Source organism: Streptomyces sp. NPDC102462 (assembly GCF_044765425.1).
Lineage (GTDB): Bacteria > Actinomycetota > Actinomycetes > Streptomycetales > Streptomycetaceae > Streptomyces.
Genome location: NZ_JBIWKB010000004.1, coordinates 113,258 through 228,600 on the forward strand (window position 1 = coordinate 113,258; position 115,343 = coordinate 228,600).

97 protein-coding genes, 3 pseudogenes and 1 riboswitch (2 of these 101 running past the window's edge) are annotated in these 115,343 nt (G+C 71.6%); of the genes and pseudogenes, 57 read left to right on the forward strand and 43 right to left on the reverse strand.

The genetic code is table 11. From position 1 onward, the window contains the following. From ACIRFL_RS05485 to ACIRFL_RS05595, 23 genes are all read left to right on the forward strand, one after another. Window positions 1–404, forward strand: partial view of an NAD(P)/FAD-dependent oxidoreductase gene (locus ACIRFL_RS05485; protein ID WP_404024145.1) — the 3' portion only. 775 nt of this gene lie to the left of the window's left edge; only the last 404 of its 1,179 coding nucleotides appear in the window; its start codon lies beyond the left edge, outside the window; its stop codon occupies window positions 402–404. Continuing rightward, window positions 401–721, forward strand: a complete 321-nt coding sequence (locus tag ACIRFL_RS05490) for a (2Fe-2S)-binding protein (RefSeq protein ID WP_404024147.1) — start codon at window positions 401–403, stop codon at window positions 719–721. The genes ACIRFL_RS05485 and ACIRFL_RS05490 overlap by 4 nt, the downstream gene beginning before the upstream one ends. Beyond that, window positions 708–2,147, forward strand: coding sequence for an FAD-dependent oxidoreductase (locus ACIRFL_RS05495; RefSeq protein ID WP_404024149.1), 1,440 nt, complete (start codon window positions 708–710; stop codon window positions 2,145–2,147). The genes ACIRFL_RS05490 and ACIRFL_RS05495 overlap by 14 nt, the downstream gene beginning before the upstream one ends. 10 nt (window positions 2,148–2,157) lie before the next feature. Beyond that, entirely contained in the window at window positions 2,158–3,087 is a 930-nt protein-coding gene (locus ACIRFL_RS05500; RefSeq protein ID WP_404024151.1) for a dihydrodipicolinate synthase family protein, read from the forward strand. Between the two features lies 1 nt (window position 3,088). Next, the gene (locus tag ACIRFL_RS05505; RefSeq protein ID WP_404024154.1) at window positions 3,089–4,090 is read left to right on the forward strand and encodes a proline racemase family protein; all 1,002 of its coding nucleotides are present in this window, start codon (window positions 3,089–3,091) and stop codon (window positions 4,088–4,090) included. 9 nt (window positions 4,091–4,099) lie between these two features. Next, on the forward strand, window positions 4,100–5,545 hold the full coding sequence (locus ACIRFL_RS05510) for an aldehyde dehydrogenase (NADP(+)) (protein WP_404024157.1): 1,446 nt from the start codon (window positions 4,100–4,102) through the stop codon (window positions 5,543–5,545). A gap of 98 nt (window positions 5,546–5,643) precedes the next feature. Further along, window positions 5,644–6,660 carry a sugar ABC transporter substrate-binding protein gene (locus ACIRFL_RS05515; RefSeq protein WP_404024158.1) on the forward strand — a complete coding sequence of 339 codons (1,017 nt, stop codon included), beginning with the start codon at window positions 5,644–5,646 and terminating at the stop codon, window positions 6,658–6,660. 5 nt (window positions 6,661–6,665) lie between these two features. Continuing rightward, the gene (locus ACIRFL_RS05520; protein ID WP_404024161.1) at window positions 6,666–8,213 is read left to right on the forward strand and encodes a sugar ABC transporter ATP-binding protein; all 1,548 of its coding nucleotides are present in this window, start codon (window positions 6,666–6,668) and stop codon (window positions 8,211–8,213) included. Continuing rightward, a complete protein-coding gene (locus tag ACIRFL_RS05525) occupies window positions 8,210–9,211 on the forward strand; it encodes an ABC transporter permease (RefSeq protein ID WP_404024164.1) in 1,002 nt (333 codons plus the stop codon). Before ACIRFL_RS05520 ends, ACIRFL_RS05525 begins: the two co-directional genes overlap by 4 nt. A 29-nt stretch (window positions 9,212–9,240) precedes the next feature. After that, window positions 9,241–11,280, forward strand: a complete 2,040-nt coding sequence (locus tag ACIRFL_RS05530) for a hydantoinase/oxoprolinase family protein (RefSeq protein ID WP_404024167.1) — start codon at window positions 9,241–9,243, stop codon at window positions 11,278–11,280. Then, on the forward strand, window positions 11,277–12,989 hold the full coding sequence (locus ACIRFL_RS05535) for a hydantoinase B/oxoprolinase family protein (RefSeq protein WP_404024169.1): 1,713 nt from the start codon (window positions 11,277–11,279) through the stop codon (window positions 12,987–12,989). The genes ACIRFL_RS05530 and ACIRFL_RS05535 overlap by 4 nt, the downstream gene beginning before the upstream one ends. Beyond that, window positions 12,986–14,182 (forward strand): amidohydrolase family protein, encoded by a 1,197-nt coding sequence (locus ACIRFL_RS05540; protein WP_404024172.1) that lies wholly within the window; start codon window positions 12,986–12,988, stop codon window positions 14,180–14,182. Before ACIRFL_RS05535 ends, ACIRFL_RS05540 begins: the two co-directional genes overlap by 4 nt. Then, complete coding sequence (locus ACIRFL_RS05545) at window positions 14,179–15,075, forward strand: LLM class flavin-dependent oxidoreductase (RefSeq protein WP_404024175.1); 897 nt, start codon at window positions 14,179–14,181, stop codon at window positions 15,073–15,075. Before ACIRFL_RS05540 ends, ACIRFL_RS05545 begins: the two co-directional genes overlap by 4 nt. 122 nt (window positions 15,076–15,197) lie before the next feature. Further along, complete coding sequence (locus ACIRFL_RS05550) at window positions 15,198–15,875, forward strand: GntR family transcriptional regulator (RefSeq protein WP_404024176.1); 678 nt, start codon at window positions 15,198–15,200, stop codon at window positions 15,873–15,875. Further along, on the forward strand, window positions 15,872–16,156 hold the full coding sequence (locus tag ACIRFL_RS05555) for a hypothetical protein (RefSeq protein ID WP_404024178.1): 285 nt from the start codon (window positions 15,872–15,874) through the stop codon (window positions 16,154–16,156). Before ACIRFL_RS05550 ends, ACIRFL_RS05555 begins: the two co-directional genes overlap by 4 nt. 504 nt (window positions 16,157–16,660) lie before the next feature. Then, on the forward strand, window positions 16,661–17,263 hold the full coding sequence (locus ACIRFL_RS05560) for a helix-turn-helix domain-containing protein (protein ID WP_404024181.1): 603 nt from the start codon (window positions 16,661–16,663) through the stop codon (window positions 17,261–17,263). A gap of 218 nt (window positions 17,264–17,481) precedes the next feature. Beyond that, window positions 17,482–18,579 (forward strand): ABC transporter substrate-binding protein, encoded by a 1,098-nt coding sequence (locus ACIRFL_RS05565; protein ID WP_404024183.1) that lies wholly within the window; start codon window positions 17,482–17,484, stop codon window positions 18,577–18,579. 3 nt (window positions 18,580–18,582) lie between these two features. Then, a complete protein-coding gene (locus ACIRFL_RS05570) occupies window positions 18,583–19,461 on the forward strand; it encodes an ABC transporter permease (RefSeq protein ID WP_404024186.1) in 879 nt (292 codons plus the stop codon). Then, window positions 19,458–20,249 carry an ABC transporter permease gene (locus tag ACIRFL_RS05575; protein WP_404024188.1) on the forward strand — a complete coding sequence of 264 codons (792 nt, stop codon included), beginning with the start codon at window positions 19,458–19,460 and terminating at the stop codon, window positions 20,247–20,249. The genes ACIRFL_RS05570 and ACIRFL_RS05575 overlap by 4 nt, the downstream gene beginning before the upstream one ends. Beyond that, window positions 20,239–21,411 (forward strand): ABC transporter ATP-binding protein, encoded by a 1,173-nt coding sequence (locus ACIRFL_RS05580; protein ID WP_404024190.1) that lies wholly within the window; start codon window positions 20,239–20,241, stop codon window positions 21,409–21,411. The genes ACIRFL_RS05575 and ACIRFL_RS05580 overlap by 11 nt, the downstream gene beginning before the upstream one ends. Continuing rightward, window positions 21,408–22,811, forward strand: coding sequence for an NAD(P)/FAD-dependent oxidoreductase (locus ACIRFL_RS05585; protein ID WP_404024193.1), 1,404 nt, complete (start codon window positions 21,408–21,410; stop codon window positions 22,809–22,811). The genes ACIRFL_RS05580 and ACIRFL_RS05585 overlap by 4 nt, the downstream gene beginning before the upstream one ends. 16 nt (window positions 22,812–22,827) lie before the next feature. Continuing rightward, window positions 22,828–23,208, forward strand: coding sequence for a cupin domain-containing protein (locus ACIRFL_RS05590; RefSeq protein WP_404024196.1), 381 nt, complete (start codon window positions 22,828–22,830; stop codon window positions 23,206–23,208). Then, window positions 23,205–24,851: an amidohydrolase gene (locus ACIRFL_RS05595; protein WP_404024198.1), complete on the forward strand. Its 1,647-nt coding sequence runs from the start codon at window positions 23,205–23,207 to the stop codon at window positions 24,849–24,851. The genes ACIRFL_RS05590 and ACIRFL_RS05595 overlap by 4 nt, the downstream gene beginning before the upstream one ends. 91 nt (window positions 24,852–24,942) lie before the next feature. On the opposite strand, the gene ACIRFL_RS05600 is transcribed toward ACIRFL_RS05595, so the two are convergent. Further along, a complete protein-coding gene (locus ACIRFL_RS05600) occupies window positions 24,943–25,866 on the reverse strand; it encodes a LysR substrate-binding domain-containing protein (RefSeq protein ID WP_404024200.1) in 924 nt (307 codons plus the stop codon). A gap of 172 nt (window positions 25,867–26,038) precedes the next feature. Between ACIRFL_RS05600 and ACIRFL_RS05605 the strand changes: the two genes are divergently transcribed. After that, window positions 26,039–27,571: an MFS transporter gene (locus ACIRFL_RS05605; RefSeq protein ID WP_404024427.1), complete on the forward strand. Its 1,533-nt coding sequence runs from the start codon at window positions 26,039–26,041 to the stop codon at window positions 27,569–27,571. Window positions 27,572–27,643: 72 nt separating this feature from the next. Here ACIRFL_RS05605 and ACIRFL_RS05610 read toward each other — a convergent pair whose 3' ends face one another. Together ACIRFL_RS05610 and ACIRFL_RS05615 are read right to left on the reverse strand one after the other, a co-directional pair. After that, window positions 27,644–28,057 (reverse strand): hypothetical protein, encoded by a 414-nt coding sequence (locus ACIRFL_RS05610; protein ID WP_404024203.1) that lies wholly within the window; start codon window positions 28,055–28,057, stop codon window positions 27,644–27,646. A gap of 28 nt (window positions 28,058–28,085) precedes the next feature. Then, window positions 28,086–29,630: an alkaline phosphatase family protein gene (locus tag ACIRFL_RS05615; protein WP_404024428.1), complete on the reverse strand. Its 1,545-nt coding sequence runs from the start codon at window positions 29,628–29,630 to the stop codon at window positions 28,086–28,088. Between the two features lie 239 nt (window positions 29,631–29,869). Here ACIRFL_RS05615 and ACIRFL_RS05620 point away from each other — a divergent pair, with 239 nt between their 5' ends. Then, the gene (locus tag ACIRFL_RS05620; RefSeq protein WP_404024206.1) at window positions 29,870–30,754 is read left to right on the forward strand and encodes a MurR/RpiR family transcriptional regulator; all 885 of its coding nucleotides are present in this window, start codon (window positions 29,870–29,872) and stop codon (window positions 30,752–30,754) included. Window positions 30,755–30,767: 13 nt separating this feature from the next. Next, on the forward strand, window positions 30,768–31,442 hold the full coding sequence (locus ACIRFL_RS05625) for an HAD family hydrolase (RefSeq protein WP_404024208.1): 675 nt from the start codon (window positions 30,768–30,770) through the stop codon (window positions 31,440–31,442). A 277-nt stretch (window positions 31,443–31,719) separates the two neighbouring features. Here ACIRFL_RS05625 and ACIRFL_RS05630 read toward each other — a convergent pair whose 3' ends face one another. Further along, window positions 31,720–32,553, reverse strand: a complete 834-nt coding sequence (locus ACIRFL_RS05630; RefSeq protein ID WP_404024211.1) for a helix-turn-helix domain-containing protein — start codon at window positions 32,551–32,553, stop codon at window positions 31,720–31,722. A gap of 102 nt (window positions 32,554–32,655) precedes the next feature. Here ACIRFL_RS05630 and ACIRFL_RS05635 point away from each other — a divergent pair, with 102 nt between their 5' ends. The 6 genes and pseudogenes from ACIRFL_RS05635 to ACIRFL_RS05660 all read left to right on the forward strand — a co-directional run bounded on the left by ACIRFL_RS05635 (window position 32,656) and on the right by ACIRFL_RS05660 (window position 39,806). Further along, on the forward strand, window positions 32,656–33,249 hold the full coding sequence (locus ACIRFL_RS05635; RefSeq protein WP_404024214.1) for an NADPH-dependent FMN reductase: 594 nt from the start codon (window positions 32,656–32,658) through the stop codon (window positions 33,247–33,249). A gap of 259 nt (window positions 33,250–33,508) precedes the next feature. Continuing rightward, window positions 33,509–36,209: pseudogene (locus ACIRFL_RS05640) on the forward strand (SpoIIE family protein phosphatase). 390 nt (window positions 36,210–36,599) lie between these two features. Continuing rightward, window positions 36,600–37,355, forward strand: a complete 756-nt coding sequence (locus tag ACIRFL_RS05645; protein WP_404024215.1) for an SDR family NAD(P)-dependent oxidoreductase — start codon at window positions 36,600–36,602, stop codon at window positions 37,353–37,355. A 164-nt stretch (window positions 37,356–37,519) separates the two neighbouring features. Next, window positions 37,520–38,251, forward strand: coding sequence for an SDR family oxidoreductase (locus tag ACIRFL_RS05650; RefSeq protein ID WP_404024217.1), 732 nt, complete (start codon window positions 37,520–37,522; stop codon window positions 38,249–38,251). 64 nt (window positions 38,252–38,315) lie between these two features. Then, window positions 38,316–38,918: a hypothetical protein gene (locus ACIRFL_RS05655; protein WP_404024220.1), complete on the forward strand. Its 603-nt coding sequence runs from the start codon at window positions 38,316–38,318 to the stop codon at window positions 38,916–38,918. A gap of 342 nt (window positions 38,919–39,260) precedes the next feature. After that, window positions 39,261–39,806 carry an RBBP9/YdeN family alpha/beta hydrolase gene (locus tag ACIRFL_RS05660; RefSeq protein ID WP_404024222.1) on the forward strand — a complete coding sequence of 182 codons (546 nt, stop codon included), beginning with the start codon at window positions 39,261–39,263 and terminating at the stop codon, window positions 39,804–39,806. A gap of 117 nt (window positions 39,807–39,923) precedes the next feature. Here ACIRFL_RS05660 and ACIRFL_RS05665 read toward each other — a convergent pair. The 4 genes and pseudogenes from ACIRFL_RS05665 to ACIRFL_RS05680 all read right to left on the reverse strand — a co-directional run. Next, window positions 39,924–40,145: pseudogene (locus ACIRFL_RS05665) on the reverse strand (ABC transporter ATP-binding protein); the annotation flags it as partial. Window positions 40,146–40,202: 57 nt separating this feature from the next. Beyond that, window positions 40,203–41,321: an alkene reductase gene (locus ACIRFL_RS05670; protein ID WP_404024223.1), complete on the reverse strand. Its 1,119-nt coding sequence runs from the start codon at window positions 41,319–41,321 to the stop codon at window positions 40,203–40,205. Window positions 41,322–41,386: 65 nt separating this feature from the next. Continuing rightward, window positions 41,387–41,989: an NADPH-dependent F420 reductase gene (locus tag ACIRFL_RS05675; protein ID WP_404024226.1), complete on the reverse strand. Its 603-nt coding sequence runs from the start codon at window positions 41,987–41,989 to the stop codon at window positions 41,387–41,389. Then, window positions 41,989–43,029 carry a zinc-binding dehydrogenase gene (locus tag ACIRFL_RS05680; protein WP_404024228.1) on the reverse strand — a complete coding sequence of 347 codons (1,041 nt, stop codon included), beginning with the start codon at window positions 43,027–43,029 and terminating at the stop codon, window positions 41,989–41,991. The genes ACIRFL_RS05675 and ACIRFL_RS05680 overlap by 1 nt, the downstream gene beginning before the upstream one ends. Window positions 43,030–43,110: 81 nt before the next feature. Here ACIRFL_RS05680 and ACIRFL_RS05685 point away from each other — a divergent pair, with 81 nt between their 5' ends. Further along, the gene (locus tag ACIRFL_RS05685; RefSeq protein WP_404024231.1) at window positions 43,111–43,710 is read left to right on the forward strand and encodes a TetR/AcrR family transcriptional regulator; all 600 of its coding nucleotides are present in this window, start codon (window positions 43,111–43,113) and stop codon (window positions 43,708–43,710) included. Between the two features lie 263 nt (window positions 43,711–43,973). On the opposite strand, the gene ACIRFL_RS05690 is transcribed toward ACIRFL_RS05685, so the two are convergent. Continuing rightward, window positions 43,974–44,858 carry a helix-turn-helix transcriptional regulator gene (locus ACIRFL_RS05690; RefSeq protein ID WP_404024234.1) on the reverse strand — a complete coding sequence of 295 codons (885 nt, stop codon included), beginning with the start codon at window positions 44,856–44,858 and terminating at the stop codon, window positions 43,974–43,976. Window positions 44,859–45,082: 224 nt separating this feature from the next. On the opposite strand from ACIRFL_RS05690, the gene ACIRFL_RS05695 reads away from it, so the two are divergent. Both ACIRFL_RS05695 and ACIRFL_RS05700 read left to right on the forward strand, forming a co-directional pair. Then, window positions 45,083–45,406: a carboxymuconolactone decarboxylase family protein gene (locus ACIRFL_RS05695; RefSeq protein WP_404024236.1), complete on the forward strand. Its 324-nt coding sequence runs from the start codon at window positions 45,083–45,085 to the stop codon at window positions 45,404–45,406. A gap of 28 nt (window positions 45,407–45,434) precedes the next feature. After that, window positions 45,435–45,836, forward strand: a complete 402-nt coding sequence (locus tag ACIRFL_RS05700) for a cupin domain-containing protein (RefSeq protein ID WP_404024239.1) — start codon at window positions 45,435–45,437, stop codon at window positions 45,834–45,836. Between the two features lie 270 nt (window positions 45,837–46,106). On the opposite strand, the gene ACIRFL_RS05705 is transcribed toward ACIRFL_RS05700, so the two are convergent. Beyond that, window positions 46,107–46,886 (reverse strand): acetoin reductase, encoded by a 780-nt coding sequence (locus ACIRFL_RS05705; RefSeq protein WP_404024242.1) that lies wholly within the window; start codon window positions 46,884–46,886, stop codon window positions 46,107–46,109. A gap of 284 nt (window positions 46,887–47,170) precedes the next feature. Between ACIRFL_RS05705 and ACIRFL_RS05710 the strand changes: the two genes are divergently transcribed. The 8 genes from ACIRFL_RS05710 (at window position 47,171) to ACIRFL_RS05745 (ending at window position 58,221) form a co-directional block, all read left to right on the forward strand. Beyond that, window positions 47,171–49,084, forward strand: a complete 1,914-nt coding sequence (locus ACIRFL_RS05710; protein ID WP_404024245.1) for a sigma-54-dependent Fis family transcriptional regulator — start codon at window positions 47,171–47,173, stop codon at window positions 49,082–49,084. 302 nt (window positions 49,085–49,386) lie between these two features. Further along, the gene (locus ACIRFL_RS05715) at window positions 49,387–50,817 is read left to right on the forward strand and encodes a hypothetical protein (RefSeq protein WP_404024246.1); all 1,431 of its coding nucleotides are present in this window, start codon (window positions 49,387–49,389) and stop codon (window positions 50,815–50,817) included. Between the two features lie 49 nt (window positions 50,818–50,866). Next, a complete protein-coding gene (locus ACIRFL_RS05720) occupies window positions 50,867–52,210 on the forward strand; it encodes an ABC transporter substrate-binding protein (RefSeq protein ID WP_404024248.1) in 1,344 nt (447 codons plus the stop codon). A gap of 50 nt (window positions 52,211–52,260) precedes the next feature. Then, window positions 52,261–53,136: a carbohydrate ABC transporter permease gene (locus ACIRFL_RS05725; RefSeq protein WP_404024249.1), complete on the forward strand. Its 876-nt coding sequence runs from the start codon at window positions 52,261–52,263 to the stop codon at window positions 53,134–53,136. 2 nt (window positions 53,137–53,138) lie between these two features. Continuing rightward, window positions 53,139–54,053, forward strand: a complete 915-nt coding sequence (locus ACIRFL_RS05730) for a carbohydrate ABC transporter permease (RefSeq protein WP_404024252.1) — start codon at window positions 53,139–53,141, stop codon at window positions 54,051–54,053. Further along, a complete protein-coding gene (locus ACIRFL_RS05735) occupies window positions 54,050–55,075 on the forward strand; it encodes a LacI family DNA-binding transcriptional regulator (RefSeq protein WP_404024254.1) in 1,026 nt (341 codons plus the stop codon). The genes ACIRFL_RS05730 and ACIRFL_RS05735 overlap by 4 nt, the downstream gene beginning before the upstream one ends. 122 nt (window positions 55,076–55,197) lie before the next feature. Beyond that, window positions 55,198–56,709, forward strand: coding sequence for a glycoside hydrolase family 32 protein (locus ACIRFL_RS05740; protein WP_404024256.1), 1,512 nt, complete (start codon window positions 55,198–55,200; stop codon window positions 56,707–56,709). Between the two features lie 3 nt (window positions 56,710–56,712). Next, on the forward strand, window positions 56,713–58,221 hold the full coding sequence (locus tag ACIRFL_RS05745) for a glycoside hydrolase family 32 protein (RefSeq protein ID WP_404024257.1): 1,509 nt from the start codon (window positions 56,713–56,715) through the stop codon (window positions 58,219–58,221). 40 nt (window positions 58,222–58,261) lie between these two features. Here ACIRFL_RS05745 and ACIRFL_RS05750 read toward each other — a convergent pair whose 3' ends face one another. From ACIRFL_RS05750 to ACIRFL_RS05825, 16 genes are all read right to left on the reverse strand, one after another. Beyond that, a complete protein-coding gene (locus ACIRFL_RS05750; protein WP_404024259.1) occupies window positions 58,262–59,056 on the reverse strand; it encodes an SDR family NAD(P)-dependent oxidoreductase in 795 nt (264 codons plus the stop codon). 177 nt (window positions 59,057–59,233) lie between these two features. After that, a complete protein-coding gene (locus tag ACIRFL_RS05755) occupies window positions 59,234–61,204 on the reverse strand; it encodes a phosphocholine-specific phospholipase C (RefSeq protein WP_404024260.1) in 1,971 nt (656 codons plus the stop codon). Window positions 61,205–61,235: 31 nt separating this feature from the next. After that, window positions 61,236–62,999 (reverse strand): hypothetical protein, encoded by a 1,764-nt coding sequence (locus tag ACIRFL_RS05760; protein WP_404024262.1) that lies wholly within the window; start codon window positions 62,997–62,999, stop codon window positions 61,236–61,238. Between the two features lie 194 nt (window positions 63,000–63,193). Further along, entirely contained in the window at window positions 63,194–64,372 is a 1,179-nt protein-coding gene (locus tag ACIRFL_RS05765) for an NADase-type glycan-binding domain-containing protein (RefSeq protein WP_404024264.1), read from the reverse strand. Then, window positions 64,372–64,935 (reverse strand): phage tail protein, encoded by a 564-nt coding sequence (locus ACIRFL_RS05770; protein ID WP_404024265.1) that lies wholly within the window; start codon window positions 64,933–64,935, stop codon window positions 64,372–64,374. Before ACIRFL_RS05770 ends, ACIRFL_RS05765 begins: the two co-directional genes overlap by 1 nt. Beyond that, window positions 64,936–66,915, reverse strand: a complete 1,980-nt coding sequence (locus ACIRFL_RS05775; RefSeq protein WP_404024266.1) for a putative baseplate assembly protein — start codon at window positions 66,913–66,915, stop codon at window positions 64,936–64,938. After that, window positions 66,912–67,331: a GPW/gp25 family protein gene (locus ACIRFL_RS05780; protein ID WP_404024268.1), complete on the reverse strand. Its 420-nt coding sequence runs from the start codon at window positions 67,329–67,331 to the stop codon at window positions 66,912–66,914. Before ACIRFL_RS05780 ends, ACIRFL_RS05775 begins: the two co-directional genes overlap by 4 nt. Then, entirely contained in the window at window positions 67,331–67,612 is a 282-nt protein-coding gene (locus ACIRFL_RS05785; protein ID WP_404024270.1) for a PAAR domain-containing protein, read from the reverse strand. Before ACIRFL_RS05785 ends, ACIRFL_RS05780 begins: the two co-directional genes overlap by 1 nt. A gap of 68 nt (window positions 67,613–67,680) precedes the next feature. Beyond that, on the reverse strand, window positions 67,681–69,579 hold the full coding sequence (locus ACIRFL_RS05790) for a VgrG-related protein (protein ID WP_404024271.1): 1,899 nt from the start codon (window positions 69,577–69,579) through the stop codon (window positions 67,681–67,683). A 10-nt stretch (window positions 69,580–69,589) separates the two neighbouring features. After that, on the reverse strand, window positions 69,590–70,402 hold the full coding sequence (locus ACIRFL_RS05795; protein ID WP_404024273.1) for a LysM peptidoglycan-binding domain-containing protein: 813 nt from the start codon (window positions 70,400–70,402) through the stop codon (window positions 69,590–69,592). A 3-nt stretch (window positions 70,403–70,405) separates the two neighbouring features. Then, window positions 70,406–70,840, reverse strand: a complete 435-nt coding sequence (locus ACIRFL_RS05800) for a phage tail protein (protein WP_121890064.1) — start codon at window positions 70,838–70,840, stop codon at window positions 70,406–70,408. A 64-nt stretch (window positions 70,841–70,904) separates the two neighbouring features. Then, window positions 70,905–72,662 (reverse strand): hypothetical protein, encoded by a 1,758-nt coding sequence (locus ACIRFL_RS05805; RefSeq protein WP_404024276.1) that lies wholly within the window; start codon window positions 72,660–72,662, stop codon window positions 70,905–70,907. Between the two features lie 5 nt (window positions 72,663–72,667). Continuing rightward, window positions 72,668–72,811 (reverse strand): DUF6760 family protein, encoded by a 144-nt coding sequence (locus ACIRFL_RS05810; protein WP_404024278.1) that lies wholly within the window; start codon window positions 72,809–72,811, stop codon window positions 72,668–72,670. Then, window positions 72,808–73,257, reverse strand: coding sequence for a hypothetical protein (locus ACIRFL_RS05815; protein WP_404024281.1), 450 nt, complete (start codon window positions 73,255–73,257; stop codon window positions 72,808–72,810). Before ACIRFL_RS05815 ends, ACIRFL_RS05810 begins: the two co-directional genes overlap by 4 nt. After that, entirely contained in the window at window positions 73,257–73,700 is a 444-nt protein-coding gene (locus ACIRFL_RS05820; RefSeq protein ID WP_059142910.1) for a phage tail protein, read from the reverse strand. Before ACIRFL_RS05820 ends, ACIRFL_RS05815 begins: the two co-directional genes overlap by 1 nt. A 57-nt stretch (window positions 73,701–73,757) precedes the next feature. Then, window positions 73,758–75,329, reverse strand: a complete 1,572-nt coding sequence (locus tag ACIRFL_RS05825) for a phage tail sheath family protein (protein ID WP_404024284.1) — start codon at window positions 75,327–75,329, stop codon at window positions 73,758–73,760. Between the two features lie 307 nt (window positions 75,330–75,636). Between ACIRFL_RS05825 and ACIRFL_RS05830 the strand changes: the two genes are divergently transcribed. Both ACIRFL_RS05830 and ACIRFL_RS05835 read left to right on the forward strand, forming a co-directional pair. Next, window positions 75,637–79,647: a hypothetical protein gene (locus ACIRFL_RS05830; RefSeq protein WP_404024286.1), complete on the forward strand. Its 4,011-nt coding sequence runs from the start codon at window positions 75,637–75,639 to the stop codon at window positions 79,645–79,647. Beyond that, window positions 79,637–80,188: a hypothetical protein gene (locus tag ACIRFL_RS05835; protein ID WP_404024288.1), complete on the forward strand. Its 552-nt coding sequence runs from the start codon at window positions 79,637–79,639 to the stop codon at window positions 80,186–80,188. Before ACIRFL_RS05830 ends, ACIRFL_RS05835 begins: the two co-directional genes overlap by 11 nt. An 88-nt stretch (window positions 80,189–80,276) precedes the next feature. On the opposite strand, the gene ACIRFL_RS05840 is transcribed toward ACIRFL_RS05835, so the two are convergent. The 4 genes from ACIRFL_RS05840 to ACIRFL_RS05855 all read right to left on the reverse strand — a co-directional run bounded on the left by ACIRFL_RS05840 (window position 80,277) and on the right by ACIRFL_RS05855 (window position 86,747). After that, window positions 80,277–82,469 carry an ATP-binding protein gene (locus tag ACIRFL_RS05840; RefSeq protein ID WP_404024290.1) on the reverse strand — a complete coding sequence of 731 codons (2,193 nt, stop codon included), beginning with the start codon at window positions 82,467–82,469 and terminating at the stop codon, window positions 80,277–80,279. Next, the gene (locus tag ACIRFL_RS05845; protein WP_404024292.1) at window positions 82,466–83,161 is read right to left on the reverse strand and encodes a DUF4255 domain-containing protein; all 696 of its coding nucleotides are present in this window, start codon (window positions 83,159–83,161) and stop codon (window positions 82,466–82,468) included. Before ACIRFL_RS05845 ends, ACIRFL_RS05840 begins: the two co-directional genes overlap by 4 nt. A 10-nt stretch (window positions 83,162–83,171) precedes the next feature. Beyond that, window positions 83,172–85,970 (reverse strand): HYR domain-containing protein, encoded by a 2,799-nt coding sequence (locus ACIRFL_RS05850; protein WP_404024294.1) that lies wholly within the window; start codon window positions 85,968–85,970, stop codon window positions 83,172–83,174. A 159-nt stretch (window positions 85,971–86,129) separates the two neighbouring features. Then, window positions 86,130–86,747 (reverse strand): LuxR C-terminal-related transcriptional regulator, encoded by a 618-nt coding sequence (locus ACIRFL_RS05855; protein WP_404024296.1) that lies wholly within the window; start codon window positions 86,745–86,747, stop codon window positions 86,130–86,132. Between the two features lie 259 nt (window positions 86,748–87,006). Between ACIRFL_RS05855 and ACIRFL_RS05860 the strand changes: the two genes are divergently transcribed. Continuing rightward, window positions 87,007–88,362 (forward strand): hypothetical protein, encoded by a 1,356-nt coding sequence (locus ACIRFL_RS05860; RefSeq protein WP_404024298.1) that lies wholly within the window; start codon window positions 87,007–87,009, stop codon window positions 88,360–88,362. Between the two features lie 28 nt (window positions 88,363–88,390). On the opposite strand, the gene ACIRFL_RS05865 is transcribed toward ACIRFL_RS05860, so the two are convergent. After that, window positions 88,391–89,287: a DUF4157 domain-containing protein gene (locus tag ACIRFL_RS05865; protein WP_404024301.1), complete on the reverse strand. Its 897-nt coding sequence runs from the start codon at window positions 89,285–89,287 to the stop codon at window positions 88,391–88,393. Between the two features lie 305 nt (window positions 89,288–89,592). Between ACIRFL_RS05865 and ACIRFL_RS05870 the strand changes: the two genes are divergently transcribed. The 4 genes from ACIRFL_RS05870 (at window position 89,593) to ACIRFL_RS05885 (ending at window position 93,710) form a co-directional block, all read left to right on the forward strand. Next, the gene (locus ACIRFL_RS05870) at window positions 89,593–91,056 is read left to right on the forward strand and encodes an aminotransferase class I/II-fold pyridoxal phosphate-dependent enzyme (protein ID WP_404024302.1); all 1,464 of its coding nucleotides are present in this window, start codon (window positions 89,593–89,595) and stop codon (window positions 91,054–91,056) included. Window positions 91,057–91,375: 319 nt separating this feature from the next. Beyond that, entirely contained in the window at window positions 91,376–91,789 is a 414-nt protein-coding gene (locus ACIRFL_RS05875; RefSeq protein WP_404024304.1) for a peptidase, read from the forward strand. A gap of 31 nt (window positions 91,790–91,820) precedes the next feature. Beyond that, a complete protein-coding gene (locus tag ACIRFL_RS05880; RefSeq protein WP_404024306.1) occupies window positions 91,821–92,735 on the forward strand; it encodes a sensor histidine kinase in 915 nt (304 codons plus the stop codon). 582 nt (window positions 92,736–93,317) lie between these two features. Beyond that, window positions 93,318–93,710: a winged helix-turn-helix transcriptional regulator gene (locus ACIRFL_RS05885; RefSeq protein ID WP_404024308.1), complete on the forward strand. Its 393-nt coding sequence runs from the start codon at window positions 93,318–93,320 to the stop codon at window positions 93,708–93,710. A 63-nt stretch (window positions 93,711–93,773) separates the two neighbouring features. Here the strand turns inward: ACIRFL_RS05885 and ACIRFL_RS05890 are convergent, their stop codons facing one another. Beyond that, window positions 93,774–94,262 carry a beta-class carbonic anhydrase gene (locus ACIRFL_RS05890; protein ID WP_404024310.1) on the reverse strand — a complete coding sequence of 163 codons (489 nt, stop codon included), beginning with the start codon at window positions 94,260–94,262 and terminating at the stop codon, window positions 93,774–93,776. Between the two features lie 429 nt (window positions 94,263–94,691). Here ACIRFL_RS05890 and thiM point away from each other — a divergent pair, with 429 nt between their 5' ends. From thiM to ACIRFL_RS05910, 4 genes are all read left to right on the forward strand, one after another. Beyond that, on the forward strand, window positions 94,692–95,471 hold the full coding sequence (thiM, locus tag ACIRFL_RS05895; RefSeq protein WP_404024312.1) for a hydroxyethylthiazole kinase: 780 nt from the start codon (window positions 94,692–94,694) through the stop codon (window positions 95,469–95,471). A 55-nt stretch (window positions 95,472–95,526) separates the two neighbouring features. After that, window positions 95,527–96,909, forward strand: coding sequence for an LLM class flavin-dependent oxidoreductase (locus tag ACIRFL_RS05900; RefSeq protein ID WP_404024314.1), 1,383 nt, complete (start codon window positions 95,527–95,529; stop codon window positions 96,907–96,909). Beyond that, window positions 96,906–97,799, forward strand: coding sequence for a sulfurtransferase (locus ACIRFL_RS05905; protein ID WP_404024316.1), 894 nt, complete (start codon window positions 96,906–96,908; stop codon window positions 97,797–97,799). Before ACIRFL_RS05900 ends, ACIRFL_RS05905 begins: the two co-directional genes overlap by 4 nt. A 76-nt stretch (window positions 97,800–97,875) precedes the next feature. Beyond that, window positions 97,876–98,532 (forward strand): GntR family transcriptional regulator, encoded by a 657-nt coding sequence (locus tag ACIRFL_RS05910; protein ID WP_404024318.1) that lies wholly within the window; start codon window positions 97,876–97,878, stop codon window positions 98,530–98,532. Window positions 98,533–98,633: 101 nt separating this feature from the next. Here the strand turns inward: ACIRFL_RS05910 and ACIRFL_RS05915 are convergent, their stop codons facing one another. Genes ACIRFL_RS05915 through ACIRFL_RS05930 form a run of 4 tightly spaced genes read right to left on the reverse strand, consistent with a single transcriptional unit; the run spans window position 98,634 to window position 103,819 of the window. Next, window positions 98,634–100,307, reverse strand: coding sequence for a dipeptide ABC transporter ATP-binding protein (locus ACIRFL_RS05915; RefSeq protein WP_404024321.1), 1,674 nt, complete (start codon window positions 100,305–100,307; stop codon window positions 98,634–98,636). Then, entirely contained in the window at window positions 100,304–101,239 is a 936-nt protein-coding gene (locus tag ACIRFL_RS05920; RefSeq protein ID WP_404024322.1) for an ABC transporter permease, read from the reverse strand. The genes ACIRFL_RS05915 and ACIRFL_RS05920 overlap by 4 nt, the downstream gene beginning before the upstream one ends. Further along, the gene (locus tag ACIRFL_RS05925; protein ID WP_404024325.1) at window positions 101,236–102,195 is read right to left on the reverse strand and encodes an ABC transporter permease; all 960 of its coding nucleotides are present in this window, start codon (window positions 102,193–102,195) and stop codon (window positions 101,236–101,238) included. The genes ACIRFL_RS05920 and ACIRFL_RS05925 overlap by 4 nt, the downstream gene beginning before the upstream one ends. 4 nt (window positions 102,196–102,199) lie before the next feature. Then, on the reverse strand, window positions 102,200–103,819 hold the full coding sequence (locus tag ACIRFL_RS05930) for an ABC transporter substrate-binding protein (protein ID WP_404024327.1): 1,620 nt from the start codon (window positions 103,817–103,819) through the stop codon (window positions 102,200–102,202). A gap of 363 nt (window positions 103,820–104,182) precedes the next feature. Continuing rightward, window positions 104,183–104,296, reverse strand: a riboswitch (SAM riboswitch). 352 nt (window positions 104,297–104,648) lie between these two features. On the opposite strand from ACIRFL_RS05930, the gene ACIRFL_RS05935 reads away from it, so the two are divergent. After that, entirely contained in the window at window positions 104,649–106,007 is a 1,359-nt protein-coding gene (locus ACIRFL_RS05935; RefSeq protein WP_404024328.1) for an MFS transporter, read from the forward strand. Window positions 106,008–106,123: 116 nt separating this feature from the next. Here ACIRFL_RS05935 and ACIRFL_RS05940 read toward each other — a convergent pair whose 3' ends face one another. The 4 genes from ACIRFL_RS05940 to ACIRFL_RS05955 are packed head-to-tail and all read right to left on the reverse strand — an operon-like array spanning window position 106,124 to window position 108,542. Beyond that, entirely contained in the window at window positions 106,124–106,855 is a 732-nt protein-coding gene (locus ACIRFL_RS05940; RefSeq protein ID WP_404024331.1) for an LLM class flavin-dependent oxidoreductase, read from the reverse strand. Then, entirely contained in the window at window positions 106,825–107,235 is a 411-nt protein-coding gene (locus ACIRFL_RS05945; RefSeq protein WP_404024430.1) for an LLM class flavin-dependent oxidoreductase, read from the reverse strand. The genes ACIRFL_RS05940 and ACIRFL_RS05945 overlap by 31 nt, the downstream gene beginning before the upstream one ends. Next, window positions 107,232–107,441 carry a hypothetical protein gene (locus ACIRFL_RS05950; protein WP_404024437.1) on the reverse strand — a complete coding sequence of 70 codons (210 nt, stop codon included), beginning with the start codon at window positions 107,439–107,441 and terminating at the stop codon, window positions 107,232–107,234. Before ACIRFL_RS05950 ends, ACIRFL_RS05945 begins: the two co-directional genes overlap by 4 nt. Window positions 107,442–107,456: 15 nt before the next feature. After that, a complete protein-coding gene (locus tag ACIRFL_RS05955; RefSeq protein ID WP_404024333.1) occupies window positions 107,457–108,542 on the reverse strand; it encodes an LLM class flavin-dependent oxidoreductase in 1,086 nt (361 codons plus the stop codon). Window positions 108,543–108,931: 389 nt separating this feature from the next. Between ACIRFL_RS05955 and ACIRFL_RS05960 the strand changes: the two genes are divergently transcribed. Next, window positions 108,932–112,135: a TIM-barrel domain-containing protein gene (locus ACIRFL_RS05960; RefSeq protein WP_404024432.1), complete on the forward strand. Its 3,204-nt coding sequence runs from the start codon at window positions 108,932–108,934 to the stop codon at window positions 112,133–112,135. Window positions 112,136–112,237: 102 nt separating this feature from the next. Here ACIRFL_RS05960 and ACIRFL_RS05965 read toward each other — a convergent pair. After that, a pseudogene (locus ACIRFL_RS05965) lies at window positions 112,238–113,005 on the reverse strand (TauD/TfdA dioxygenase family protein); the annotation flags it as partial. Between the two features lie 107 nt (window positions 113,006–113,112). Between ACIRFL_RS05965 and ACIRFL_RS05970 the strand changes: the two are divergent. Then, entirely contained in the window at window positions 113,113–113,613 is a 501-nt protein-coding gene (locus ACIRFL_RS05970) for an AAA family ATPase (RefSeq protein ID WP_404024336.1), read from the forward strand. Window positions 113,614–113,852: 239 nt separating this feature from the next. Here the strand turns inward: ACIRFL_RS05970 and ACIRFL_RS05975 are convergent, their stop codons facing one another. Together ACIRFL_RS05975 and ACIRFL_RS05980 are read right to left on the reverse strand one after the other, a co-directional pair. Then, window positions 113,853–114,677, reverse strand: coding sequence for a DUF1684 domain-containing protein (locus ACIRFL_RS05975; RefSeq protein WP_404024337.1), 825 nt, complete (start codon window positions 114,675–114,677; stop codon window positions 113,853–113,855). An 81-nt stretch (window positions 114,678–114,758) separates the two neighbouring features. Next, on the reverse strand, window positions 114,759–115,343 hold the 3' portion of the coding sequence (locus ACIRFL_RS05980) for an LLM class F420-dependent oxidoreductase (RefSeq protein ID WP_404024339.1). 339 nt of this gene lie beyond the right edge of the window; 585 of the gene's 924 nt are visible here — the last part of the coding sequence; its start codon lies beyond the right edge, outside the window — the gene reads right to left on this strand; its stop codon occupies window positions 114,759–114,761.

Consider the following 115,343-nt stretch of genomic DNA (forward strand, 5'->3'; position numbering starts at 1 on the left):
CGGCAGCCCTGCAGACGTCCAGCGTCGTCGAGTCGACGGCGGCCGGGACCGTGCTCATCGGCTCGTCGCGGGAACGACGCGGCTTCGACGAGCGGATCGAGGCCGCGGTGGTCGGCGAACTGGCCGGCAAGGCCATGCTTCTCTTCCCTTTCCTGGCCGGCGTTCCGGTCATGCGGGCCTACGGCGGGTTCCGGCCGTATGTGCCCGATCACCTCCCGGTCATCGGACCCGATCCCCGCCTGCCCGGCCTGTGGCACGCGACCGGGCACGAGGGGGCGGGCATCGGGCTCGCGCCGGGCACCGCGGACCTGCTCGCGGCGCTGATGACCGGGGCGGAACCCGAGATCCCGGCCGCCCCCTACGCCGTGACCCGTCCAACCCTGAAGGAGGAGACGACCGGATGAACATCCGCGTGACCGTGGACGGCGAACGGCTGCGCGCCACGCAAGGGCAGACCGTTGCCGGGCTGCTCATGTCGCGTGGCCGGGTCTCCTGGCGCACGACCGCCCGAAGCGGCCGGCCGCGCGGCCTGTTCTGCGGCATCGGCGTCTGCTTCGACTGCCTGGTGACGGTGAACGGGCTCAGCGATGTGCGTGCCTGCCAGCGCCTGCTGGCCGACGGCGACGTCATCAAGACAGGGGTGGCCGACGGCGATGTCGTCGAGACCGCAGTGGCCGACGGCCACGTTGTCGAGACCGGGGTGGCCGATGAGACGCGTTGACGTGCTGGTGATCGGGGCCGGGCCGGCCGGGCTGGCCGCGGCCAGGGCCGCACGGCGGGCCCATGCCCGGGTCGTGCTGCTCGACGCGTCCGCCGTCCTGGGCGGTCAGTTCTGGCGCCATCCGGCGGCCGGGAGCCTGGACGCGGACAGCAACCCGCTCCAGCACAAATGGGCCCGGTTCACCGCGCTGCGGCAGGCGCTGACGGACGATGCGGACTGCGAGATCCTGACCGGCGCACAGGTCTGGGCGGTGGACCGCCGAGACGGCCTGCCGCCCCTCGTGCACGCGCTGGTCGGCCCGGCCGACGGCGGTGATCGCCGGCGCCTGGTCTTCGAGCCACGCGCCCTCGTGCTCGCCACCGGCGCGCACGAGCGCACGCTGCCGTTCCCGGGCTGGGACCTGCCGGGTGTCTACACGGCCGGCGCGGCACAGGCGATGGCCAAGGGCGAGGGTGTCGCCGTCGGCAAGCGTGTGCTGGTCGCGGGCACCGGCCCGTTCCTGCTTCCGGTCGCCGCAGGCCTGATGCACGTGGGCGCGACCGTGGTCGGTGTCGTGGAGGCGAGCGGCTGGGGGCGGATCGCCCGGGGCTGGCTGTCGCACCCGCACCGGATGAGGCCGCGGGACCTGATGCCCAAGTCGGCCGAACTCGGCGGGTATCTCCGTCAGTTGGCCGCACAGCGGGTGCCCTTCAGTACCGGCGCGGCCGTGCTGGCCGCGCACGGCGAGGACCGGGTGACCGCGGTCACCGTGGCCCGCATCGCCGACGACTGGCGGCCGCTCGCGGGAACCGAGCGGCGCATCGAGGTCGACGCGGTGTGCGTCGGCCACGGTTTCGTGCCGCGTACCGAGATAGCCATCTCCGCCGGCTGTGCGCTCGCCGCCGACGGGAGCGTGCGCGTCGACGACGAGCAGCGCACCTCGGTGCCCGGCGTCTACGCGGCCGGCGAGATCACCGGTATCGGCGGCGCCGACCTGGCCCTCGCCGAGGGCGAGGCGGCCGGACGGGCCGCGGCGGGCCGGGCCCGAAGCAGCGCCGAGGTGGCCCGGCACCGCGCCTTCGCCGACCGTATGCACCGCGCGCACGGCATCCGGCCCGGCTGGAAGACCTGGGTCGACGACGGCACGATCGTGTGCCGCTGCGAGGAAGTGACCGCCGGGCAGCTGCGCGCCGCGCTCACCGCGACCGGGACATGCGGTCTGCGCTCCCTCAAGCTCAGCTCACGCGCCGGTCTCGGCATCTGCCAGGGCCGCACCTGCGGCCGGAACGTCGAGGACCTTCTCCCCGACACCCCACTGGATCCGGGACGCATGGCCAAACGCCCCATCGTCGTCCCGGTCCGGCTCGGCGAGATCGCCACGACCCCCCTGAACGACACGTCCCCCCCGAACGACACGTCCCCCCAAAACACGTCCCCCACCGAATGAGAGGTAGACCATGACCAGCAAGCGATTCGATCTCGGCGGCGTCATCGTCGCGACGGCGCTGCCCTACAAGCCGGACAGCTCCGCCCCCGCAGGGCTCGCCGTCGACTACGACCGCTACGCCGAGCACTGCGAGTGGCTGATCGCCAACGGCTGCCGTGGCGTCGGGCCGAACGGCTCGCTCGGCGAGTACTCGTCGCTCACCGACGAGGAGCGGCGCCGCGTGGTGCAGGTGGCCGTCGAGGCGGTGGGCGGGCGCGGTCTTGTGGTGGCCGGCGTGCACGGTGCGGGCTGGCACCAGGCCAAGCACTGGGCCGAGCTGGCCAAGGCGGACGGCGCCGACGGTGTGCTCGCCCTGCCGCCGACGCTCTACCGGGCCAGTGACGAGCAGGTGGTCGACCACTATCAGCACATCGCCGAGGCCGGCCTGCCCATGATGATCTACAACAACCCGTTCGACACCAAGGTCGACCTTGCGCCGCGGCTGGTCGCGGAGCTGGCGGAGATCGAAGAGGTGGTGGCGATCAAGGAGTTCAGCGGCGACGTCCGGCGGGCCTTCGAGATCCGCGAGCTGTGCGACATCGACGTCATCGCGGGCGCCGACGACGTGCTGTTCGAGCTGATGGTGGACGGCGCGGTCGGCTGGTTCGCCGGTTTCCCCAACACGTTTCCCGCCGAGTCCGTCGCGATCTACGAGCACATGGCAGCCGGCCGGTACGAGCAGGCCCGTGAGCTGTACAAGCAGCTGGTCGCGGTGTTCCGCTGGGACTCGCGGACCGAGTTCGTGCAGGCCATCAAGCTGGGTATGGACATGGTCGGCCGGTACGGCGGTCCGTGCCGTCCGCCGCGGGGGCCGCTCACCCCGGCTCACGAGAAGCAGGTGCGCGCCGACATGGAGCGCGCCATCTCCGGGGTCGCCGCGCTGTCCGCGGAAGCGGTCTGACATGCGGGCCAAGCGGCTGTTCTCGGCGGTCGACTCGCACACCGAGGGAATGCCCACCCGGGTGGTCACCGGCGGGATGGGTGTGATCCCCGGCGCGACGATGAACGAGCGCCGGCTGTACTTCATGGAGCATCTGGACGATGTGCGTCGGCTGTTGATGAACGAGCCACGCGGGCACGCCGCGATGAGCGGGGCGATCCTTCAGCCGCCGACCCGGCCGGACGCCGATTTCGGTGTGCTGTTCATCGAGGTGTCCGGCTGTCTGCCGATGTGCGGTCACGGAACGATCGGGGTGGCCACCGTACTGGTCGAGACCGGCATGGTCCCGGTCAGTGAGCCGGTCACCACCATCCGGCTGGACACCCCGGCCGGGCTGGTGGTGGCGACGGTCCAGGTCAGCGACGGTCACGCCGACGCGGTGACGCTGGAGAACGTGCCGGCGTACAGCGACCGGCTGGACGCGGAGATCGAGGTGCCGGGGCTCGGGCGGGTGCCGTACAGCCTGGCCTTCGGCGGCAACTTCTACGCGATGGTCGACCTGGACGCGGTCGGGCTGCCCTTCGACCGGGCCCGCAAGACCGAGATCATCAGCGCGGGACTGGCCATCATGGAGGCGATCAACACCCAGGCGCCGCCGAAACACCCGGACATCGCCGGCCTGGACCACTGCCACCACGTGGAGTTCATCGCACCGGGCTCGACGGCCCGGCACTCCCGGCACGCGATGGCGATCTTCCCCGGCTGGTTCGACCGGTCACCGTGCGGCACGGGAACCTCGGCGCGCATGGCCGAGCTGTGGGCCCGCGGCGAACTGGAGATCGGTGCCGACTTCGTCAACGAGTCGTTCATCGGCAGCCGGTTCACCGGGCGGCTGGTCGCTCGGACGACGGTGGGCCCGCACGCCGCCGTGGTGCCGACCATCACCGGCCGCGCCTGGGTCACCGGGCTCGGGCAGTACCTGCTGGACCCCTCCGACCCGTACCCGGCCGGCTTCGAGTTCTGAGGACGACACATGGACCTGACCGAGACCTCGCCTGCCGAGCGGGCGGCGGTGCTCAACGCGATAGGGGACGAGTTGGCCGCCGCGGCCGGGGAACTGATACCCGAGGCCATGGCCGAGACCGGGCTGGCCGAGGCACGGCTGGCCGGAGAGCTGAAACGCACGGTGGTACAGCTGCGGATGTTCGCCGACGTCTGCGCCGAGGGAGACTTCCTCGACGTGCGGATCGACGAGGCCGACCCGGACTTCGTCCTCGGCCCCCGTCCCGATCTGCGGCGGTTCAACCTGCCGGTGGGCCCGGTGCTGGTGTTCGCCGCGAGCAACTTCCCGTTCGCGTTCTCGGTCGCCGGCGGTGACACGGCGTCCGCGCTGGCCGCCGGCTGCCCGGTGGTCCTCAAGGCGCACCCTGGCCATCCGCGCCTTTCCGCGCTGACCGCCGAGAAGGTGCGGTCCGCGCTGGTCAGGGCCGGCCGGCCCGCGGACACCTTCGAGGTGGTCTACGACCAGGACGCCGCGGTAGAGCTGCTGCGCGACGACCGGATCGCCGCGGCGGCGTTCACCGGCTCGTTCAAGGCGGGCCGCCTGCTCGCGGGGATCGCCGCCGCGCGCGAGCGCCCGATCCCGTTCTACGGCGAGTTGGGCAGCGTGAACCCGGTGGTGGTGACGCCGGGCGCGCTGGCCGAACGGGCCGACGCGATCGCGTCCGGCTTCGTGGCCAGCGTGTCCGGTTCGGCCGGGCAGCTGTGCACCAAGCCCGGCTTCCTGTTCCTGCCGCAGGACCACGGCCTCGCCCGGGAACTCGGCGCGGCGGCGAAGGCGGTGCCGGGCCATCCGCTGCTGCACGAGGGCATAGCCGCCGCCTACGCCGGGCGCAGGGCCGCCGTGCTCGCCGCGCCGGGTGTGTCCGTGCTGGCCGAGGGGTCCGTCGAGGCCGGCCAGGACGGCTGGAGCCGGGCCGCGCCGACCCTGGTGGAGGTGGGCCTGGACGATCTGCGGGCACAGCGCGACGCCCTGCTGGACGAGGCGTTCGGACCGCTGTCCATCGTCGTGCGCTACGACCCGGACCGGCCCGAGGCGTTGCTGGACGCCCTCGCCGAACTGTTCCCCGGCGCGCTGACGGCCACCGTGCACCGCGGCGTGGGGGAGCACCACGACTGGCTGCGCAGGCTCGTCGCGGTGCTGAGGGAACGCGTGGGCCGGCTGCTGTTCGACGGCTGGCCGACGGGTGTCGCGGTGACGCCCGCGATGCAGCACGGGGGTCCTTATCCGGCCACCACAGCCCCCGCGACGACCTCGGTCGGTACGGCCGCGATCCGGCGCTTCCTACGCCCCGTGACCTTCCAGAACTGTCCGCCCGAGCTGCTGCCTGCGGCCTTGCGCGATGACAACCCCTGGCGCGTCCCCCAGCGCCGTGCCGTCGCAGGCGCATCGCTGAACTGGGGAAACCACTCCGCCTGAGCCGGCTGGCCGAAACACAGTTGTTACTGTCGGCCTCTTTCCCGATGAGTGCGGTGTGACATATTACTACGCCATAGCAATCAACCGGAGGCTCTCCTATGAACAGCTTGCGCATCTCCGGCACTGTGGCCCTGACCGCCACCGCCCTCCTGCTCACCGCCTGCGGAGCCGCCGACTCGGTCGGCTCCAACGGAAACACCCTCAAGGTCGCCGTGCTCGCGGCCTCCAGCCAGAACGGGTACAACCAAGCCGTCTACAAGGGCGTCCAGCAGGCCGCCGCCGCATCGGGCAAGAAGGTCAGCCTGAAGCTCCTCGACGGCCAGTTCGACTCGAACACCCAGCTCTCGCAGCTCCAGAACGTCTCCAGCACCGGCAACTACGACGGCGTCGTCGTCGTACCCAACGACGGCGTCGGCCTCGCGGCCGCGTTCCCGCTGTCCCGGAAGATCCCCGTCGCGACGGTGCTCAACCCCGTCGGACCGGACATCAACAAGATGGAACCGCAGGTCGACGGCGTCGTCACCACCGTCGGCGTGCCGCCCACCGCGGCCGCGGAGAAGCAGGCCGAGGGCGTGGTCGGCTACTGCGCCCGCATCAATCCCTGCAAGGTCGTGCTGCTGGTCGGCAATCTGTCGACCCCGCTCGACGTGGCCCGCCGCGACGCCTACAAGAAGGTCCTCGACCCGCACTCCAACATCAAGGTGGTCAGCACGGTCGAGGGCCAGTACGACCGGGACACCTCGCTCAAGGCCATCAGCAACGTGCTCCAGGCCCACAAGGACGTCAACGTCATCCTGTCCAACGCCGACCAGGAGGCCGCCGGCGCCCAGATCGCCCTGCAGAACGCGGGCATCAAGCCGAGCAGCATCTACCTGACCGGCGCCGGCGGCACCAAGGACGCCGTGGCCGCCGTCCGCGCGGGCACCTGGAAGGCGGCCTACGTCAACTTCCCGGTGAGCATGGGCAAGGCCGCGATGGAGCAGCTGATCAAGGCCATGGACGGGGGCACCGCGAAGGCCGTCGTCAACGCGGACGACGTCGGCGCGACCGAGCCGTACGCGACCAAGGAGACGCTGTCCAAGACGCCGGACTTCACCGGCGAGTGGAACGGCTGACCCCGATGGCCACCGCCCAGCCGGTCATCGAACTCACCGGCATCACGAAGCGATTCGGCGGAACAGTGGCCCTGGACGACGTCGGCCTGGCGGTGCACGCGGGCAGCGTGCACGCCCTGGTCGGGGAGAACGGGGCAGGGAAGTCCACCCTCGGCAAGATCGCGGCCGGCGTCTACACGCCCGATGCGGGGCGCATCCGCGTCGACGGGCAGCCGGTCGGGCGCTGGGACACGGTACGGGCACAGCGCCGCGGGATCGTGATGATCGCGCAGGAGTTGTCGCTCGTACCGGACCTGACGGTGGCACAGAACGTGTTCCTCGGCATCGAGCAGAGCAGGTTCGGCGTCCTGCGCCGCGACCGCGGCCGCCGGTTCGCCGCACTCGACGAGGTCGCGGGGTTCGGCCTCGACCCGGAAGCGCGGGTGGGCGACCTGCGCATCGCCGACCAGCAGAAGGTGGAGATCCTGCGCGCCCTGGCCCGGCAGGCCAAGGTGATCGTCATGGACGAGCCGACCTCGTCGCTGACCGCGCACGAGACCCAGCGGCTGCACGAGGTGATCCGCCAGCTCACGAGGCAGGGACGGGCGGTCGTCTATGTGTCGCACTTCCTCGACTCCGTGCTCGAAGTCAGCGACACCGTCACGGTGATGCGCGACGGCCGCAGGATCCGCACCGCGCCCGCGGCGGACCAGACCAAGTCGTCCCTCGTGGAGGCGATGCTCGGCCGCGAACTCGCCGTCTCGTTCCCGCCGCTGCCGCCCGCGCCCCACCGGGACGTCGAACCGCTGCTCACGGTGGAGGCGCTGGCCAGCGACGGGGGCGTGAAGCGGGCCTCGTTCGAGGTACGGCCGGGCGAGATCGTCGGGCTGCTGGGGCTGGTCGGCTCCGGGCGCACCGAGATCGCCCGCGCCCTGATCGGCGCGGACCGGGTCACCTCGGGACGCGTCACGCTGGCCGGCCGCACACTCGGCCGGATGACCCCGCGGCACAGCCGCGACGCGGGCCTGGTGCTGGTCCCCGAGGACCGGCACGGGCAGGGCCTCGTCCTGCAGCGCAGCGTCACCGAGAACATGACGCTCGCCTCGCTGGGCCGCTTCTCCCGGCTCGGCGTGATCGACCGGCGGGCGGTCGGCAAGCAGGTCGACGAGCTGGTCCGCCGCCTGGAACTGCGCCCGGCCAGGCCGGAGCTGCCGGTACAGAGCTTCTCCGGCGGCAACCAGCAGAAGGCGCTGATCGCCAAGTGGCTGGTCGGCGACCCGAAGCTGGTGATCCTCGACGAGCCGACCCGCGGCGTCGACGTCGGCGCGAAGCTCGCCATCTACGAACTCATCGCCGACCTGGCGGCCCGCGGCATCGGAGTGCTGCTGATCTCCTCGGAACACGAGGAAGTGCTCGGTCTCGCCCACCGAGCCCACCTGGTCAGCCGCGGCGAGGTGCTCGACGAGGTGGACCCACGCGGCCTGGCCGTCGAAGACGTCCTTAGGCGGCTGTTCGACGTCGCCGACACGGCCGGTACCGGCGAAGCAGGAAAGGCAAAGGAGTCCGTCCAATGACCGCCACCGAAACCGCGCCCGAGGCCGGCGCCGGTGCCGCCCTGCACGGCGGCACCCCGATCGGCCCGCGCGTCATCGCCTTCGCCCGGGACTACGCGGCGCTGATCCTGCTCGTCGCGATCTTCGTGACGCTGTCGATCATCTCGTCGTCGTTCCTGTCCTTCACGAACGTCATGAACATCCTCAACCAGAACGCGCCGCTCGCGATCATCGCCGTGGCCGGCACGTTCGTCATCGTCTCGGGGGCGTTCGACCTGTCCACGGCGGCGATGTACGCGGTGGCCAGCGTGGTCGCCGCGTCGATCGCCACATCGGCGGGCAGCACAACGCTGGCCCTGCTCTCCGCGCCGGTGCTCGGCCTCGTGATGGGCGCGCTCAACGGGCTCGCCGTGACCCGGCTCAAGGTGCACTCGTTCCTCGCCACACTCGCCTCCAGCCTCGTCTACAAGGCCATCGCGGTGCTGGTCACCGGCGGCTCGCTGATCACCGTGACCACGAGCGGCTTCTCCGATCTCGGACGCGGCCAGGTCGCCGGGATCTTCTACTCGGTGCTCATCCTGCTGGCCGTCTTCGCCCTCGCGTGGCTGCTGCTCAACGGCACCGTCTTCGGCCGGCACGTGTTCGCCGTCGGCGGCAACTCGGACGCGGCCCATCTCTCCGGCGTACGTGTGGACCGGGTCAAGGTCATCGTGTTCGCGCTCAGCGGCCTGGCCGCCGGCACCGCCGCCGCGATCGGCGTCTCCCGTCTCGCGTCCGGTCAGCCGCAGGCCGGCAGCGGCCTCGAACTGCAGGCCATCGCGGCGATCATCCTCGGCGGCACCAGCATCTACGGAGGTGTCGGCGCGGTCTGGCGCTCGCTCGTCGGTGTCTACCTGATCGCCCTGATCGGCAACGGCTTCGACATCCTCAACGTCAATCCGCAGATGAAAGACCTGGTCACGGGCGTCATCATCCTCGCCGCCGTGGCGCTCGCAGCCGCCGACCGCCGTCGGCGCTGACCGGTCCCCTGAACGCAGAAAGGTTCGACATGGCTGAAGTACGCGTCGCCATCGATGTCGGAGGCACCTTCACCGATGTGGTGAAACTCGTCCCGCAGACCGGGGAGCTGCGGTTCGAGAAGGTGGCCACCACCCCCGCCGAACCCACCAAGGGGGTGCTGGCGGCCTTCGCCGCCGCCGAGGCCCGGCTGGGCGAGGTGACCACCTTCAACCATGGCTCCACCCTCGGCCTCAACTCGCTGCTGACGCGCACCGGGGCCAAGGTGGCGGTGGTGGCCACCGCGGGCTTCCGCGATGTGTATCTGCTCGGCCGCACCGACCGGCGGCCGATGTACGCGCTCACCTACCGCAAGCCCGAGGCGCTGCTGAAGCGGCGGGACACCTTCGAAGTGGTCGAGCGTTCGCTGTTCGACGGCAGCGTCGCGACGCCGTTCGACGAGGCCGGCGCGCGCTCGGTCGCCGCCGAGATCGCCGCCGGCGGCTATCAGGCGGTCGCGGTCGCCTTCCTGCACTCGTACGCGAACCCGGCACACGAACTCGCCATGCGCGAGGTGCTGCACGAGATCGCACCCGGTGTCGAAGTGACGCTCTCGCACGAACTGTCCGGCGAATACCGGGAGTACGAGCGCACCTCGACGGCCGTGCTGGACGCGTACATCAAACCGATCATGCGGACGTATCTCGAAGCCCTGACCAGGCGGCTGGACGAGGGCGGCTTCACCGGCCGGTTCCTCATGTCCCGCTCCGGCGGCGGCGCGATGACCGCGACCGCGGCGACCCGGCAGCCGGTCAACCTGATCCTGTCCGGTCCGGCCGGCGGCGTCGTGGGCGCCGCCTCCCTGGCCGAGGCGATCGGCATCCCCAACCTGATCACCATCGACATGGGCGGCACCAGCCTGGACGCCTCGCTGGTGCTCGACGGCGAGCCGGTGCTGCACCAGGGCGCCGAGTTCGAGGGCCTGCCCATCAACACCACGTCCCTGAACATCCACACCATCGGCGCGGGCGGTGGCTCGATCGCCTGGCTGGACGCGGCCGGCGCGCTCCAGGTCGGCCCGCAGAGCGCCGGGGCCATGCCGGGACCTGCCGCGTACGGGCGCGGCGGCACCCAGCCCACCTTCACCGACGCCGCCCTGATCCTCGGCTACATGGGCGCCGACGTGCCGCTCGGCGGCTCGCTGGTGCTCGACCACGACCTCGCCGCCAAGTCGTTGCAGCCGATCGCCGACCGGCTCGGCATGAGCCTGCACACGGTGGCCCGCGGCATCGTACGCATCTCGACCACCAAGATCGTCGGCGCGGTCCGGGCGATCACCGTCGAACTCGGCCGCGACCCGAAGGACTTCGCGCTGCTCTCGTTCGGCGGTGGCGGCGGCCTGGTCGCCGTGGACGTGGCCCGCGAACTCGGCATCCCGACCATCATCGTGCCGCCGGGACAGGGCGCGTTCTCCGCGCTGGGCATGCTCATGGCCGACGTACAGCACGACTACGCGCGCACCGACGTGCTGCCCCTGGCCGCCACCCCGGACACGTACTTCGAAGAGGCGTTCACCGCGATGGAGGCCGAGGCCGGCACCGCCCTCGGCGAAGAGGGCTTCGCCCCCGACAAGCGCGCCCTGCACCGCTCCGTCGACCTGCGCTACGCCGGACAGGAACACGCGGCGACCGTGCCCTACCCGGACGAGAACGTCGCCGACGGCCTCGCGCAGAGCTTCCGCGCGCTCCACGAACGGCTCTACGGCCATGTCATGGACGACCCGGTCGAGATCGTGACGCTGCGGCTGCGCGCCGTCGGCCTGGTCGACAAACCCGCCTGGCCCCTGCACCCTGAGCGCACCGCAGGCGAGCCGCCGGAGCTGGGCCGGCGCCAGGTCTTCGCCCACTCCGACACAGGTGTGCCCTACCGCCTGGTCACCCGGGAGTCGCTGCTGGTCGGCGACGTGATCGACGGCCCCGCCGTGGTCGCCGAGCACACCGCCACCACCGTGCTGCACGCCGGCGACCGGCTGCGCGTGGCCGAACACGGCGAACTCGTCATCAGCGTCAAGGCCGAGGAGAAGGACCAGTGACCGACGCGATCACCCTTGAGGTCATTCGGCACGCCCTGCTCGCCACCGCCGAGGAGATGGCCCGCAACCTGTGCCGGACGGCGTACAACACCGTGGTCTACGAGATCCACGACTACGGCATCGGAGTGCACGACGCCAACGGCGACGTGGTCGCCGACGCCCCCGGCATCGCGATCTTCACACGCGGCAACGACCACGGCATCCACCGCGCGATCGAACACCTCGGCGCCGAGAACATGGCCCCCGGCGATGTGTTCCTGCTGAACTACCCCTACTGGTCGTCGGCGCACACCCTGGACACCCTCGTGTTCGCGCCCATCCACGCCGACGAGCAGCTGATCGGCTTCGCCTCGTGCCGTATCCACGTGCTCGACCTGAAGCAGAAGAACCCCGGGTATGTGCTCGACTCGACCGACATGTACCAGGAAGGCATGTTCTTCCCGGGCTCGCGCCTCTACCGCGCCGGCACACCCAACCAGGAGATCTTCGACATCATCCGGTTCAACTCGCGGATGCCCGAGCGGACCATCGGAGACCTTCAGGCCCAGGTGTCGGCCTGTGTGACGGGTGTGCGGCGCACCCAGGAACTCGCCGCCAAGCACGGCGCCGACGTCCTGGTCTCCGCGATGCGGTCGATCAACGACCACGGGGAGCGGCTGGCCCGGCTGGCCCTCGCCCAACTGCCCCGCGGCACCTGGAGCGCCACCGACATCGTCGACTCCGACGGCGTCGACACCGACCGCGAGATCCTGCTCAAGGCCACGGTCACCATCACCGAGGACGAGTTCGTCGTCGACTGGACCGGAAGCGAACGCGACGTACGCGGCCCCATCAATCTGCCGGTGGGTCAGACGATCGCGCTCTCCAGCCTGGTGTTCAAGGCACTGACCACGCCGGACACCCCGGTGGTGGCCGGCAACTTCGCCCCGCTGCGGGTGGTCACCGACCCCGGCAGCGTCATGCACGCCGTGCCGCCGATGCCCACGTTCACCCTGTGGACCGGTCTGCTCGCCGGCGAAGTCGTCCTGAAGGCGCTGGCGCAGGGCATGCCCGAGCGCATTCCGGCCTGCTCCGGCGGCGACGTCTCCTCCATGATGGGCCTCGGCACCAACCCGCGAACGGGCCGGGACTGGCTCGAAGCGACCAACGAGGCCGTCGGGTTCGGCGGCCACGCCGGCGGCGACGGAGAAGACGGCATCATGCACCTGTCCGAGCCGGGGTGCCGCAACAACCCGGTCGAGGTGCTGGAACAGAAGTCGCCCATGTTCATCGAACACTACGGGTACGTGCCCGACACGGCGGGCCCGGGCAGGCATCGCGGCGGCGTCGGCGTCCAGCGCGTCTACCGGTTCACCGCGCCCTCCACCGGTATCGCGCTGGTCTACCGCACCAAGTCGGCACCCTGGCCGATCGCCGGCGGCGACCCCGCGATCCCCGCCCGCATCGTGCTCAACCCGGGCACCGACCGGGAGGTCGTCACCCGCGGCAGCTACAACTCGCTCGCGGCGGGGGACGTGCTCGCCAACATCACCGGCGGCGGGGGCGGCTACGGGCCGGCCTTCGAACGCGAGCCCGCGAAGGTGCTGGAGGACGTGATCGACGGCTTCGTGTCCGTCGAGGCGGCCCGGTCCGCCTACGGGGTCGTGATCACCGAGCATCCGTGGGCCGTCGACGAGCCGGCCACGGCACGGCTGCGGGCGGCCCGATGACCGCCGTCGACCTCGTCATCACCGACGCGCTGCTGCACGAGGGCGAGCCCGTCGAGGCCGATGTCGTCGTCCACGACGGGCGGATCGTGGCCGTCGGCCCCGGCGCGGGCCACGGCCACACGGCCGCGCGGACACTCGCCGCCGCCGGAGCCTCGCTCCTGCCGGGCCTCATCGACGCGCATTTCCACGCCTACGCGACCAGCCTGGACGCCTGGCGGCTGGAGAACGCACCCCTCAGCTTCGTGGCGCTTGCGGGCGCCCGCAGGCTGCGCCGGGCGCTGCGCCGCGGGTTCACCACGGTCCGTGACGTCGCCGGCGGCGACGCGGGCCTGGACCGGGCGATCACCGCGGGACTGATCGAGTCCCCCCGGTACCTGTGGACCGGCCCGGCCATGAGCCAGACCGGTGGCCACGGCGACCCGCGCGCCGCCGACACCGACGTCTGCTTCCACTCCGGGCCCATGAACCAGGTCGTCGACGGAGTGGACGACCTGCGGGTCGCGGCGCGCGACCGGTTCCGCCGCGGCGCGCACGCCCTGAAGATCATGACCTCCGGCGGTGTGGTGTCGCCCACCGACCCGATCCGGGTGCCCCAGTACTCGGCCGAGGAGATCCAGGCGGTCACCGAAGAGGCCCGACGCCGCGGCAGCTACGTCGCCGCCCACGCCTACTCACCCGAGGCGATCCGGCACTCCATCGCCAACGGGGTGCGCTCCATCGAGCACGGCAACCTGCTGGACGAGGAAACGGCCACCGCGATGGCCGCGGCACGGGCCTTCCTGGTACCGACCCTCGTGGCCTACGACGCGATGGCCCGGCGCTGGCAGGAAGTGGCCCTCAGCCCGGTGCAGCGCGCCAAGAACGCCGAGGTGCTGGACTCCGGGCTCACAGCGGTGCAACGGGCCCAGGCGGCCGGGGTACGCGTCGGATTCGGCACCGACCTGATGGCCGACCTGGAAGACGACCAGCTGCGCGGACTGGAACTGCAGGCCGAGGCCATCGGCTGGCAGGCGGCCCTGCGCTCGGCGACCCGGGTGAACGCGGACCTCGTGGGCCGGCCCGACCTGGGCCGCATCGAGGTGGGCGCGACCGCCGACCTGCTCCTGCTGGACGGCCCGCTCACCGACGACGAGACGCTGCTGTGGGACGGGACGAGGAACCGCACCGTCATTCAGGGGGGTGTGCCGAAGTGACGGTTCCCGCCCTGTCCTGCCTGATCCTGCCCGACCAGGCGCCGGTGGAGTTCATCGCCCGGGTCCGTGACGCGGAGCAGGCAGGCGCGCGCACGGTCTGGACGTACGACCACCTGTCCTGGCGCGACCTGGCCGACGGCCCCTGGTTCGGCACGGTGCCCCTGCTCGCGGCGGCGGCCTCGGCGACCTCCACCGTGCGGCTCGGCGCGCAGGTGGCGACGCCCAACTTCCGGCATCCGGTGCCGTTCGCCAAGGAGGTCATGACCCTCGACCATGTCGCCGAGGGCCGGCTGGACCTGGGCATAGGAGCGGGCGCGGAGGACGCGGACGCACGCGTGCTCGGCCGGCCGCCGGCGTCCCGCAAGGAGCGCGCCGACCGGTTCGAGGAGTGGGCGACACTGCTGGCCACCCTGCTGGAGCAGGACCGCACGGAGTTCCGTGGCTCCTTCTACAGCGCCGAGGACGCGCGCATGATCCCGGGCTGCGTGCAACAACCCCGGGTGCCGCTGACCGTCGCCGCGACGGGCCCGCGGAGCATGCGGCTGGCGGCACGCCTGGGCGCGGCCTGGGTGACGTACGGGCCGTACCGCCAGTCCCCGGCGCCGCGGGAGTGGCTGGCGGCGATCGCGGAGCAGAGCACGCGTCTGGACACGGCGATCAGCGAGGTGGCACCCGGCAGGCGGATCCGGCGCATCGCGCAGGTGGCGCTCGACGAGGCCCGCCCCTTCGAGGACGCCGACACCTACCGGCGGTTCGCCGAGGACGTGGCGGCGGCGGGATTCGACGAACTCACCGTGCACTGGCCCCGCGCCGACGGCCGCGGCGTGCCGACCGCCGCCCTCGACATGGTGGTCGCCACCCACACCGGATCCCCGCCGCGTCACGGAACGTGACGCGGCGGACACGCCGCCCCGCGGAAACGGACAGGCCCCGACGGAGGGAGCCACGCCATCGGTAAGATGTGCCATTGCACTGGGGGAACAGAGCTCGGTCGTTGATTGGTGATGGGATATTCATGGTGACCGCGGACAGTGACTCTCTGGCTCCGCTCGCGCCCGCCAGCAGCCTGCGTGAGCGGGTCGAGGAGGCGATCGCCGCGGCCATCGTCTCGGGTCAGATGCCTGCCGGGGAGATGTTCTCCGCCCCGACCCTGGCCGCTCGCTTCGGTGTCTCGGCCACACCCGTCCGAGAGGCGATGCTCAACCTGGCCAAGCGCGGCATGGTCGACATCGTCCGCAACAAGGGCTTCCGCGTCACCGCGGTGAGCGAGGACGAACTGCGCTCGATCGTCGACGTGCGCCAGTTGCTGGAGGCGCCGGCGGTCAGGCGGCTCGCGGGCGGACTCGCCGAGGCCGACCTGACCCGCCTGCGCTCCCTGGCCGAGGAGATCGTGCGGGGCGCCCGCGATGCCGACCTGACCCACTACCTCCAGGCCGACACCGCCTTCCACCTCACGCTGCTGAAGCTGGCCGGCAATCCGAGGCTGCACGACATCGTCGCCGACCTGCGGGCCCGGACCCGCCTGACGGGCCTGGCGAATCTGGTGGCGACGGAGGAGCTCCAGGCGTCGGCTCGTGAACACCTGGACCTGCTGAACCTCCTGGAGGCGGGGGAGGCCGAGGAATGCGAGCGGCTGATGGTCCGTCATATCGGCCATGTCCTGGGCTGGTGGGCCGGCCACAAGGAGGCGTGACACCCCGCCGCCCGACCCTGCTCACCGTCGCGGGTGCCTTCGACACCGGCACGACCGAGCACCTGGTGCTGCGGCACTTCGGCGCCGTCCCGGCCCGCGCGACCGACCGGCCGCCGCTGCTGCACGAGCCGGGGCCGACGACCGAGCCGCACGGGCGGCACGACGATCCGCTCGCCCCCTGCCCGCCACCACCATCGGCTACCGCCTGCCCGACCCCACCGCCGACCTTCCCGGCTACCTCGCCCTCGTGCTGCTCGCGGCCGTGCTCGAAGAGCGGCTGAAACACCGGTTCGTGCTCGAACAACGCGCCGCCGTAGCCGTCACCGCCGTCGACACCGAGCTGTCGGCGCCGGCACGGCACGGGGCCACCGGCTGCACGGCGACGCCGCTGTGCACACGCGCGTGTCCCGGCTGGCCGGGACATAGCGTGCGATCGAGGTGCCGGGGCCACAGTTGTGGCGCGAGACCGAGACGGTCAGGCGGTTGGTGTTCGCGCGGCGGCTCACCGGGACCGCCGCCCGGCTCCTGGGCGTGCACGCGGTACGCCTCCACCACGACCAGGCGCTGTACAAGGAGCCGGGCGGCGGCATCACCCCCTGGCACGCGGCCTTCGCCCGGGGTAAGGGAAGCGGATGCGCCGGGCCTGCGGCGGGAGCGCTCCTAGGCGGTTGGTCACGGTCCGGTGACGGCGGTGACGGGGTCTTGTGCGGCGGATCACGTCAGCGTACGGTCCGTATCACCGCAGCGAACAAAGTGTTCGCTGAAGTTGCGTCAGGTGTTCGCCCATGACTGATCGTTCACTGCGGGAACGCTCCGGCGAAGTCTCCGCCGACGCCGCTGACCTGGCTCTGGGAGCCCGGATCCGGGAGTACCGGAAGATGCGGCGGATGTCATTGCGTGCCCTGGGAGAGGCCGCCCAGGCCAGCCCCGGTTTCCTCAGCCAGTTGGAACGCGGGCAGGTGAACTCCTCCATCGGCATGCTGCGGCGGATCGCCGTGGCGCTCGGCGTCACCGTGGCCGATCTGTTCGACCAGGACAGTGCGCCCGGTCCGAAGGTGGTGCGACGGGCCGACCGGCCGACGCTGCACACCGCACCGGGAAGCCGCAAGTTCCTCATTTCCCAGCGTCCGCTCGGTCATCTGGAGGTGTACTCGGGAGAGTTCGACCCCGGCGCCTCCACCGGTGACGACGCCTACACCCATGGAGACTCCCAGGAGATCCTTCTGGTGATCAGTGGCGCCGTGCGGGTCGAACTCGACGGCACCGCCCATGAACTGGACGCCGGCGACAGCATCGAATACCGCTCCTCGGTGCCGCACCGCGTGGTCAACAGCCACGAAACACCCGCCGAAGTCCTCTGGATCATCAGCCCGCCCACGCCGGACTGATCACACCCACACCCTTACGTTTCTCCCGTCCGGCGCACTGTCACATCCCGTACTGCGTCCCGTTTCCCTCCTGGTGGCGCACACCCTTTCCCCGTCGCCCTCTCGTAGGCGCTCCGCGCACCCTGCGCCCGCGCCGCGCGCTCCGTGTCTTCGCCGTCTCTGTGCGCCTTCACCGCTCATCCCTGGAGTCAGCAATGCCCGGAACATCACACAAAATCATGGGGTGTGCCGCTGCCGCCGGCGCCCTGCTCCTCACCCTCACCGGCTGCGTCGGCACCACCCCTGCCGGGGCCGACGTCGACCTCGGCCCCGGCCCGGCACAGGCGGGCAAGGTGAAGAAGGGCGCGCTCGACGGTGTCACCCTCACCTTCGCCTCCTACGGCGGCATCTTCCAGGACGGCCAGGAGACCGCCGCGGTGAAACCGTTCGCCGCCGAGTCGGGGGCCAAGCTGCTCTCCGACGGTCCCACCGACTACACCAAGATCAAGGCCCAGGTCGACGCCAAGAACGTCACCTGGGACGTGGTGGACACCGACACCCTCTGGGCCGAGCATCAGTGCGGCAAGCTGCTGATGCCGCTCGACACCACCGTCGTCGACACCTCCAAGCTCCCCAAGGGCATGCGGGGCAAGTGTTCCGTGCCGGCCATGAGCTACGGCGTGGTCCTGATGTACGACAAGAAGAAGTTCGGTGGCAACCCGCCGAAGGGATGGGCGGACTTCTTCAACACCGCGAAATACCCCGGCAAGCGCGCGATACCCGGCATCGCGTCGGATCTGTCCCCGGGCGCGCTGGAGGCGGCCCTGCTCGCCGACGGGGTCGCTCCCGACCGGCTGTTCCCGCTGAACGTCGACCGGGCGCTGAAGAAACTGACGAGTGTCCGTTCCTCCCTGGTCTTCTGGGACACCGGTGCCCGCTCACAGCAGTTGCTGGAGTCCGGCGAGGTCTCCATGGCCATGGTGTGGTCCGGCCGCGCCTACGCGGCGGTCAAGAACGGGGCCCACTTCGCACCGCAATGGAACCAGTTCCTGCCGGTCTCCGACTCGCTCGCCGTCCCCGTCGGCGCCAAGAACCCCAAGGCGTCCATGGCGCTGATCAACTACTACCTGGGCGCCGCCCAGCAGACCAAGCTCACCGAGCTGACCTCCTACTCGCCGATCAACACCGACGCACACCCGAAGCTCGACAAGCTGGCCTCGCAGTATGTGACCACCACCCCCGAGAAGCAGGCCAAGGCGCTCACGATCGACACCGCATGGTGGGCGAAGAACCAGGCGCAGATCATCCAGAAGTGGTCCGACTGGCTGGCTCGGTGAGCGATGACAGCCCTGATCGACATCGCCTCGCCGGCCACCGGCAGCCGGCCCCGCAAGGGCGCCGACGGCCGCTGGGGATGGCTGCTGCTGCCCGCGGTGGTCCTGCTGGCCGTGCTCTTCCTGGTGCCGCTCGGCATGATGGCCTGGCGCAGCGTCACCGAGCCGACGCCCGGCGCGGGCAACTACTCCTGGTTCTTCACCAGTGACGTCGCCCTCACCACGCTGGTCCGCACGCTGACCATCGGTGCCGTCGTCACCCTGGTGACGCTGGTGCTCTCCTACCCGTACGCCTACCTGATGACCGTGGCCGGCGCCCGCGCGCGGATCTGGCTCACCCTGCTGGTGCTGCTGCCGTTCTGGACCAGCCTGATGGTGCGCACCTTCGCCTGGGTGGTGCTGCTCCAGGACAACGGTGTGGTCAACCAGCTCCTCGGCACCGTCGGCCTGGGACCGCTGCAGCTGATCCGCACCCCCGCCGGCGTGGTGATCGGCATGTCCCAGGTGCTGATGCCCTTCATGGTGCTGCCGCTGTTCGCGGTGATGAGCGGCATCGACCGCCGGCTGCTCGACGCCGCGCAGGGCATGGGCGCCCGCCCGGCCACCGCGTTCCTGCGGGTCTTCGTGCCCCTTTCGCTGCCCGGCGTGGGCGCCGGCTCCCTGACCGTGTTCATCACCTCGCTCGGCTTCTACATCACCCCGGCGCTCCTGGGCTCGCCCGACCAGGCGCTGATCTCGCAACAGATCTTCACCCAGGTCAACGGGCTGCTCGCCTGGGGCCGCGGCGGAGCGATGGGCGTGGTCCTGCTGGCGGTGACGCTGGTCCTGCTCGCACTGGTCGGCGTCGTCCTGCGACTGACCCGTGCCCGGGGAGGAACCCGATGAGAACCGGAATCGCGCGGATCGCGCTCTGGGCGTTCAGCGCCCTGGTGGGCTGCTGGCTCATCGCGCCGACCCTGGTGGTGATCCCGCTCAGCTTCACCGACAAGGCGTCCCTGGTGTTCCCGCCGAGCGGCTGGTCCACCCGCTGGTACACCAACTTCTTCACCAACCGCCAGTGGACCGACGCCATGCTCGCCTCGCTCCAGATCGGCGCCCTCGTCGCCCTGGTGTCCACCGTCCTGGGCACCGCCGCCGCGATCGCGCTCACCCGGTCCGCGTCCCGCTGGGTGAAGGCGTCGTACGGCCTGCTGCTGGCACCCATGATCGTGCCGACCGTGGTGGTCGGCATCGGTGTGTACGCGCTCTTCCTCCAGTACAACCTGCTGGGCACCCTGCTCGGCTTCGTCACCGCGCACACCGTGCTGGCCCTGCCGTTCGTCATCATCCCGGTGACGGCGAGCCTGCGCGGCTTCGACCGGCGCCTTGAGGACGCCGCGCTGATCTGCGGCGCCAGCCGATGGGCCGCCATCCGGCAGGTGACCCTCCCGCTGATCGCCCCCGGCGTCGTCTCCGGTGCGCTGTTCGCGTTCGTCACCAGCTTCGACGAGGTCGTGGTCTCGCTGTTCATCCAGAGCCCCTACCTGCAGACCCTGCCGGTCCGGATGTTCGCCAGCGTGACCCGGGACACCGACCCCACCATCGCCGCGGCCGCCACCCTGATCATCGTCTTCACCACGGTGCTCGTACTGGCCGCCACCTTCGCCACCGCCAGGAGGAACCGTGTCCGCTGAGACCCGCCTCATCAAGGCGCGCGGAGCCCGCATCGAACTGACGCAGGTGCGCAAGGAGTACGCGGACTCCGTCGCCGTCGACGACGTCTCCCTGGTCATCGAACCAGGCGAGTTCATGACCCTGCTGGGCCCCAGCGGCTCCGGCAAGACCACCACCCTCAACATCATCGCCGGGTTCACCACCGCCACATCGGGCACCCTGACCATCGGCGGCAGACAGATGCAGGACCTGCCACCACACCGGCGTGACATCGGCATGGTCTTCCAGCACTACGCGCTCTTCCCGCACATGACCGTCGCCGAGAACATCGCCTTCCCGCTCAAGCAGCGCAAGGTGCCCAAGGCCCGCCGCGCCGAGATGGTCGAAGCGGCCCTGGATACGGTGCGGCTCGGCGGCCACGGCCACCGCAGACCGCGCGAACTCTCCGGCGGCCAGCAGCAGCGGGTCGCCCTGGCCCGCGCCGTGGTGTACGAGCCGAGCGTGCTGCTGATGGACGAACCGCTCGGCGCACTCGACAAGAAACTGCGCGAATCCCTCCAGATGGAGATCAAGCGGGTGCATCAGGAGGTCGGCTCCACCTTCGTCTTCGTCACCCACGACCAGGACGAGGCACTGGTCCTGTCGGACCGCATCGCCGTCTTCGACGACGGCGGCATCCAGCAGATCGGCACCGCGAGCGAACTCTACGAAAGGCCCCGCAGCCTCTTCGTGGCCGAATTCCTCGGCGAGTCCTGCACCGTCCGCGGACACGTCGAGCCGGACGGCGACGACTCCTGCCTGCGCGTCGGCGACCGCACGGTACGCGTCCTGGGCCGTCCGGCCCAGGGCGGCGCGGCCGCCGTCGTGGTCCGCCCCGAACACATGCGGGTGCAGCAGGCCGCGGCGCCGGTCCCCGCCGGGGTCAACGCGCTGCCCGCCCGGGTCACCCAGGAGATATACCTGGGCTCCGGCCGCAAGCTCGAACTCACCCTGCCCGACGGCACGGTGCTGCTCTCCCGCGAGCAGGCCGACCGGCTGTCCGGCGTCCGCCACGGCGACGAGGTCACCGTGGTCTGGGACATCGAACGGGGCGTCCTGCTGGACGATCCCACCGGCACCACCCGCCCACCCACTTTTGGTGACCGCGTCCCGGTCACCGCCGTGAAAGAGAGCGGACGATGAGCGACACCCTCACCACCAGCCCCAGCTTCGTCAACGGCGACGTCTCCTTCTGGTTCCGGGAAGACGGCGTCCCCGCCCGCCGCCCCGCGCTGCCCGGCGACCTCGACGTCGACGTCGCACTCGTCGGCGGCGGCTTCACCTCCCTGTGGACCGCCTACTACCTCAAGCAGGCCCAGCCCGACCTGCGGATCGCCGTCCTGGAGAAGGAGTTCGCCGGCTTCGGCGCCTCCGGCCGCAACGGCGGCTGGCTCAGCGCCGAGCCGCCCGGCCAGATGCGCCGCTACGCCAAGTCGCACGGCTGGGAGCAGACCGTCGCCCTGCAACGCGAGACGTTCTCCTCCGTCGACGAGGTCATCCGGGTCGCCACCGAGGAACGCATCGAGGCCGACATACAGAAGGACGGCCTGCTGCACGTCGCCACCAACGCCGCGCAGCAGCGACGGCTGCGCGAGCGCCTGCCGTCGCTGCGCGCCGAAGGCTGGAGCGAGGACGACCTGGTCGAACTCGACCGGGACCAACTCGCCGAGCGGGTACGCGTCGCCGGCGCGCTCGGCGCCCACTGGAGCCCGCACTGCGCCCGCATCCAGCCCGCCAAACTGGTGCGGGGCCTGGCCGACGTGGTCGAGCGGATGGGCGTCGCCCTCTACGAGGGCACCGAGGTCACCGAGATCCGCCCCCACGCGGCGGTCACCGCGCACGGCACCGTCCGGGCGACCCATGTCATCCGGGCGCTTGAGGGGTTCACCGCCGGGCTGCGCGGCCACCGCCGGGTCTGGCTGCCCATGAACAGCAGCATGATCGTCACCGAGCCGCTGCCCGCCTCCGCGTGGGAGGAGATCGGCTGGCGCGGCGCCGAGCTGATCGGCGACGAGGCCAACTCCTACTGCTACATCCAGCGCACCGCCGACGGCCGTATCGCCATCGGCGGGCGCGGCATCCCGTACATGTTCGGCTCCCACGTCGACCAGCGCGGCGAGACCCGGGCCGCCACCCAGCGGCAGTTGCAGGCCGTCCTCCGACAGCACTTCCCGGCCACCGAGGGCGTCGCGGTCGACCACACCTGGTCCGGGGTGCTCGGCGTACCGCGCGACTGGTGCGCCACCGTCCACCTGGACGAGCGCACCGGACTGGGCTGGGCCGGCGGCTACGTCGGGCACGGCGTGACCACGACCAACCTCGCCGGACGCACCCTGCGCGACCTGATCCTGCGTCACACGACCGATCTGACGCGGCTGCCCTGGGTCGACCGCACGGTGCGCGGCTGGGAACCGGAGCCGCTGCGCTGGCTGGGCGTGCGCAGTCTCTACGTCGCCTACCGCGCCGCCGACCGTCACGAGAACTCCGGCCTGCGGCGGACCTCGTTGATCGCACGTGCCGCCAACGTCATCAGCGGCCGCTGAAAGGAGCCGAACCCGCATGGACACCACCGCCGGCGTTGCGTCCCTCGCCTTCCTCGACGACGCGGCCAGCGCCGACCTGCCTCCCGCAACTCCCAAGCCCACCAGCACCACCGGCCAGCGGGAGACCACCCGCACCCTGTGGCAGTCGCCCGACGGGCTGATGGAGGTCGGCGTCTGGGAGTGCGGCCCCGGCCGCTTCACCGCAACCCGCGACGGCTACGACGAGGTCTGCCAGGTGCTGACCGGGTCCGCGACCATCCGCACGGACCAGGGCGAGGCCGTTGAGCTGGGCCCCGGCTCCACCCTGACGATGCCGGCCGGCTGGCGAGGCACCTGGCAGGTCCACGAGACCCTGCGCAAGATGTACGTGCTGCGCGCCCACCGGGCCGGCGCATGACCCTCGTCCTGCACGGCGGCCGGGTGTGGACCGGCGATCCGCGGCGCCCCCTCGCCACCGCCGTCGCGGTGGCCGACGGCCGGATCACGGCGGTCGGCACCGACGCCGAGGTACGCCGGGCCGCGGGCCGGCCGGACCAGACGTTCGACCTGGCCGGCCGGACCGTGGTGCCCGGCCTCCAGGACGCCCACATCCATCCGGTCTGGGGCGCCCTGGAGATGCTGCGCTGCGACCTCACCGGCGCCGCCGACGCGGAGAGCTGTGTCGCGGCCATCCGCGCGTACGCGGCCGCCCACCCCGGCAAGCCATGGATCACGGGCGGCGGCTGGACCATGGACCTGTTCCCCGGCGGCTGGCCCGTGCGGGAGCCGCTGGACGCGGTCGTCGCGGACCGGCCGGTCTTCCTTCCCAACGCCGACCACCACTCGGCGTGGGTCAACTCGGTGGCGCTGGAACGCGCCGGGATCGACGCGGCCACCCCCGACCCGCCGGCCGGACGGATCGAGCGCGACGCGGCCGGCCGGCCCACCGGGGTGCTGCACGAGAGCGCCATGGACCTGGTGGGCCGGCTGCTCCCGCAGGACACCCTCGACGACCAGCTCGCGGCGCTGTCCCACGCACAGGCTCACCTCTTCCGGTACGGCATCACCGGCTGGCAGGACGCCATCGTGGGTGCCTACGGCGGGGCCGGCGACACACTCGCCGCCTACCGCAGGGCCGACGCCGAAGGACTGCTGAAGGCACGGGTCACCGGCGCCCTGTGGTGGGACCGCGAGCGCGGCCCGGAACAGCTGGCCGACCTGGTCGCCCGGCGCGGCGGGCCCGGCCGCCGGTTCCGGGCCGATGCCGTGAAGGTGATGCAGGACGGCGTGCTGGAGAACAGTACCGGCGCCCTGCTGGAGCCGTACCTGGACTCCTGCGGGTGCGCCACCGGCAACCTCGGCCACTCCAATGTGCCCGCCGGCCTGCTCGCCCAGGCGGTGACCCGGCTGGATGCCGCCGGCTTCCAGGTGCATTTCCATGCGATCGGCGACCGGGCGGTACGCGAGTGCCTGGACGCGGTCGAGGCCGCCGTCCGGGCGAACGGGCCGCGCGAGCGGCGCCATCACATCGCCCATGTGCAGCTGATCGACGACGCGGACATCGGCCGGTTCGCCGAACTGGGGGTGGCGGCCAACGTGCAGTCGCTGTGGGCGACTCACCACCCGCAGACCGACGAGCTGACCAGCCCGCTGCTGGGCGAGGCGCGGGCCGGTCGGCAGTACCCGTTCCGCCGGCTGCTGGACAGCGGCGCCCGGCTCGCCGGGGGCAGCGACTGGCCGGTCACCACGGCCGACCCCTGGCGGGCCATGCACGTCGCCGTGCACCGTACCGAACCGCCCGGTTCGGCGCACGCCGGCCGGCCGGGCGCCGACCGCCCGTTCGCGCCCAGGGAGCGGCTGGAGCTGACCGACATCCTGCGCGCCTACACGGCCGGCTCGGCCTGGGTGAACGGCAACGACGACGAAGTCGGCCTGATACGCGAGGACATGGCGGCGGACCTCGCCGTCCTCGACCGGGACCTCTTCGCCCCGGGCACGGACATCGCTGGTGTCAGGTCGGTGCTCACCCTGGTCGCGGGGGAGGTGGTCCACACCGGGTGAGCGCGGGTCGCCGTGGCTCACCGCCCCGCCGTCGTGCCGAGCCACCGGCGGACCGCGACCGGGTGTCCCCGCGACGACGGCGCCGCGCCGGCTACGGGCGTGTCGCGGTGACCGCCGCTCCCGCCGGCTCGGCCGGCCAGTGACGGCCCTCGCCGATGGAACGGATCGGGTTGGCGTGCGCGAGGATGGCCGTGGTCAACGCCTCCACGGGTTCGGCGGGAGCGTGCGGGTTGGTCAGCAGGACGAGGTCGATCTCGCCCAGCTCGGGCAGTCCGGCACCGGCGGGAAGCTCGACGAGGTCCGCGGGCAGCAGGCTGCGGGGAAAGATGGCGACGCCGAGGCCGGCGCGGGTGGCGGCGAGCACGGCGTTGACCCCGCGCGCCGTGCAGACCACACGGTGTCTGATGCCCGCCTGCTCCAGCGCCTGCACGGCCAGGGCCCTGCTGGGGCTGGGCGCCTGGTACACGATGAGCGGCACCGGCCGTTGCTCGTCCCACAGCAGGCCGGTGCCCTCGACGGCGGCCCACACCAGCGGGTCCCGTCGCACCAGCCGGCCCCGTCCGTCTCCGGCGGCCGTCTTCAGAAACGCGACATCGACGTGCCCGGATTCCACGCGGCGTTGCAGCTGCACCCCCTGGGACACCGTGAGGTCCAGGGTGACACCCGGGTTGAGGTGCCTAAAACCCCGCAGGATGCGCGGCACCCGGGTCAGTGCCAGATCGTCGGTCACTCCGAAACGCAACCGGCCGCGCACGCCGGTGCCGCTGAAATAGTCCGTCGCCTGGGCGTGTGCCGCGAGGATCGAGCGGGCGAAACCGACCATCGCCTCCCCGTCGACGGTCAACGTCACGCTGCGGGTGTCCCGGACCAGCAGGGGGCGGCCCACCGCCTGCTCCAGCTTGCGGATGTGCTGGCTCACCGTGGGCTGGCCGAGACCCAGGGCCGCCGCGGCCTGAGTGAAGCTCAGCGATTGCGCCACGGCCAGAAACGTCCGTACCTGCTCCGGCGGAAACATACTCCGAGGCTAGAGCCGACTCATCGTCATTCGCAATGGGAATTATTGGATCGATTCCCTTTCTCAATTGCCGTCGCGGCCCCAACGATGGAAGCGCACACCCGGCCGATGAAGGAGGCATGCCGCGGTGACCAGGGCGGCCGACGGACCCGAACATCCCCACACCCCATCGATACGATCCACCCCACGCACGACCAAGGGCACCGGTGCCGGCGGCAGCGAGCCCGCAAGAGACGACACGGCAACGGAGAATCCCCCCGCCGGCAGGCGGGGCGCCGTGGTCGCCGCGCTCATGCTGGCCATGGCGCTGGCCGCGCTCGACTCCACCATCGTCTCCACCGCCGTACCGCAGATCGTCGGCGACCTCGGCGGATTCTCCTCGTACTCGTGGCTGTTCTCCGGCTATCTGCTCGCCGTGACCGTGTCCCTGCCCGTGTACGGGAAACTGTCGGACGTCTTCGGCCGCAAACCGGTGCTCGTCGTGGGCGCGGCCTGCTTCCTGCTCGGCTCCCTGCTGTGCGCCGGTGCCTGGAACATGGCGGCGCTGATCGCCTTCCGCGTCGTGCAGGGACTCGGCGGCGGCGCCCTCCAGGGCACGGTCCAGACACTCGCCGCCGACCTGTACCCCTTGGCGGAGCGCCCCCGGATCCAGGCCAGGCTCTCCACCGTCTGGGCGGTGTCCGCGATCGCCGGTCCGCTGCTCGGCGGACTCCTCGCCGGCTACGCCGACTGGCGCTGGATCTTCCTGGTCAACCTGCCGGTCGGCTCGCTGGCCCTGTGGCTGATCGTCCGTCACCTCCATGAGCCGGGCCGCCGGCCGGACCGGCGCCCGCCCATCGACTGGGCCGGCGCGCTCACCGTGTTCGCCTGCGGCGGCGTACTGCTCACCGCGCTGGTGCAGGCAGGGGTGGCCTGGCCGTGGCTGTCGGCGCCTTCCCTCGCCCTGTTCGGCACGGGGCTCGCTCTCGTGGCGCTGGTGGTCGTCGTCGAACGGTGGGCCCCCGAGCCCATCATGCCCGGGTGGGTATGGCGCCGCCGCACGATCGCCACCGTCAACCTGGCCCTCGGCGCGCTGGGCCTGCTGGTGGTCGCCCCCAGCCTGGTCCTTCCCCTCTACGCCCAGTCGGTTCTGGGACTGAGCCCGGTGGCCGCCGGGCTCGTGCTGTCCGTCTGGACGCTCAGCTGGCCGATCTCGTCGGCCTTCAGCCAGCACGTCTACCGGCGCATAGGCATCCGCAACACCGCGACGCTCGGCATCGGCGCGGCCACACTGATCCTCTTCGCGTTCCCTTTCCTGCCCTACCCGGGCCGGGCCTGGCAGCCGACGGCCTTGATGCTGGTGCTGGGCGCCGCGCTCGGCCTGTTCAGCCTCCCGCTCGTCGTCGGCGTCCAGTCGGCGGTGGGGTGGTCGCAGCGGGGCACGGCCACCGCGTCCATCTTCTTCTGCCGGCAGACCGGCCAGACCATCGGCGCCCCCCTGTTCGGCGCGATCGTCAACGGGGTGCTGGCGGCCCGGCTCGGCGGCACGAGCGACCTGGACTCGGTGACAGCGTCGATGGACGCCGGAACGGCACCGGAGGCGACCCGGCATGCCATCGCGGACGCCGTGCACGCCGTGTACCTGGGCGCGGGATGCGCCGCGCTCCTGGCGTTCCTGGTCCTGCTGTTCCTGGCGCCGCGCCGCTTTCCTGCCGTCACCGAGTGAGCGACGACGCTCTCGGCGCTCACCCGGCCGCCGTGCCGCGCGCACCGTCGTGGGCCGCGGGGACCTCGCCGGTCATCGGCCGCAAACCCAGCGCGCGGCTGATGCGCGAGGCGGCGACGAACCGCGCGGCCAGGTGGATGACCGCGACCAGGGCGCGGTCGTCGAGGTGGGCTCCGGCCGCGGCCAGGGCGGGCGCCGGGCGGTGAACGCGGCACCGGTGGCCCGGTCACGGTCGGAGTCGCGGTACTGGTGTGCCCCGATCAGACGGGACGGCAACCGCCGCGAGAGCGCCAGGTCGAGGGCCGCGCCGTACCGCGCGTCGAACACCTCCGGTACGTCGGGCGGCGGGTTGCCGGTCATGAAGACGGGGCTCTCCCGGTGGCGCAGGCCGTGGCGCAGTTGTGTCTCCTCGACGGCGAAGCCCAGCCGCACATGTCCGGGCGCGCCGAACGACGTACCCGGCACGGTGACGACGCCGGCGCTCAACAGCCGGTCCGCCACCGCGATGTCGGGCCTATTCCTCGTTTCCCGAGTCGGGCTGCCGCCCGCCGGCCGCCGGTTCGGCATGGTCCTGCCGCGCCGGATCGCGGTGCTCGGGCGGCGTCCGACGGCCCGACACCCCGCCCGTCAGGTAGGAACGGCCCCCGGCCCGGCGCACGCTGACGGACGCCCCGCCGCGCCGGATCGTCCGCTCTTCCACGAGGAGCGCGGGGCCGTCGGCGACATCGCACAGCGCCTCGGTCAGCACTCGGCCGTCGACGTCGTCGAGCGGCGCTCCGGTGACGAGCGTGTACGCGGTGGCGGCGATGTCGGCCGGTCCCGCGGGCTCGGTGCGCCGGGTGCGGGTCCTGAAGGCCGGCCCGTGCAGGATCAGCGGGATGCGCATGTCCGCCGGGTGGACGGTGCCGTGCACGCCGCTGTGGGGCCGGGTTCCGGACGCCCGTGCGTCCAGGGCACGGGCCGGCGGGTCCGCGGGCTCGCGCTGGTCGGCCGGTTCGGTGCGCAGGGTGATGATCAGGTCCGGTGCGAACGGTGAGTCCCCGCTCACGGCCGGCGACAGCGGGAACGCCCCGTCGGGGCAGTGGGCGTCCGCGCAGAAGACGGGTCCCGCCCAGGGCTCCTGGGCGATCCGGGCTGCCATGTCGGCCCGCAGGCGCGGTGCCGTGCCGGGCTCGAAGTAGCCGAAGACGGCGCCGCTGTTGAACGTCGGTATGAACCCGTTCGGGGGCAGCCCGGAGCGTTCGGCGATCAGCTCCAGCGTCTCGGTCAGCTCAAGCGACTCGATGGTCTCGCAGAAGCCGTGGCCGGCGGTGACGATGAGATTGCACTCCCGGCCGGTGTCGAGCACGGCGGAGTGCAGGGCGTGTACGGCCCGGTCGGTTCGGCGGATCGCCTCGGTGCTGGTCGCCGACGTCAACCCGGTGGCGTGGTGGGCGGTGTCGGGCTGCCCGGACCAGAAGACCAGCAGATCGGGAGCCTGCTGCGTGATCGAGACCACCGCTGCGGCGACCGCCCACTCCAGCGCCTCGTCGTCGGACGCGGGGCGCGGCCCCAGGCCCTCGACCGCGGCCCTGACACCGGAGGGAACGGACCGGTGGACCTCGTGCTCGGGGCCGACCGAGGCAATCCTGGTTCCGTGTCCGGCGTCGCTGCCGGGATTGAGCAGGTAGGTGCAGCCGGCCGAGCCGTTGCCGACGACCACGGCGCTGTGGCCCGACCTGCTGAGCCGCTCGGCGACGGACGCCTGCGGCATGGCCCCGGCGCCGCGCAGGCGGCGCACATCGTCGGCGACTGCCGTGTCGATGTGACCCAGCTCGGGATGCCACACCCGGTTTCCGAAGACCCCTGTACGTCCGGGATGGCAACCCGTCGCCAGCGTCGCGGCGTTGGTGCGGGTCAACGCGGGGAAGGCGGCCACGGCGTGGTCGTAGGAGCAGCCCTCGTCGGCCGATCGCGACAGAAACGGGGTGGTGGAGGGATGCAGAGCGGCCGGCCTGAGGCCGTCGATGACCGCGATCAGGGTGAGTGGTGTGGCAGGGATGGTTGTCTCCTTCCTCAGGGGCCACCGCGGGGCGCGCGGCGCCGGTGGCCGTCCGGTTCAGGGGTCGTCGGCACTGCTGCCGCCCTGCGCCGGCGGTGCCAGGCTCAGAGCCGGGAATGGCGCGCGGACCAAGCCGTGGTTACCGAAGGATGAACTATCCAGCTCATCCAATAGCCTAGGATGGACTATCCATTTCCGTGCTAGTCTCCTGGCCGCACCGACAGTCGATCTGTGTTCGCACGGCGAAATGAGGCCCCGTGGTTGCAGCCAAGTCGCCCCTGGTGAGCGGCGAATTCGTCACCCGTGCCCAAGCGGCCCTGCCCAGCCTGGGCGCCACGGACAAGCGGGTCATCGAGCTGATCCTCAGCGACCCCGAAGCGGTCGTACGCGGCTCGGTGACCGAGCTGGCCCACAGGGCGGGCGTCGCCCAGTCCTCCGCGGTCCGTGCCTGCCAGCGCATCGGGTACCGGGGCTACCAGGACGTCAAGCTCGCCATCACCCGCGACCTCGCCCAGCAGGGCGAGCAGGAGCAGGAACTCGCCCACGAAGAAGGGATCGACGGCCGGACCCCGGCCGGCGAGATCCTGGAGCGCATCCTGCGCCGCAGCGGCCGTGCCCTGGTCGACGCGACACAGACCGTCGATCCCGAACTGCTGTCCCTCACCATCGACCGCATGGCGGTGGCCGCGCGGGTCCTCGTCGTCGGGAACGGAACCTCCGCCGCGCCGGCCCACGACGCCGCCTACCGGCTGTCCGCGCTCGGCCTGGTGACGACGTACCCCACCGATGTGATGGCCCAGCACCTGGCCGCACGCCATCTCGACGACACGTGTGTGTGTCTGGTCATCAGCCACACCGGTGCCAGCCGTGAGTCGCTGCGGGCCGCCGAGGCGGCCCGGGCGGCAGGCGCCTTCGTCGTCGCCATCACCAGCTTCACCAAGTCCCCCCTGACCCGCGTCGCGGACGCCGCGCTGATCGCGGGAGCGCCCGAGTATGGCTTCCGACTCGAAGCCATGGCAAGCCGCCTCGCCCACCTGGGCATCGTCGACACACTTTTCGTCGGCATCGCGGTCCGCCGCCCCAAGGCGTCCACCAAAGCACTCGACGTGATGGCCGACATCACCATCGAACACTCCCTGTAGAAGGAACACACCTGTGCCTGCCCACCACGACAACTCCCGAGCGATAGACCTGGCCGTCCTCGACATGGCCGGCACCACCATCGCGGACAACGGCACCGTCGAACGCGCCGTGGACGAGGCACTGTCCCTCGCCGGCCTCGACGCCATCACCCCGCAAACGCTCCGCCCCCTGCGCGGCATGGCGAAGACCGACATGTTCAACCGCCTGACGCCCGACCCCCACAAGGCCGCCGCGGCGCACCGCGCCTTCGTCGACCTCATGCTCAAGGCGGTCCTCGCGGGCGAGCTGACCGCCAGGGACGGGGCCGAGGACGTCCTCGCCGGCCTGCGCGAACGCGGCGTGCGGACCTGCCTCATGACCGGCTTCGACGCCGCGGTCCAGGACGCACTCCTCGAAACCCTCGGCTGGCGCGACCTGATCGATCTCACCGTCGCCCAGTCCGGGACGCTCCGTGGCCGCCCCTACCCCGATCTGATCCTCTCCGCGGTCATCCAGCTCCGCGTCGACGCGGTCCAGCGCGTCCTCGTCGCCGGTGACACGGTCAACGACCTGCTCGCCGGCACACGCGCCGGAGCCGGGCACGTGATCGCAGTCCTCGGCGGAGCGCACGACCGCGAACACCTGCGGACCGCACCGCACACGGCCATCGCGGCCGACCTGAAGGACCTGCTCGGCCACCTTTCCTAGAGCGGGCACGGCGGCGGTCTCCCGCGCACCTGATCGGTGTCCTGGCGGTCGAGGAGCTGAGCCATCCGCCGGTCAAGGTGTCCGCCGACACCCACCGAATGGGTCCCTTGAGTCCCGTGGCCCCGCCCGTCGCCAGGTCGATGATCCCCACCCTGCCGTGTCGGACGTACGCCACCGCGTCCAGGACGCACGCCTCGATGACCCCTACCTCCTCGAGCACCATCGGGCAGCCGCTCGGCGCCCCGGCTGACCGATGGCTTCAAGACGGCGGGGCGCACTACGAGATGGCCCGGAGCCGGCCGTGAGGGTGGCGGAGTCGGTCCATTTCCTGCGCCGTCCGGTCGTCCGCGGGCAGAAAGACGACCAACTGCTGTGCGTCGGCGGTAAGTTCCAGCGTCTCGCGGAGCAGGCGGAGTTCTGGCCCGGCCGGGTGGTTGAGCCGGAGAACTCCGCGCGGCGGGATCGCGTGGCCGTGCAGACGGCGCGTGAAGTCGGCGCCGGCCACGCGGGCGAGCTGCGCGGTGAACCACTCGGCGTTCTCGACGGACGGTCCCCGCCACAGGTCGAAGGCCTGCTCGTCGGCGACCGTGTCCCAGTCGGCGAAGAACGTCCTGGCACGCGGGTCGGTGAAGACGTAACGGGTGAGGTTCGGGCCGTCGGCGTCGAGCAGCCCGGTGCCGCCGGTCAGGGCCGCGAATCCGCCGGTGTGGGCGAGCACGTCGCCCAGCCGGTTGGTCACCATGGCGATGCCCGGCTCCAGGAGCTGGAGCATCTGCCGGACGGGTGGCCGCACGTCCCGGCTCGGTGGGGCGGGCCGGGTGTGGGCGGAACACACACCCCCGGTGATCTTCGCGAGGTAGCGCAGATGGTCGCGCTCCGGCGGGCCGAGACTGAGCGCGTCGGCGAGCGCGTTCACCACGGCCACCGAGGGATTGCGGTCACGGCCCTGCTCGATGCGGGTCAGGTACTCGACGCTGATACCGGCCCGTGCGGCGAGGTCCACGCGGCGCAGCCCCGGTGACCGGCGGCGGCCGTGATCCGGCAGCCCCAGTGACTCGGGCTGGATGCTGTCGCGCCTGGCCCGGATGAAATCCCCCAGTGGCGTGCCCATGAGCCGAGGATACGGCGCCGCCGGCGGGCCGAGGGTGGCCCTGTGAGGGCCAGCCTGAGCACGGTCTGGTTGTGGCCGGGCGCCGGCCCGACCGTGGTGGGCATGAACAACACACACAAGCTGGTGATCGTCGTCGGCAGCGTCCGCGAGGGCCGGTTCGGCCCGGTGGTTGCGGCGTGGGTCGCCGAACAGGCCCGTCTGCACGGTGGTTTCGATGTGGACGTCGTCGATCTCGCCGAGTTCGACGTCCCGTTGACGCTGCCCGCCGTGTCACCGAAGGCCGCCGGCGCCGACTACCCGCGCCCGGCCGGCCTGGCGGGTCTGACGTCGGCCCTGGAGGGCGCCGACGCGTTCATCGTGGTCACACCCGAGTACAACCACAGCTATCCCGCGTCCCTGAAGGCGGCCATCGACTGGCACTTCACCCAGTGGACGGCCAAGCCGGTCGCGTTCGTCAGCTACGGCGGAGCGGCGGGCGGCCGGCACGCGGTGCTGCACCTGGAGAACGTGCTGACCGAGTTGCACGCCGTGACCGTCCGTGACGGACTGGTGTTCCCGAACTACTTCACCGCCTGGCAGGACGGCCGTCCGCTCGATCCCGCGGCCGCCGGATACGCCAAGACCCTGCTCGACCAGCTGACCTGGTGGGCGGGCGCACTCCACGCGGCACGCGCGTCCGCCCCCTATCCGGCCTGAGGCCCGCGCCGACGGCACGCCGTCCCGGCACGGTGGGCCGCTCACGATCCGTGCGTTCACCCCATGAAGAAATGGTGCTATGAACAGAAGGTGAAGCGATTTTTACCGCCGATACCGGCGGTGGCTCCGCCGTCTCTTCGCAGGTCCGCCGCGTGATCGGGACGGGTCCGCGAGCCAGGACCGCGGGTGGGGTGTCCGGCGGGAGAACCGTCCTGCCGGGCCGGGACCGGCCAGCGGTTCGGGCTCGGGACTCCGCTCCCTGCTGAACCTGGGCAGCGCGGCCGGGCAGGTGTTCGTCGCGCAGGTCCTCATCGTGGTGTTGCTGGTCGCGGCCGGAGTGATCGCCCTCGTGCTGCTCGCGCAGCAGTACAGCACGCGGGAGGCGCAGCAGAAGTCGGTGACCGCCGCCGAGGCGTTCGCGAACTCGCCGGGCGTGGTGGCGGCGCTGGACGGCCGGAATCCCACGGCGGCGCTGCAACCGCGCGCGGAGGCGGCCCGCAAACGGGCGGGTGTCGACTTCATCGTCGTCATGGACACCCACGGGATCCGCTATACGCATCCCTTCCCGGGGGCGATCGGGAAGAAGTTCACCGGCACCATCGGGCCCTCGCTGGCGGGCCGCGTCACCATTGAGCGATCACAGGGCGGACCGCCGCTGCCCGGGGGCAGCGGCCCGGCCATCCAGGCGGTCGTTCCGGTGTTCCGGGACAACGGCTCGATCGCCGGCCTGGTCTCCGCGGGGGTCAAGGTCCAGAACGTGTCACGACTGGCCCGGCAGCAGCTTCCGATCGTCCTCGGCACCGGTGCGGGCGCCCTCGTCGTGGCAACGGCCGGGACGGTGCTGGTCTCCCGGCGGCTGCGGCGGCAGACGCACGGACTCGGGCCGACGGAGATGACACGGATGTACGAGCATCACGACGCGGTGCTGCACGCGGTCCGGGAGGGCGTGCTCATCGTCGCGTCCGACGGGCGGTTGCTGCTGGTCAACGACGAAGCACAGCGACTGCTCGATCTGCCGGCGGACGCGGAGCGGCGGCACGTGGATGACATAGGTCTGGACAGCGGGACGGCGCGGCTGCTGGCGTCGGGCGAGCCGGTCACCGACGGAGTGCACCTGGCCGGGGACCGGCTTCTCGCGGTGAACAAGCGGCCCACCGCCCCGTTCGGAGGGCAGGCGGGCCATGTGGTGACGCTGCGGGACACCACGGAGCTGGCGCAGGTGTCGGGCCGGGCGGAAGAGGCACGGGGCCGGCTGAAACTGCTGTACGACGCCGGAATGCGGATCAGGACCACGCTGGACGTCGTCCGCACCGCGGAGGAACTGGCGGACGTGGCGGTGCCGCGGTTCGCCGACGGTGTCGTCGTCGACCTCCTGGACGCGGTGCTGCAGGGGGGTGACCCGGGCAGCGAGCAGGTGCGGCAGATGCGGCGCACGGCGATCAGCGGCCGGTTCGACGGGCTGCCGCTGACCCCGCCGGGTGAGCCGGTCACGTTCGCGCCGACGACACCGCAAGCGCGGGCGCTGCAGCGCAGACGGGCGGAACGCGAGGCCGATCTGCGGCAGGCGACGGGATGGCAGGCGCACCACCCCGACCTGGCACGCAGGGCGCTGGAGCACGGATGGCACTCCCTGGTCACGGTGCCCTTGCAGGCCAGGGGCGTGGTGCTGGGACTGGCGAGCTTTTGGCGTACGGGGGATTCGCCGGCCTACGCGGAGGAGGACCTGTCGTTCGCGGAGGAACTGGCGGCACGGGCTGCCACGTGTCTCGACAACGCCCGGCGGTTCACGCGCGAGCACACGACGGCCGTCATGCTGCAGCGCAGTCTGCTGCCGCGGGGGCTGCCGCAGCAGAACGCCCTGGACATCGCCTGGCGGTATCTGCCCGCACAGGCGGGGGTCGGCGGGGACTGGTTCGATGTGATCCCGCTCCCGGGGGCGCGGGTCGCGATGGTGGTGGGCGATGTGGTCGGCCACGGTCTGCACGCGGCGGCGACCATGGGGAGGCTGCGTACGGCAGTGCACAATCTCTCCGCCTTGGACCTGCCCCCCGACGAACTGCTGGGCCTTCTCGACGAATTGGTGGCGCAGATGGACGCCGGCGAGAGCGATACGGAGGCCGGTCAGGAGGTCACCGGGGCCACCTGCCTCTACGCGATCTACGATCCGGTGTCCGGATCATGCACCGTCACGCGCGCCGGACACCTCGGCCCAGCCCTGATCCACCCGGACGGCACCGTCACATTTCCGGAGACCCCCCGTCTCACCGCCGCTCGGGCTGGGCAGCGGTCTCCCCGTCGAAGCCGCAACCCTCCAGCTGCCGGAGGGCAGCCGGCTGGTCCTGTTCACCGACGGACTGGTTGAGGACCGTCATCGAGACCTCGATGCGGGCCTGCGGGTGCTGCGGGATGTTCTCGCCCAGCCCCATCGAGCCCCGGAAGAGACGTGCCGGGCGGTGGTCGAGGCGCTGCTGTCCGGGCACCCCCGGGACGACGTCGTCCTGCTCGTCGCTCGCACCTGCGTCGTCAGGCCCGACCAGGTCTGCGAATGGGACATTCCCTCCGACCCGGCGGTGGTTTCCCGTATCCGTTCCGACGTCGGCCGCCGGCTGGAAACCTGGGGCCTGGCCCAGCTCGCCTTCGCCACCGAGCTGATCACCAGCGAGTTGGTCACCAACGCCATCCGGTACGGCACCCAGCCCATCCGGCTGCGCCTCCTGCACGACCGCGACCTCGTCTGCAAGGTCTCCGACGGCGCCGGCACCTCGCCGCATCTGCGCCGGGCGGCCACCACCGACGAGGGCGGCCGTGGTCTGTTCCTGATCGCCCAGTTCGCCCAGCGCTGGGGGACCCGCCACACGGCCCACGGCAAGATCATCTGGACCGAGCAGTCCACCGACGGCGGCGCCACGGCACCCGGCGACGACCTGGCCGACGCGCTCCTCGATCACTGGGACGAATGAAGTGCCGCCCCGTCGCCACGGCCGGCCATGCGGGTGAGGTGGGACTTGACGCTGCCCTCGGTGCGGCATCGCCCTCACCCGCCCCGACGGCGACTCCCGGCTGACCGCCCTCGACTCGACCTGCCGGCACCAGCCCGCTGAGGTCACCGCTCGGAGTGTTCGGACCGAGAGGGGGCCGTCGGGAGCGACCACCGCGATGCCGACGGCCTGCGACCGCACACTCCGACGCGGCGAGGTGTGCCCTCGGGGAGCGGCGCCCGCGGGCTCGGCCGCCCGTGCCGATCCGCACACGTTGCACGCACGGCTCGACGTGTCTGATCCTGGAGGCAGACCGGCCCTTCGCTTTCCTGCCGTTCGTGCCGCTGGTGCCGGTCGTCCGGAGGTGGGTCCGTGACTGAGGCGACCGGCAGGGTGGCACTGGTGACCGGGGCCAGCAGCGGGATCGGCGCGGCCACCGCGCGCCTGCTGGCCGCCCGGGGCATGCGGGTGGCGGTCGACTACCTCCACAACGGCGCGGCGGCCGAGGAGGTCGTCGCCGGCATCGAGGCCGCGGGCGGTCGGGCCATGGCCGTACGGGCCGATGCGCGCGATCCGGCGGCGGTCGAGAACATGATCGAGCAGGTCCAGGCAGCCTGGGGCGGTGTCGGTGTGCTCGTGAACAATGCGCTCACCCCGTACGCGATCAAGCCGTTCAGGGACATGACCTGGGAGGAACTGGGCCGCAAACTCGACGACGAGATGCGCGCCGCGTTCACCGTCACCAAGGCCGTCCTGCCCGCCATGACCGACCAGGGCTGGGGACGCATCATCTTTCTCGGCACCGGCCTCAGCCGGCGGCCCCGGGCGGGCATGATCGCCCTGGGCACGGCCAAGGCCGCCCTCGCGCAGTTCGCCCGGTACCTCGCCCAGGAACTGGGCCCGCAGGGCATCACCGTCAACGTCGTCGAGCCAGGCCCGGTCGAGGACACCCGGATGGCACATGTGCCGGACGAGGAACACAAGCGGCGGCAGATAGCCGCCACCCCCCTGGGCCGGCTGGCACACCCGGAGGACGTCGCACACGCCGTCGCCTTCTACGCAAGCGAGGACAACGCCTTCATGACCGGCACCACGGCCGCGGTCAACGGCGGGATGGCCATGTACTGACGCCCCGCCGGCCTCGTGCACCGGGACCAACGTCGACGAGGGCATCCACGTGGTACTCGCCCGGCACACCGCCGGAGTCCGGCAAGGCCGGCGTCACCGCCGGCCAGGCACACCGCTCCCATAACGCCCGTATCCACCACAGGCGTTGAAAGAAGGGGATTCCCATGAAGTTCGCAGTGATCGGCGGGACCGGGCTGATCGGGTCCCGTGTCGTGGAGAACCTGAACGCGGCCGGGCACCAAGCCGTCCCGCACTCCCTGTCCACGGGGGTGGACCTCATCACCGGCCAAGGGCTGGAAGCAGCCGTGGCGGACGCCGATGTCGTCGTCAACCTGACGAACTCCCCGACCTTCGACGATGCCTCGCTCGGATTCTTCCGGACCTCGATGGACAACCTTCTCGCCGTGAGCGAGAAGGCCGGCGTCGGGCACTTCGTCATCCTTTCGATCGTCGGCGTGGACCGGGTGCCCGAACTGGTCTACTACCGCGCGAAGGTGCTTCAGGAAGACCTCCTCAAGGCCGGTCCGATCCCGTATTCCATCGTCCGGGCCACACAGTTCATGGAGTTCATGGACGCCACCCTGTCGATGACCGCCGACGGCGACACCGTCCGGCTGCCGCGCACGCCCATCCAGCCGATCGCCGCGGCGGACGTCGCCGGCTGTGTCGCCGAGGTCGCCGCGGGAAGCCCCCTGAACGGGGTCCTCGACATCGCCGGGCCCGATGTCTTCCCCCTCGACGAACTCGGCCGTCTCACCCTGAGCGCCCAGCGCGACAGCCGCTCCGTCATCACGGATGACACCGCCGGCATGTTCGCAGCCGCCCACGGCGATGTCCTCACCGCTCCCAAGGGCGCCCGCATCGCCCCCACCCGCTACACCGACTGGCTGTCCTGACCGCTGCCTCGGCAGGGAACGGGCGGCGGCACACCACGTTTTCGGATGCCCCATGATGGAGGGCATGACGAACGGCATGTCCCCGCCCGGGGCGGCGGCGCGCCCTGGGCCGCCGCACCTGACCGGCCTGACCGAGCCGGCCGACCGTCCCTGCCATGTGTCCGAGCATGTGTGGGCCGGACTGCTGGAGGCCGGCTGGGCCGCACGGCTGCGGTCCGAGGACGGCGAAACCCGGTTCCGGCTGCACTATTACGGGGAGCGGTTCGAGGACCTGATCGTCGGTGACACATTGCCCGCGCTGGTGTACGCGGTCACCGAGCCGGGCCGGCGGATCCTGCTGTTCGACGGCGCGGCGCACGGCCATGACGCCATGTTCTGCGACCAGTGGGACGAAGACGCCCTGCGCACGCGCCGCGCCGACCAGGTGTACGTCGACGCCGACGGCGAGGACACCTTCGAGCTGGTGGTGTGGGTCGGCTACAACATCGACTGGGAGGAGGAGCGGGAGTCCTTCGTGGACGCCGACGCTCCCGGCCTCGTCACGCTCGTCGACGGCCGTCGCATCCCCTTCGAGGCCGCCCGGCACGCCGCCTTCGACGCGCTGTCCCTGTTCGCCACGAACGCCCGAGGACGGGCCGTCGACATCCTCTCGGAGGAACTGGCCTGACCGGCACCCGCCCAGCCGTCCGGGTTCTTGCGGCCGACCTGTTCGAGTGGCGGCCCCCGCGGTGCTGCGTCGCCTCGATGACGGCACGGGGTACCGCATTGTGAAGGTGTTCCATGACGTTCACACGCTCACGGACCAGCTCACGGCGAGCGGGTGGCGGGTCCGCGTCCGCCTGCTGGCCGGCAACTTCATCGGCATCGCGGAACCGCCGGCCCCGGTTGTGTGAGGTCCCGCTCGGCCGTGAGGTCCCTTGCCGGGTTTGGCGGTTGCCGCTGATCCACCGAGAATCGCTCCAGGGTGCGCCCCGAAGCGTGGGGGTCACGACCGGAAGGGCAGGAAGCGATGGTCGCGTATGTCATCGTCCCTGGGATCGACGGCTCGGACGAGAGGCACTGGCAGAGCCTGTGGGAACACCGGTGGGGAGCCTCAGCGGTGCGGATCGCACCGGCCTCGTGGAGCACGCCGGACCTGTCGGACTGGGTCGCCGCGGTCCACACGGCCTACCAGAGCGCTGCTCGGCATGACGGCCAGGTGGCGTTGGTGGCGCACAGCCTCGGCTGCTGGGCGGTCGCCCAGTGGCTGGACGGGGTGCGACCCGAGTCGGTTGTGGCGTTCCTGGTCGCGCCGCCCGATCCCCGAGGACCGGCGTTCCCGCGCCAGGCCGCATCGACGTTCCTCGACCTGTCCGCTCGCCCCTTGCCGTGCCGGAGCCTGATGGTGGCCGGCGACGACGACCCCTACTGCGACCCGGCGACGTCCGCCTCGTTCGCGCAAGGGTGGCAGGCCCGAGGGCATCTCCTCGCAGGCCACGGCCACATCAATTCCGACAGCGGCCTCGGCGACTGGCAGGCCGGCCAAGAACTCCTCCGCACGCTCCTTCACGGCTGAGACGCCCGAAGACCGGCGCCGTGAACCGGCGCCGGTTCATCGAGATCGGCGGCGGGACCAACCGCGCTAACGTCCGCTACGACCACGGGCGTCGACTCGGGACCGGGCGCCGGGCTGTCACCGGTCGCGCGCCAGGGAGAGGAGTTCCGCGAACAGGCCCCCGGCGTGTGCCAGTTCCTCGTACGTGCCCTGTTCGGTGACCCGGCCCTTGTCCATGACCAGGATGCGGTCGGCGAGCCGGGTGTTCTCCAGTTGGTGGGTGACGACGATCGTCATGCGTTCGGCGGCGATCCGCCTGATCTGAAGGAAGACGGCGTGCTCACCGCGGGCGTCCATCTTTATCTATTGCTGTCAAGTATCGGTCCGATTCAGCTGGCACGATTGCTTCCAGGCACGTTAGGCACGATCCCGGGTCACGGTGGGGTAGTCCGTGTATCCCTCCGCACCACCGGCGTAGTACGTGTCGCGGTTGCCGGCGGCGAGAGGGTGGCCGTGGGTGAACCGATCGACGAGGTCCGGATTGGCGATGAAGGGAGCACCGAAGGAAACCGCGTCAGCCAACTTTCGTTCGAGCAGCTCGTTGCCGGTCGCCTGCGTGAAGCCGGAATTGGCGATGACGGCACCGCGGTAGTGGGTGCGGAAGCGGGTGAACGCGGTGAAGGTGTCGTCGGTGCCCGTGTCGGGTTCCGGCCCCACGAGGTGGAGATAGGCCAGGTCGGTGTCGTTGAGGCGCTTGAGGAGCAGGTCGTAGTCGGTCAGCATCTCGGCGTCCGCGGTGAAGGCCGGCTCGCGACGCCAGTAGGGGGACAGTTTGACGCCGATGCGGTCGCTGCCCCACACGCTGCTGACGGCATCGACGACGTCGAACAGGAACTGGGCCCGCTTCTCACTGCTGCCACCGTAGGCGTCGGTGCGCTGGTTCAGGCGGGGGTTGAGGAACTGGGCCACGAGGTGGGATGCCTGCGCGTGGATCTCCAAGCCGTCGAAACCGGCGCGCAGAGCGTTGGCGGCGGCCTGCCGGTAGGTGTCGATCGTGGTGGCGATATCCGCCGCGGTCAAGGCGCGGGGCGTGACCGTGTCCTTCGGGCCGTCGGGAGTGAAGGACATCTCCTGGGGGTTGATCGCCGAGGGGCCGGCGGGGAGGCGGCCACCGAGGTGGTCGGGATGGGACACGGCGCCGACGTGGCCGATCTGCGAGATGATCCTGCCTCCCGCGGCGTGCACGGATTCGGTGACCTTGGCCCAGCCGGCGATCTGAGCGTCCGTGTAGACGCCGGGGACGTTGACGAAGCCGATCGCGTCCGGGCTGACCCAGGTTCCTTCGCTGATGATCAGGCCGGCGCCGGCACGCTGCGTGTAATAGGTGGCGTGCAGGGCGGTGGGGGCCAGTTCCGCGTTGGTGGCCCGGGAGCGCGTCATGGGAGCCATGACGACGCGGTTGGGCAGTTCGAGCGCGCCCAGTCGAACGGGCCGCAGGAGGGGCTGGGTGCCGGATGCCGAAGTCGGGTCGGACATGAGGATCTCTTTCGTGACGTAAGGTGCTCGTCGCGGACGCGGGGAGTACGAGCGGCTGGGTGGGATCAGTCCTGCTTGAGGGCGTGGAGGCCGGACAGGGGCCCGCCGAGCTGGATGAGGCGGCCTCCCTCGCGCAGCGTTCCGAGGTCGACGGGCGCGAAGCCGAACTGGGAGGCCAGGCCCGTTACGGTGTTCTTGGCATCCGTGTCGTCGCCGGCCAGGAACAGCACCTGACGCCCGGCCTCGTGGCGGGGATCGGGTGCGATGAACTGCGCGAAGAGGGCGTTGAAGGCCTTCACCACGCGCGCGCCGGGAAGCAGGGAGGCCACGTATTCGCTTCCGGTGAGATCGCCCAGGTTGGCGATCTTCACGTTCGGGGGAGGGGAGTCGAACTGGTTGGTGGCGTCGATGACGACGGTCCCGTCCAGGGGAGGGAGTTGGGCGGCGACGTCGGGGACTTGCGGCCAGCCGACCGCGAGCACGACGAGGTCTGCGACAGCAGCCTCGGCGGGGGTTGCGGCCGTCGCGCGTGCGCCGAGATCCTTCACCAGCGGAGCCAAGGAGGCGGGTCCTCGGCTGTTGCTGAGCACGACCTCGTGGCCGTGCCGGATCGCGTGCCGGGCGATGGCCTGGGCGATGGTTCCGGCTCCAAGCGTTCCGATCTTCATCAGGCCACCCCCTGCCCGGGGTTGGCCGCCTGCGGTGTGGTGAGCAGGACGGTCCCGGTCTTGGCCGGGCGGCGGGCGTGTTCGATGGCCGCCTTGAAGTCGGCGAGGTCGTAGCTGGCCGCGACTTCGAGCAGGTCCGGCGTGTTCCGTGCCAAGTCCAGGGCGAAGACGACGTCCTGGGCCCGCTCCTTCGGGGGGCGGCTCATCCACTGCAACACGGTCACGCCCTGAACGGTCAGCGACCGTTGGATGAGTGGCAGCCGCTCCAGCGGGGTGGTGCCGGAGCCCAGTTGCCCGTAGGAGATGAGGGTGCCGCCGTCGGCGAGCAGCTCGGCGAGGTCCCGGGTCATGGCACCGCCGACGCAGTCGAGGACGACCCGAATCCCCTGCTCGCCGGCTTCGTGACGGACCTGCTCCCGCCAGTCGTCGTCGCAAGTCGCGATCACGGGCAGCGTGGGGTACAGCGTTCGCATCTTCCGGGCACCGGATGCGCTGCGTACGAGGTTGATCAGGGGCAGGTCGTGCCGGACTGCGGCCGCGCTGACCAGCCGGCCGACGGAGGAACCGGCGGCCGTCTGGAGGACGGAGCCCTGCTGGCCGCGCAGGGCACTGTCCAGCGCGCGGTACAGCATGCGCAGCGTCAGAGGATTGACCAGCATCAGGGCCGCGGTCTCGTCGCTGACCTCATCCGGCACCGCCACGGCCCGGTCGGCCGCGACCACGACATACTCGGCCCACGTCCCCGGCGCCGGGAAGACCGCCACGCGCTGACCGGGACCGAGTGTGTGCACGTCCGGCCCGACGCTCTCGATGACCCCCATCCCCTCCACCCCGGGAGTTCGGGCGCCCGACTGCTGTTCCGGGAGTTCCGGCAGTCCCTCCACACCGGCCAGATCGCCCAGATGGACGGGCCGGACCCGCATGCGAACCAGAACCTGCCCGGCGCCGGGACGCGGTCGCTCGGGCTCCTCCCTCAGCGTGAGTACCTGTGCGGGTTCTCCCTGCCGGGTGTGCACCACGGTGCGCATGGCTCCTCCCATCTATTAATGTTGGACAACATTAAAATAATGATGAGGGGTAACCTTGAAAAGGTCAAACACAGTCGAGGCGGGAGGGCGGACATGCCACGGATCACCAAGGAAGACAAGGCCAGGAATCGGCAGAACATCGTCGAGGCGGCCGGGCGCATGTTCCGCGCGCAGGGCATCGACTCCGTCGGGATCGCGGACCTGATGAAGGAAGCGGGCCTGACCCACGGCGGCTTCTACAACCACTTCGCATCCAAGGACGACCTGGCCGCCGAGGTGTGCAACGCCTCGTTCGCGGCGTCTTTGGGCGTCCTGGAGCAGGCCGTCGAGGAAGGGGACGATCCCGCCGGCCCACCGCTGAGGCGAGTGGTGGACGACTATCTCTCGGTCGCCCACCGCGACGCTCCGGACGGCGGCTGCCCCTCCGCCTCCCTGGTCACCGACGCCGGGCGGCACAACGACACGATCCAGCGCTCGTACGCAGCCGGCGTGGAAGGGTACCTCGCGGGCTTCGCCGCAGAACTCACCCGTGAGCAGGATGGGGAGATCACCCCGCAGCAGGCGCGGGACCGGGCGGTGCTGCTGCTCAGCAGGCTGGTCGGGGCGATGGTGCTCGCCCGAGCGGTCCGCCACGTCCGGCCCGAACTGTCCGACGAGATTCTGCGGACCTGCCGCGCCCACGCTCTCGACTGATCAGCTTGGGTGGCACGGCCACGGCGGCGTGCCGAAAGGACGCTTCCTGACCACTGCGCGACTGGGCACCAATCGAACGCGCTCGCTTTCGGACGTGCTGGGGGCCTTGAAACGCAAGGGCTCGAACGCGTGGACGCTGCGAGGGGGCCGTCGGGGGACGGCGGGGCTTGGCCGAATCGCCGCTGCCTGAAACCGGTGTGGCCGACGAGGTGCCCGACGGCTGATCGGCTCACGGTGATCGGGATCCGGCGGCCAAGGATGTTTCAGCGGCTGCCGGTGTGGTCGGCGGCTGCGGAGGCGTCCTCGGTGGCGGCCCAGGCGGCCAGCAGTTGCAGCGCGTCGTGGGCCGGGGTGTGCGGGGCGGCGCTGTACGCGGTCAGGGTCAGGCCGGGCTGCGCGGGCAGTTCCATGGCGTCGAAGTCCAGGGTGATCTCACCGACGGCCGGGTGCCGGAAGCCTTTGCGGCCGGTGTGGTGCAGGCGCACATTGTGCTTGGCCCACGCGGTGCGGAACTCCTCGCTGCGGGTGACCAGTTCACCGATCAGTCCGGTCAGGTCGCTGTCGCCGGGAGCCCGTCCGGCCTCGGTGCGCAGCAGGGCCACGGTCGTGTTCACGGACTGTTCCCAGTCGGGGAAGAAGTCACGGCCGTGCGGGTTCAGGAACTGGAAGCGGGCGATGTTGACCGGGCGCGGGGCGTCATCGGTGAACAGCGGCGCGTACAGGGCTCGGCCGAGGCGGTTGACGGCGAGGATGTCGAGGCGTCCGTTGCGGATGAAGGCAGGGGAGCCGGTCATGGAGTCCAGGACGCGCAGGACACTGTCCGGCAGCGGGCCGCGGGTGCGTCTGGTACGGCGGGCGGGACGCCTGGCGACGGCGCGGGCCAAGTCGTAGAGGTGTGCGCGCTCCGCCTCATCCAGCTGCAGGGCGTTCGTGACGGCGTCGAGGACTTCCTCGGAGGCCCCGGCGAGGTGACCGCGCTCCAGGCGGACGTAGTAGTCGACGCTGACGCCGGCGAGCATCGCGACCTCCTCGCGGCGCAGCCCGGGCACGCGCCGGTTGCCTCCGTAGGCGGGCAGCCCAGCCTCCCGCGGGGTGATCTTCGCGCGGCGGGAGGCCAGGAACGCGCGGATGTCGCTCTCGGTACTCACGTCCTCCAGGCTAGGCGGGCGGGCGCAGACGAGGGGGGTTCTGTCAGTACCTGGAACAGCCGTGCCTTCCATCCGCGCATGACCTGAGGTTTTCTCGGTGGTGGCCGCTGCGGCGGCTCCCGGCGGACACCCCGGGGGAGAGGCTTCGGACTGCCCGGACGGGCACCCGGCCCCAGAGTGGGAATGCCCGGTTCCACCATTTTTGCGAGTGAAGGAGTCACCCGATGGCGAAGCAGTCCGCACCCCAGGAGCTGGCCGGCATCGCGCCCAAGCTCGTCGAGGTCACCAATGACGTCCTGTTCGGCGACGTCTGGGAGCGGCCCGGGCTCTCCCCGCGGGACCGCAGCCTGGTCACCGTGAGCGTGCTCGCCGCGCTCTACCGCGGTGAACAACTCGGCTACCACCTGCGCGTGGCCCTGGAGAACGGGCTGAGCGTGGCGGAGCTGTCCGAGGCGATCACGCACCTCGCCTTCTACGCCGGCTGGCCCAACGCCATGACCGCGACCACCCTGCTCAAGCAGATCACCGACGAGCAGGCCGGCGCCTGACGCGCGGCCTGCGACCAGGAGCCCGATCATGGAATTGTTGACCAAGCAGCCGACGATGAAGCTGCCCGCCCAGTGGTTCACCGGCGACGCCTGGGCCGATGTGATCTACCGCGGTGAGGAACCCTCCCGTGCCCGTGCGAACGCGGTGCGCTTCGCGCCCGGCGCCCGGACCGCCTGGCACAGCCATGGCCTGGGGCAGACCCTCTACATCGTCGAGGGCATCGCCCTGATCCAGTCCCGCGGCGGCACGATCCTCCAAGCCCACCCGGGCGACGTGATCTGGACGCCGCCGGGCGAGGAGCACTGGCACGGCGCCGCCCCGGACCACTTCATGACGCACATCGCGCTCTGGGAGACCGACGAGGTCGACTGGCTCGAACACGTCGGCGAGGACGAGTACACCGGCCCGCGCACCAGCACCCGCCGCTGATCCGAACCGGCAACGCCCAATCGGGCGGCAGCCGGCTCGGACGGCGGCTGCCTCGCCGGCTCGCCCACCACGCGGGCCATGCGGGTCGGGCCGGTACTGCCCGCCGCGGACGCCGCCGAAGCGCATCGGCTCCTGGACTCCGGCGGCGTACGTGGAGGCCGTCGCGTGAACGAGCAGGCGACACTTCCGCTCGGTACCCACTCGACCACAAGCCAAGGCCGACGTGTCGGCAGGTGTCTCGGCGATGACGTCGTGCGGGGCGTCCTCCGGTCAGGAGAACTGGATACCTCCGTCGATCATGACCGACTGCCCGGTCATGTAGTCGGAGTCGGGGGAGGCCAGATAGGAGACGAAGGAGGCCACGTCCGAGGGCTCCTCGACCCGGCCGAGGGCGATGGCCTCCGCGTACTTCTTGATGGCCCGGCCCTTGTCCAGGCCCTCGGCTTCGGCCAGTTTCTCGTCGATCAGGTCCCACATGGCGGTGCCGACGATGCCGGGGCAGTAGGCGTTGACCGTGATGCCGTACCTGGCCCATTCCATGGCCGCGGCCTGAGTCAGGCCGCGGACGCCCCACTTGGAGGCGGAGTACGGGCCGAGCAGCGCGAAGGGGCGGTAGGCGACGATCGAGGCGGCGCCGATGATCTTGCCGCCGGTGCCCTGCGCGATCATCTGCCGCGCCGCGGCCTGGTACGAGAGGAAGACACCGCGCAGGTTGACGGCCATGACCTGCTCGAACTCCTCCACTTCGGTGTCCAGCAGCGAGGTGACGCGGGCTATGCCGGCGTTGGCCACGAAGACGTCGACGTGACCGAAGTGTCCGGCTGCCTCGCGTACCAGCGCGTCGATCTGTTCCTTGCTGGTCACGTCCGTGTCCACGGCGAGGGCCCGGCGGCCCTGCTTCTCGACGGCGGCCACCACCTGGTCGAGTTCGTCGCGCATGGCGGGCAGGTCGGCGACGACGACGTCGAGACCGTCCTTGGCCAGCCGCTCGGCGATGCCACGGCCGATGCCGCGGGCCGCTCCGGTGACGATGGCGGTGCGGGTGGTCATGAGGGCTCCTCCGTGGGTGCTGGTCGGTTCTCTTCCCAGGGTGCGCTCGGCCGAGTGGGGGCGCGCCCGCTGTGCGGGCCCAGCTCGCCCATCGGATGTGCGGCAGGTCCTGCCCATCAGAGTGGGCCCGTCGGGGGCCGCCGACTTTTTCAATGTGGAACACGCGGCGCCGTGCCGCCGCTCCGGCGTCGATCAGGGATCTCGCCGTTGCTGTCGGGGATCTTGCGTCCACGCCCTGCGTTTGTAATATGTCCGAAACACTCCTGTCGGAGGCGCCATTTCCCATGGACAGCAAAGTGCGGGAGCGGAACATCGCGCGGGCGCGCCTGAAGTTCCTGGAGGGCGCGGAATCGCCGCCGCCGATCGTGCCCGACACTATCCGTGACTCCTGGCAGCGTTCGAAGTACCTGGGAGTCGCCATCGATCAAGTGGTCGTTCCCTACCAGCCGGACTACGACCGGGAGAGCCGCCTGGTGCGGGCCGCGGCGCCCGTACTGGACCGGCTTGAGCAGACACTGACGGGTTCGGACGCCTGTGTGATCGTGACCGACCGGAACGGGTGGGTGCGTGATCGACGGGTGGGGGAGATGCGGCTGTCGGCCCATCTGGACCGGGTCCATCTGGCGCCGGGATTCAGCTACGCCGAGCGATTCGTCGGCACCAACGGCATCGGGGTCGCCCTGGAAGAACGCCGATCCTCCGTGGTGCTGGGCACCGAGCACTTCAACGAGCGCCTGCAGCAGGTCTCCTGCGCCGCCTCCCCGATCCGCAATCCGATCAGCGGTCGGGTGGAGGGCGCGTTGAACCTGACCTGTTGGAACGGCCCGGTCAGCTCGCTGATGGCCGCCCTGGCCCGGGAGGCCGCCGCCGACGTCGAGCGGGTGTTGTACGAGATGAGCACCTCGTACGAGCGTGCCCTGCTGGAGGCGTTCCGGTATGCGACGCACTACGGCGACCGGCCCGTGCTCTGCCTCGGCCAGGATCTGCTGCTCGCCAACTCCGCCGCCGCGGCTCGGCTCACCGCCGGCGACCACCGCCTGCTGCACGAGGCCGCCGCCGAACTCGGCCATGCGCCCCGCACCCGCCGCAGGGTGCGACTCACCGGCGGCCGGTCCGTCCTGGTGCGCTGCCGGCAGGTGGACAGTACGGCGGGCCCGGCCGGCTATCTCCTGGACCTGGTCTTCGAGGACGCTCCGGACGACGACGTCCCGTCCCGCGCGGGCTCAGGCGGCGGTGGACGCGGACAGGAGCGCGGACACGGACCCGGCGCGGCCGTCGGCAGCAGGCCCTGCCCCCTGCCCGGACTGGTCGGGACCGACCCGGCGTGGAACACCGCCGCCCATGGCGCCGTACGGTGCGCCCGCGACCGTGTGCCCTTGCTCGTCTACGGCGAGCCAGGGACGGGCAAGTGCGCGCTGGCCCGCGCCACACACGCGGTCACCGGTGCGGCGACGGCTCCGGTGGTCATCGACGCCGCGGACCCGCCCGGCGGCGCCGCCCGGGGCTCCGGCGCGGGCGACATCCCGGCGCCGGGCGACGCACCCGCTTCGGCCGGCGTCCGCGACCCGGGGGACACGGCCGACGCGGGCGGTTTGGCGCACACCCTGCGCTCCGTGCCCGCCGGTCCCGGCCGGGCCCTGGTGCTGCGGCACCTCGACTCCGTGACACCCGCCGACGCCCCGGCCGTCGCCGGGGCATTGGCCGCCGCCGCGGCGCGGGGAACCTGGGTCGTGGCGACACTGGGCCGGGCCGCCACGATCCCGGACACACTGCTGCACTGCTTCACTGAGGCGGTCACCGTGCCGCCGCTGCGGCACCGCGTCGCCGACCTTCCGGCGCTGGTCGAGTCCCTGCTGCGGCGTACCGGCGCGGGCGTGCGGTGCGCGCCCGACGTGCTGCCCCTGCTGCGCCGGCAGGACTGGCCGGGCAACATACGGCAGTTGGAGACCGTCCTGCGCGGGGCCGCCGCCGGCCGGCGTACCTACCGCATCGAAGCCCGCGACCTGCCCCCGTCCCTGCACACCGCGACCCACCGCGCACTGAGCGCCTGGGAGGCAGCGGAGCGCGACACCCTCGTCGAAGCGCTGCTGGCGGCCGACGGCAACAAACTGCTGGCGGCGCAGCGGCTCGGTATCTCCCGGACGACGATCTACCGCAAGATGCGGGCCTACGGCATCACGCTGCCCACCCGTCCGTGACGCCCGCGCGTTGTCGTCCACATGGGGCGATGGTGCGTTGCCTGTCGGACGCGGTGGTGTCGTGTCCGGTCGCGGGTCGGAACCTCTCCGTGGTGTGGCGGGTCGTCGGCCGGGTGCGGCTGCGTCGTGGCTGGTCGCGCAGTTCCCCGCGCCCCTTTGGGGCGCTGCCACAGTGGCGTGTTGACGTGACGTGCGTTTGAAACCGCCTTGGCACAGTGGCGTAAAAAAGTTCTGCTCAAGCGATTGACCAGTGTGGGAGGCGCCCGTAGCATCCCTGCTCAAACGTTTGATCAGGAGGATTGATGCAAGGTCGTGTCTTCTTTCAGCCACCCGAAGGATGGGTCGGGGACGTCATCCCCTTCGCTCGGGAGGGCGAGCTGAACCTCTTCTATCTGCACGAGCGGCGCGAGATCCCGAAGCCGGGTACCTCGTGGTCGCTGGCGGTCACCCGCGACCTGCTGACCGTCGAGGACCGCGGCACGGCCCTGCCGCACGGTACGGACGACGACGCCGACTTCAACGCCTACACCGGAAGCGTGGTCCGTGACGCGAGCGGCACCCACCACCTCTTCTACACCGGGCACAACCCGGCGATCCTGGGCGCCGACGGAACCCCCCTCCAGGTGGTGATGCATGCCACCGGCGACGGTGACCTCACCTCCTGGACCAAGCACCCCGAGCACACCTTCGGCGCGCCGGCGGGGTACGAGTCCGGCGACTGGCGCGACCCGTTCGTCTTCTTCGACGAGCGGCGTGGGCTGTGGCGGATGCTGATCACGGCCCGCCGCACCGACGGGCCCGAACGCCGCAGGGGGTTGATCGCCCAGTACGAGTCGAGCGATCTGCTCACCTGGAAGGAGGCCGCGCCCTTCTGGGACCCGCGCCGCTATGTGGCGCACGAATGCCCCGAGGTCTTCTCCATCGGCGACTGGTGGTACCTGGTCTACTCGGAGTTCTCCGACGCCTTCGCCACCCGGTACCGCATGGCGCGCAGCCCGGAAGGGCCCTGGATCACTCCTGAGCGCGACACCCTGGACGGGCGGGCCTACTACGCGGCCAAGTCAGCCGCCTGGGGCGATCGGCGGATCTTCGCCGGCTGGATCGCCGGCCGGGAAGGAGACAGCGACGACGGCGCCTGGCAGTGGGCGGGCACCCTGTCCCTGCTGGAGGCCGGCCAGAACGCGGACGGCACCCTCGCCTTCGCGCCGCCCCCCGAGATCCTCGACAGCTTCGACGAGGAGGTGTCCGCCGGCCTCGGGCCCACCGCCCTGTCGGCACCCGACGGACACCGCTGCGCCGTCGGCGCCGGGACACTGCCCGAACAGTACCTGCTGCGCGCCGAGTTCACCGTCACCGCGGACACCGCCGAGTACGGCCTGCTGCTGCACGCGAGCGCGGACGGGGACCGCGGGTATGTGATCCGGCTGGAGCCCCGGCGCGGCCGGATGGTGCTGGACCGGTGGCCGCGCCGACGCACGGGTGAAGCCCAGTGGCAGATATCCGGCGATGTCCCCCACCTGATAGAACTCGAACGGCCGGCCGACCTGAGCGCCGGCCGCCACACCGTCGAGGTCCTGGCCGAGGGCGATCTGGCCGTGATCGTCCTGGACCGCCAGGTGTGCCTCAGCACCCGGTTGTACGACCTGCGCGGCGGCCGGGCGGGGTTCTTCGTCACCGACGGAACGGCCGAACTGCGCGCTCTGAGCGTGCGGGTGCGGGGCGATCGCCCATGACGACCCCGCCCACGTACTCCCCGTACGCACCGCAGCCCGGAGGAAGGCCATGAGAAGGGCGCTTCCCACGGCCGTCATGGCGCTGGCCCTGTCCCTGCTGCTCACGCTGTCCGGCTGCGCGACACGCAGCGGCGGCGTCGCTCCCACCGACGTCGCCCCGGCCGGAGCGGTGAAACCCCGCGAGATCACCTGGCTGCTCTCCCGCCCCGCCGACGGCGCCGTCATCAGGACCATGCGCGGTCTCGCCCAGGAGTACGCCGCCGCGCATCCGGGATTCAAGCTCAACTTCATCACCACACCGGACCGCCCGTCGTACATCCAGAAGTACGAGACGCTGGCCGCCGCCGGCAAACTGCCGGAACTGTTCGACACCGACGCGACCCCGTTCGCCCGCAGGCTCGCCCGCGCGGGCCGGATGATGGACGCCGCCGCACTCCTGCGCAGCCTCGGCCTCTACGACACATACCGGCCGGCCGCGCTGGACTACCAGCGGTTCGACGACGGCTCGCTGTATCTGATCCCCTTCGAGTACCAGGCGGAGTACTTCTTCTACAACAAGGCACTCCTGCGCAAGGCCGGCATACGGGTCCCCGCGTCGCTGGACGACTTCCCGGCGATGTGCCGCGCGCTGCGCAAGGCGGGCATCACACCCATCGCCCTCGACGGGCAGGACCAGTGGCCGCTGGAACGGTACGCGGCGCTGCACCCGTTCCGCACCGCGGGCCCCGGCTACATCCGCCGGCTCAAGCTGGGCGAGGCACAGCTCAGCGACCCCGCCGGGCGCGCGGCCGCCGCATGGCTGGGCGAGCTGGGCAGGGCCGGCTGCTTCCAGAAGGGCTTCTCCTCGGTGGGCTACGCCGACGCGCAGAGCCTGTTCACCTCCGGCAGGGCCGCCGTCTACTACACCGGCACCTGGGACCTGGCGTCCCTCGCCACCACCGCGCTCGATCCGAAGACCCGTGACGACGTCGACTTCTTCACCCTGCCGCCGACCGCGGGTTCGGTCACCGCGTCGAACGAGTACGTCACCCCCTCCGGCATCGGCATGGCCGTGAACGCGCGGACCTACGACCCGCTGGTGCGCGACTTCCTGAAGTTCGCGCTCACCCGCTACCCGGCCCGGTACGCGGCGGCCGGCGAACTGTCCCCGACCAAGGACGCCGAGACCGTCGTACCGGCGAACGCCACGCCGCTGTACGCCCGTGCCGTGGCCGCCGCCGGCGATGTGGGGAAGCGGCTCGCGATGCCCTGGGACACACAGCTCGATCCGGCCTCCAACACCAAGTTCCAGCAGAACCTCGTCCTGCTCGTGCAGGGCGACATGTCCGCCTCGTCCTTCGTCTCCACGATGGACACCGTCATCCGCCGCAACGCGCCGAGGTACGCCCGGTGACCGCCGCCGCCCCGCCGCGGTCCCACCCGGGAGGCACCAGAAGGGCCGCCATGCTTCCCTCCCGCTCCAAGCTGTCCGTCGCCGTGTTTCTGACCCCGCCGCTGCTGCTGTACGGCGCCGCCGTGCTGCTGCCCATCGTCCAGTCGCTGGTGCTCAGCTTCTTCACCTGGGACGGCATCAGCGGCCTGCACTTCGCGGGCCTGTCGAACTACACCTTCATGCTCACCGAGGGCGACTTCTGGACCGCCGTCACCAACCAGCTCGGCTATCTGGTGGTCTGCCTGGTGCTCCAGCTCGGCGGCGGACTGTTCGTGGCCTGTCTGCTGCTCTCGCTCACCCGCGGCCGCGAGGTCGTCAAGGTGCTGTTCCTGCTGCCGGCCGTGATCTCCACGGTGGCGATCGCCCTGCTCTTCCAGCGCGTCTACTCCGCCGACCCGGCCGGACCGCTGAACCGGCTGCTGGACCTGGCCGGGCTCGGCGTACTGCAACGCCCCTGGCTGTCCGACGTGCACACGGTCCTCGCGGCCGTCTCCGCCCCCGAGGGCTGGAGGTTCATCGGCCTGTACACGGTGATCCTCTACGCGGCACTGCTGACCGTGCCGAAGGAACTGGAGGAGGCGGCCCGCCTGGACGGCGCCAACCAGTGGCAGGTGTTCACCCGGATCCGCTTCCCGCACATCCGGCCGGTGTGGCTGACCACCTCGATCATGGCGGTGACCTACGCCATGCGGGGCTTCGACATCCCCTACCTCCTGACGGGCGGCGGCCCCGGACAGTCCTCCGAGTTGGTGACCACCTACATGTACAAGACGGCGTTCCTCAGCACGGACTTCGGTTACGCCGCAGCCATGTCGGTGTTCATCGTCGTGGAGAGCCTGGTCGCCGTGGGCCTGATCGTGTTCCTGCTGCGGCGGAAGGCTGCCTGACGATGTCCACACTCACCCCCGCCCGCCCCCTGCTGCGCCCGGGCCGCCGTTCGCCCGGCACGCCGGCCGGGCCCGCACCCCGGCGCCCACGCCCCAGCGTCTACCGGGTGCTGTCCCGCGTCGTGATCGCCCTGTTGGTGGTCGTCCAGGTCTACCCGCTGGTGTGGCTGTTCCTCAGCAGCGTCCGCACCGAGGCCGACTTCGCCTCCGCCGACCCGTTCAGGCTGCCCACCTCGTTCACGCTGGACAACTTCGCCCGCGCCTTCGACCACGCCGACCTCGGCCGCTACACCCTCAACAGCCTCATCGTCACGGCCGGCGCGGACGCGCTGATCGTGGTGTGCGGCCTGATGGGTGCCTATGCGATCCAGGTGCTGGGCTTCCGGTTCAGCAACGCGGTACGGGCCCTGTTCCTGCTCGGCATCGTCGTACCGGTCCAGATCGCCCTGGTGCCGCTGTTCGTGGACTACGCCAGGGTGGGTCTGCTCGACACCTACCCGGCGATGATGATCCCGCTCGCCGGTTTCGGCCTGCCCATGTCGCTGTATCTGTTCTCGTCGTTCTTCGCCTACATCCCCAAGGAGACCTACGAGGCCGCCTCCCTGGACGGGGCGGGCCCGTATCGCATCTTCGCCCGCATCACGCTGCCGATGTCGGTGAACACGATCGTCACGGTGGTGATGGTCAACAGCATCTTCATCTGGAACGACTTCGTCTTCGCCAACACCTTCGTGCTCTCCGAAGGGCTCAAGACCATCCCCGTGGGCCTGCAAAACTACATCGGTGCGATGGGGAAGACCGACTGGACCGCAACCTTCGCCGGGGTCTGCGTCACCGTGACGCCGCTCCTGCTGGTCTTCCTCGTCCTCAACAAGGCGATGATCTACGGGATCGAGAGCGGAGCGACCAAGGGATGAACAAGGACGAGGGTGTCCGCAGGGCCGTCACCATGCGGGACGTGGCCCGCGAGGCGGGGGTGTCCGTCTCCACCGTCTCGCACGTCGTGAACAACACCGACGCCAGGATCGGCCAGGACGCCCGCGAGCGGGTCCTGCGCGCCATCGACGAACTCGGCTACCGGCCGAACGCCATGGCGAAGAACCTCGTCAAGGGCAGTTCCCGCTTCATCGGCCTGGTCGCCGACGCCATCGCCTCGACGCCCTTCGCCGGCCGGATCATCCACGGCGCCCAGGAGGAGGCGTGGCAGCACGGCCACGTCCTGCTCGTGGCCAACACCGAGGGCAACACCGCGGCCGAGGCCAGCGCGATCTCGATGATGCTGGAGCACAAGGTGCGCGGCATCCTCTACTCCACGTGGTACCACCGCGAGGTGGCGGTGCCCGCCGGGCTCGCCGCGCCGGACACCGTGCTGGTCAACTGCTTCAGCGCGCAGGCCGACGTGCGCGCGGTCGTACCGGACGAGTCCGGCGGCGGCCACGACGCCACACGCATGCTGCTGGACCAGGGCCACCGCCATGTGGCCTTCCTGAACACCCGCGCCCCCTCACCGGCCCGCGAGGGACGGCTGCTCGGATACCGGCGGGCCCTCGCGGAGGCGGGCATCGCCTACGACCCCGGGCTGGTCTTCCAGGTGCGGCCCGAGCAGGAGGGAGGGTTCGCGGCGGTGCCCGCGCTCCTGCGGTCACCGGCGACGGCCGTGTTCTGCCACAACGACCGGGTGGCGATGGGACTGTACGACGGCCTGCGTGACCGCGGGCTGCGGGTCCCCGATGACCTGTCGGTCGTCGGTTTCGACAACCAGGAGGTCATCGCCGCCCATATGCGCCCGCCCCTGTCTACGGTGGCCCTGCCGCACGAGGAACTCGGCCGGCGCGGAGTGCGGGTCCTGCTCGGCCTCGAGCCCGCCGAGGCCGGGCCGATCGCGGTGAACTGCCCGCCCGTGCACCGCCGTTCCATCGCCGCCGCCGAGCCCCGCTGACACGTTTCTCGTCCCAGCTCGTCCCAGCTCATCGCACTTCGCACTGCGCACTTCGCTCACCGGTCATCGCTCCACACCCACTCGTGTCCTATATATACCGAGTTGTCTCTAGGAGTCGTCCCATGCCCCACCTCTCCCGACGGGCCGCCCTGCGCACCTTCGGCGTGGCCGCCCTCGCCGCCGCGACCACCCGCGTACCGGCCGCGTCCGCCGCCGGCTCGCTGCGCGCCGTCTACCACCTCACCCCGCCGTCCGGGTGGCTCAGCGACCCGCAGCGCCCGGTCTTCGCCGGCGGCGCGTACCACCTGTACTACCTGCACAGCGACCAGAACAACGCGCCCGGCTGGTGGCAGCACGCCACGACGGCCGACACCGTCGCCTTCACCGACCGCGGGGCCGCGATACCCCTGGTGCGGCCGGACTTCCCGGTGTGGACCGGCTCGGGCGTCATCGACACCCACAACACCGCGGGCTTCGGGGAGAACGCCCTGGTCGTCCTGGCCACCCAGCCCACCGGCGGCGACCGCTACGAACAGGAGCAGTACCTCTACCACTCCGGCGACGGCGGCTACACCTTCACCGCCTACGGCCCCCCGGTCATCGACAACCCCGACCACAACGACTGGTTCCGCGACCCCAAGATCCACTGGGACGCGGCGCGCGGCGAATGGGTCGCCGTCATCGGCCGCCAGCAGGCCATGTGGTTCTACACCTCACCCGACCTGATCCACTGGACCCACACCTTTGTGTTCACCTACACCAGTCCCAACATCGGCGGCTTCGAGTGCCCCGACCTGTTCGAGATGACCGCCGACGACGGAAGCAGGCACTGGGTGCTCGGCGCCAGCACCCAGGGCGACTACAGCGGCCTGCCCGACACCTACGCCTACTGGACCGGCCACTGGGACGGCACCTCCTGGACCTCCGACCGGCCCGAACCGCAGTGGCTCGACTGGGGCTGGGACTGGTACGCCGCCGTCACCTGGCCGAACGCGGACGCCCCCGACACCAGCCGGTACGCCCTCGCCTGGATGAACAACTGGCAGTACGCGGCCCGTACCGTGCCCACCGACGTCAGCGACGGCTACAACGGCCAGATGTCCGTGGTCCGCGAACTGCGCCTGGCCCGTCAGCCCGAGGGCTGGTACACCCTGCTGTCCCAGCCGGTGGCCGCCCTGCACGACCGGGCCACCCGCACGGTCACCCTCGACGACGTCACGGCCGGCGGCAGCGTCGTCCTTCCGTACCAGGGCACCTCCTACGACCTGGAGCTCGACATCGCCTGGCGCGCCGCGAGCAACGTCGGCCTCTCCGTGGGCCGCTCCGCCGACGGCGCCCGGCACACCAACATCGGCGTGTACGCGGGCTCGGTCTACGTCGACCGGCGCCCCTCCGACCAGGCCGGCTACTCCTTCGGCACACACGGCCAGAGCAACGCCCCCATCGATCCCGCCGCCCGCCTCGTGCACCTGCGCGTCCTCGTGGACCGGCAGAGCGTCGAGGTCTTCGTCAACGCCGGCCACACGGTCCTGTCCCACCAGGTCTACTTCCAGCCCGGCGACACCGGCATGAGCCTCTACGCGGACGGCGGCGAGGCGACCTTCTCCGGCATCACCGTACGAGAGATCGGCTGACCGGTGCACCGCGCGACGGACCCCACCCCGGACACCACCGACCCGCACTTCCCGGTCGCCCATCTCAGGCCGCCGGACAACTGGGTCAACGACCCCAACGGGCTCGTCTTCCACGACGGCCACTACCACGTCTTCTTCCAGTACAACCCGTACGGCACCGAACACGCCCACATGCACTGGGGCCACTACCGAAGCCCCGACCTGCTGCACTGGGAACACCTGCCGCTCGCCCTGGCCCCCGGCCCGTCGGGCGAGGACGCGGACGGCGTCTGGTCCGGCAACGCGGTCAGCACCGGCGGGGACCTGATCGCCTTCTACTCGGCCCGGCGCGAGGACCGCTGGTGGCAGCCGGTCGCGGCCGCCGTCTCCCGCGACGGCGGCCGCACGTTCCGCAAGCGCCCCGGCCTTCTGGTCGGCGAGGCCCCCGCCGGGGCGAGCATGTTCCGCGACCCCTATGTGTGGCGGGACGGCGACCGATGGCGGATGCTGGTCGGCGCCGCGCTCACCGACGGCAGGGCAGCCGCCTGGCAGTACGTCTCCGACGACCTCTGGAACTGGCGCGGCACCGGCCCCTTCCTGGCGCGCGCCCCCGAGCCCCTTCCCGGAGGCGGCGACACGGAGGAGGGCTGGGAATGCGTCCAGTACGCCGCCTTCGACGACCGCGGCGGCGCCCTGCTGGTCAGCGCCTGGGACCCGGTGGAGGGCGCCGCCCGCACCGCCGTCCACACCGGATGGGACGACGGGACCGGCTTCCACGCCGGCGCGCCGCAACTCCTCGACCACGGGCCCGACTTCTACGCTCCCGCCCTGCTGGCCGCGCCCGACGGCCCCGGCCGCACCCGCTGGCTCCTGTGGGCGTGGTCCTGGGAGGCACGGGACGCCGAGCGGGTGGGCGCCCCCAGCGCCTGGACCGAACAGGTCGGCTGGGCGGGCCTGCTGACCCTGCCGCGGGAGCTGACCGCGCATCATGACGGCACCGTGCGGCAGCGGCCGGCCCGCGAGATCGACGCGCTGCGCGCGGAGCGGATCGCCGCCGTACGGACCGTGGTGAGAGGCGGTGAGCGGCGCGAGATCGCGGTGACCGGTGCCGCTTTCGATCTGCGGGCACGGCTGGAGCGCGGCCCGGACGGGGCGGCGGCCGGCGGACTGCGCCTGGTCACCACGCGGGACGGCCGAGAACGGCTCGACATCGCGCTCGACCCCGCCACCGGAGACCTGGTGGCCGACCGCGGCCGGGCCTCCCTCGACCCGCGGGCGCGGGGTGGCGCCTGGCGCATTGAGCGGGCGGCGGCTCCCGGCAGGACCGCCGAGGTCAGGGTGATCGTCGACCACTCCGTCGTGGAGATCTTCCTCGGCGACGGGCGGACGCTCACCCTGCGCTTCTACCCCACGGGACGGGCGCCCTGGCGGCTGCTGGCCACGGCGGCGGGCAGCGGCGACGCGGTGGTCGAGGCGGACGCCTGGCGGCTCGGCCCGCTGCGCCCCACCGGTGGCAAGGCCCCACCCGGCTGACGGCGTCCGCCGCGGCGGCGCCGGCCCGGGCGCGCACCGTTCAGGGCAGGATCGCGTCGACGTATCCGCCGTCGACGCGCAGAGCGCCGCCCGTGGTGGCCGATGCCAGATCGGAACTCAGATAGACCACCATATGGGCGATCTCCCTGGGTTCGATGAGGCGTTGCAGCAGGGACTGGGGCCGGTGCCGCCTCATGAACGCGCGCTGCGCCTCGTCCCAGGGCAGGTCGCGGTCGACGAGCTGGTAGACGAAGTCCTCCACGCCCTCGGTGTGCGTGGGACCGGCGATCACACAGTTCACGGTGACGCCGCTGCCGGCGGCCTGCTTGGCGAAGCCGCGGCCGACGGCCAGCAGAGCGGTCTTGGACACGCCGTAGTGGATCATCTCGGCGGGGATCACCACCGCCGAGTCGCTGGCGATGTACTGGACGCGCCCCCAGCCCCGTGCGCTCATCCCCGGCAGGTACATGCGGGTGAGGCGGACCGCGGCCAGCACGTTCACCTCGAAGTAGCGGCGCCATTCCGCGTCGGTGATCTCCAGCGGGTCCTTGGCGCCGAAGATCCCGAGGTTGTTCACGAGGATGTCCACCTCCGGCAGGACCGCCCCGACGTGGTCCGCTCCCTCCTCGGTGGCCACGTCGGCGGCCACAGGCGTGAACTCCCCGTCGGGGACGTCATGCCGAAGGCGCTCGACGGCGCCCTGGACCCTGCTGGAATCCCGGCCGTTGACCCCCACTCGCGCACCGGCCCGGGCAAGCTCCGCCGCGATCGCCGCTCCGATGCCCTGTGTGGAGCCGGTGACCAAAGCGGTCCGCCCGGACAGGTCGATCTGCATGCCATCCCCTTTCGCACCGCGGACGCCACGCCCCCCTTAGGGGGAACGCGACGCCGTGACGGACCGCCGCCCGCCCGCCGCCGGCCGCCATCATCGTGGACCCGTTCGACCGGAGGCGGCAGACACGCGGGAGCACCGGCGGCCGTCACGGCCTCGCCACACCGGCGGGCGCCCCGCTCAGCCCGCGTGCACGGTTCCCGCGTATCGCTGGGCGAAGCGGGTGCCGCTGCCCGCGGTGACGGTGACGTCGTACCGTCCGTCGTCGGTGCGCCACGCCAGCCGGACCCGGTCGCCGGCCCGGACCCACACGGTCTGCTCCTTGCCGGCGAAGTCGTTCGGCGTGAGCGTGAAGGCCACGTCGGTGCCGCCGTCGTTGCGCAGGTCGAAGTCCACCGTCGCCTTCTGCGGCCGCCCGGCATCCCGCAGGGCCGCCGTGACCACCGGTACCGCCACATCGTCCTGGTCCGCACGGACGAGGGTGCCGGAGAAACGGCGGACGAACCCGTCGGCGCCGTACACGGAGAAGTCGTAGCGGCCGTCGGTGGCCGCCGCGTCCCAGACGTAGGCGCGTGACGAACGCGGCGGGACCGTGAACGGCGTGCCGGTGAAGGGCAGCGCGATGTTCGGCAGCACGGTGAAGTGGTAGCCGACGCTGCCGTCGTTGGTGAGGGTGCAGGTGACCTTGCCGGTGCCGCGGTCGACCTTCACATCGGCCCACGGCCGGTACGGCAGCGGCCGGTGCGGGCGCTCGCCCTCCTCCTGCCCCGGCATGGACTGCTCCGTGGGCACCTTGACGCCCGGCAGGGAGTTTCCGGCGTCCGCCTTCGCCATGAGCGCGACCGTGTCCGGCAGGGCGGGGATGCTGTAGTCGGGTCTGGTGAAGTCGAAGCAGCTGGTCAGGTCGCCGCAGACGGTGCGCCGCCAGTCCGAGATGTTGGGCTCGCGCACACCGGTGACCCGTTCCAGGAAGCGCAGTACCGATGTGTGGTCGAAGACCTGGGAGTTGACCCAGCCGCCGCGTGACCACGGCGACACCACCCACAGCGGCACCCTGCTGCCCAGGCCGATGGGCTTGCCGTTCGCGAACTCGTCCTTGGTGCCCGGCTCCGGGAACGGCGGGATGACATGGTCGAAGTACCCGTCGTTCTCGTCGTACATGAGCAGGAAGACGGTGTGCTTCCACACCTCGGGGTTGGAGAACAGCGACTGGAGCGCGGTGTCGACCCAGTGGGCGCCGTAGTCGGGGCTGGCCGCGGGGTGTTCGCAGAACAGGTACGGCGCCACCAGCCAGGACACCGTGGGCAGGGTGCCGTCCTTGCAGTGCCGGTCGAACGCCGTGAGGTCGAACTTCGTCATGGCGTTGATGTAGCGCGGGTCGTCCTTGGGGAACTCGTGGAACTGCCTGAAGTACGACAGCGCGTTGTCGTCGTAGTCGCCGTAACGGTCGTCGGAGCCGTCCGGGTTGTGGTAGACGCGCCAGCTGACGCCGGCCTGTTCCAGGCGCTCGGCGTAGGTGGTCCAGTCGGCCACCGGGTTGCCCGTGACCGGGGTGTTGTCGGTCCACGGGCCGGTGGTGCCGTCGACACCGGGTCCCGCCGTGCCGGTCCACAGATAGAGGCGGTTGGGGTCGGTGGGGCCGTTCAGCGAGCAGAAGTAGCCGTCGCAGAGGGTGAAGGCGTCGGCGAGCGCGTACTGGTAGGGGATGTCCTCGCGGGTGAAGTAGCCCATGGTGCGCTCGCCCTTGGCGGAGACCCACTTGTCCATGGCGCCGCCGCCCACGGCCGTGTGCCCGGTGTCCCAGTCGTGCGGGAGTCCGCCCGCGTTCTGCGCGTTGTACTTCGTGGTGTCCATGCGGAAGGGCAGCAGGTGGCCCTCCTTGCGTCCGCGGGCGGGCTGGCGGAACACCGTGTCGCCGCTTGCGAGCACGCTCGCCTGCCGGTCGCCGAAGCCCCGGACGCCGCTCAGCGTGCCGAAGTAGTGGTCGAAGCTGCGGTTCTCCTGCATCAGGATCACCACGTGCCTGACGTCGGCGATGCTGCCGTGCCGCATGTCGCGTCCGGCCGCCTCCGCGGTGCCGGGCAGTCCGGCCGCGACGGCGGCGCCGGCCGCGGTGGTGCCTATGAAGGTGCGGCGGCTGATCTCAGTCATGGGAGGAAGGTCCTTCAGGTCGTTTCGGTGGTCAGCCGCGGGCGGACAGGGAGAAGGTGACGACGGCGGCCGCGTGGTCGGAGGGCCAGCCGTTGGCGGAGGCGTCCGGCACCGGCCGCGGCCAGCCGGTGACCAGGCTGTGCGCTTCCAGGACCTTCAACCGGCCCGCGTACTGGATCTGGTCGATGCGGTCCTGGGGTTCCGTGCCGCCGTCTTCGCGTCGCGGCCTGACGGGCGACCAGGTGGTGCCGGGTGTCTTCGCCGGGTTGGGGTGGGCGAGGCGGTAGGCGTCGACGAGGCCGGCCTGCTCCAGGGCCTCGGTGACCGGCCAGCGGACCCGCCCCACTCCCGCGTGCGCGGACGCCGTCCGGCTCGTCCAGTCGTGGTGCGACGGCGAGGCGAGACCTGCGGCCAGCACAAGGGGGTCGCGGGAGGCGAGATCCGTGCGCAGCGCGGCCACCAGTGCCCGTGCCTGCCGGTAGCGGGTCGTTCCCCGCTCCGCCGCCTCCACCTGATCGGCCGTCCGCCCCGCCTGCAGCGCGTACGGGCCGTAGTCGGCCTCGTCCAGCTGGGCCGTCCACAGCCGCACCGTGCGGTCGCCGGGCAGGTGCAGCGTCGCGGCGGCGGCCGGGAGCGCCGCGGTCGGCGCGACGACGTCGGTGAGCGGGTAGTGGCTCACGATGCCGAGGCCCCCGGCCTGGTGCACATGCCAGCCGAGCGCCGCGGCGAGCTTCGCGGCCCCGTCGTCACCGCATTCCTGGAGGGCGACGACGTCCAGGCCCTGGGTGAGCACCAGTCGCAGCTGCTTCTCCAGGAAGCCGTCGATGCGGGTGCCCGCGTCCCACAGGTTCAGCGTGGCCACCTTGAGCCGGAGCCGGTCCCGTACGGCGCGCACGGGCACCTGGACGGTGACGGTGTCGCCGCCCACGGCGCTGTCGCTGACGGCGGCCACCACCCGGCCGGGTGTCCGGGGCGCGACGGCCGGGACCCGCCCACTGACCGTGCCGTCCGCCGACAGCGACAACCACGGGTCGCCCGCGACCCGTTCGAAGGTGGCGCTGCCCGCGGCATTGCCCTCCGGTCTGACCCACAGGCCGCCCAGCCGCAGCGAGAAGGACGTGCCCGTGGTCTGCGGGGCGGTGGTGACGGCGTCCACCACCGCGTGCGGACGGGGGATCACGGGGCGCACCGCGAAGCTGAACGCGGCGGTGCGGGCCAGGATGCCGTAGCCGTCCTTGGCCAGCAGGTAGCCGGTGTACGGGCCGCCGCTGAGTCCCGAGGTGTCGATCGTGATGTCGCCGGCGGCCCCGGGGGTGTACTCCCAGGCGAGGGAGGCGCCGTGGCCGGGCAGCCGGTCGCCGTCGTAGACACCGATCCAGTTCTTCGCATGGGGCGTGTCGGTCGTCCAGTGGAAGGAGACCTTGTCGCCCTCGTACGGGGTGGGTGTCGTCAGTTCGATCGAGTCGCCGGCGGGCTGGCCGGCGAAGCTGAAGGGCTCGGTCCTGGCGAGGATGCCGTAGCCGTCCTTGGCCAGCAGATAAGCGGTGTACGGGCCGCCGTTCAGGCCGGAGGTGTCAAGCGTCGTCTGCCCCGAGGAGCCGGAGACGTACGCCCAGACGAGGGAGCCGGCGCCGCTGCCGGGCAGCCGGTCGCCGTCGTAGACGCCGATCCAGTTCTTCGCGTCGGGCGCGTCCGTCGACCATGTGAAGGTCAGTTTGTCGCCGCGCCGCGGGGGCGTCGGGGAGCCGATCGCGATGCTGCTCCCGGACGCGGCGACCTCTGAGGGGGACGGCATGGTGGTGGGTCCTCTCCGCCCCGGACACCGGCGCGGCGGCGCCCGGGTGAGCAACGAAAGTTGTCTGTATAAGTTCGCTCCCCAGCAAGCAGTTCCACGGCGACGGGACGGTGAACGCAGGGTTGCTGCCGCTCGGGAAACAGACGGAAATCTGAAGATCCCGTGTGCGGACCGTGGCAGGGACGCGGGGGTGGTTACTGGCGGCCGAAGAACTCCACCTCGGCGATGGCGATGCGGCGGTCGGCGCGGACGCCGTAGGCGGCGTCCACCGTCAGCCTGACCCGCGTCACCTCCGAGCCCCGCACGTCGAAACTCTGCTGGCCGGGCGCGTCGTTGAGGTTGATCGCCTTGGTGGTGCGCTCACCCTCCGCCGACACCAGGGTGACGGTGATCTCCGACGGCCGTGCCTGGGTGAGGAATTCGTCCCCCTTCGCCGAACTCCCCGAAGTGATCAGCAGTTTCTGCAGCCGCACCGGACGGTCGAACTCCGCGTCCAGATACTGGCCCGCGCCGGGCCCGCGGCCGGCGGGCGCCCAGTAGCGGTTGCTGAACCCGTCGAAGGCCGCCTGCGCCCGGTGGGCCGGCGACTCGCTGGACGCGCTCACCCTCACCGGGTGCAGCGGTTTCGGGTCACCGGCGCGGTCCTCGGTGAACGTGAGCACATCGGACAGGTACGAGCGGGCCAGCCACGCCACGGCGGCGAGCACGAGCAGCAGCACCGGCAGGGTCAGGCGCGGCCGTGGCCACCTGCGACGTCTGGACCTGGGCCGGCTCCCGGCGGCCAGCGGACGCTCCCGGCGGCCCGGCACGAGCCGACGCCACCACGGCGGAGCGACTTCGGGCGTGGGCGCCGGCGCGGTGTCGAGCAGATCGCCGCAGCCGACGCAGAGCCTGCGGTCGTACGGGTTCTCCCGGCCGCACGCCGGGCAGCGCCGGGTGGCCGGGGGCGGCGGGGCGCTGGGCCGGGGCGGCGCCGACGGCGCCGCGGCCGAGGCGGTGGCCGCCGTGTCCGGCGGGTCCGGGCGGTGGTCGGGACCGGTCCCGGAGCCGTCGGGCCGGGGGTCGCCCGGCCGCACCGGTGCCGCCGTGGAGCCCTCAGGGTGCGCCGGGGCCGGGACGGGGGCGGTCGACGGCGATCCCACGGTCGACGCAGCCGGGGGAGTCGGGGCAGGCGAGGGAGGCGGGGGAGGCTGAACGGGCGGGGGAGCGGCCGGCGCCGTGGCGTCGGGCGGCCGCTCGCCGGCCCCGTCCGCCGCGGTCTCCGCTGTGCCGTCCGGCGGCTGCGCCTCGTCGTCCCAGCCGAGGAACGCCTGGCAGGAGCCGCAGAAGCGGGTACGCGCCGGATTGCGGTGACCGCACTCGGGGCAGATCATCAGGCACCCGTCCCGTCCGACGCCACCACGACGTCCACCGTGTACGGAACATGCGCGGGCACCTCGGCGGCCATCAGCCGCTCCAGCCGTACCCGCGTCGGGGCGACGGCCCCTTCGTCCGCCACCCGCAGCCGCACCCTCAGCCAGACACCCGCCGACCCGGGCAGCGCCGAACCCGGCTCGGCGGACCAGGACGTGGCGCCGCTCTCCTCGATCTCCGGTTCGACACCCGTCTCCATCCGTATCGCCGCCGCCAGCCCGTGCCGGGTACCGCGGGCGCGGTGCCGGGCCACCGCCCCGGTCACCAGGGCGCGGCGCTGGTGCACCGGCCGCTCCGGGTCGGCCTCCACCGCGACCCATCCGGCCAGCCACGCCAGCAGATCCTCGGGTGCGGTCCGCGGATGCAGATGGGCGGGCAGGTTGTCCAGGGTGAGCAGCACCGGCGCCAGCACCTCGTCCAGCGCGCTCAGAAACCGCTCGACGAACGGTTGCTCCATATAGACGGCGGGCAGTTGATGCAGCAACGGATGCGGCGTCGGCAGCCCCGGAAGTCCTTCGCGCACTCACGCCTCCCGCACCCGGAGCCGGTGTTCGTAGCTGAACACCAGCGCATGCCGGTCCAGTTCGATCCTCGCGGTGGCCTCGGCGCGCTGTCCGCTCACCGGGTCCGCCGGAAACAGCCGTACGTCCTCGACCAGGTCGACACCGGGCACCCGTTGCAGCACGGCGAACACCTCCCCGGAGTGCACCGGCCGCCCGAACGGCCAGCCCCGCCCGTCGGGCCCGCCCGTCAGCGGGTTGAAGTAGCCGTACAGCGCGGCCAGGGCCGCGTCCCGCAGCCGGTCGGCCGCCGCGCCACGGGCCGCCACCACCGAGGCCACCACGGTGACGCCCTGGTAGTACGGCGGTTCCACGGCCAGCCGGGTGCCGATCGGGCGCCGCTCGTCCAGATACGAGGCGATCATCGCCAAGGTGTCCCGCGGCGGGATCAACTCCTCGAACCGGATCCGCCCCTGCGCATCGCCCCGCCCGGCCGGAACCACCAACAGCCGTACGCCGGCCCCCAGTTCGTCGCCCTGCCCGGCCTGCTCCCGGTCATCGGCCGGGCCTGCCGGGACGCACGCCACGCGGGCGGCGTCCGGCGCCACCTCACGGGCCAGCAACTCGTAGTCGCGCGGCACCACGGCCCGGTGCAGGGTGCGCAGCGTCATCGGTCCCCGCACCCGCGCGTTCTCCACCGTTTCGCCGTCCACCCCGCCCAGCGCCGGCCGCCGGTTCTCCACCCGGGCCACGAACGGCAGCGAACTGCGCAGCACCCGCAGCGTGCCCCGCGCCACGTTGCCCCGGTGCCCGCCGCCCGTGCGGTAGGAGCGCACCCGCACCGGGGCGCCCTTCGGCGGCACCGCGCCGTACAGCCGCAGCGTGCCGTCGGCCTCCCGTACGGCGGGACCGAAGTCGACCTGGCCCCGGTTGGGGTCCAGGGTGAAGTGGCGGTCGTACGGGGTGGAGTGCGCGAAGTCGTCCACCCGGGTCCACTCCACCCAGCCGGGCCCCTCCGCGATCTCCACCACGAACGGCTCCTCACCCGCCACCACCGGCGGCCGGGCCAGCCGGAAACCCTGCCCCGCGATCCCCTCCGACAGGCCGAGCACCTCCTCCGCCACGGTCTCGGCGTGGGCGGCGGCCACCGTGCCGCCGATGCTGAACGCGCTCGCCCGGCGCACCGTCGGAGACGCCACGTACGTCGGCTGGTCCGCCGCCGCCTCCACCAGCCGGCAACGCAGCCAGCCACCGGACCGCCCGGCGACCACCGAGGCGGTGTGCCCCTCGGGCACATGCAGGATGACCTCGCCCGCCTTGTTGAACCCCCCGGTGTCGTCCTTCTCCACCTCGCACGCCACCCAGGCCGCGCCGTCCCACGCCTCCCACCGCAGCGGCGGGCGGCGCGGGTCGACACCGACGCCGTCCACCCGGCAGTCCAGCCGCAGCACCACCGCACAGCCCGGCACCGGAGCGGACAGCCCGAAACAGAGGCAGTCCCCGGGGACGGGCGCCGCGCCGAAGCACGGCACATCACGGCCGAGCGCCAACTCCTCCGAACGGTCGGCGGCGTTGCCGTCGGCCGGCCAGGTGACGAGATGGGACAGCTCACACGGCACCACCGACAGGTCCCGGCCGGTGGTGAACACCACCGCCTCCTCGGTCTCGGTGCGCACCGTGGCGACCTCCGTGCCCGCCCGCACACGCACCGTGTCGGGCTGCGGCGCGGACAGCCAGAACGTGACCTCGGTGCGGGCGGCCGTCGGCGGGAACAGCCGTACGCCGATGAGGTCGAGGAAGGCCAGATAGTTCTTCTCCGGAACCCGGTTGAGCCGGTAGACGAGCTGGTCGACCATGGTGGCGAACGCCTCGATCAGGGTGACTCCCGGGTCCGACACGTTGTGGTCGGTCCACTCGGGACAGCGCTGCTGCACCAGCCGTTTGGCCTCGTCCACCAGGCCCTGGAAACGCCGGTCGTCCAGGTTGGGGCTGGGCAGCGTCACCGCGATCCCCCGCCCGTGCTCTCGCCGTCCGGGATCACATAGAACGGGAAGACCAGGTTGCGTGGGTCGTTGGTGCCGCGCACCGCATAGCCGATGACGATGTACAGCACCCCGTTGTCCGCCTCGTCGAACCGTACGGCGACGTCCGCGACCTCGATCCGCGGCTCCCACCGCTCCAGCGCCAGCCGCACCTCGTAGGCGAGTTGACCGGCCGTACCGGCGTCCGCGGGCGCGAACACATAGTCGCCGAGCGCGCAGCCGAACTCCGGGCGCATCGGACGTTCGCCGGGCGAGGTGGCCAGGACCAGCCGGATCGACTCCTCGATCTCGCGTTCGTCCCTGACCAGCGCTATACCGCCGGTGGCGTCCGTGCGGGGCGGGAAGGCCCAGCCCGCGCCGATGAATTGACGTCCCATCAGCCCTGGCCTCCGATCTGCACGGTCGGGCACCCGGCCGTGATCGGCGCGCCGCAGCCCGCCGTATCGCCCACCCGGGCCGCGGGCCGGCCGCCGATCAGCACGCTGGAACTGCCGGGCGGGGCGATCGCGGACGGGGCGTGCGCGGCGGGTGAGGCGCACTGGTGCGGGGTGCCCACAGTGGCCGCCGGCTGCCCGCCGATCAGCACGGTGGGCTCTCCGGGCGGGCCGACCACCCCGGGATGCCCGGTGGGATCGCCGACGCGTGCGGCTGCTGGCATGTGCTGTGCCCCCTGCCTGGTTCGTCACGTTCCTGCGGTTGCGGACGATGAGTTGCCTGCGGCGCGGTTCAGTTGATGCGTACGAGAGGCGCGTTGACGGACAAGGCGTTGCCGCCCCTGAGTTCGGTCCTGGTGGTGCTGCCCACCGCCACCTGGTTGCCCCGCACCTCCACCGCGCCGTCCGTCGCGAGCTTCAGCGGGCCGTTGCCGCCGTCCACCTGGACGCCGGTACGGGCGGTGAGCCTGACCGAATCGCCGGTCAGCTCCAGCGTTCCGCCGCCCGCGTCCAGCGCGACCCCGTTGCCCGCGCTGATGGAGACCTGTTCCTTCGCCTCGATCTCCACCGTGCCGTCGCTGTGCACCACGACCGTGGTGCCCCTGCGGTCGAGGCTGATCCTCAGCTTTCCGTCGCCCGTCGACAGCCGTACGCCCTGCGGTCCGTTCGCGGCATCCAGCAGTTCCAGCCGGTCGCCGCTGCGGGCACCGAAGGCACGCTTGGTGACGGCTCCGCTGGTGGGGTCCACCGCCCCGGCGTCCTCGTCCGTCTGCGGACCGCCCCCCTGCGCCGGCCCGCCGCCGGTGCCGCCGGGCTTGTCCTGCCCGTTGTAGAGCCCGGCGAGGACGTAGGGACGGTCCAGATGGCCCTGTTCGAACCCGACCAGCACCTCGTCGCCGACCTCGGGGATGAACGCCTCCCCGCCGCCGGTGCCGCTCGCCTGCGCGGTCCGCGCCCAGTCGCTCGCGTACTCGTCGGACAGCCACGGGAACCGCACCTTCACCCGGCCCAGACCCTCCGGGTCCTTGGTGTCCGTGACCGTGCCGTTGGCCAGCCCCGAACACCGGGCGCCCGCCCCCGTGCCGGTTCCCGTGCCGCCGGTCAGCCCGAACAGCGAGCGTTCCTGCTGCCCGGACACCGTCACCCACGTCTCGTAGCCGCGCACCGGATCGAACACGTGCCGCGACGACGTGACGGTGTACCGGCCCTCGAAGGGAGCGCCGACCCCGGCCAGGGTGACCGCGCCACCCGCCCGCACCTCCGGGTTTCCCCGGATCACCGCCTCCAGCTCGGCGAACGACCCGGCGATCCGCGCGGCGAGCGCCTTCGCCGCCTGGTCCACCTGGGCCTGGTTCCCGTACGGCGCGTCGGACACCACGAAGTCGGCCTCGCCGAACGGCCGCGCCACCTCGGCCGCCGTCACGCCCAGCTGCAGCGTCGCCGCGGAGCCCGCGTCGGCGCGGCCGACCAGCGGCTGCTTGGCCCGTACGTCCCAGCCGCGCACCTCCACCGCCGAGACCTGTTCGGCGGCCGACACCGCGGCCCGGCAGCGCAGCAGATTGTCACCCATCTCCAGGACCAGCGGATTGCGGTCCGCGCGGGCGGAGGTGTCGGGGGCGTCGCCCGCCTCGGTGGGCCTCGACACATGGAGCCGGCCGTCCCTCACGAAGACCTGGACACCCGCCTGATCGGCCAGCGAGCTGACGAACTCCCAGTCGCTCAAGTTGGGCTGCGCGACGTGTTCCAGCACCGGGCCCGCCACGTCGATCGTGCCCGGCTTCAGCCCGGCCCGCCGCGCCACCTGGACACAGATGTCCGCCAGCGTCATGTTCTGATAGCCGGCCACCCGGCGGCCCCGGAAGAGACGATGGGACTCGTCGAGGCCCCGCACCACGGTGTAGGTCCCGGTGTCGTCGATCTCCACCTCCAGCGCCGTCACGCTCCCGGTCAGCAGCGGACGCGGCGACGGGCCGCCGTCGGCGCCGGCCAGCAGCCGCACCTCGGTACCGATCCGCACCCCCGTCTGCTCCAGCAGCACCCGGCTCGGGTCGCGGAACCGCAGCAGGAACAGGTCGGGGAGGGTACGGCTGTCGTCCACGTACCCCTCGACCAGGGTGTTCGTCAGGGCCGCGGAGAGCGGCCGGCCGCCGAACTCCACCACCAGGGACTTCGCGACGCTCTGATGGACCATGACGCCCGCCTCACCGACCCCTGTCGTGTCCGTCGCCCAGACCGCCGCCCGGGCCGTGCGGCCCCCGCGCGCGCTCCAGTTCGTCCAGCGCCGGGAGCAGCAGCTCGCGCCCCTCGGGCAGGCGCATCGGATCGTCGATCCCGTTCGCCTCCGCGATCGCCCGCCAGCCGGCCGGGTCGCCGTACTCACGCCAGGCGAGCAGCGCCAGCGTGTCCCCGGTGCGCACCCGGTGCACCCGCCGCGCGTGCAGGGCGCCCGAGGTCGGGTTCTGCCCCGGGGTCTCCCCGCTGATCTCCTCCATGGTCACCTGGCACACCGCCCGGATCGGCACTCCGGACGTGGTGAACAGGGTGTATTTGGCCTGCACTTGGCTGACGTAACCGGGGAAACCGGTGAGCCCGCCCCAGTGGAACACCACCCAGGGCGGTGAGGACCGCTGCTGCTGCCGTGTCTCGTTCGTCGGCACACAGCACGCGAACAGCTTCTCCACCGCGGTCACCACGCTGGTGTCCTGCGTGTCGCTCGCGTCGAAGAACATCTCCACCGTGAGCTTGCTGGGCTGCGGGCCCTGGTACTCCGGCGGCCCCGCGCTCTTCGCGCCCTTCGCCGGAGTGCGTTTCCAGGCCGCCGCCTTCGTCAGGGACAGCTCCTTGGGGTTGAACTGGAAGTCGATCCGCCCGCACGGCCCGCCGGGCGTCAGGCTCCCGCCCGGCGGCGGAGTGCGCAGCTCCAGGTACGCGTGCTCCAGCTTGGGCCGGGCCCCGCCCCCCTGGGCGGCGGCCGTCCCCGCCCCCGCCGCGCTGAACGCCACCGGAGAACCCACGGGTCAGTCCTCCATCGTCACGAAGCCGTGGTGGGCGATCTCGATCGTCTCCATGGCCACCTTGGGCGATTCCGGGTTGAACGCCGGTCCGGTCCAGCGCACCGGCACCACCTCAAGCAGTCCCCACTTCGCCACCGGGCGTCCGTCCCCGGTGCGTGCCTCGATGTGCGCCGTCCTGCGTCTGATCCCGGTGGTCATGCTCGCGAACCACTTGGCCACCTTCTCGGTCTCCCGGGTCAGCGGCCTGGACAGCTTGATGTTGGGGTACTTCAGGCGGGTGGGCAGCTGCCAGAGATGGATGTTGTTGCCGCCTTCCTCGCGCTGTTCGAGCACGACCTCGCAGCCCAGGCCCTCGCAGGTGTTGAACGAGCCGAGTTCGATGCCGTCCACGGTGACGACGAAGCAGACGCTGACCGCGGGGTCGTCGGTCACGGCCATGCCGTCCCTCCTTGGTGTTCGGTCCGTGCGGTGCGCACGCGGTCGGTGGCTGGTCGGAGCCTGGTCAGTGCCTTGTGTCGATCAGGTGTCCGGCCCGTTCCCGGTCCAGCCGCAGCTCCGCCTTGAGCAGTCGGCTGAGCGGGGCGAACAGGGCGCGGACCAGTGCGTCGTCCACCTTCGGCGGGCCCCCGGGGCCGGGCTCGCCGGGCGGCTCCCCGGAGGCGGCCGGGGCGGTGGCCGAGGCGCCGGGAACGGGTTCGGGTGACGACGGGGCTGGCGGGTCGGGCAGGTCGGGCGGGGCCGGGGGACCCGGGGGTGGGGGAGGATCCGGCGGGGTGGTCCCGGTGTCGCGTTGCACGGACGGGAGGAACCGGGCGGAGAGAACGGGTTCGGCGGCTGTCACGGCCCGGGCGCGCTGGACGGCCGCGGAGAACGGCACCGACGCGGACGGCCGCGGGAACGCCGGAGCGGCGGCGACGGGAAGCACGGGCGCGGCGGACGGCGGCCGGAAGACCACGGAACCGTCGGCCATGCGCTGTGCCACCCCGGCGGCGACGGCCACCGAGCCGGCGTCGACCGGCATCGGCGACCGGGACACGACCGGTGCGGCCGGGCGTGCGACGGCCGGCCGGGCAGGGGGCGCGACGCCCGTGGCGAGGGACCGCTGGGCGTACGGCACCGGCACGGACCGTACCGGGTCCGCGGTGGCTGCGGCCGGTGCTCCCGGCGCGGGGGCGCCGGTGGTCCGGTACCCGTCGTCGGGCCGTGACCAGCGCACCGGCACCGCGACCTGCTCCTCGGATGCGTGCGGCGCGTCGCCGGCCTCGGGTGGCCGCACACCGGAGAACAGGGGCACCGAACGCTGCGCGACGAGCGGCGCCAGCGGCCCGCTCACCGGGTGTGATCGGGGTGCCGCCGGTGTCCCGTCGGCGGCGGCCCGCCGCACCGGCACCGGGGTGTCGACGGACCGCGGCTCCGGCGGCGGACCGGTGTCCGCAAGGCGCATGACGATCGGGTCGTCGAAGAGCAGCGGCCCGGCGGGCGGGTCGGCCGAGGGAGCGTCGGGCCACGGTGTGACTCCGCCGGGTTCGTCCGGTGCCGGGGAGGCGCCGGTGCCGGTGATGTTCTCCCGCTGGGCGGTAGCGGGCAGTTCGGCCAGCGGCTCGCCGAGGCCGAAGGTGGGTGAGCGAGGGCGGTCGGCCGCGGTGGCCCGCTGGACCGGCGCCGGGGACGGCGCGGAGGGTGCGGACGGTGACGGTGACGGCGATGGTGACGGCGATGGCCGGGCGGACGGCGGTGGCGGGGCCACGGGCGGGTCGGGGCGCGCGGCCTCGACGGGCACAGCGGTGAGCCGGCGTATCCGCATCGCCGGTGGGCGGGCCGCGACCAGCGGTGCGAGCGTGGCAGCAGGGCCCGTGTCCGCGCTGCCCGGTGCCGCCTCTCGCTGCACCGGCAGGTTCGACTGCAGCGCCCCGCGCGCGATGTCGGCGTGGACCTCGCGGCCGACCACCGGTGTCTCCTGCGGCGGGGCCGGTGTGGCCAGCCCATGGCCAAGCCCGGACGGGGCCTCACGGCTCACCAGATGACCGAGCGGCAGCTGCAAGGACGCGTCCCGCCAGGTGTCCAGGGAGCCACGGAACCCCACCGGATCCGTGACCAGGGCGGGAGCGCCCACCGTACGCTGGAGCGGCGGCACGTCACGCCACCCGGCCATCCGCGCCGGCGCACGGTCCGTCTCCGGCGCGATCGCCGCGTGGCCGCTTGCGCCGTCGCCCTGCCGCTCACGCCGGCGTCGGCCGGCCGGCCAGGACAGCCATCCCATCCGGGTCACCCCTCGTTCAGCCGGGCCACGTGCTGGACGTACCGCAGCCGGTCCTGGTGTTCGAGGTCGAGGATCTGGTCGAGGGACCAGTGGAAGTGGTAGGCGAGGTACGCGACTTCCTCGTGGAGCCGGTCGGCCGCGTACGTCATGATTCCCCCAGGCGACCACCGCCGGACAGGTCCACCGCGAAGCTCTCCTGGCACGAGGGACAGGTGACCGCGGCACGGGTGTGCCCCTCGGCGTTGATACGGCGGTAGAAGTCCTGGAGGAAGGCGAGGTCGGAGGCGAACAGGTCCTCGACGATCCCCGGGTGGACGTCCTCGATCGAGCCGAGTCGCACGAGCACCCGGGAGATCAACACCACGGACAGATAGGCGGAGTTCTCCCGTACCCGGTCGTCGCGCAGCGGGACCAGTTCGTCGCGGGCGGTCGCGAGCCGCATCACCCCGGCCCGGTGCACGGTCCCGGAATCGTCCACGTAGCCACGCGGCAGTTCGAAGGCGAACTCGGTTTGCAGGGTGTCGACCTGCCCGGCCCGGTCCGCCGCCGCGGCCCCGGGCTCGGCCGCGGACGGCGTCGCGATCGTACGCCGCATCAGTCGACTTCCACGCTCTCGTAGGTGATGGCCAGCTTCTCGGTGAGAACGGAGGTGTCCCCGGCCTTCAGGGTGCTGATCTCCAGCGACTTGGGCCAGGCGTTGATCAGCTTGTAGCGCTTGATGGGGATGCCCTCGTAGTCGTAGACGATGATGGAGCCGTTGCGGCGGGCGTTGGTCATCTTCCCGAACCGGGAATCCTTGATCCACTGCTCGAAGCTGTTGTCCTCCGTCAGACCGCGGGTGACGGTGACCTCACCGGCCTTGGGACGGCCCGGGAGCTTCTTGATGGCGTATTTGCCGTCGGCGGTGTTCTGCTTCAGCTCGATGACGTCCTGCTCCATCTTCAGGCCGCTCACCTCGGTGATCTGCCTGATGAGAACGCTGTCGAATTCGAGGCCGAAGGAATGTCCTACGGAACTGTCGAGTTCGGGGAGCGGCATGCCAGCCTCCTAATGCTCCGGATCCTGTCGGTCCTGGCGGCCCCGCGGGCCGTGGCGTCACTCGTCGATCCCGCCCGACCCCGCCGAGAGCTGGGCGAGCCGGAACACCACGAACTCCGCTGGTTTGACCGGGGCCACCCCGACCTCACAGATGACCTGACCGGCCTCGATCGACTCCGGAGGATTGGTCTCGCGGTCGCATTTCACATAGAACGCCTCGTCCGGCGTCAGCCCGAACAGGGCGCCCTTGCGCCACTCGTTGACCAGGAACGCCGAGATGGTGCGCCGGATCCGGGCCCACAACGCGTCGTCGTTCGGTTCGAAGACCACCCACTGCGTGCCCGCGAGGATCGACTCCTCCAGATAGTTGAAGAGCCGGCGCACATTGAGGTACCGCCACGACGGATCGTCGGCGAGGGTGCGCGCGCCCCATATCCGGATGCCGCGGCCGGGAAAGGCGCGGATGCAGTTGAGCCCGATGGGATTGAGCAGGTCGTGCTCCCCCTTGGTGATCCGCGTCTGCAGACCGACCGCGCCCCGCAGCACCTCGTTGGCCGGTGCCTTGTGCACCCCGCGCGTCTCATCGTTGCGCGCCCACACGCCCGCGACGTGCCCGCTCGGAGGCACGAAGGCGTCACGGCCGACGGCCGGGTCGAACACCTTGATCCAGGGGTAGTAGAGGGTGGCGTACCGGGAGTCGAAACCGGTCGTCTCCTCCCGCCACGTCTTGATCTGGCGAGGGCTCAGGGCGGGCGGTGGATCGAGGATCGCGATCCGGTCGCCCATGGCCTCGCAGTGCGTGATCAGCCCGCGCTGCACGGAGATCACCGTCTCCAGGTCCAGCGCCCCCCGCTGGTAGGCACTCATCAGATCCGGTGCGGCCACCATCGTGACCTCTTCGACCGCTTCAAGCCCGCCGAACCCGGTGCGCCGGTCGGGATCGCCGACGTAGGAGTCGGCGGACAGCGCATCGGGCACCCCGGCCACCCCGCCGCCCGGACCGGCACCGGGCGCCGCGGCCAGCGTCACCGACTGGACCTCCGGCCGGGCCGGTGCGGCCCCCTTGCCGGGCTCCTCCAGCCGGATGAGCTGCGACCGGGCGCGGACCTGGGTGGCCACGTTGTCCTTGCTGCGCTTGGTGGTCACCGAGGGGTACGTCTCGACGACCTGCCCGTCCCGCTTCACGATCAGGGTGAAGACGTCCTGGGGCGGATCCTCGCCCTCGGGCTCCGCCACCTCCACGGTGATCTCTCCGGTGACGCCGGGCAGCGCCCGCACGGAGTACGGGCCGAGCCGCGCGGTCTGCCCCGCAAGCTCGGCGCCTTCCTGCGCCGGCTCCCCGGCCTTCCCCACCGGACCCGCCTCGGCGCCGCCGATCCGGATCACGTAGCAGATTCCGCCACCGTTGGCGAAGTACCCGTAGACGGCCGAGGCCAGATAGGTCCCCTCGACGAAGTCGCCGAAGACGCCGGTGAACTGGGTCCAGTTGGTGATGAGGGTCGGCTCGTTGAACGGACCCTTCTGAGCGAAGCCGATGAAGGCGGCGATCGAGGTGCCGACCCCCTCGATCGGACGTGACCCGGATTCCACCTCTTCGACGTAGACGCCCGGGGACAGGTACGACGGCATACCACTCCTCTTGACCGGGTCTCCTCGACCAGGTCGACCAGTTGACCAGGTTGACCGGGGAAGCGAGAGCGATTGTTTCCGGGAGGGGGAACCGCGGGACAGGGCATTCGGCCGCACCCCGGTACAGACGTCCTTGCCCCAAGGGGCAGCGGACCCGCCTCCCTATGGGGCAGCGATCCCTGCCCTCGGCACTACCCCGACTTGCTGGGGGACCACCCCACCGGACCCCGCACTCTGGCAGACATGTTGCGCACGCGCCGCGCGCCAGGGCCCATCGCCGTCGTCATCCGGCCGACCGGGTGATGCGGTGAAGGCTGCGTCGCACAAGCCCGCCGAGCCCACCGCGTCCGCCAAGTCCCCGAACCCGGCGCCGGAACGGACACCGGCGCCGGCACCCGAGCAGGCGCCGGCCCCGGCGCGGCCCACGGGCGCCGGGGGCCTGACCCCCCAGAGCCTGCAACGCCTCCAGGGCACCGCGGGCAACGCGGCGGTCGCCCACCTGGTCGCCCAGCGCTACGCGGCGCCGGTGAAGCCGCCACCGTCCCAGGCGCCGGGCATGCGCAAGGTGAACGCCGACATCGCCGCGAAGAAGCAGAAGCTGGCCCGGCACAGGACCGCGAGCGCCGAGTCCCGTTCGGCGCAGGGCGCGGCGAAGGCCCCGCCCGACGACAGACAGGCACAGGGCAAGGCGGCCAACGCGGAGAAGATGAACGCGGCACAGCCGGGCGAGTTCGACAAGGCGGCGTTCATCGCGGCGGTGAACGAGGCGATCGACAAACAGGCGCCGAAGAACCTGGACGAGGCCGACAAGTTCGCCGACTCGGGCAAGGCGGACGAGATCAAGGGCGCGGTCGACGGCAAGGTCACCGAAGGCAAGGAGTCCTCGGCCAAGGACATCGAGACCACGACCACGGCACCGCCGGACACGTCACAGGCGAAGGAGAAGCACGTCACGCCCATGACGCCGGACCAGCCGCCGGCCAACCCGGGCGCGCCGAACGCCGCCGACGCCGTGCCGCGGCAACAGCCGCCCGAGGTCACGGACTTCTCCGAGGGGCCGCGGCAGACCGACCAGCAGATGGCGGACGCCGAAGTCACCGAGGAACAGCTCGCCAAGAGCAACGAGCCGCAGTTCACCGAAGCCCTGGGGGAGAAGAAGAAGGCCGAACAGCACTCGGCGACGGCCCCGGCACAGGCCCGCACGGCCGAGAAGCAGCAGCTGACGACGGCGAAGGCGGGCGCCGCGGCGGCCGGGGCGACGGCCATGGCGGCGCTGACCGCCAAGCGCGGCGCGGCGGGCAAGGAGGTGGACGGCGGCAAGGGCGAGACGAAGTCGAAGGACGAACAGAAGCGGGAGGAGGTGACGGCCAAGCTCCAGAAGGTCTTCGACGCGACGCAGAGGGACGTCAAGGAGATCCTGGACGGTCTGGACGGCAAGGTCGACAGACAGTTCGAGGAGGGCGAGAAGAAGGCCCGGGACGCCTTCAACACGGACCAGAAGCGCCGGATGAAGGAGTACAAGGACAAGCGCTACGGCGGCTTCTGGGGCCCGGCCAGGTGGGCCAAGGACAAGATCGCGGGCATGCCGGAGGAGGCGAACCAGCTCTTCCAGGAGTCCCGCAAGCTGTACGTGGGCCTGATGCAGGGCGTCATCTCGTCCATCGCCGACATGATCGGCAAGGAGTTGGGCAGGGCCAAGGCCCGCATCTCCCAGGGCCGCGCGGACCTGAAGGCGGAGGTCGACAAACTCCCCGCGGACCTGAGGCAGTTCGGCCAGGAGGCGGCGCAGGACTTCGCCGCCAAGTTCGACGACCTCGAATCGGAGGTCAACGACAAGTCGCAGGAACTGGTCCAGAGCCTGGCGCAGAAGTACACACAGGCCCTGAACGCGGTGGACGAGGAGATCAAGAAGCTCCAGGAGGCGAACAAGGGCCTGGTCCAGAAGGCGGTTGACGCGGTGGTGGGCGTCATCCAGACCATCAAGGAACTCAAGGACCTCCTGATGGGCGTCCTGGCCAAGGCCGCGAGCGCGATCACGAAAATCATCAAGGACCCGATCGGCTTCCTGGGCAACCTGGTCCGTTCGGTGGGCGCGGGGCTCCAGCAGTTCATGTCGAACATCGCCACGCACCTCCAATCGGGCCTGGTGTCATGGCTGCTGGGTACGTCGGTGAAGGCGGGCATAGAGATCCCGTCGAAGTTCGACCTCAAGGGGATCATCCAGCTCATCGCCTCCCTGCTGGGCCTGACCTGGGCGAACATCAAGGCCCGCATCACCCGCAAGGGCGTCCCCGACCAGGCGATGGCGGAGGTCGAGCAGTCGGTGCCGGTCGCTAAGGCGCTGGCGACGGAGGGGCCGGCCGGAGCGACGAAGGAGATCCAGGCCGAGGTGGGCGACCTGAAGTCCACGATCCTGGAGGAACTGAAGTCCTACTTGATCCCGACGGTCATCGTCGCGGGCATCACATGGATTCTGTCGCTGCTGAACCCCGCGTCGGCGTTCGTCCGTGCCGTCAAGGGCATCATCGACATCGTCACGTTCATCGTGACGCAGGGCGCCCAGATCGTGGAGTTCGTGAACGCGGTTCTGGACGCGGTGATCGCCATCGCGGGCGGTGGCTCGGCGGGCGTCCCGAAGATGGTCGAGACGGCCCTGGCGGCCAGCATCCCCCTGCTGATCGGCCTGCTCGCCTCACTCCTCGGCATCGGAAGCCTGGCCAACAAGATCAGACAGGTCTTCCAGAAGGTCTCCCGCCCGGTGAACCGAGCGATCGACAAGATCGCCGCCAAGATCGCCCAGATGGGCAGGAAACTCTGGAACAGGATAAAACCGGCGAAGAATTCCAGGCGACCCACAAAGGATGGGAAGGCAGGGAACGACGGGAAGGGCGCCGGGCAGGGGCAGGGGCAGGGGCAGGGGCGGTCGGCCGCCGCCCTGCGGGAGGCAACCGCATTGGTCAGACCGGACTCGACCGTCGAGGGGATCGAGAAGGAGCTTCCGGGCATCAAGCGCCGTCATGAACTGCGCGTGTTGAAACTCGTGGTGGACCGCTCCGACTCCTCGGGGACCGTCATTCACTTCAAGGCGGTCAACAGTCCGGCACAGGTGAGCCGGCCGCAGCGCCTCAACGGGATGAGCGAGGAGGAAGCGCTCAAGAAAGTTCGGGCGAAACTTCCGGCGGCCGCCCAGGAGTATGTGTCGACGGTGCATACGGGTTGGTGGCGCAGATATATCTCCAAGGTACGCCTGGGTGTCGAGGAAGACTCACCTTCCTTGTGGAGTGAGGGCGACGTGTCCGGGACCGAGGATGCGGCGATCCGGCACTCGGGAACGGATGGTTTCCAGAAGCCGTTGACGGCCTACTTCACAAGCGGCCAGTACAAGTCGAAGTCCTTCTACTGGTATGTCTTCACCCGTAAGGAAAGTACGGCAAAGAAGGAATTTCTGGGTCACCTCGGAGCGCCGGTTCCGCAACGGCTGAAGGACCGAGGGCTTGCCAGGATCGCCAGCGCGTCCGGCCTCGATCAAGGCTACAAGGACGGCATGATCAGTAAGCTGAACGCGCTAGGTCCTGATTCCTACAACGTCGATACCGAGCCGTACGGTCGGCTGGCACTGCCTTCACAGGGTGAGGCCGAACATTCCAATTTCTATCCGGAGAACATAGAGCTAAATGACGACGGAACCCGGCGGGTCACCACGTACACCACACGTGCGGGCAAGACGTTTGTGGTGACCGAGACCGATCCCAACCGCTCCGCGACACTGAAGGTGGAAGGGTTCGATCTCCGTCTCAAGACGGGAGGTGGGCCGCGTGGTGTGACGCAGGATTCACCCGGTTTCATCAGCGGTGAGGGCTTCAATCGCGCACACGCTGTTGCCGATCTGTTCGGAGGATCCGGCTATCGCGAAGCTCGCAATCTGGTGACCACGAGCGACCACTACAACAAGATCGTCATGCGGGATGCCGAGAGGGTGATCGCAAACGAAGTGGTGACGTTCGCCGGCGGCCGAGAAAGGACAGGAGAAGTATCCATCAACCTGACGGTGACGATTTCGTTCGGGGAGCTTTTGAAGGATTTCCTGGAAGGAAAGATCCGAGGGCATCCTGAATTCCGGAGCGGTGACGCCGAGGCGGAGCGCGAGCTGAAGGACATGCTCGATGACATGTTCGATGACCCGGTCAAGCGGGTCATCGAAACAAAGTACGAATGGACGATGACTCTGTCGTCCGGAGACAGTGATTCAGGTGATATCGTCATCGGGTCCGACGATTGGCTTTTCATCGGTCGAAGGGTGTCGAGTCGTGGAAATTGACGGCGCTGTGGACTTCTTCAACGCATATTTGGATGCGGAGTACGCGGAAGCGGTGGCGGCTCGCTCCGAACCGGATCAGGTGCTGGACGAGCGGCGCCGGGCCAGTGAGGCGTTCATGTATGCGGCTCCAGGTGTAGTCATGTCCTCTGTTATCGGGCGCGGCCGAGGATGGTCCGCGGAGAAATTGTCCGAGTATGCGCAGACCGTCCATCAGGTGGCCCGTCGAGTGCTGTTCCTGGTGGCTGAGTACCGCCACTCCGAGTGGGATCGGCTGTTCGCCGGGTATGCCAGTGGCCCGAGGCCCAGGATCACGGGTTCTTATGGGCAGTTGTTGTATGCAGCCGAGATCGAGGGGCAGCCGAAGATCATCGCCCAGTACGCTCCGGAGATCCTGGAACCGGCCCCACCCATGCGATGGAGCCATGCCCAGGGGGCCGAGATCGGTGATCCCGGTCGGCCGGTGGCCATCCGGGCACTCGCGGAACCGACACTCCAGGAGCACCGGCAGGACTGGATCGCCCTCCGTGATTCCATGGCCTGATCCGAGGCAGGACCGCGCAGCGTGTATGCCCGGGTGCCTGAGCCTGTGCGCGCCGGGCGCGTCGCCGACCCAGACCGGCCAGTGAGTTTCAGTCCGTGAGCAGGGACAGGTACGGGCCGAACTCCGATGCCAGGGTCAGGCGGCCCAGTTTTTGGTATTCGCGTTGTATCGCGTGGATCAGGTTCGCCATCGTCACCGGTCGGCCCGACTCGGCGGACAGGTACGCGGCCGTCACCGCCACCGAGCGGATGTTGCCGCCCGACAGTTCGAAGGACTGTGCGCAGAAGTCCAGGTCCAGGCCGGTGGCGCCGGGGAGGATCGGGGCCAGACAGCGGTCCCAGAGGGCGCGGCGCTGGGCGGTGTCGGGCAGCGGGAAGTCGATGACCAGGTCCAGGCGGCGGGTGAACGCGTCGTCCAGGTTGGCACGGAGGTTGGTGGCGAGGACGGCGAGACCGTCGAAGGTCTCCATCCGCTGGAGGAGGTACGCGCTCTCGACGTTGGCATAGCGGTCGTGCGCGTCCTTGACCTCCGAGCGCTTGCCGAAGATCGCGTCGGCCTCGTCGAAGAGCAGGACGCCGTTGATTCCCGCCGCTTCGGAGAAGATGCGCTCCAGGTTCTTCTCCGTCTCGCCCACGTACTTGTCGATGACCGTCGCCAGGTCGACCGTGTACAGGTCAAGGCCCAGATCCGCGGCGATCACCTCGGCCGACATCGTCTTGCCGGTGCCCGAGTCGCCCGCGAACAGGGCCGTCACGCCCCGGCCCCGGCCGCCGCCCGGCCGCATGCCCCATTCCCCCAGCACCCGGTCGCGGTGGCGGGCCCGGGCCGCCAGCTCGCGGAGCTGGGCGTGCGTGTCGGCGGGCAGCACCAGGTCGGACCAGGTCACCGCGGGTTCCGTGCGGCGGGCCAGACGGTCGAGGCCCGCCGCGTTCTGCGAGCGGGCGCCGGCGCGTATGTGGTCCGGGCGGAGCGTGCCGCCGTCCAGCGTCGCGGTCTGGGCCGCGGCGCGGGCCGCACGGGCGATCTGGTCGGGGGCGAGGAGGAAGGGGGAGAGGACGTGCGTCACGTCCAGGCCCGGGGGGAGGGGGCCTGGGTACGCCGCCGTCCACAGGGCCGCCCGTGCCCTGGGCTCGACGCGCGGCGCGTGCAGCAGCAGGGGCGGGCGGCTCGACCAAGCCGCGTCCCACGGGACTCTGCCGACCAGAACCGCGGGGACCGCGACATCCGTCACCGCGCGGATGATCTCGATTCTGTCCGGTTCCCGGGTCAGCGCGTCCAGGGGGGCGCACACCAGCGCGCAGGACGTGAGCTTCGCCTCGCGGGTCAGGATCCGTATGGCTTCCGCGGGGTTCACGTCACGGGCCACTCGGTCCAGGTCGACGGCCAGCACGCCGTGGCCCGCGCGGGCGGCAGCGGCAGCGGCGAGTGCCGAGCCCGCACCGCCCTGTTCCTCGCGGAGATATGCCAGCGGCACACCGGTGGCCAGGGCGCGGGCCAGCGGAGCCGGGTCGCCGATGCCCGGCTCGGCCCCGGCCGCCACGCCGGGCCGCCCGCCGGCCGCCGGACCGAGTCCGGTACCGGTGCCCGCCAGGGGCTCGACGGCGGGCGTGAACTGTCGCGGCACCAGCAGGTCCACGATGCGCGCATCCGTGGTGTCGTCACCGAGGAGATGGGCGGTGACCCGGTCGGGGACGCGCAGGGCGCGGGCCAGGAAAGGGCGATCGGGTTCCTCCACCAGCAGGAGGCCGCCCGCACGCAGCGGGGCACGCGGGGACAGACGGGAACGCGCCGCCGCGTCGGCGGGCGACAGGCCGCACAGGCCCAGCGCGAGGCCCGTGGTGGGGCGGCGGCGGGTGACGTCGTCGTTGAGGTAGCCGTAGAACTGCTCGAAGCGGTCGTCCAGGTCCGGGAGGAGGGCGATCAGCAGGATCTCTACGTCCAGCGGTGAGAGGCCGAAGTCGTCGGCGAGGGTGCGCAGCCGGGTGGGACGGCCCGTCGCCTCCGCCGCGTCGGCGCGTGCCTCCGTGTCCGCCAGGAAGCCGGCGTCCGTGCTGTCGGGAGCGGTGACGGCGAACGTACGGGGGCCCGCGTCCAGCAGCCGGCGGACGGCCTCGTCGCTCAGGTACAGGCCGCGGAAGGCGTCGTCGGGGGCGGGGTCGTCCTGCTGCCGGCCGTGGACCGCCCGCCGTACGCGTTGCTCGACGAGGATCGCGCGGTCGAGCAGGTGGCGCAGGCTCCCGTCCCGGGCGGCCGGTTCCACCCGTTCGGTGGGGGCCGTCATTCCGGGTGTTCTTCCGCCACACGCGACGCTATGCCGCCCCTGCGCGCCCCGTACACCGGCAGGGTCGCGCCGCCCGGTGTGCGCTGCGCCGGCGCGGTGGGCGGCGGCTCGGCCGGGGGCCGCTCGCCGAAGCCGAGCCGCACCCCTTCCTCGTCCACCTGCGGGCCCGCCGGGTAGACCGGGGACTCGGTGACCGGCACGCTCACCACCAGGTCGAGCGACGGCTTGAGTTCTCCGCCCAGCGCGCTCCACACGTCGGCGAACGACCGGTCCTCGGGCGGCGGCAGCGCGACCGTCATGGGGACGGACACACCGATCTCGCCCAGTGTGCCGGTGAGGCGTTCGGCGGGCAGCGCCTCGTACCGCAGGAGGCAGGACAGCAGCGACGAGAGCAGCCGGTGTTCGTCCTCCGGGCGTTTGGTCCACGCGGTGATGAGATACGACAGCTTGAAGAACCGGGGCGGGCGGCGCCTGGCCACGACGGCGCCCTGCTCGTCGTACTCGTTCAGCAGGCCGCGCTCACGGCGGCGCATGTCCTCCCGGATGTCGTACAGGTACAGGTTGACGGTGGGGGCGTTGACCTTGGCGGCCCAGTCGCGGGTGGGGGCGTCGAAGACCACCGTCACCTGGCCGCCCGCCAGGACGTCGGCGCGGAACAGCGCGCGCAGTGCCTCGTCGACCTCGTGGATCACGGCGCGCCCCTCACCGTCGGCCCGCGAAGTCCGGCGGCTGGAGGCTGCGGCGCACGATCAGTACGTCCTCCTCCGGCCGGTGCAGCCGCTCCAGCGCCGGCACCCGCGCGCGGAGCACGCGCGGGCCCAACTGGTCCTTGCGCAGGACCGGCACCTGCGCCTCGAATGTGCCGTCCCGGCCGACCCGTACGGGCGACTGCGCCGCCGTGATGCCGCGGCTCCAGGTGAGGGCGACCGTGCGGCCGGGCGGGAAGTCCTCGCCGCGGGCCAGCACCACGTCGCCCGGCCGGGCCACCGCCGGGGTGACGGTCAGTTTGGGCCGCAGGACGCGGAGCGGCGCGGTGGCGGTGTTGTCCGCCCGCCGGGGGTCGCGCGGTGAACCGGTGACCGATGCGCGGACCTCGCCGCGTAGGGCGGTGTCGTAGACCGCGGTCTGGGTGACGGTGACGCGGCTGCCCGGCGCGATGGTGCAGGGCCTGGCACGGGTGCAGTCCGAGAGCGCGGACAGTGTGCGGTCGCCGGCGCGGTCCCCCTGGGGCCAGGCGGTGGTGAGGACGACGTTCCTCGCGGGCCGCGGCCCCGTGTTGGTGAGGACGAAGTCGGCGCGTGTGGTCAGGCCCGTGTACGCGGTGGCGGGGGTCACGACGGCCCGGACGGCGATGTCCGCCTCGTTCGGCACGGGGGCCGCGGTGACCGTGAAGGCGGCCGTGCCGGTGCCCGTGTTGCCGGACGAGTCGGTCGCCGTGCAGGTGACCCGGGTGGTGCCGACGGGGAAGAGCGAGCCGGACGCGGGATCGCAGGTGACGGGCAGGGTCCCGTCGACCGTGTCCTCGGCGGTGGCGGTGAAGTCGATGACCGTGCCGTCGCCGTCGGTGGCCTGCACGGTGCGGTCGACGACGGTGACGACGGGAGCGGTCACGTCCTCGACGGTGATGGTGATGTGCTGCTGGTAGTCCTCGGGGACGGCTGCGCCGCCGACACGACCGGCTCCGTCGCGACCGTCGCCCCGGTCATCGCTTCCGTCGCTTCCGCTGTCTCCGCCGCCGTTCTGCCGGCCGCCGTCACCCTGACCGCCGTCCTGGCTGCCGCCGGCGCCGGCCGTGGCGCCGCCCGTTCCGCCGTCGCCGGCCCCACCGACCGTCCCGGTGACCGCCCCGCCGACGGCCCCGGCGGCCGATCCACCGCCCGCCGCCCCGCCGCCGGGTGAACCGCCGACCGACGAACCGCCCTCGGGTGAACCGCTCACGGAGGAACCCCCGTTCGTCTCACCGCCGCTTCCGTCGCTCGCGCCGTCGCCGCAGCCCCCGGAGCCCCCGATGAGGCCGCCGAGCAGCCCGCCGATGAGCCCTCCGCCGTCGCTGCCGAGACCGCCGATGCCGCCGATCACCGACCCGGCGACGGCTCCGCCGTCACAGTCGTGGGCTCCGTCAGAGCCGTCAGAGCCGCCCGTCACGGCACCGACCGTTCCCCCGACGACCCCTCCGCTGCCGCCCCCGTCGGTGCCACCGGCGGTGCCGACGACGGTTTCGGAGGCCGAGGCGTCACCCCCGGGAGCGGATCCGCTGCCGGAGGCCGATGTGCCGGGGCCGACCGGTCCGTCGAGCGCGTCGCCGGGGGAGACCCGTCGGCTGTCGAAGGCGCGGGCGGGCGGGACGTCGAGGGGCGGGTCCCCGCCCGGTGCCTTGCCGTCCAGCAGGAACTGGACGGTGCAGCTCAGGGTCATGCCCTGCGGAGCGTCGTCCGCCACCGTGATGCTCTCCTTGAAGGCGGCGACCTGACCGCTGGTCACCTGCCGGACGGCAGGGCTCAGGGCGACGGTGAGCGCGGGATCGCAGCCGATCGTCTGGTGGCTGACGGTGGTGGGCAGATTGGTCAGGCCCGCGGCGATCGTGTCGGCCACCTGGCCCGGGTCGATGTCCTGGAAGAGACGGCCGCCGGTGGCCTCGACCACCCCGGTGGCCTGGTCGGGCTCGTGGGTCGGCTCCCGGTTCTCGTCGGGGCCGTTGCCGTTGTCGCCGTTGCCGTTCAGACCGTCGCCCAGGACGGTCTCCACATCGACCGCGATGACCCGGGCACCCACGTTCTGCAGGGCGTTGACCGCGTCGGTGAGCGTATGGCCCATGCTGGGGTCGTGGCTGGACGCGTCGCCGACGAGGACCACGACCGGGCTCGCGTTCTCCCGGAAGCCTCCTGCCGCCCCGTTGCCGATCTGCCACAGCGCGTTGATCCAGTCCTCGGCGGGTCCCGGGCTGTAGCCACCGCGGGTGGCGTCGAGGCGTTCGACCCCGGCCCGTACGGCCGTCAGGTCGTCCGTGAGTTGCTGCAACACCGTGAAGACCCGGTCGCCGTCGACCTGCTGGTCGCCGTACGTCGCCACGGCGAAACGGGAGTCGGGCTGCTCCTGGCGGACCCGGTCCGTGATGGTTCCGAGGTCCGCCTGGACCCCCTCGATGGTGGTGTCCATGCTGCCGGTGCCGTCCACCAGCAGCACGATGTCCGGCCGCGGCGGCACCACGGGCGTGCTGACCTCCTTGTCGACGGTGAGCGAGTCGCCGGGGGCGAGCGGCTCGTCCACCACGGCGGGGGTCACCGCCGACCCGGGGACCGCGGCCGGCGCACCGCCCGCGACACCCGTGACCCCGGTGACGGCCGCGACGACCACCAGGAGCAGTACGGTGGTCAGCACGCCGACGGTGAAGACGGGCGGCCGGGCGACGGCGGCCGGGCCCGGCAGGCCGTGGCGCCGGACTCCGCGGGCAGGGCGCAGCGCCCCGCGTACGCCGTGCACGAACCCCCGTACAGAAGCCACTGAACACCCCACGGTCACGATCGGCGACTCGGACTGCCACCCTCGCGGGTCGGCCGTGTACCACGCAGCGGGGCGCGAGCCAGTCCTTCGGGAAGGACCGGCTGCCCCTTGGGGCACCGCGCGGTGCCGGGCGACACGCGACGGCACCGCGGGCCGTACTCAAATCAGCCCTTGGCGCAGTGCATAGGCCACCGCGTGCGACCGGTTGCGCAGATTCAGCCGGGTCATGATGGAATGCAGGACGTTTTTGATGGTCCGTTCCGAATAGGACAGTTTCACCGCGATGTCAGCGGTGTCGTACCCCTCCGCGACCAGTCGCAGCACCTCGATCTCGCGGGCGGTGAATCCGGTGAGGTTCAGCCCGTGGGGCGCGAGCACCTGGCCCTGGAGTCTGCCGACCTGTTGCAGCAGGCTGCCGAGCAGGTCGGGCGGCACCCGGCCCTCGCCCCTGGCGACCGAGCCGATCACCTTGACCAGGCGTTCCGGGGTCGCCTCGGCGCGGCGGACGACCCCGACGAACCCGCACTCGGCCGCGTTCACCAGCTGCTGCTCGTCGATGTGGGTGGTGACCAGTACCCCCCGCGCGGTACTGGTCCGCTGGATCTGGCGCAACACGCGTAGCGCGACATCGTCGAGGACGTCGAGGACGACGACCACCACCTGCGGTACGTCCGTGTCGTCGCGTTCGTCCCAGTCGATGACCCTGACTTCCGGGCGAGCGCGTAACTGGCTGGACACTCCGGCCTGTGACACCGGGTCCTGGGCGCGCAGCGCCACCGTAATACGATCTCCGTTCGTCTGTATCAACGTCGCTCTCTCCCCTCGGGCGACTGCGGGAGAGCTCCGGCGAAATATGGTTAGATCATGGGGACGGGTCCACATTTCATTCACATGGGTCTCCCTTTACCGAGTAACCACAGTAATGCCCCTGATTACCCAAGGGAATTGGCCGTGACTCAACGGGCATCGGGATTGCCCGAAAGTGTTCCTGAGTGGCCGGTGACCGTATGTCACACCGGACCTTACGGTGCGCCGCATGACTGTTTCGGCGAGCGTGGACGAGTCTTCCGTCACCGTTGAGCCCGGGGGTGCGGCAGAACTTCCGGTGCGGGTGCTCAACTCCGGGACCACCGTTGAGGAGTGCAGGTTCGAAGTGGTGGGGCCGTGCGCCGAATGGACCACGGTGGAACCGGAGAGTCTGTCGCTCTACCCGGGCGCGTCCGGCACCGCCACCGTCACCCTGCGTCCGCCGCGCAGCTCACAGGTGAGCCCCGGGGAGACACCCCTCGGACTGCGCGTGGTGCCGACGAGCGAGCACAGCGAGACGGCCGTCCTCGAACGGACCGTGACCATAGGGCCGTTCACAGAGGTCACCGCGGAGCTGGTGCCACCGGGGTCGAACAGCCCGTGGCGCGGACGGCACAAAGTGGCCGTCGACAACAGGGGCAACACTCCCGTCACGGTCGATCTGACCGCCCGGGCCGCCACCGAACGCGCTCGGCTCGTCTTCAGCCCGGCCGAACTCGAAGTACCGCCCGGCCAGGCCAAGTTCACCGCCCTGGCGGTGCGCCCCGCCAAGCGTCTGTGGCGCGGCACGCCGATCACCCACCCGTTCCAGGTGGCGGTGACACCACGGGTCGCGGAGGGCCAGGACCCGTACCAGCCGGTGGTCCTCGACGGCTCCTACGAGCAGCAGGCCGTCCTGCCCCGCTGGCTGCCCCGCGCCCTGGCCGTGGCGGTGCTGGTGGCCGCGGCCGTGGTCGGGCTCTGGTACTCGGTGCTGCGGCCCACGGTACGGTCGGCCGCGCGCGAGGCGATCACTCCGCAGGCGGTCGAGTCCGCGCTGCGGGAAGGGAACCGGGATCCTGACGGAGCGGGCGGCACGGGGGCCGGCGGTCAAGGGCAGCAGGGAGATTCCGGCGGCGGTGGCACGGCAGGGGCGGGCGGCAACGCGTCCGCGTCACCGGGCAGTTCCGCGACCGGGGAGCCCGGCGGGAGCGGCGGGGCCGGCGGATCCGGGACACCGGAGAGCGCCCGGGTGCGGGTGCGGGACGCGGTGGGCGGCGGCGCGACCCGGCGCACCGCGTACGAGGTGCCCGCCGGCCGCACCTTCGAACTGACCGACATCGTGATCCAGAACCCGCAGGGCGACGCGGGCACCCTGGTCGTCTCCAGCGACGACGGACCGCTGCTCACACTGGCGCTGGAGAACTTCCGGGACTCCGACTACCACTTCGTCACCCCCATCGAGGTGCGCTCCGGGGGAAGGGTCACCGTCTCCGTCAACTGCCGGCGGGTGGGGCGGCCGGTCGGGGCCCCGGCGCCCTCCCAGTGCTCCGAATCGCTGTTCCTCGGAGGCAAGATCTCGGAGCCCGCGCAGGCCGCCGGCTGACCGGTCCGCCCGGCCGGCCGCGGCCCGGTCACCCCTCCGGAGTGGCCTCCTCCTCTTCCTCCGCCGCGCCCTCCGTGGCCCGTTGCACGAACGAGCCCTGCACGTCCGCCGGTTCCTCGTCCTCGTCCGCCGCCTGACGCTGCACCGGGGCGGCGGTCGCGGACGGCACCGCCACGGCGGTCTGCGCGGACACGGGGACGGACGAGTCGGCGGCCGGGGCGGGTGCGTCGGGGGACGGAGCCGGGGCGGACATGACGCGCTCCGCGTTGGCCGACGCCTCCCGCTCGAAGCGGTCCGACGGATCGCTCACCCGGATCCCGCCGGGAGCCTCGGTGCCGTCCACCGGACCGGAGCGCTGCTGGATCACATGGGTCAGCTCATGGGCGAGCGTGACCCGCCCCTGATGCGAGGACGGGTCGTAACTGTCCCGCTGGAACACGACGTTGTCGCCGACCGTGTAGGCGTGGGCGCCGACCTCCTTCGCCGACTCGTGCGCCGCGGAGCCCGTATGCACCCGCACGGAGGAGAAGTCGGCGCCGAGCCTGGCCTCCATGTCCGTACGGGTGTCGGTGTCCAGTGGCTGCCCGCCGCCGGACCCGATCACCTCGTGGACGCCGGAACGCCGCTCGCCCCGCTCCGCGGCCTCAGGTTCGGCATCCTCGGGCTTGCGTTGGAGCGCCGAGCGGGCGGCCGTGTTGCCGACCGTCCGTTGCAGGGTGCTCATCCCGGCGGGCCCGAGCACGTCCGTACGGCCGGTGGCGGCTGCCGTCAGCATGTGGGCGAGCCCGGCAGGCGGCTGGGCGGACCCGTCGGCGGACGACCCGACGGGGGCCTCGGAGAAGGTGTCGGAGTTGCCCTTCCTGGTCGCCCTGAGCGATGCGTCGTGCTCGTGCTCGCCTTCGTGTCCCTGTTCGTACATGCCCATGCGCCGCTCCCCGCGGAATAGCAGAATGCCGAACGTCCCCTCGATGACACGTGGCGCCCCACGGATGCCTTGGACGACACTCGTGCGACGCCCCCGCATTCCCTTCCAGCGTCGCCGGGGCACCGGCCCGCGTCCAGCCCCGTAACCATCGGGTACGGGCAGTGCGGACTGCACCTTCGGGCAACGCCTTCGGGTTTCGATCGCGGCGTCGGTGCAACACGTTCAGGTGTGCCCGGACGGCGGTGGACATCGAGACGTCGGCCGCCGGTGAGCCGCCGGCGGACCGTGACCGGCAGGGAGGAACGATGGATCACTCGCGCGTACCCGTACTGGAGGCGTTGCAGGAGTTCCGGCGGCGTGGAGACGTGGTCTACGGCCCACCGGGGCACAAGCAGGGCCGCGGCGTGGATCCGCGGGTCGCCGACGTCGTAGGGCTCGACGTGTTCCGCTCGGACGTGCTGTCACTCAACGGACTTGACGACCGCCGTCAGTCCCAGGAGATGCTCGGCCAGGCGCAGGATCTGATGGCGGACGCGGTGGGAGCCGAGCGTGCCTTCTTCTCGACCTGCGGCAGTTCCCTGTCGGTCAAGACCGCCATGCTGGCCGTGGCCGGTCCCGGCGAGAAGCTGCTGGTGTCCCGCAACGCGCACAAGTCCGTCATCGCGGCCGTCGTCGTCAACGGCGTGGAGCCGATCTGGGTACATCCGAAGTTTGACGCCGGGCGGCACCTCGCTCACCCGCCGGAACCCGACGACGTACGCCGCCGTCTGCGGGAACACCCGGACGCGAAGGGCATGCTGCTGATCACCCCCACCGACTGGGGCACCTGCGCGGACGTGGCGGGCGTCGCCCGGGTGTGCCACGAGTTCGACGTGCCGTTGATCGTGGACGAGGCATGGGGCGCGCACTTCCCGTTCCATCCCGAACTGCCCGCCTGGGGCATGGACGCCGAGGCCGATCTCGTGGTCACCAGCGTCCACAAGATGGGCGGCGCCATCGAGCAGAGCTCCGTCTTCCACCTCCAGTACGACCGGGTCTCGCCCGAAGTGCTCAAACAGCGGGAGGACCTGCTGGGCACCACCAGCGCCTCGTCCCTGGTGTACGCGACCCTCGACGGCTGGCGCCGCCAGATGGTCGAACACGGGCATGTGCTCCTGGACGCCGCGCTGTGCCGCGCCGAACGCGTACGGTCGGCCGTCGGCGACCTGCCAGGTCTGCGGCCCATGGGCCGGGAGGTCGTCAAGGAAGGACTCGCCGCCGACGTCGACCCCCTCAAGATCGCCATCGACGTACGCGACCTCGGCATCACCGGCATGCAGGCCGCCGAGTGGCTGCGGGCGCACCGGCACGTGGATGTCGGCGGCTCCGACACCTGCCGGATCAACGCCTCCCTCACCCACGCCGACGACGACGAGACCGAGGAAGTGCTGCTCGGCGCGCTGCGCGCGCTTGCCGACAGCGCCGACTCCATTGAACGGCAGCCTCCCGTCCGCCTGCCCGCGTCCCCGGCCCTGGAACTGGAGCAGGCGCTGCTGCCGCGTGACGCGTTCTTCGCCCCGGTGGAGCACGTGCCCGCCGAGCACGCCGCGGGACGGATCTCTGCGGAGACGATCAGCCCGTACCCTCCGGGTGTTCCGGTCGTCGCTCCCGGCGAGGTCGTCACCGACGGGGTACTGGACTACCTGCGCAGCGGTGTCGACCACGGGGTCCTGATCCCGGACGCGGCCGACCCGACGCTCAGGACGCTCCGCGTGGTGGCGCGGACCTGACGAACACGTGCGCGCCCGTGCCCAGTTGGCGTCGACTCACATCTCGCCCGGTCCACAGCAGACGCCGTAGGAGGCGGTCCGGCCGAACAGCGGGTGCGCGGCCTGCTCGCCGAACTCGAGGTTGCGGTCCCCGCGTGAGCGCTGCGCGCGGCACGGCCGTGGAACGGGTCGGCGGAAGATTGGTCATCTGCTGGTCTCCCGCTCACCGTTTACTGGGCTGTCTCTCGACAGCGGGTTCCTAGGGTCGTGGTCGTCCCCCGGAGGTCCGGTTCCGCGGACCTCCGAACCCGCGAGTTCCCCAGTGTTTGGAGACACCCTGATGCGTGCTCTGCCCCGTCGCGCCGTGCTTGCCGCTCCCGCCGCCGCGCTGATGTTCGCGCTGGCCGCCTGCGGCGGTTCGGACTCCGGCTCCGACACCTCCAGTGCCGCGGACACCCAGCAGTCGGCACCGACCGCGGCCGGCGCCGGGGCGGCCGGTGAGGCCGGCGGTGACACCGACGACAAGAAGGAGCCGCCGCTGACCGGTGACATCAAGCAGAAGGCCGAGGCCGCCGCGCTCGCCGCGTACCCGGGCACAGTCGTCAAGTCCGAGCAGGACGCGGAGAAGCCCGGCATGTACGCGGTGGAGGTCAAGCAGGCGGACGGCACCTCGATCGAGGTCTACCTCGACACGTCCTTCAAGGTCACCGACACCAAGCAGGAGGGCACCGAGGAGGCCGCGGACGCCGGCTGACGGACACGGCCTGAGCCGCAGGGGGAGCCTGATGCCGAACGCACCCGCACACGCCTCTGCCTCGGACGGCGAGCAGACGACGATCCTGGACGCGGTGCCCGGCGCACCGGCCACGGCCGGCTACGGGGGCCGCTTCGCGGAGGACGCCTTCGACTACCCCTCGCCCGACGCCACGACCGGGCCGCCCGAACTGCGCAGCCTGGCCGCCTCGTTCACCCGTACCGCGACCCTGCTGCAACAACTGCTCAAGAACCAGCAGGCGTTCGCCTCGGAAGCCTCCCACCAGCTGAAGACCCCGCTGACCGCGCTGCGGCTGCGCCTGGAGAACTTCGAGCCCTACCTCGACCCGCGCGCCCACGGCAGCCTGGAGGAAGCCGTCGGCGAGGTGGAACGCCTCGGCCGCATGGTGCAGGGGCTGCTCGCCCTGGCCCGGCTGGAGAACACCGCCACCGTGCCCGAACCCGTCGACCTGGACGCCGCCCTCGCCGACCGGGTCGCCATGTGGGAGCCGCTGGCCGCCGAGCAGTACGTCGCCATCGCCATCACCGGCCCGCCCGTCGGCCGGGTGTGGGCGATCCCCGGGGCGCCGGCGCAGATCATCGACAACCTCCTCGCCAACGCCCTGCGCGTGTCCCCGGCCGGCACCGGCATCACCCTCCACCGCGTACCGGGCGGCGAACTCCACGTCGTGGACCAGGGACCCGGCATGAGCGAGACCGAACGCGCCCGCGCCTTCGACCGCTTCTGGCGTGCCTCCGACTCCCACCACGACGGCACCGGTCTGGGCCTGCCCATCGTCCGTCACCTCGTCGACGCCTCCGGCGGCACCATCTGTCTGCGCCCGGCGCCGGGCACCGGTCTGGACGTCGTCGTGCGGCTGCGTCCGGTACCCGGCCGGCCCACGCACGCCGGCCGGGCACCCCGATCGATGTCGGGCGGCCGATGAGTTCGCGTGGGTGGCACGGCCACCACTGGACCGCGCCGGGTCAGTGCCTCAAGGTCGCGTTCGCCGGCCGGTGTCTGTGCCCCGTTCCGCAGGCCGCTGCCGATCAGGTGCTGAGCGGCGGGCAAGCCGAACTGGTCTGCCCACGCGTCGTTCTCACGCAGGAGCCCGTCCTTGAAGTCGTCGGCGGGCACGGAGCGTTTGGCCGCTTCGATGACACCGTCGGGCAGCGCGGCGATGTTGCGACCGACACGGTCGACGTACGCGTCGAGTTCCTCGGCCGGCAGGGCCCGGATTCCCGCGGTCTCGACGGCCGCGAACGCCATGTCCGCCGCGGCGACGAACTCCGCCCCGCCGCCACGGGCCTTCCCGGCGAGCTTGACGATGGTCACCTGGGGCTGGTGGCGGATGAGTTCGCCGACGGCCTGGAACACGTTGACGTCCTCCGGTGCCGACGCGGCAAGCTCCTCGTTGGTCATGAAGTGCTCCATCGGTTCTCGCAAGGCATGTAGGTTTGCAATGCATACCTACGGTCGGCGGCGCCGATCGGTTCGTGAAGAACGCACTTCGGGAGCACCAAGGATCATGAAGGACACCGACCCGCACGGCGTTGACGCCACACCACGTGTCGTCTTCCAGGCGAACTGCCCGAGCCGGCCCATCCTCGACCAGATCGCGGACAAGTGGTCGATGATGGTCATGGCGCTGCTGGAGCGGCCCACCCGGTTCAATGAGCTGAAGCGCGGCTTGGAGGGTGTGACGCAGCGTGTCCTCACCCAGACACTGCGCCGCCTTGAGCGCAACGGCATGATTCAGCGCAAGGTGCTGCCGACCTCACCGGTCGGCGTCGAGTACTCGCTCACCCCGCTGGGCGAGTCCCTGCGGGAGCCGTTCGGGCGTCTCTACGACTGGACCGTCGAGCACAGCGAGGAGATCCAGAACTGCCAGCGGGCGTACGACGGCAGGACTGACGCGTAATCCGCCTGTTCACCACGGATGGACACAGGCCCAGGCAGCCGGACGCCGGCGGGCGGTGCCGGGTCAGTCGACCTCGGTGAGATTGCCGGCTGCCACGTCGAAGACGAAACCGCGGACCCGGTCCTTGTGCACGAGGAAGGGGTCCGCCTTGATGCGTGCGATCGACTGCCGCACGTCCGTGTCCGGATCGGCGAACGCCTCCGCCGCCCACGGCGGACGGATCCCGGTCTCCTTCTGGATCGCGTCCTTGAACGCGTCGTCGGTGAAGGTCAGCATGCCGCAGTCGGTGTGGTGGATGAGGATGATCTCCTCGGTGCCGAGCAGTCGTTGGCTGATGGTGAGCGAGCGGATCTCGTCCTGGGTGATCACGCCGCCCGCGTTGCGGATGACATGGGCCTCCCCGTCCTTCAGACCGAGCATCGCGTAGACGTTCAGCCGGGCGTCCATGCAGGCCACGACGGCGACCTGCCGGGAGGGAGGCATCGGGAGCGGGCCGGAGAAGTTCTCGGCGTAGCGGGCGTTGTTGGCCAGCAGTTCATCGGTCTCGGACATGACGGACCTCGGTTCTCTCGGGTGGCGGACGGTGCGGGAGACGGCGCGTGCGCCCCGGACGTCATGGGCCGTGGAGCGCGGTCACACGTCCCGGCGACAGAACCCGTCGAAGAGATGGACGCGACGCGAGGGCCCGAGGCCCGTCAGCGTGGCGGCGAGGGTCTGCATCACTCCAGTGAACCCGCCCACGCCTCGGGTCGGCAAGCGCAGGAGCAGACAGCGGCGCGCCCGCCGCCACCGACGGCGCACCCTTGAGCGGTCCTGAGCCGCCTCCGCGGGGCGTCCGGGCCGCCGGGACGCGATTATTGCGGCTTCGTGAAAGAAGGCTCGCGGACGGCACGATCGTACGACCCTGCTGCATACAGTCGTATGCACCCGGCCGCGGCCGGCCCGTTCCACCCGCATCCGATCCCCGGAGACACCCCCGCCATGGAACAACTCACCTGGCAGAGCCCCGCGATCCCCGACGGCATCGCCGCCATCCGGTCCCGTTCGCCGTTCGTCTACGGACTGACCAACTACGTCGCCGCCAACCTCAGCGCGAACGTGCTCCTGGCCGTCGGCGCCGGACCCGCCATCGGTGCCGCGGCCGACTTCCCCACCGTCTTCCCGGCCGGTGCCGGCGCGGTGTGGATCAACACGGCAGCGCTGGTCAGCAACCCGGCCGAACCCGTCACCGACGCGGCTCGCACCGCGCACGAGGCCGGCACCCCCTGGGTCCTTGACCCGGTGGCAGCCGGCGCGGGCGCCGGCGAGTACGACGCGTTCGTGACGGCACTGCTCGGCCTCCGGCCCACCGTGATCCGCGGCAACGCCAGCGAACTCGTCGCCCTCTCCGGCGGCGACAGCACCGGCAAGGGCGTCGAGACGACCCTCTCCTCCGAGGACGCGATAGGCGCCGTCGAGGAACTTGCCCGGCGGACCGGCGCCGTGGTCGCGGTCAGCGGCCCCACCGACTATCTGACCGACGGCACCCGCACGGTCGCCGTGCCCGGCGGCGACGCCCGGCTCACCCAGGTCACCGGGGCCGGATGCAGTCTCGGTGCCCTGATCGCCGCCGCCCTCGCTGTCGTCCCCGACGCGCTCACCGCTGCCGCCATCGCCCATGTCGCCTTCGCCACCGCCGCCGAGCGGGCCGGCGCCCGGACCCGCGGAACCGGCTCCTTCGCGGTCGCGCTCCTGGACGAACTGTCGCTGCTCGGCCGGTGACGGCTCCGCAGCCGCCCGGCACGCCGGAACGACCGTACGACCCCTGGAGCACCCCTTGAGCAGCACCGAAGAGCCGGCCACCGCGCCGCGCATGCACCTGGCCGCCTTCCTGAACGCCGGACCGCAGGGCACCGTCGGCTGGCGGCACCCCGACGCGGGCGACGGCTTCCTGACGGCCGCCCACTACACACACATCGCCCGGGTCCTGGAGGACGCCGGATTCGACCTCGCCTTCGTGCCGGACTCGCTCGCCGTGCCCAGAAGCCTCGGCGACACCTTCGCCCCCGCCGTGACCTGGGGCACCGGCACCCCACGCCTCGACCCGGTTCCCGTGATCACCCTGATGGCCGCCGCGACCCGGCACCTCGGCGTCGCCGCCACCGTCTCCACCGGCTACCAGGAGCCCTTCCACGTCGCCCGCGGCATGGCCACACTCGACCACCTCCTCGGCGGACGCGCCGGGTGGAACGTGGTCACCAGCTTCCAGGACGCCGAAGCCCAGAACTTCGGGCAGGACCGGCTGCCCGAACGCCGCTCGCGCTACGCCCGGGCCGAGGAGTTCCTGGAAGTCACCGCCCGGCTCTGGGACAGCTGGGCCGACGACGCCCTCGTCGCCGACAAGGAGAGCGGGGTCTTCGGCCGGTCCGACGCCGTGGAGTCGCTGGACCACCGGGGCGAACACTTCGCCGTACGCGGCCCGTTGAGCGTGCCGCGCCCGCCGCAGGGCTATCCGGTGATCATCCAGGCCGGTGCCTCCCCGGCGGGCCGGGACTTCGCGGCCCGCTGGGCGGACGTCGTCTTCTGCAGCCACGAGTCGCTGGAATCGGCCGTCGCCTTCTACACGGACGTCAAGGCCCGCGCCGCCGCCCGGGGCCGCGACCCGGACCAGCTCAAGGTCCTGCCGGCCGCGACCACGGTGGTCGGCACCGACCTCAGGGACGCGCTCGCCAAGCACGAGGCGTTCACCGAACTGGTCCACCCCGAGGCCGGCCTGTCCCGGCTCGCCTACCACGTCAACGTGGACCTCACCCGGTACGACCTCGACGGCCCCCTGCCCTCGCTCGACGAGGTCGGTGTCGAGGGCCACTACCGGGAGGTCGTGGAGTTCGCCGAACGGGAGAAGCTGAGCGTGCGTGGGATCGGCCGCTGGTACGGGGCACGCACCGAGGGCAACATGATCGGCTCCGCCTCGGACATCGCCGACACCATGGAACTGTGGCTGGACAGCGGCGCGGCCGACGGCTTCATGATCCAGGCGACCCATGTCCCCACCGCCTTCGAGGAGTTCGCCGCCCACGTCGTCCCCGAACTGCGCCGCCGCGGTCTTGTGCGCACCGGCCGGCGGGGCGGCACCCTCCGCGAGAACCTGGGCCTCGCCCGGCCGGAACGCGGCGAGTGGCGCAACCGTGCCGCGTCGGCCGCACGGGAGCGGTCATGACGTCCGGCACCGGTGTCCTCGTCGACGTCGGCTGGCTGCGCGACCGGCTCCACGAGGTGATCGTCCTCGACGCCACGGTGGACCGGCGCACCGGCCCCGACGGCGGCACGGTCTTCGTCAGCGGGCTCGCACTGCACACCGAACGCCGCGTTCCCGGCGCCCACTTCGCCGATCTGATCGCGGGCTTCTCCGACCCCGCCGCGCCCTTCCCGTTCACCTGTCCCTCCGCCTCCCGGATCCAGGCCTACGCACGGGCCCTCGGCATCCATGACACCTCCACCGTGGTCGTCTACGACCGGTTGACGGGAGCGTGGGCCGCCCGGGTGTGGTGGGTGCTGCGCACGGCCGGCATCACCCGTGTCCGCGTCCTCAACGGCGGCCTCACCGCCTGGGAGGCCGCCGGACTCCCCGTCACCGACGGCCGTGAGCCGCCGCCCGCACCCGGGGACGTCGTCGCACGCCCGGCCCGCGAGGGCTTCGTGGGCCTGGAACGCATGAAGCGGATCGCCGACGGCGACGATCCCACTCCCGCGGTGTGCGCCCTGCGCCGCACCGAATACCTCGGTGACCCGGACCGGCCACGTTCCGGGCACATCCCGCGCTCGACCAGCCTGCCGTACGCCGACCTCCTCGGCCCGGACAACACCCTCTCCCGCGAACGGACCGCACGCCTCGCACGGGCCCACGGGGTGCGCGCCGGCGACGGCACGGTCCTGTACTGCGGCGGTGCGGTCAACGCGGCGGGCCTCGCCCTGGCCCTGCACGAGATCGGCATCGACGACGTGCTCCTCTACGACGGCTCGCTCGCCGAGTGGCGGGCCGACCCGGACCTGCCGCTGGCCGTCGGACCGGAGGGCCACATCGGCGGGCCGGCCGAGGGCCGGAGCTGACCCGAGCCCGCGCATCGGGCATGATCCGGGGCAGCCCGCGAACCGTTGCGCGGGCTGCTCCGCGACAAGGAAGCAGATGAAGAGCACACGGGACACGATCTACGACGCACTGCGGCACCGGCTCACCTCCGGCCACTACCCCGAGGACACCTCACTGGTACCGCTCGCGCTGAGCGAGGAGTTCGCGGTGTCGCGCACCCCGGTCCGTGAGGCCCTGGCGCTGCTGGAGCGCGACGGGCTCCTGGTGAGCGCCCGGCGCGGGTTCGCCGTGCGGCAGCGGTCCGACGAGGAGATGCTGGAACTGTTCGAGCTGCGCGCCGTGCTGGACGCCCTGCTCGCCTCGTCGGCCGCACTGCGGCGCAGCCCGGTCGACCTGGCCCGGCTGGACGCGCTGCTGGAGCAGGCCGGCACGCTGGACGAACCCGGGGAGATCCGCCGCAGCCTCAACGAGTGGCACGACACGGTACGGGCCGCCGCACACAACACCACCGTCTCGGCCCTGCTGCACACCATCGACGCCCAGGTGAAGACGAGCGCACCGTGGCGGACCGGCACGGTCGACGACACCTTCGATGCTACCCTCGCCGAACACCGGGAGATCACCGAGGCGATCCGCGACCGGGACGCCGAGTCGGCTCGGCTGCGCATGCTGGAGCACCACGCACACGACCGGGACACACGCATCCGGCAGAAGGTACGCCGGGACACCGGGACCGAACCCCCGACGGGCTGACGGCCGCTCGGGGGACCCGGGTTCGCCCGGCCCGCCGCACACCACCGACCGCGCCGTCGCCCGGCACGTGGCGTCGGTTCAGCCGGGCCGTGGTGACGTCGTCAGCCTGGGGTGGTCTCGGCGGCGGAGGTGTGACGCCCGCCGGGAATCGCCGCCAGCAGCTCCCGGGTGTACGCGTGCCGCGGGTCGGTGAACAGGTCCCCGGGCGGCCCTGTCTCGACGACGCGGCCGGCCCGCATCACGGCGACCTGATGGGCGATCTGGCGTACGACGGCCAGATCGTGCGAGATGAACAGATACGCCACGCCGGTGTCCGCCTGCAACTCGGCGAGCAGGTCCAGGACTTGGGCCTGGACGGACACGTCGAGCGCGGAGACGGGTTCGTCGCACACCACCAGGTCGGGAGAGAGCGCGAGGGCACGGGCGATGGCCACGCGCTGGCGCTGTCCGCCCGACAGCTCGGCCGGACGGCGCTCCAGCGTGGAGGCGGGAAGGGCCACCCGGTCGAGGAGTTCGCGGGCGCGGGCGAGCCGGGAGGCGCCGTCGCCGACCCTGAAGGCCCGCAGCGGCTCGGTGATCACCTCGCCGATGGAGAAGCGGGGATCGAGCGAGGCGTACGGGTTCTGGTAGACCAACTGGGCGCGGCGGCGCAGTTGTCGGGCCCCGGCGCCCTTGACGGCGGTGACGTCGGTGCCGTCGAACAGGATCTGCCCTGAGGTCGCGTCGGCGAGGCGGAGCACCAGACGGGCGGTGGTGGACTTGCCCGAGCCCGATTCCCCGACCAGGGCGAGGGTCTGCCCGCGTCGCACGGTGAGGCTGACACCGTCGACCGCGCGCAGGGTCCGCGCCCCGCCGCCCGCGTTCGGCAGCCTGAACTCCTTGACCAGGTTGCGGGTTTCTACCAGAGGGGTGGCATCGGCGGGCGCCGCGGCCACCGGGGTACGGGTCCTGGCCGTGGTCATGCTGGGGGCTTCGGCCAGCAGCCGCCGGGTGTACGCGTGCCGGGGGTCGGCCAGCACGGCACGGGTCTCGCCCGCCTCGACGACCGTGCCCTGTGACATGACCACCAGGCGCTGGGCCCGGTCGGCCGCCACCCCGAGGTCGTGGGTCACCAGCAGGATCGCGGTGCCCGACTCCTCGGTGAGGCGCTGGAGATGGTCGAGGATGACGCGCTGGACGGTGACGTCCAGCGCGCTGGTCGGTTCGTCGGCGATGATCAGCCTGGGCCGGGCGGCGATGGCGACGGCGATCAGGGCCCGTTGCCGCATGCCGCCGGAGAGTTCGTGCGGGTACTGCCGGGCCCGGACGGCCGCGTCGGGCAGCCCGGCCCGGTCCAGCACGCCGACCGCCTCGGCGGCGGCCGAACGGCGGGTCGCGAGACCGTGGATGCGCAGCACCTCGGCGACCTGTTCGCCGATCCGTTTGACCGGGTTGAGCGAGACCGTCGGGTCCTGCGGTACCAGACCGATCTGCGCGCCGCGCACGGTGCGCAGCTCCGCCTCCGACAGCGCGGCGAGGTCGTGCCGGCCGAAGCGGACCGTGCCCGCGTCGATGGTGCCGTTCGCCGCGAGCAGCCGGGTGACGGCGTGCGCGGTGGTGCTCTTGCCGGAGCCGGACTCGCCGATCACGGCGGTCACCTGCCCGGGCCAGACGTCGAGGTCCACGCCCCGCACGGCCGCCACCGTGCCGCCCCGGGTGCGGTACGACACGGACAGGCCGCGGATCTCCAGCAGTGGTGTGGTCACGTCCTCACCGTTCTCCCGTTCGTCGGTCATCGCTGCCGGGACCATTCGCCGTCCAGGGCCCGTGCGATGCGGTTGGTCGCCAGCACGGTCGCGGCGATCGCCAGACCGGGCAGCGCGGTCAGCCACCAGGCGTTGGCCAGGTAGTTGCGGCCGTCGGAGATCAACGTCCCCCATTCCGGGGCCGGTGGCGGCGCGCCGTAGCCGAGGAAGCTCAGCGCCGACACGGCCAGGATCGAGGCGCCGAAGTCCAGCGTGGCCAGGACGATCACCGGTCCCGCGGCGTTGGGCAGGACGTGCCGGCCCAGCACCGAGTACCAGCGGGCCCCGCAGGAGCGGGACGCCTCGACGAACACCGCCTGCCGCACCCGGAGGACTTCGGCGCGCGCCACCCGGGCGAAGGAGGCGACGCTCGCGATGCCGACCGCCACCGCCACCTTCACCGTCCCGTAGCCGAGCGCGGTGACGAGGGCCAGCGACAGGAACAGGGCGGGGATGGACAGGAGGATGTCGACGAAGCGCATCAGCACGTCGTCCACCCAGCGGCCCACGAACCCGGCGACCACCCCGAGCAGACCCCCGACCACGAAGGCGACCAGGACCGCGATCAGCGTGGCCTTGAGGGACAGCTGGGCGCCGTGCACCACCCGGGAGAACACATCGCGTCCCAGTTCGTCCGTGCCGAACCAGTGACTGCCGCTCGGGCCGCGGAAGTTCTGCGACGGCACCCCCTTCAACGGGTCCTGCGAGGTGAACAGGTCCGGCCAGAACGAGGCCAGCACCACCAGGACCAGGACGGCGGCCGACAGCAGCAGACCGGGGCGGCGCAGCAGGAACCGCAGTCCCCGCCGCACGTCGCCGCGGCGGCCCGGCGGCGGCGCAGGGGATGCCGACCGGACCGGCCGGGCGAGGCCGAGGGCGGCCTCGGCGGGGTCGGCGGTGTCGTCGACAAGGCTCTGACTCATGCGAAGCTCGCCCTCCTGTCCGAGGCCACCACGATCCGCGGGTCCAGCAGCGGATAGACCAGGTCGACGACCAGGTTCGTCGCCACGAAGATCAGCGCTCCGAACACCACCACCCCTTGGACCAGCGGGATGTCCTGTGCGGTGACCGCCGCCGCGGTCACCCGGCCCAGGCCGTCACGGGAGAACACCGTCTCCACGACGACCGAACCGGCGATCAGCTGCCCGACCAGCAGGCCCACCACCGTGAGCGCGGGCAGTGACGCGTTGCGCAGCGCGTGCCGCAGATGGACCCGCCACCGGCCGGCGCCCTTGGCGCGTGCGGTCTCCACATAGGACTGGTCCAGCGCGGTCAGCAGGCTCTTGGCCAGCACCTGGGCGATCTGCGCGCCGGTCGGGACGGCCAGCGTCAGCGCCGGCAGGACCAGGCCCCGTACCCCGTCGTTGCCGAACGCCGGGAACCAGTGCAGCCGGAAGGAGAAGGTCTCGACCAGCAGCAGCCCCACCCAGAACGTCGGCACCGACACCCCGAGCGGTGGCAGCGACAGCAGCAGCTGCCGCAGCCACCGCTGAGCGGTGTACGTCGCCACCACCGCGAGGCCGCCGCCGAGCAGCACCGCGAGCAGCAGCGCGGCACCGGTCAACTGGAGTGTCTGCGGCAGCGCGTCGGCCAGGACGGAGGTCACCGGGCGGCCCGTGGAGACCGCGTCGCCGAAGTCCCCGCGCAGCGCCCGGCCGAGATAGTCGGCGTACTGCGCGAGCACCGGCTTGTCGAAGCCGTACTCGTGCCGCAGCGCGGCGAGTTGGGCGGGGTCGACCTGCCCCGAGTCCATCCCGGCGCCGGCCATCGCGGTGACCGGGTCGCCGGGCAGATAGTCCAGCACCAGGAACGACACCGTGTAGGCCGCCCACAGCACGCCGACGGCCTGCGCCAGCCGTTTGATCACATAGCGGCGCATGCGACTAGCCGATCCAGGTGTCGTGCAGTTGGATCCGGCTGCCCGAGTCAAAGGCGAGGTCGTGCACCTTCTTCGACACGCCCAGCTGGGTCTGGAGCTCCACCACCGGCACGTAGTACGCGTTGCGCACGAGGAGTTTCTGCGCCTCGTCCACCAGTTGCCCGCGCTGCGCGGCGTCCGTGGTCGCGGCCTGCTCGGACAGCGCCGCATCCAGTGAACTGGGCGGCAGATGGTAGACGTTGGCCAGCTGGGTGGAGAAGGAGTTGCGCAGGATGTCCGGGTCGGAGCGGGTGACGTTCCCCCACACCACGTCGAAGTCACCCGACTGGAGCGTCGTGGTGAACTGGCTGACCTGGAGCTGTTTGAGCACCACGTCGATCCCGACGGCCTTCAGCTGCTGCTGGACCAGTTCCAGGGCGGGCTGGTTGGTGGCCGCGTTGGGGAACCAGGTGATCGTCAGGCTCAGCCTCTTGCCGTCCTTGGTGCGGACACCGTCGCGGCCGGCCCGCCAACCGGCCGCGTCCAGCTCCGACTTCGCCTTGGCGGCGTCGAAGGCGAGGTCCGCGGCGAGATTCGTGTAGTCGGGCGTGGTGTGCGCCAGAACGCTGGTCGCCGGCCGGGTGCCGGTCGGGAACACGGTGTCGGCGATCTGCCGCCGGTCGACGGCGAACCGGATCGCCCGGCGCACCTTCGCGTCCTTCAGGACGGGCCGCGCGTTGTTGAGCCCCAGGCCGAACACCACGCCGGGGTTGGCCCGGCGCTGGAGGGCGACCTGGCCGCCCTTGAGCGCGGCCTCGTCGGCCTTTCCGACGCTGCTGACCGCGTCCACCTGCCCGGACTGGAGGCTGCCGGCCCTGACCCCCGCCTCGGGGACGACCTTGAACACCAGCTTGTCCAGGTACGCCTCGCCCTTCTTGGACCACAGCGAGGAGCCCCAGGCGTACCCGGTGCGCCGGTCCAGGGTGATCGACTGGTTCTGCACATACTGCTTCAGCACGAACGGCCCGGACCCGATCACGCCGTCGCTGCACTTCTGCTGTGGTGTCTTCTTGACGCTCGACGACGACTCGATGCCCAGCGAATGGGTCGACGTCGCCTGGAGGAACTGGGCGTTGGGCTCCTTGAACGTCACCTTGACGGTGAGCGGGTCCACCACGGTGGTGCTCCTGACGCCGCTGAGATAGCCCTGGGCGAGGGTTCCCAGGGCGCCGAGCTTCGGCACCGCGTCGAAGTTGTCCTTGACCACCTGCGCGGTCAGCTTGGACCCGTCGCTGAAGGTGACATTCGGCCGCAGACGGAAGGTGAACGTCGTCGCGTCGGCGTTGATGTCCCAGCTCTTCGCCAGCCACGGCACGATCTTGCCGGTCCTTGGGTTCTGGTCGGTCAGGGAGTCCACGACCTGGCGCACCGAGTAGATGGTGTCGTTGCTGCCGACCTGCTGCGGATCCACGCAGCCGGCGTCGGAACCCACCGCGAAGGTCAGGGTGCCGCCGGACCTCGCCCGGCCGTTACCGCTGCCGGACGCGTCGCCGCCCGACCCGCAGGCGGTCAGCAGGACACTGGCGGTCAGAAGGGCGGCCAGGGGAGCCCGTCGGGAGAGTCTGAAATCCGGAAATGCTGTCACGGAGGGGTTCTCCTACTCGTGTCACCAGGCACGGGGTGCTGTGCGAGGCACGGCCGCGCAGGGGCGTGCGGCCCCCGGCCGGATCGGCACCGGCGGCGGGGGAGCGCCGTACAGAAAGGGGTCAGGGGGACGACACCGGGAGCCGGTGGCGAAGGGAAGGCACGGGGGAGCCGGGGCCGGCGGCGGACGTCAGCCGGCGGCGGGCGGGCGCGTCAGGCCTGACACAGGCAGCTGGTCGAGCGCTTCAGATCGATGTGGCGTCGGCGTGCGAGCCGGGAGAACGCCGTGGCGTCGGCGGAGGAGGCAACCAGGTCACCGCTGTGCCGCATACCGGTCCTCCCCGTCTCCTGCCCCGCTCCCGGGGCCACGCGCTTGCGGGAATCGTCGGTGATTCCGCCGGGCTTTCACCTGGAGCACCCCACCGCGCGGGAGGGTTGCCGGTCAGCGAGCCAGGGCTTGACGCTGACACTCAATGCCGTTCGCGATGCTACGGAGCGCTCTCGTCCTACGTCAATGCCGTCATCCCGACGTCCTGTTCGACGCTTCGAGTACAAGGGGGCCGTCTCATGTGCCGGGACGCATGGTGGACGCTTCTGCGACCGTGTGCTTTGATCCGGCCATGGAGACCGCAGGTCAGGCACGCGCCCTGCGGCTCGACCCGTTCTGGGCGGGCCGCCGCGCCGATCAGTTCGACCAGACCTGTCGCTGACCGCTCGCCGCCCTCAGCCCGTTCTCCGCACGCGCTCGGCCGCGCCCTCATGCAGATCCGGACCGGCCTCGCCGGCCACCCTCGCGCGGACCGCGTGGCCGACCCGTCGGAAAGAGCCGCATGGCCGTCAACAGCCCCGCCCCGTCAGGGGTGTTCGCCGCGCTGCGGGTCCGTGACTACCGGATCTACTGGAGCACGGGCCTGGTGTCCAACATCGGCAGCGCCATGCAGGGCGTCGCACTGGACTGGTTCGTGCTGACCCTCACGCACAACGGGACCGCGCTCGGCTGGGTCGTGGGCCTTCAGTTCGCCCCGGTGCTGCTGTTCGGCCTGTGGGGCGGGGTGATGGCCGACCGCTACGACCGGCGGACCCTGCTGCTGTGGACGCAGGCCCTGTACGCGGTGCAGGCGCTGCTGCTGACGGTGATCGTGCTGTGCGGGCATGCTCCGCTGTGGCTGCTGTACGTCCTGTCCTTCGCGCTGGGCTGCGTGTTCACGGTGGAGAACCCGGCACGTCTGGCCTTCGTCACCGAACTGGTCGGCCGGGCGCTCATCCCGAAGGCGGCGGGCCTGAACATCCTGTCCCTGAACGCCGCACGGCTGATCGGCCCGGCGATCGCCGGTGTGCTGATCGGGGCGATCGGCACGGGATGGGTGTTCGCGCTCAACGCGGTGTCGTTCACCGTCGTCCTCGCGGGGCTGCTGGCGATCCGGCCCCGTGCGCGGCGAACCGCGGGCCCGACCCGTCCTCCGTGGACGGGTGCCGGGGCCGAGGGGCTGCGCTATGTGGCGGCCCGGCCCGAACTCGTCGGTGTGTTCACCGTCTTCGGTCTGGCCGCGACCTTCGCGGTGAACTTCCCGACCACGCTGACCCTGTTCGCCGGGCGGGTATTCGACGTCGGCTCCCGGGGACTCGGCTTCATGAACACGGCGCTGGCCGTCGGCACGGTCGCCGGAACGGTGGTCGCGACGCGCGGGGTCTCGCCCCGGGTGCGGACCGTCGTCGTCGGCGCGCTGCTGTTCGGCGGGTTCGAGGCACTGGCGGCGCTCATGCCCACGTATCCCGCCTTCCTCGTCCTGCTGCTGCCCACCGGCTTCACGCTGATGACGCTCAACACGGCCGTCAGCGCCTTCGTCCAGTCGGAGGTCAGCGACGCCATGCGCGGCAGGGTGATGTCGGTCTACACGGTGATCTCCATGGGCGGCAGCCCGGTCGGCGGCCCCGTCATCGGCTGGATCTCCCAGCACGCGGGGGTGCGTTGGGGGCTGGCCGTCGGCGCCGTGACGGCCGTCGTGTCCGCCGTCGCGGTGGCGCTGTGGCTGGCACACGGTTCGCCCGCACGACGGCCGGCCCGGGCCGCGCCGTCCCTCCGGATCACCGAACTCCCGCCCCCACAGGGCCGGTCCGCCACACCGTACGACGACCGCGACCCCACACCACCCGCCGAACCGTCCGCCGAAGGCACCCGCCAGGCCTAGCGGGACGGAACACGGGCGCGGGCACCGCCCGCGGGCCGGGCGCCGTCAGCAGCGCCCAGGCCCGCGGCCAGGGACAGCCGCCCGCCCCGGAGCGCCCCCGCGGCCGGCAGCCCGGCTCAGGCCGGTCGCCCGGCGACGTCCCGCACGGGCCGCGGGAGCCCGAAGCGTTCGCGCAGGGTGCGGGCGGTGTGGTCGTTCCGGAACAGCCCGCGGTCCTGGAGGATCGGGACCACCAGGCGGGTGAAGTTCTCGAAGTCGACCGCCGTCTCGGCCGGCATGATCGTGAAACCGTCGGCCGCGCCCGCGCGGAACCAGCTCTCCAGGTCGTCGGCCACCTGTGGGGCGGAACCGATCAGGAGACGATGCCCCGATCCGCCGGCCGAGCGGCGGACGAGTTCCCTCGGTGAGCGGGGGCGCTCGGCGATCAGCGCGCGAGTCGACTCGGCGAAGCCGACGGAGAACGCCGCCTTTTCGGAGCTGTCCGGCAGATCGTCCAGAGTGATGGGGTCGTCGGGCCCGAACGCGTCGGCGGGCAGCCCGAGGCCGGTGTTCAGGGCCGCGACCAGGCGTTCCAGAGGCAGGGTGGCATACAGCTCCTCCGCCCGCCGCCGTGCCTCTTTCTCCGTCGCGGACACGAGGACGACCACGCCGAGCGAGACCTTGACATCGTCCGGGCGGCGGCCGGCCGCCGTGGCGCGCCGACGGACCTCGTCACGGAAGGCGACCGCCTTCGCCCGGGTCTGCGCCACGGTGAAGACGACGTCGGCGAAGTCACCGGCGAGCCGCAGCCCGCCCTCGGTGCCCCCGGCCTGGACGATCACGGGCCGCCCCTGAGGCCCGGCGGGCACGGGCAGCGGACCACGGACCGAGAAGAACTCGCCCCGGTGGCCGATGGCGTGGATACGGCTCGGTCGGCGTAGCGCCCGCTCGTGCGGTCGCCGACGACGGCGCCCGGCTCCCACGCGTCCCACAGCCGGGTCACCACGTCCAGGAACTCATGGGCCCGGCGGTAGCGCGCGTCGCGGTCGGGATGCTCGTGAGCACCGAGGTTCGCCGCGGCGGCGGGAGTTGCGGTGGTGACGATGTTCACCGCCGCCCGTCCCTTGCTCACATGGTCCAGCGCGTTGAAGCGCCGCGCCAGGTTGTAAGGGGAGTTGTACGTCGTGGAACTGGTGATGACGAAACCGAGGTGTTCCGTGGCCCCGGACAGATGGGCCAGCAGGATCAGCGGGTCAAGACCGGTGCCCGGAGCACGCCGAGCGCGGGCCCGTCGCCGAGGAACACCGCGTCGATCCGCGCGTCCTCGGCGGCCTTGGCGAGCCGGGTGAAGTGGTCCACGTCCAGATGGGCCAGCGGGTCGGCGTGCGGCAGCCGCCAGGCGTGCCGGAAGTGGCCCGGCGTCAGCAGCGAGAGGCTGAGGTGAAAACCGGTCACGGTGCTGGTGCTCCTTCACGGGGCGTCGGGTTCGGGCCCTGCCGTCCGCGGCGCCCGGGCCGGACGCCACCCGAGCAGGGGCGCGAGATCCTGGGCGGTGGCGGTGAGCAGCCGGACGTGTTCGTCGAACTCCGGCACACCGGGAACGAAGCTGACGAGCAGGTCGGTGATGTCCGAAAGGGCGGGATCGCGGGCCAGGGAGTCCGCGATCGTCTCGGGCGGTCCGAGCAGAGCCCGGTCGCGTGCCAGATACTCGGGGACGTCGATCCCGGCGGCGCCACGGCTCGGCGCCGCCCATGACTGCCAGCGGCGTACGCCGGGCGTGACGGCGCGCAGGGCGCGGGCGCCGTCCGGGTGCGGGTAGACCGCCCGTGACACCTGGACCCGCGGCACATGCCCGGCGGCGGTCGCCGCTGCCCGGTACGCGGCGATGACCTCTGCCTGCTGCCGCGCGGTCTGCCGGCCGGCCCAGTCGCCGGCCCGGGAGAGCTGGAGACCGTCACCGGCCCCGGCCGCCGCGACGGCGTCGGCCACGGCCCGCGTCGGATCGCTGGTGGTCGCCTGCCAGATCCGCCGCCGCAGGCCGGTGCCCGGCGGGTGCAGCACCTCACCCGCGGTGTTCACCGGGCGGCCCTCCAGGACCTGGTGCAGCCTGGTCACCCCCTGCTCGAACAGGGTGTGCCGGTCGTCGAGACGGCGGCCGAACGCCTCCCAGGCGGTCGGGAACGGGCCCGAGCCGACGCCCAGTTCGAGCCTGCCACCGCTGAGTTCGTCCAGTACGGCCGCGTCCTCGGCCACCGCCAGAGGATCGGCGAGGGGCAGCACGAGGACACCCGTGCCGAGCCTGATACACCGGGTGTGCTCGGCGATCGCCGCCAGCAGCACCAGCGGCGCCGAGACATGCTCGTTGCCTTGGCGGAAGTGGCGGTGGATCAGCAGGACCTGAAGAAGACGGGCATCGATCTTCAGCTCACCGTCGTCCCGATCCCGGACTACGCGGCCGGCGTGGCCAAGGCGAAGACCGACTGGAACACTGCTGGATGCCGTTCCGGGAGCCGGGTTCACGGGCGCCGTCGCGAGCCGGGCAGAGCGAGTCGGCACGTCGGCCGCCCACCAGCCGTGACGCTGCGCGTCCCCGACTGCCGCTGCCGCTGCCGCTGCCGCCGCCGCTTCGGGTGTGGTGCGGCGACGTGACGGCCGCGGGGACGGCGGCCGGGGGACGCGTCGGTCGCCGCGCCTCGTGACGGACCTGATGGGCGGCAGGATCGTGCGGCACCCTTATGGACGTGGCCTCCAGGATGTACCCTCACGCCACCCGCCCGATTTCCAACGTTGAAAGGAACGGGGCGAGTTGGGACCGGCCGGGCAGGGACAGGCCATCCGGCCGACAGAGGGACGGAGTTGCCATGACAGTCGCATCGAAGAGGCGACGGCTCAGATCAACGCGGCGGCACGTGGGCACGGCCGCCGCCCTGGCCGTCGCCGCCGCCATGACGCTGATGGGCGCAGGCCCCGCGTCGGCCGACGGCCCGCAGGGCAAGAGTATCCCGACCGTCAACTCCGGGGATGCCCGCTTCGAGATCCTTTCGCCGACGCTGATCCGCACCGAGTACGCGGGCGACGGCGAGTTCACCGACGCTGCGACGTTCAACGCGATCGGCCGCGACGGCTTCGCGCCGGCCGCCTACACAGCCACCACATCCGGCGGCTGGCTGACCATCAGGACCAGCGCGCTGACCCTGCGCTACCAGGTCGGCTCCGGGCCGTTCGACGCAAAGAACCTCTCGGTGCGCCTGACGGCCGGCGGCACCCCGGTGACCGCCGCCCCCTGGCAGCGGCTGACCTGTACGGTCGGCGCGCTGTGCGAGGCGGAGAACCTTCGGCTCGACGGGGTGTCCGTGGCGGCGGACCACACCGGCCACACCGGCACGGGCTTCGCCGCCGGATTCCAGGGCACCGGAAGCTCCGCATCCGCTGACATCGATGTCAAAGAGGCCGGCGCCTACCAGTTCGCCCTGCGCTACGCCAACTCCGCGGGCGGGGACGGCCAGACCCGCACCCGCACGCTGACCCTGTCGGTGGACGGCGGCGCGCAGCAGACGGTCACCCTGCCGACCACGGCGAACTGGGACACCTGGAGCCGGGCCACCGCGGATGTCGCGCTCACCGCGGGCCACCACACCATCGCCCTGACCAGGACCGCCTCGGACAGCGGGAACGTCAACATCGACAGCGTCGCCCTGGTACGCCCCGGCGACGCGTACCCGCCCGTCTCCCGTACCGCGATCCCCGACTGCCCGCTCGGCACGAGCTGCGAGGCGGAGGCCGGCCGGACCGGCGGCACCGCGGTACGCGCCACCGACCACACGGGATACGCGGGCAACGGCTTCGTCGCCGAGCTGAACAAGGGGTCGAGTCTGACCACCCATCTGGTCGGCGTTCCGGCCGACGGCACATACACCCTGCGGGTGCGCTACGCCAACGGCACGGGCAGCGACGGCCTCCACCAGTCCCGCACCGCCTCCGTCACCGCGGGCGGCGCCACCGGGACCCTGACGCTGCCCGCGACGAACGACTGGAACACCTGGCAGACCGCCTCCGTACCCGTCGCCCTGAAGGCAGGCGAGGACGACGTCACCCTCGGCTGCCCGGACACGGCGAGCTGCCACATCAACCTGGACACCGTCTCCGTGGCCGCGACGAACGAGCCCGCGCCCGCCCCGCACATCGCGCTCGGCGGCTACCGCAGGGGCCTGGACGGCGTGACCGGCAGCGGCAACGCCCCGCCGACCACCCCCGGCCTGCTCAACAAGGACGGCTGGTACCTGCTGGACGACACCCCGTCGGCGCTCTACGACACCGTGTCGCGGAAGGCCGCACCGCGGCCGTCGCACGGCGGCGCGCCCTACCAGGACGGCTACCTCTTCGGCTACGGGCACGACTACAAGCGGGGACTCACCGACCTGGCCACCCTGACCGGGCCGCCGCAACTGCTGCCGCAGTGGGCCTACGGCGTCTGGTACTCGGAGTACATCGACCGCACCGCCGCGGACTACCAGAACACGATTCTCCCGGCATTCCGCGCCGAACACGTCCCACTGGACGTGCTGGTGACCGACACCGACTACAAGGCCGTGAACGACTGGAGCGGCTGGGAGATGGACCGGGGCAGATTCCCCGACCCGAAGGGGTTCTTCGACTGGTCGGCCACGCAGGGGCTGTACAACACCCTCAACGTGCACCCGAGCATCCTCGCGTCCGACCCCCAGTTCGCCCAGGCGCAGGCCACGGCCAAGGGCAAGCTGAAGAAGGGCGGTTGCGGCGGCTCCGCCTCGGTGGGGAACAACTGCTACGTCTTCGACTTCGGCGACCCCGACCAGCTCAAGGCGTACCTGGACCTGCACCGGACCATGGACGAGCAGGGCAACGACTTCTGGTGGCTCGACTGGTGCTGCGACGCCTCGCAGTCGTCGCTGCCGGGCGTGACGCCGGACGCATGGATCAACCAGCAGTACGCCACCCTCACCGGCGAAACCCTTGGCCGCGGCTTCGTCCTGTCACGCGCCTACGGCTCGCTCCAGGCCGGCGGCTACAGCGGCCAGCAGGCGGTGCCGACCGGACCGTGGGCGGACAAGCGCACCACCGTGCACTTCACCGGGGACACCTCCTCCACCTGGGGCACACTGAAGTTCGAGGTCGGCTACACCCCGGGTGAGTCCGCGGCGACGGGCATGGCGGCCGTCACACACGACATCGGCGGGCACAACGACACGACGGGGCTGACCGGTTCGGAGACGTACACCGTCGACGGGCAGACCCGCACCACGCACAAGCTGCCCGACGACCTCTACGCCCGCTGGGTGCAGTTCGGCACCTTCCAGCCGATCGACCGGCTGCACAGCAACCACAGCGACCGGCTGCCCTGGCAGTACGGCACCGGGGCGCGGAAGTCGGCGGACACGTTCCTCAACCTCCGCGAGAACCTGGTCCCGTACACATACTCGCTGGCCGAGGAGGCCAACCGGACCGGTGTGCCGATCGTCCGTCCCGCCTACCTGGAGTACCCCGACGAGCCGCAGGCGTACGCGACGGCCGGCAGCGAGTACTTCTACGGCCCGGACGTCCTGGTCGCCCCGGTGACGACACCGGGGACGACGGCGACCACCACGGTGTGGTTCCCGCCCGGCCGGTGGACCGACTACTTCACCGGCAGGACCTACGAAGGCGGCACCACCCAGGACATCACCGCCGGCCTGGACACCATGCCGGTGTTCGTCAAGGCCGGCGGCATCCTGCCCACCCGCACCCATGACGTCACCGACAACGACCGCAACCCGCTGACCGACGTCACCCTGACGATCGCCACCGGCGCGCCGGGGACGTACCGCCTGTACGAGGACGACGGAACCGCCGCGCGGCAGGGACACAGCGCCACGACGACCGTCCGCTACGAGCGCAGCGGCTCGCGCCACACGGTGTCGATCGGCCCGGCGCGGGGCTCCTTCCGCGGCCAGGTGAAGAACCGCACCTGGACACTGTCCCTGCTGGGGATGGCCCACGCACCCACCGAGGTCAAGGCTGCCGGTGTCCGGCTGACCCCCCGCGACTACCACTTGGACAGCTCCACCGGCACGTTCACGATCACTCTGCCCCGGCACACCGTGCACGGCCCGATCACCGTCACCTACAAGTAGAGGGGGCACACCCGCCGGCACGGACGATCGATCCCGGACGGCCGCCTGCGGACCGGCGCACACAGCGCCCCCGCGGGCGGCCCCTGCGGCGGCACGAAACGGTCAGGCCGCGGGCTGCCTTACCGGCTCCGTCGCGATGACCTTGCGGTAGACACGGGCGCCGTCGCCGTAGTCATCCACGGCGTAGTGCCAGGTCGCCCGGTTGTCCCAGAGCACGAAGTCGCCCGGACCCCAGCCGAAGCGGATCGTGTAGTCGGGCGACGAGGCATGCCGGAGCAGATGGTCGAGCAGCACCTTCCCCTCCTGTGCCGTGACACCGGTCAGGCCGATGGCCGACGTGCTGATGAACAGCCCCTTCCGGCCCGTCTCCGGGTGTTCGAGGACGACCGGATGCTCGACCGTCTGCCCGACCGCGGTGCGCTCACTGCCCTGCGCGTAGTTCTCCGCGTTGCCGTCGTAGACCGCGCTCACCGAGTCGAGCAGCACCTTGAAGGGCTCGGACAGGTCGTCGTACGCCGCCTGGAGATCGGCCCACAGCGTGTGCCCGCCCAGTTCGGGCACCACCTCGTAGGTCAGCGACTCGATCGCGAAGACGGGCCGCCGCCACAGACCGCCGATGTGCCATGTGCTGGCCTTGCCCGTCTTGTGCACGTTGTACGGGTAGACCAGCGGATGGGCCGGGTCCTTCACCGCGGTCGGATGGTCGAACGGCTCCGCGAAGACGCGTACCGCCTCGACCTGCTGACCGGGGCTCAGGTGCTGCTCGCGGAAGACCAGCACCTTGTGGTCCCGGAATGCCCGGCGCAGTTCCTCGGCGGTTCGGTCGTCGACGCCGGCCTTCAGATCGATGCCGGTCACCTCCGCGCCGAACCGCGGTCCCGCCCGTCGTGCGGCGCCTCGCGTGCGAGGGGGCCGGCTCCACGGTGCGCTCCGTACGCGAGGGGAGGGCGGTCCCGCCGGTCGGGCAGGATGACACCATGCTCATCGTCATCGGCGGCCTGCCCGGCACCGGCAAGACCACCCTCGCCCGGCTCCTCGCCGCGCGCATCGGCGCGGTCCACGTACGCGTGGACACGATCGAGCAGGCCATCGTCCGCTCCGGCCTGGCGCGGCATCCTGTCGGGCCGGCCGGATACGTCGTCGGATACGCCTTGGCCGAGGAGCATCTGCGGCAGGGACTGACCGTGATCGCGGAGTCGGTCAATCCGCTGGCCGTCACGCGTGACGCCTGGCGTGAGGCGGCCGTCAGGGCAGGGGCTTTGGTGCGGGAGGTGGAACTGGTCTGCACGGACCCGGCCGAGCACCGGCACCGGGTGACGGCACGGTCGGTCGACATCCCGGACCTGCCGCTGCCCGACTGGCAGCAGGTCCTCGACCGGGACTACGAGCCGTGGGACCGCGACCACATCGTCCTGGACACCGCACGACAAGGGCCCAGGGATTCACTGGCCGCGCTGCTCGGTCTCCTCGGCCCGTAGCAGCCCTGCGGCACACCACCGGTGGCGTCACCGCTCCTCCTGGTGGGCGGAGAACCGGCCCGGGGCGAGGAAGCCGATGCCGGCGGAGTGCTGGGAACCGTGGCCCGAGTCGCCTCCGGCGACGATCAGACGGGGATCGCCTCCGGGGCGTCCGACGAGGAACTGGCGGTCCGGCCTCGGTCGCGGACGGCCTCTCGTCGAACGGACGCGGGCGGAGTGGGCCAGGTGGTGCGGGCCGGTCAGGAGCCGCCGCGCTCGTGGGGGATCTTCTGCCCGGTCTCGATCGCCACCGGAAGCCGGTTCTCGGCCGGCGGCAGCGGGCAGGTGGCCAGGTCCGTATAGGCGCACGGCAGATTGGCGGCGCGGTTGAAGTCCAGTACGACGGTGCCGTCGCCGGCGGGCGGCTCCACGGTCAGCACCCGGTTGGCGGCATAGGTGGTGACCCCGGAGGTCGCGTCGGTGAACAGCACCATCAGCCGGCCCGCACCGCGACCGGGGAAGGCGGTCAGGGACAACCGGCGCCCGTCCAGCTCGAACTCGATCTTGCCCGGGGCGTCGTACACATGCTCAAGGCCCTCCACCGCGGCGCCCACGGTGGTCGGCCGCGGCGCGTCGAAGGGGACGTAACGGCCCGTCACGACCCAGCGCGGGTGCGGCGCGTAGGCGGGTGTCCCGGTGAAGGCGGCACGCAACGGCGCGTCCGGGTGCCGGGGCCGCACGATGTCGTGTCCGCCGCGCTTGGCGACCTCGATCACGGCGTCTTTCCAGACCGCGTCGACACCGCCGCGCTCGGGAAGCACGCCGAAACGGTGCTCGCCCCGTACCGGTGTTCCCTCGACGACCAGTTCCTCCCCGTCGTCCAGGGTGACGACGACCCCGTCACGGCCGGTGCGCCAGGCACCGGGGGCGTCGGGGAAGCGCTGCGGCCGGTCGTCGAGCCAGTGCAGGCCGGTGATCGCCAGGAATCCGTGCGGATCGGCGAGCCGGGCCTCCTGGGCGCGGTACCAGTCCAGCCATTCCTCGGTGAAGGCCTGGAGATCGGTCGGGGTGACGTCGGTGCTCATGGATGCTCCCTCGTTCCGCGAGGCCCCGGCCTCGCCATGGTGTGCGGACAGATGTCCGGTCGACGGCCCGCCGTCGCGCACTCAGCCGGCCAGTTCGCCGAGGAGTGCCCAGGTGCGCCGCCGGTCGGCCGCTCCGGCGATCTCGGTGCCCGAGAAGACGACCTCCGTGGCCCCGGCGTCCCGGTACCGCCGCACCTCGGCGGCGACCGTCTTCTCGTCGCCGATCACGGCGACATCGGCGGCACGCCGGCCGCCGGAGAGTTCGATGACCCGTGCGTAGGACGGGATCTGTTCGTAGAACGCCAGCTGCTCGGTGGCCTTCGCCCGCACCGCCGCCACGTCGTCGGTGACCACTCCGGGCACCAGGGCCACGATCCGCGGCGCGGGCCGGCCGGCGGCCTCGGCCGCGGCCGTCAGGGCGGGCACGATGTGTTCCGCCAGGGCGCGCGGCCCGGCCAGATAGGGCAGGATCCCGTCCGCCAGCTCACCGCTGACGCGCAGCGCCTGCGGTCCCATCGCGGCGACCAGCAGGGGAACGCCGTTCTCAGCGCCCGGTACGCGCGCGGGGATCGGCGGGGCCGCGGTGAGCAGTTCACCGTGGAAGTCGGCCGTACCGGTGTCCGTCAACTGCCGCAGGGCGGTGAGGAATTCACGCAGGCGGGCGAT

Bases quoted from the DNA above. Each gene is read 5' to 3' on its own strand.
- ACIRFL_RS05490 (WP_404024147.1), top strand. From the start codon at position 401: ATGAACATCCGCGTGACCGTGGACGGCGAACGGCTGCGCGCCACGCAA.
- ACIRFL_RS05495 (WP_404024149.1), top strand. From the start codon at position 708: ATGAGACGCGTTGACGTGCTGGTGATCGGGGCCGGGCCGGCCGGGCTG.
- ACIRFL_RS05500 (WP_404024151.1), top strand. From the start codon at position 2,158: ATGACCAGCAAGCGATTCGATCTCGGCGGCGTCATCGTCGCGACGGCG.
- ACIRFL_RS05505 (WP_404024154.1), top strand. From the start codon at position 3,089: ATGCGGGCCAAGCGGCTGTTCTCGGCGGTCGACTCGCACACCGAGGGA.
- ACIRFL_RS05510 (WP_404024157.1), top strand. From the start codon at position 4,100: ATGGACCTGACCGAGACCTCGCCTGCCGAGCGGGCGGCGGTGCTCAAC.
- ACIRFL_RS05515 (WP_404024158.1), top strand. From the start codon at position 5,644: ATGAACAGCTTGCGCATCTCCGGCACTGTGGCCCTGACCGCCACCGCC.
- ACIRFL_RS05520 (WP_404024161.1), top strand. From the start codon at position 6,666: ATGGCCACCGCCCAGCCGGTCATCGAACTCACCGGCATCACGAAGCGA.
- ACIRFL_RS05525 (WP_404024164.1), top strand. From the start codon at position 8,210: ATGACCGCCACCGAAACCGCGCCCGAGGCCGGCGCCGGTGCCGCCCTG.
- ACIRFL_RS05530 (WP_404024167.1), top strand. From the start codon at position 9,241: ATGGCTGAAGTACGCGTCGCCATCGATGTCGGAGGCACCTTCACCGAT.
- ACIRFL_RS05540 (WP_404024172.1), top strand. From the start codon at position 12,986: ATGACCGCCGTCGACCTCGTCATCACCGACGCGCTGCTGCACGAGGGC.
- ACIRFL_RS05550 (WP_404024176.1), top strand. From the start codon at position 15,198: ATGGTGACCGCGGACAGTGACTCTCTGGCTCCGCTCGCGCCCGCCAGC.
- ACIRFL_RS05560 (WP_404024181.1), top strand. From the start codon at position 16,661: ATGACTGATCGTTCACTGCGGGAACGCTCCGGCGAAGTCTCCGCCGAC.
- ACIRFL_RS05565 (WP_404024183.1), top strand. From the start codon at position 17,482: ATGGGGTGTGCCGCTGCCGCCGGCGCCCTGCTCCTCACCCTCACCGGC.
- ACIRFL_RS05570 (WP_404024186.1), top strand. From the start codon at position 18,583: ATGACAGCCCTGATCGACATCGCCTCGCCGGCCACCGGCAGCCGGCCC.
- ACIRFL_RS05575 (WP_404024188.1), top strand. From the start codon at position 19,458: ATGAGAACCGGAATCGCGCGGATCGCGCTCTGGGCGTTCAGCGCCCTG.
- ACIRFL_RS05585 (WP_404024193.1), top strand. From the start codon at position 21,408: ATGAGCGACACCCTCACCACCAGCCCCAGCTTCGTCAACGGCGACGTC.
- ACIRFL_RS05590 (WP_404024196.1), top strand. From the start codon at position 22,828: ATGGACACCACCGCCGGCGTTGCGTCCCTCGCCTTCCTCGACGACGCG.
- ACIRFL_RS05595 (WP_404024198.1), top strand. From the start codon at position 23,205: ATGACCCTCGTCCTGCACGGCGGCCGGGTGTGGACCGGCGATCCGCGG.
- ACIRFL_RS05600 (WP_404024200.1), bottom strand. From the start codon at position 25,866: ATGTTTCCGCCGGAGCAGGTACGGACGTTTCTGGCCGTGGCGCAATCG.
- ACIRFL_RS05630 (WP_404024211.1), bottom strand. From the start codon at position 32,553: ATGGGCACGCCACTGGGGGATTTCATCCGGGCCAGGCGCGACAGCATC.
- ACIRFL_RS05635 (WP_404024214.1), top strand. From the start codon at position 32,656: ATGAACAACACACACAAGCTGGTGATCGTCGTCGGCAGCGTCCGCGAG.
- ACIRFL_RS05650 (WP_404024217.1), top strand. From the start codon at position 37,520: ATGAAGTTCGCAGTGATCGGCGGGACCGGGCTGATCGGGTCCCGTGTC.
- ACIRFL_RS05655 (WP_404024220.1), top strand. From the start codon at position 38,316: ATGACGAACGGCATGTCCCCGCCCGGGGCGGCGGCGCGCCCTGGGCCG.
- ACIRFL_RS05660 (WP_404024222.1), top strand. From the start codon at position 39,261: ATGGTCGCGTATGTCATCGTCCCTGGGATCGACGGCTCGGACGAGAGG.
- ACIRFL_RS05670 (WP_404024223.1), bottom strand. From the start codon at position 41,321: ATGTCCGACCCGACTTCGGCATCCGGCACCCAGCCCCTCCTGCGGCCC.
- ACIRFL_RS05675 (WP_404024226.1), bottom strand. From the start codon at position 41,989: ATGAAGATCGGAACGCTTGGAGCCGGAACCATCGCCCAGGCCATCGCC.
- ACIRFL_RS05680 (WP_404024228.1), bottom strand. From the start codon at position 43,029: ATGGGAGGAGCCATGCGCACCGTGGTGCACACCCGGCAGGGAGAACCC.
- ACIRFL_RS05685 (WP_404024231.1), top strand. From the start codon at position 43,111: ATGCCACGGATCACCAAGGAAGACAAGGCCAGGAATCGGCAGAACATC.
- ACIRFL_RS05695 (WP_404024236.1), top strand. From the start codon at position 45,083: ATGGCGAAGCAGTCCGCACCCCAGGAGCTGGCCGGCATCGCGCCCAAG.
- ACIRFL_RS05700 (WP_404024239.1), top strand. From the start codon at position 45,435: ATGGAATTGTTGACCAAGCAGCCGACGATGAAGCTGCCCGCCCAGTGG.
- ACIRFL_RS05705 (WP_404024242.1), bottom strand. From the start codon at position 46,886: ATGACCACCCGCACCGCCATCGTCACCGGAGCGGCCCGCGGCATCGGC.
- ACIRFL_RS05710 (WP_404024245.1), top strand. From the start codon at position 47,171: ATGGACAGCAAAGTGCGGGAGCGGAACATCGCGCGGGCGCGCCTGAAG.
- ACIRFL_RS05715 (WP_404024246.1), top strand. From the start codon at position 49,387: ATGCAAGGTCGTGTCTTCTTTCAGCCACCCGAAGGATGGGTCGGGGAC.
- ACIRFL_RS05720 (WP_404024248.1), top strand. From the start codon at position 50,867: ATGAGAAGGGCGCTTCCCACGGCCGTCATGGCGCTGGCCCTGTCCCTG.
- ACIRFL_RS05725 (WP_404024249.1), top strand. From the start codon at position 52,261: ATGCTTCCCTCCCGCTCCAAGCTGTCCGTCGCCGTGTTTCTGACCCCG.
- ACIRFL_RS05730 (WP_404024252.1), top strand. From the start codon at position 53,139: ATGTCCACACTCACCCCCGCCCGCCCCCTGCTGCGCCCGGGCCGCCGT.
- ACIRFL_RS05735 (WP_404024254.1), top strand. From the start codon at position 54,050: ATGAACAAGGACGAGGGTGTCCGCAGGGCCGTCACCATGCGGGACGTG.
- ACIRFL_RS05740 (WP_404024256.1), top strand. From the start codon at position 55,198: ATGCCCCACCTCTCCCGACGGGCCGCCCTGCGCACCTTCGGCGTGGCC.
- ACIRFL_RS05750 (WP_404024259.1), bottom strand. From the start codon at position 59,056: ATGCAGATCGACCTGTCCGGGCGGACCGCTTTGGTCACCGGCTCCACA.
- ACIRFL_RS05755 (WP_404024260.1), bottom strand. From the start codon at position 61,204: ATGACTGAGATCAGCCGCCGCACCTTCATAGGCACCACCGCGGCCGGC.
- ACIRFL_RS05760 (WP_404024262.1), bottom strand. From the start codon at position 62,999: ATGCCGTCCCCCTCAGAGGTCGCCGCGTCCGGGAGCAGCATCGCGATC.
- ACIRFL_RS05765 (WP_404024264.1), bottom strand. From the start codon at position 64,372: ATGATCTGCCCCGAGTGCGGTCACCGCAATCCGGCGCGTACCCGCTTC.
- ACIRFL_RS05780 (WP_404024268.1), bottom strand. From the start codon at position 67,331: ATGGGACGTCAATTCATCGGCGCGGGCTGGGCCTTCCCGCCCCGCACG.
- ACIRFL_RS05785 (WP_404024270.1), bottom strand. From the start codon at position 67,612: ATGCCAGCAGCCGCACGCGTCGGCGATCCCACCGGGCATCCCGGGGTG.
- ACIRFL_RS05790 (WP_404024271.1), bottom strand. From the start codon at position 69,579: ATGGTCCATCAGAGCGTCGCGAAGTCCCTGGTGGTGGAGTTCGGCGGC.
- ACIRFL_RS05800 (WP_121890064.1), bottom strand. From the start codon at position 70,840: ATGGCCGTGACCGACGACCCCGCGGTCAGCGTCTGCTTCGTCGTCACC.
- ACIRFL_RS05805 (WP_404024276.1), bottom strand. From the start codon at position 72,662: ATGGGATGGCTGTCCTGGCCGGCCGGCCGACGCCGGCGTGAGCGGCAG.
- ACIRFL_RS05810 (WP_404024278.1), bottom strand. From the start codon at position 72,811: ATGACGTACGCGGCCGACCGGCTCCACGAGGAAGTCGCGTACCTCGCC.
- ACIRFL_RS05815 (WP_404024281.1), bottom strand. From the start codon at position 73,257: ATGCGGCGTACGATCGCGACGCCGTCCGCGGCCGAGCCCGGGGCCGCG.
- ACIRFL_RS05820 (WP_059142910.1), bottom strand. From the start codon at position 73,700: ATGCCGCTCCCCGAACTCGACAGTTCCGTAGGACATTCCTTCGGCCTC.
- ACIRFL_RS05825 (WP_404024284.1), bottom strand. From the start codon at position 75,329: ATGCCGTCGTACCTGTCCCCGGGCGTCTACGTCGAAGAGGTGGAATCC.
- ACIRFL_RS05840 (WP_404024290.1), bottom strand. From the start codon at position 82,469: ATGACGGCCCCCACCGAACGGGTGGAACCGGCCGCCCGGGACGGGAGC.
- ACIRFL_RS05860 (WP_404024298.1), top strand. From the start codon at position 87,007: ATGACTGTTTCGGCGAGCGTGGACGAGTCTTCCGTCACCGTTGAGCCC.
- ACIRFL_RS05865 (WP_404024301.1), bottom strand. From the start codon at position 89,287: ATGGGCATGTACGAACAGGGACACGAAGGCGAGCACGAGCACGACGCA.
- ACIRFL_RS05870 (WP_404024302.1), top strand. From the start codon at position 89,593: ATGGATCACTCGCGCGTACCCGTACTGGAGGCGTTGCAGGAGTTCCGG.
- ACIRFL_RS05875 (WP_404024304.1), top strand. From the start codon at position 91,376: ATGCGTGCTCTGCCCCGTCGCGCCGTGCTTGCCGCTCCCGCCGCCGCG.
- ACIRFL_RS05880 (WP_404024306.1), top strand. From the start codon at position 91,821: ATGCCGAACGCACCCGCACACGCCTCTGCCTCGGACGGCGAGCAGACG.
- ACIRFL_RS05885 (WP_404024308.1), top strand. From the start codon at position 93,318: ATGAAGGACACCGACCCGCACGGCGTTGACGCCACACCACGTGTCGTC.
- ACIRFL_RS05890 (WP_404024310.1), bottom strand. From the start codon at position 94,262: ATGTCCGAGACCGATGAACTGCTGGCCAACAACGCCCGCTACGCCGAG.
- thiM (WP_404024312.1), top strand. From the start codon at position 94,692: ATGGAACAACTCACCTGGCAGAGCCCCGCGATCCCCGACGGCATCGCC.
- ACIRFL_RS05905 (WP_404024316.1), top strand. From the start codon at position 96,906: ATGACGTCCGGCACCGGTGTCCTCGTCGACGTCGGCTGGCTGCGCGAC.
- ACIRFL_RS05910 (WP_404024318.1), top strand. From the start codon at position 97,876: ATGAAGAGCACACGGGACACGATCTACGACGCACTGCGGCACCGGCTC.
- ACIRFL_RS05915 (WP_404024321.1), bottom strand. From the start codon at position 100,307: ATGACCGACGAACGGGAGAACGGTGAGGACGTGACCACACCACTGCTG.
- ACIRFL_RS05920 (WP_404024322.1), bottom strand. From the start codon at position 101,239: ATGAGTCAGAGCCTTGTCGACGACACCGCCGACCCCGCCGAGGCCGCC.
- ACIRFL_RS05925 (WP_404024325.1), bottom strand. From the start codon at position 102,195: ATGCGCCGCTATGTGATCAAACGGCTGGCGCAGGCCGTCGGCGTGCTG.
- ACIRFL_RS05935 (WP_404024328.1), top strand. From the start codon at position 104,649: ATGGCCGTCAACAGCCCCGCCCCGTCAGGGGTGTTCGCCGCGCTGCGG.
- ACIRFL_RS05960 (WP_404024432.1), top strand. From the start codon at position 108,932: ATGACGCTGATGGGCGCAGGCCCCGCGTCGGCCGACGGCCCGCAGGGC.
- ACIRFL_RS05970 (WP_404024336.1), top strand. From the start codon at position 113,113: ATGCTCATCGTCATCGGCGGCCTGCCCGGCACCGGCAAGACCACCCTC.
- ACIRFL_RS05975 (WP_404024337.1), bottom strand. From the start codon at position 114,677: ATGAGCACCGACGTCACCCCGACCGATCTCCAGGCCTTCACCGAGGAA.